Genomic DNA, 93,991 nt, shown 5'->3' with positions numbered 1-93,991 from the left:
GCTCTCTCTTTCGTCCGGGCGCCCCCCCACCCCCCGCGGGGGGGCCTGGCGCCGGGGGGCCTCCACGTGTTGCCGCGGGGGGGGGGGGGGCCCCCCCCGCCCCCCCCCCACGGCAGGTATTCGCACCATCCACACGACTGAGTTAGGTTCCGGGAACATGCTTCTGAGCAAAATATCCACAGTGTCGACGCTGGCCATCGCGGTCGTCGGGATCACGGCGGGAACGGCGAGCGCGGCTCCGCAGACCACCGACAGCGGCGTCATCAATTACACGACCACGGCTTCCGAAGAGAGCGTGGTCATGCAGATCGATGCGGGTTCGATGGCCGTCGAGAACGGAACATTCGAAGTCCGGGCAGCCGACGGAACTGTTCTCGCGGGCACTCCGCTGGTGTTCCGCGTCGACGATTTCGTTTTCCCCATTGCCGCCGTAATCGAGGACCGGACTGCAACGTTCACACCGCAATTCGACATCGAGCATGCGAACTACCAGCCGGTTGCCCTCCCCTTCGAAGACCAGGCACTGTGGCGAACACCGTACGAACGTGAAGTCGCGGCCTTCACTCGGCTGAAGGACACCATTGCGACCGGAGCCGCGATCGGCACCACGGTCGGCGGTGTCGGCGGCGGCATCGTCGGCTGTGTACTCGGTGGCATCGCCGGTGCGACCGTGGCCGCGGCCACCATCATCGGCATGTTCGGGCCGTTCATTCCCGCCGCCGCCGTCGGCTGTATCGGCGGCATCATCGCAGTGGGCGCACTCGGCACCCTCGCCGGTCAACTTCTCGTCACTGCCCCGGTCGCCATCGGTGCCATCGTCCAGTACTTCACCACGGTCAATGCCCCTTTCCGGGCGAATGATCTGACCAGGGAAAACAGGTGATCCAGCGTGTATGACCCGGGATTTCCGGCGTTATGACCTGGGGAATGACGGCCTGGCGCCAGTGCCGAGACCGCGCGGTAATGGTCTCGGCACTGGCAGCGCGTCCTGCTGGGTGAGACTGGCTGTGACACCGCCGCCGCCATCGCGTGAAGCTTGGAGTGGCTGAGTAACTTGCCGACCGTCGGTGAGGTGCTCTCGGATGTAGTGCCGCAGACGTCCCGTCGGTTCTGCTCTGCCCTTTCGGCTGGGCAGTAGACCCGCCCTGCCACGTCACACCAGCGCCACACGGTTCGCGTCCATCGGGTTCGCTGCGCCACCTGCCGACCTGAACTGCTGCTGGTCTCAGACAGTGAGTCGAACAGGTGAGTCGGTGGTCGGCCTGCGTACATCCCATAGCGGCACGGCGTAATGCCTACGTCCCCGTTCGATCACACGGAGAGCACCATGAAGAAGCAAACCGTCGAATGCCGCCTCCGGATCACATCCGGAGCTGTGGCTCTCGCCTTCCGGGCGACCGTGGATCAGGCTCGCAATTTCACTGCCGCACTGGCGGAATGGTCGCCCGCACTGCAGGTGACCATCGATAGCGACATCTCGACCGTGCTACCGAGTCTCCCCTGCTCGCGGCTGTGGGATTGAGTGAGAGCTCCGGCTCAGGGCATCATGGCGCCGAGTCCGGCCGCAATTGAGCGAGTTCTCGCTCGATACACAGCGCTGCTGTGTAGTGGCCGTCGGAACGTAGAGCGGCAATCCTTTGCTGAATGGCCGCGACTCCGCATTCCATGGCGACGTCGACCAGACTGACTTTGCCCTGTGTGTTCAGGCCAGGCCGACTTCTGGTCGCTGCGCTCTTTGCGCCGATGCGATCTACCGCACTGCCACACGGGCGAACGGGCCTTGTTTGCACCGGTTGTTCGGTCATCTGAGGTACTTCCTGAATGATCAATAGTGCGGGTGGATAGTCGCCACGCGGCCTTGTGGGCTGCGTCGGTCGGCGTAATGAGCATTGCCGAGTGGCCGCCGTTGCGCATCGGTAGCTCGCGGTATGTACTCGCTCGGTGCTGCGTAGGTAGTCGAGGGAAAGACCAAGGCGCCGCCGCCTCAGAAGACCCGAATGGATCACCCTGCCCGCCAGATTGCCGAGCCGCAGGTCACAGTACGCAATCACGGTTCTTGTGGCCGACGAGGTCGCGACGGCCGAACGATGGGAGCCCGCCGACGGATCGGTATACGTACGTACCTCGTCCGGGCGGGATGTCGTCATTCTCGCGGCGGGCTGAACGAAAACCCGATCGCCGCACCGCGTGGCGGATCCTTCGAACGGTTGCCACACAATTGTCGTCCATTCTTCAACTTGTTATTCGACCGGCCCCGGAATCGTCAGCGCCGCGGTGGAAACCAGCTCTTCGGTGCGAGAGGTGTCCTTGAGATCCACGCCGGATCTGCCCAGCTTCCGTGCGCCGGAGATCAAGCTGGACACCACCTTTGCCGCCTGGTGGTAGCCGAGGCCTTCGGGCGGATGAATATTGGAAATGCAGTTGCGGTCGGCGTCGGTCCGGCCGGGCTTCGGCAGGTGGGTGAGGTAGATGCCGAGGCTGTCGGCGACCGAGAGACCCGGGCGTTCGCCGATGAGGACGACCAGGGTGCGCACGCCCATCGCGGTGGCGATGTGATCGCCGAGGGCGACGCGGGCTTGGGTGGCGATGACCGGCGGCGCGATCGAATAGGTGCCGGCGAGTTCTTCCGCGAGGGCGGCCAGTAGCGGCGCGCCGTGGTCCATGAGTGCCCGTGGCGACAGTCCGTCGCCGAGGACGAAGCCGAGGTCGGCCCCGGTGTGGGGGACAGTGGTCAGGTCGGCGGGGAGTCGGCCGAGATCGGGGCGGCGCAGGTATTCGGGTCGGGAGGCGGCCCGGCTGCGCACGGTCACGGGGGCGCCGAGACCGACCGCTTCGACCCGAGTTGCCAAGGCGGACACGTCGAGTGGCAGGTGTACCGCGTCGCGGGCCGCGGCGTGGGCCGAGCGGAATTCGAGCACACTGGCGGTCGGCAGCGCGTCGCCGACCCGGCCAAGACCGATCCTGGACTGGGTGCTCGGGCGCAGCGTGTCCCAGAAGTCTTGTGGCGCTCGGTGTCTGCGCTCGACGCTCATAGCGCTCCCGTCAATTCGCGCAGCGGGGAGGAGGCGATTTCCACCGGAAGTATCCGGCCCGCCGCGTCGGCCATGCCGAGCCCTTGCAGCCATGTCTCGAACTCCGGTGCGGCGCGCAGGCCGAGTACCCGCCGCGCGTACAGGGCGTCGTGAAAGCTGAGGCTCTGGTAGCCGAGCATCACGTCGTCCGCGCCGGGCACCGCGATGACGAACGCGGCCCCGGCCGCACCCAGGAGGGTGAGCAGGGTGTCCATGTCGTCCTGGTCGGCTTCGGCGTGGTTGGTGTAGCAGACGTCGACGCCCATGGGCAGGCCGAGCAGTTTGCCGCAGAAGTGGTCTTCGAGACCGGCGCGGATGATCTGTTTGCCGTCATAGAGGTATTCGGGGCCGATGAAGCCGACGACCGTATTCACCAAGAGCGGCTGCAGGTCTCTTGCCACCGCGTACGCGCGGGCCTCCAGGGTCTGCTGGTCGACGGGTTTGCCGCCGGTACCCAGGTGCGCGCCGGCCGACAGCGCCGATCCCTGTCCGGTTTCCAGGTACATCACGTTGTCGCCGACGGTGCCGCGATGCAGTGATCGTCCCGCTTCGTTGCCTTCGCGCAGCAGCGAGATGTTCACCCCGAAGCCGGTATTCGCACCTTCGGTGCCCGCGATGGACTGGAAGACCAGGTCCACCGGAACGCCCCGCTCGATCAGCTCGATCGTGGTGGTCACGTGTGAGAGCACACACGACTGGGTCGGAATGGCGAAGCGCTGCCGGATCTCGTCGAGCAGGTGCAGCAGATCCGCGGTGGCCTGCGGGGAATCGGTCGCCGGATTGATGCCGATCACGGCGTCGCCGCAGCCGAGCAGTAGTCCGTCGAGGGTCGCGGCCGCGATGCCGCGCGGGTCGTCGGTCGGATGGTTGGGCTGCAGGCGGGTGCTCAGTCGTCCGGGCAACCCGATCGTGGTGCGGAAGCCCGCCGTCACCTCGGTGGCGCGGGCGACCGCGATGAGGTCCTGATTGCGCATGATCTTGCTGACCGCGGCCACCATTTCCGGTGTCAGCCCCCGGGCCACCGCATGTAGCCTGGCGGCGGCGTCGTCGCGGGCCGAGGTCTCCATCAGCCAGTCCCGCAGGCCGCCGACGGTCAGATGCGAGATCGCTTGGAAGGCAACGCGATCGTGCGAGTCGATGATCAGCCGGGTGACCTCGTCGTCCTCGTAGGGCACCAAGAGTTCGCGGAGGAACCATTCGACCGGCACCTCGGCCAGCGCCCACTGCGCGGCCGCCCGCTCGGCGTCGGATGCCGCCGCGCAGCCGGCCAATTCGTCGCCGCCACGCCGTGGCGTCGCCTTGGCCATCAATTCGACGAGTCCGTCGAAGGTGTAGTTGGTGCCGCCGATCTGCTGGTGATAGATCGTCATTCGAGCTCCTCCTCCGCCTTGGCCAAGGCGGCGAACTCCTCGTCGGGCGAGTTGGCGACCAGGTGATGGCGACTGTAGAGGCCGAAGTAGGCCATGAACCCGGCGAAGGCGAGCAGGGTCCAGGTCGCGGCCGTGCGGTCGACGAGGAAGGTGGCGATGACGGCGGCGCAGGCGATCACGAGGGCGAAGGCTGTGGTGAGAATGCCGCCCGGGGTGCGGTAGGGCCGCGGCATATTCGGCTCCCGGACACGCAGCACGATGTGGCTGATCATCATGAGCACGTAACTCAGCGCCGCGCCGAAGACGGCCATGTTCAGCAGCATCGCGCCCTCACCGGTCAGCGAGAGTGCGAATCCGATGATGCCGGGCACGATCAGCGCGAGCATCGGCGCTTTACGTGCGTTGGTGACCGACAGGCTCGTCGGCAGGTATCCGGCCCGCGAGAGCGCGAAGGTCTGCCGCGAGTAGGCGTAGACGATCGAGAAGAAGCTGGCGACCAATCCGGCCAAGCCGATGTAGTTGACGAGCTTGGCGGCCGATCCGTCGCCGAGCGCCTCGACCAGCGGGTTGCCGGAGGTCGCAATCGCCTGGGCGCCGAGCGCACCGGTCGCAAGGAACAGCACCGTCGCGCCGGTCACGATCAGCACCAGCATGCTGATGATGATGCCCTTGGGCACGTTCTTCTCCGGCTCCCGCGCTTCTTCGGCGGCCAGCGGCACACCCTCGACGGCCAGGAAGAACCAGATCGCGAACGGCACCGCCGCCCAGATCCCGAAGTAGCCGAACGGCAGGAACGACGAACTGCCCACCGCCGCGGGATCGGCCGGGATGTCGGTCAGCTTCCCCGCGTCGAACAATCCCCACGCCGACACCGCGAACACGGCCAAACCGACCAACGCGATCGCGGTGATGACGAACATTGCCTTGAGCGCCTCACCGGCGCCGGTGAGATGAATGCCGATGAACAACGCGTACACGGCCAGATAGACCCACCAGCCGTCGGTGATGCCGAAGAGATTCAGCGACTCGACATACGCGCCGATGAACGTCGCGATGGCGGCGGGCGCGATGGCGTACTCGATGAGAACGGCTGCGCCGGTGGCGAAGCCGCCCCATGGCCCGAGCGCACGCCGGGCGAAGGTGTAGCCGCCACCCGCCGCGGGCAACGCCGAGGACATCTCGGCCATACCGAGCACCATGGCCAGGTACATGCCCGCGATCACCACGGTGGCGATGAGCAATCCGCCGAAACCGCCCTGCGCCAAGCCGTTGTTCCAGCCGGCGTAGTCGCCGGAGATGACATAGCTGATGCCGAGACCGGCGAGGAGTAACCAGCCCGCGGACCCCGACTTCAGGGTTCGCTTCGCGAGGTAGGCACTGTCCTCGGTGTGGAAGTCCTCGTGGGTGGGCTTATTGGTGGGGATCGCCATCGCGACCTCCTTCTTGCTGGATGAATCACAGGGTGTTCTGGGATGTTCCGCGATCGGGAACAGGGCAGGCATCGGCCGCTTCGGCGACGACCTGCGGTTGAGTTGGTGGTGCTGGACGCTCGCCGCGCTCCCAGCTCGCGCCGGTCACGGTGTCGACCGTGGTCAGCGCAAGGAGTTCGGCTTGCTCGAAAACTCTTCCGCGACTGAGGAATCGGCACCCCTCTGGCGATTCCAAGCTGAAACCGGAACCACGTCCCGGTACGACGTCGAGGACGAGCTGAGTGTGCTGCCAGGCGGCGAACTGCGGGCCCGAGATCCACACCGGCGCGATATCGTCCGGTTCGGGCGGAGTGTCGGGCAGTTCGCCGACCAGCAACCGCAGATCGAGCAGTCCGAGCAGCACATCGCGGTCGCCGACCACGAATTCGCCTGCCGGATAGCACATCGGAGCCGAGCCGTCACAGCAGCCGCCGGACTGGTGCAGCATCAGCGGCCCGTGCAGGCCGCGGAGGCGACGGAGCAGATCCATCGCCGCCGCGGTGGCACGCACCCGCCGGGGGATTGCCGCAGCGGCATCGACCATCAGAAGAAGCCTTGCGCCTTCGACGCGTAGCCGACCAAGAGGTTCTTCGTCTGCTGGTAGTGGTCGAGCATCATGTGATGGTTCTCGCGGCCGATCCCGGACTGCTTGTAGCCGCCGAACGCCGCATGCGCGGGGTACTGGTGGTAGGTGTTGGTCCACACCCGCCCGGCCTGGATGTCGCGGCCTGCCCGGTAGGCCACCGCGCCGTCGCGCGACCACACGCCGGCGCCGAGTCCGTAGAGGGTGTCGTTGGCGATCTTGATGGCGTCGTCGTAGTCGGCGAACGACGTGACCGAGACGACGGGGCCGAAGATCTCTTCCTGGAAGATCCGCATCGCGTTGTGTCCCGCGAAGACCGTCGGCTGCACGTAGTAGCCGCCGGACAGGTCGCCGCCGAGGTCGGCGCGCTCGCCACCGGTGAGCAGCGTGGCGCCCTCACCCTTGCCGATCTCGATGTAGGACAGGATCTTTTCGAGCTGGTCGTTGCTGGCCTGCGCGCCGATCATGGTCTCGGTGTCGAGCGGATCGCCCTGCCGCACAGCCTTGGTGCGCACCACGGCCGAGGCCAGGAATTCGTCGTAGATATCGGCCTGGATGAGCGCGCGCGACGGGCAGGTGCAAACCTCGCCCTGATTGAGCGCGAACATGGTGAAGCCTTCCAGGGCCTTGTCCTGGTAGTCGTCATTCGCGGCGAGCACGTCGGAGAAGAAGATGTTCGGGCTTTTGCCGCCGAGCTCCAGGGTGACCGGAATCAGATTCTGGGAGGCGTACTGCATGATCAGGCGGCCGGTGGTGGTCTCGCCGGTGAACGCGATCTTCTTGATCCGCGGGCTCGATGCCAGTGGTTTGCCGGCTTCGACGCCGAAGCCGTTGACGATATTGACGACGCCGGGCGGCAGCAGATCGCCGATGAGGCTGATCAGAAACAGGATCGAGGCCGGTGTCTGCTCGGCGGGCTTGAGGACGACGGCATTGCCCGCGGCGAGGGCGGGTGCGAGCTTCCAGACGGCCATCAGAATCGGGAAGTTCCACGGAATGATCTGGCCGACCACGCCGAGCGGCTCGTGGAAGTGGTAGGCGACCGTGTCGACATTGATCTCCGACAGCGAGCCCTCCTGGGCGCGGATGGCGCCGGCGAAGTAGCGGAAGTGGTCGATCGCGAGCGGGATGTCGGCGGCCAGGGTTTCGCGGATCGGCTTGCCGTTGTCCCAGGTCTCCGCGAGGGCGATCGCCTCGAGGTGCTGTTCCATCCGGTCGGCGATCTTGTTGAGGATGATGGCGCGCTCGGCGACCGAGGTCTTGCCCCAGGCAGGCGCGGCGGCGTGGGCGGCGTCGAGGGCGAGTTCGATGTCCTCGGCGGTGCCGCGGGCGACCTCGCAGAACGGCTGACCCGTGATCGGGGTCGGATTCTCGAAGTATTGCCCCTTGACGGGCGCTACCCATTCGCCGCCGATCCAGTTGTCGTAGCGGGCCTGGAACGACATGGCGGCGTCGGGCGTTCCTGGGCGGGCGAAGACGGTCATCGAATGCTCCTCGGTCTGGTGACGTTTCCTGCGGCAGGTGTGATCCGGAACACTACGAGCGTCCATGTTGCACGACAGTTGCAAGAAACTGGTCAAATGCCCAATTTGCGGTCGAGCAGCATCAATTGGGACCTGACCTGGGCATACATCGAGGACTGTCGGTCGAGGGAAGCGAGGTAGGCGGTCCACGCCGCAACGTCGTCGCGTCCATCGGCCGAACTTGTCCATCGGCCGAGCAGTCGGCGATCGCCCGCCGTCAAGAGGGCGGCGCGCAGGCGACCGCGCAACTCGGCGCGCAGCTCGGTGATGCCGGGAGCCAGCGAGCGGGGCAGGATCGGGCCCGGATAGGCGCGCAACGCCGCCGCCGTATCGCCGTGCGCGAGTGCGCGTCGGACCTCGTCGACATCGGTGTCGAGCTCCATCAGCAGTCGATACGGTCGCGAGCCGAGACCGTTGGCGCCCAACAGCTTTCGTACTCGGGACAGCTCCGCCCGTACCGTCACCGGATCCAGCTCCGATTCGTCGAGCAGCATCGCGAGGTGGTCGGCGCTCAGGCCTTCCGGGTGGTCGGCCAGCAGCAACAGGATCTCGGCATGCCGCTGCGACAGCCGGATGCGCTCACCGTCGCGGGTCAGCGACGGCCGGTCCGAGCCGAGCACCCGCAGCCGCGGCGTCGTCGCGTCGAGCGGTTTGGGCGAGTCGAGCAGGTGCAGCCGCAGCTCGGATTCCGCGGCCAGCACCGTCGCCCTGATCAGCGACAACACCTCCACCGCGGCGACGCGCGGGCCGCCGGTGATGTCGATGGCTCCGATGACCCGGCCGGTGAGCGGATCGTGCACAGGGGCGGCCGAGCAGCTCCACTCGTGCGCGACGCGGCTGAAGTGTTCGGCCCCGAAGATCTGCACGTGGTGATCGAGGGCGAGTGCGGTACCCGGGGCATTGGTGCCGACCCTGTCCTCACTCCAGTCCGCGCCCTCCACGAAGTTCATCGCAAGGGCCCGGTCCTTGACCTTCGAATCGCCCTCGACCCAGAGCAGCCGGCCCTCGGCGTCGCTGATCGCCACGAGCAGTCCGGCCTCGGCCGCGTCTTCGACCAGCAGTTTTCGCACCACCGGCCGGATGAGCGCCGTCGGATGCGCGGCCCGATACCGCTGCAGTTCCAGACCGTCGAGATCCACCGCATCGCCGAAGCCGTCCGGGTTCACACCGTTGTTTCGGCTGCGCCGCCAGGAGTCGAGAACCACCGGTCGCACCGCGTCGCCGTCGGGGCGCAGCGTCGGCAGACGGTCGACGCCTTCGAGGAAGGAGCGGTGCGCGGAGGACACTCGTTGCGCCAACTGCGTGAGGTCGTCATCCGGTCTGACGGCGACCCAGGGGTTGCCGCGCGCTGCTGTGTTCAATCGGTTTCCTTCGTGTTTGCCCGCGACCACTGTAACGCCGGTCACATATCGTTGATTCGAGGGTGACGGAGTTGGGCCGGACCGACCCACAACGTGTTCGCAAGCCGACTGTGAATCGCGTCGGCGCCGCTGCCGAAGATCGGCGGCGGCTAGGGTCGGAAGGCGTGCTGCAACCGGACTATCCGATAGCGACCGAGCGACTCGTACTTCGCCCGGCAACCGTCGCGGACATCGACGACATGCATGCGTATAAGTCTCGACCCGAAGTCTGTCGGTATTTGCCGTACGAACCGATGTCTCGCGCCGAGGTGGCCGAGCGGATCTCGGGGGTGTGGGCCAGAACTGAGCTCACCGAAGCCGGTCAGGCGCTCAACCTGTGCGTCGAGGAGGTGGCCTCCGGTCGGCTGCTCGGCGATGTCGTCTTGTTCTGGCGTGATGCCGAGAATCGCACCGGTGAGATCGGATTCGTGTTTTCGCCGGATGCGGCAGGACGCGGTTATGCCACCGAGGCGGCGGGCGTGCTCTTGCGATTGGGATTCGAAGAGCTGTCGCTGCACCGTATTACCGCAAGGCTGGATGCGCGCAATCATGCCTCCGCCCGTGTTCTGGAGCGGATCGGAATGCGTCGCGAAGCTTTGCACGTGCAAGACCTGTGGCTCGAGAACGAGTGGGGCGATACCGCGGTCTACGCGATGCTCGACCATGAATGGGAGCGGACGCATCGGCCCCGAGGATCCTGACCGGTCCCATCCTGTCGTCGGCACATGGCTCTGCCCGCCGCGCGCGGTCGGCGGGTGTCTATAGCAGTTCGGCGTACATGGCGCCGTCGAGGACGCCGAACTCGATCTGGCGCGGGAACATCGTTGGATGACGAGTAGCCAAGTGGGCGTGGGTAGTTGCGATGACCGTGATCGCCCAATCGTGCAGTTGTTCGGGCAGCTGTAGCAGGGTGCTGTCGGTGCAGCGAATGTATGGGCGGGCCGGTTCGCCCGTCGCGCCCGCAGGGTTGCCGAGGCCGACGTCGGCGACGTCCACGATCAGTCCGGTGTGGCGCGGGGACGTGACTGTCGGCGGTTGCAGTTGGATCTCGTCCATGGCGCATGAGGATAGCCAGAAGTGAACTCGAGTCAGCTCGAATCGGTGGAGGTTCGTCTATATCGTGATAAATGATGTCGGCAAGTGATGTGCGGCCCAATAGCCACGGCGCCGTCGCGCCGACCAGGGCGGGTCAGGGCACGCAGGTGTCCGCGGGTTGACAGCTGCATTCGCAGTGTGGAGTTCGCAATACTGGATGTCGGTGTGGGAAGGTCGCCAGATTGCTTTTGCAAGTACATCTGTCCTTGCAGGAGTACCGTACGCCACGGAAGGCGGGGTGTTCCACATCAAAAGAACACCGATCCCAATCCAACGGAGGTTCGGGTGGAGGCGTTGATCTATGGGTATTTGCGTGAAGATTTGGCCGATGGTCGCAGTGCGGAGCTAGAGGATGCGATGAGCACCCTCGCCCGCGAGGCTGGCCTCTGCTTCGCCGCAACGTTCCATGAATCGACTTCAGGTGACGGCGCCGCGTTCGCCGAGCTCACGCAGGAGCTCAAGCGGGCCGACGCGCACCATGTGGTGGTGCCGTCGCTCGATCATTTTGCCGGCCAGACGATTCCGCGATGCGTACTGCTCGCGAAGCTCACCAAGGACGCGGCGGCCAAGGTCTGGACCATCGACGGCCGTAACGGTAGTGCGCCTACCGGCCGCGCGGTCGATTCATCCGCCGAACAGCAGATACAACCCGGTGAAGGTGAATCCGACCATGGTCAGCATGAGGGCGAGCTGGCCGGTGGCGCGATGGGCGGGCGGGAGCAGGCGCAGGCAGCGGTCGTGGGCGGCGGTGACGCCGAGTACGTGGCCGGTGAGGACGGCGAGCACCTTGGTGGTGGCCAGCACGGAGGGATGGTTCGACAGCACATAGTGCACGCGGTGGCCCGCGAGCCCGAGAAGGTTCCAGCCGCGCTGCAACGGATCGTCGAAGAGCAACAGCGTGTTCTGGCCTTTCTCCACAAGGAAGGTCAGGTAGTGCGCGATCACGTAGCCCGCGATGATCGGTGTGATGCTGTGGGCGAGCAGGCCGGGCAACCGAGCCCGCTCGACGCGGTCTAGACCGCCGGTCGCGCGGGCCGCGAGGCTGAAAACTGTTCCCACGACCAGGATTACGGTGAGCAGTCCGAGTGTGCGAATCATCGTGGCAACCGCCACTGAATCGACGCTGAGCGAGTCGAGGAGATTCCGCCAGGCGGGCAGCGCCGAGAGGCTGTCGAAGGCGGTGGAGCCCAACAGCGTCGCCGCAAGCGCGACGGACCCTGGCAGCACCGGGGTCCCGGCCAGATTGTTCAGCGGTGCGCGCAGCACCAGCGCACCCGACGGACGGCGGCGTCCCAGCGGGCCGAGGCGGGCCAGCAGACTGCTGTAGACCTCGAAGGGGTCGGCGCGCTCGGCCCACACGGTGCCGAAAAGAACCGTACCCGCGCCCGTGATCAGCACGTACCCGAGTAGCCACCAGCCAACGGCCGCAACCGCCCCGGGATCGGGCGCCGCCAGTTCCAGCCAGACGAAGGCGAACAATCCCAGCACCGCAGGCCGGCATCCCCACGACGACGGGTACCTGAAGAAGCCGTCCTCAGGACTGCGACCCGCTATCAGACAGCCGAACCGGTGCACTGCCCGCACCGGTGAGACCACCTTCCAGACCGGCCCGAGTAGCAGTGACGCCAGCATTATCCCGACCCACAGGTAGATGTACACCACGCCGGGGACCGGATTGCGTTGCGATGAAGGCGAACCCGCAACCACGATCAGTCCGGTCACGCTCGCGGCAACGACGCCCGCCACCCCGATCAGTGCCCGAACCACCCGAGAATCGACCACGGACCCGACGACGGCGGGCAACGGCATGCCGGGTGAGTCCGGGTCGAGCCGGGGTCGCCGAAACACCACCAGCAGCAGCGCGAACGAGAACGTCAGCGTCCACGCCGCGCCGATCAGCGCGTAGGACAACGGAATCGGCAGATCGGCCGCGCCGTCGATACCGTGTGCCAGCGGTGTCACTGGCGAATCAGCAGCGTGGTCACGGTCTTCCCGGCATGGTGCAGTTCCACCTCGACACGACCGGGCACGGTGACCGTGAACCGGAATTCCTGCCCGGCGCGGGGTTCGACAGGAAAGGTGTAGCCCGGATCGGAGTGCACATGCAGTTCCTCGATGGTGTCGCTGTCGACGCGAAGGACGATCGGCTGAAACACTCGCGCCTCGGTGCGCGTGTTCGTGGGAGTGACTGTTCCTCCGGCGATTCGCACGGCGATGCTGACCTCTGGGCCAGGTGACACGGTCGGCGACGCTCGGTCGGCGTCCGAATCGGAAGTCGTCGAACAGGCGGTGACGATCGCCGACCCGGCAATGATCGCGGCAAGCATTCGTCCGGCGTCGCGCATCAGTCCTCCTTCTCCTCCGAGCGAGATTCGATGTCGTCGTCGGCGGCCTCGCGGGTCTCGGCGCGGCGATCACGCACCGCGATCACCACGACGACGCCCACCAGCGCCAGCGCCGGCACGAACGCGGGGATAGCCAGCAGGACAGTATGATCGGCGAGAATCTCCACGCCGTGCTCGTTCCTCACCGCGATGCCGTCGACGAGTCGGTGTGTGCGGCACGGAGGTAGGCGACGTTGATGCGAGCCGCGCCCCATGACAACGCCCAGATGAGGGCGAGCGAGCAGAGCAGCACGACCATCGACGCGGTCGCGAGCAGCCACGCCGGGTGGTCGAAAGATCGTTCTCGTTGCAGCACGGTGACTTCCGCGACGAACGGCCGGGTGAACTGGTCCAGCGCAGGAACCGCGGCCGCGTCGATGCCGCGGTCGTGTGGCATGTAGATCGGCAGTGCGGTCAGTGTGCGGGCGTCGTGCACTCGAAGGATCGTCTTCCAGTCGCCGTAGGCCGGAACCGGTTTCGTGCTGACGTAGTGCCCGGGACCGACCTGCCGCAGCCGATCGACCACCAGTCCGCGACCGGGGCTCGCCGGGCCGACGCCGCCCTGCCAGGCGAGGATCTGCACCCACTCCGGATCCGCACTGACCAGATCGGGAGGGGACAATGTGACATCCGCGGTCACCGTCCTTCCGTCGTCCACCGGTTGGGCATCGCGCAATTGCACTGTCGCGGAGGCATTCTCGGGTACTTCGATGCGCAGACCGTTGGCGGTGGCCAGGGCGGCGATCGCCACGGCGCCGATGACGATGACACGCCGAACCGAAGGCACAGGCAACGGCTCGCCGCGCAAGACGAGGCCGAGCATCGCCCCGAGTGCGCCGCCCGCGATCCCGACCGGCACCGCCATCGCGAGCAGTTCCGGCCACAGGGCGGCGGGCCAAGGATCGACGAACATTCTCCGCACCCACAAGGATTCGAGCCAGAGTCCGGCGGTGGCGGCGGCCAGCCCGGTCAGCGCACCCCACCACACGGGGTTGCGGATCAGCGGCAGCAACCCCATCGACTCCACCACCAGCGCGACGCCGAGGTACAGCGGGAACACATTGTGCGGCGCGCCGAGCACGGGACCCACCAGCACCGCGACGGACCCGCGCACCACGAACGCGAACGCGACGACCACCAGCGCGCTACCGCGCCCGAGGGTGTAGCGCGCCGCGACCAGGGCGATCGTGCTCGCGGCGGTGATCAGCATCGGCTGGAAGGCGAGGCGGAACTGTTCGACACCGAAGTCGAATTCGACCTGATACACCGATAATCCGATCAGCAGTCCGCCGAAGACGAAGGCCCGCACCAGCCACAGCAACGGGCCATCGGTGCGTTCCGGATCGGGCCGGTCGAGGCGGCCTTCGAATTCGAGCAGCAGGACCGCGATCAGCGAGAGTCCCGCCCCGCCGATCAGCATCAGATGCGTCGGCCCCCAGAGGGTGACGTCCTGGCCGAAGAGCCGGTGCCAGATGTCGTCGAGCGGGAAGCCGATCAGGGCGTAGAGCCCCGCGCCCGCCATGAGCACGCCACCAACCGGCGCGTGCCAGTCGCGGGTGATTCGGATGGCGGCCGGACCGGGCTTCTCGTCGAGCGGCAGGACAACGGCCGTCATACCCGCGATGAACAGGAAGAACAACCCGGCCAAGATGAAGTAGTGAGCCGGATTGGCCAGCGGACCTTGATCGCGGCCCTTGCCGATGTGCAGGCTCACATCCCAGATGAAGCCCAACAGCGCCGTGAGGCTGGTGGCGATGAACAGCGCCAGCGGCAATGCCACCCAGCCCGGCCGATTGGCGATCCGCCCCAGCCGATCGGCTGTGGTTGTCAACCAGGTGATCCTGCGGGTGCGGTGGAGGTACGCGACCCAGAACAACGCGACGGCGACCACTGCCGCGGCACCGGTCATCAACGCGACTTGGTCCAGGGCGGCCCCGCCGCCTTCCGAACCACGTCCGAGCACCGCGATCTCTGGCATCGACGCTCTTCTCTGTAACTCCCAGTTCTCCTAACCTGCGAGTGCCCACGAATCCGACAGATATGCGCAAGATCGTGCACGGATTCGCGGTGGCAGACGGCGTCCGTGACCGCCGACGACGTAGGTGCGCCCGGCTACACGCGTAGGCTCATTTGGTGAAGCAACTAACTGTCGGTGTAGTGGCGACCTCCCGCAAGGAGGACGAGCACCGGCTGGCGATCCACCCGGCGCACTTCGACCGGATCGACCCGGGGCTTCGCGACCGCGTTTTCCTCGAGCATGGCTATGGCGAGCGGTTCGGCTATTCCGACGAGCACTTGGCGCCGCTGGTCGCGGGCCATCGCACCCGCGCGGAGCTGTTCGCCGAGTGCGATGTGCTGTTGCTGCCCAAGCCGTTGCCCGAAGACCTCGAGAACCTGCGGCCTGGGCAGGTCGTATGGGGGTGGCCGCACTGCGTGCAGGACGAGCGGATGACGCAGCTGGCCGTGGACCGCGGCCTGACGCTTATCGCGTGGGAGGCGATGAACCACTGGACGAAAGAGGGCAACTTCAGCGTCCACGTGTTCCACAAGAACAATGAGCTGGCCGGCTACTGCTCGGTCATGCACGCACTGCAGCTGCGCGGGTCCAGCGGAGACTACGGGCGGCGGATGCGGGCCGCGGTGATCAGCTTCGGGGCGACCGCCCGTGGCGCCGTGCGCGCGCTCAACGCGCTCGGAATCAGCGACGTCACGGTGCTGACTCAGCGCAGCGTCTCGGCGGTTGCCTCGCCGTTCGCTTCGGTCCGTATGCAGCATTTCGAGCGCGACCCGATGAATCCCAGCCGGACCCTCGCTCTGAAGGCTCCAGAGCCCGGACCGCTGGCGGAGATGCTGGCTCAGTACGACGTGGTAGTCAACTGCATCCTGCAGGACACCGAGGAGCCGCTGATGTTCGTGCTGAACGAGGATCTGGACCTGTTCGCGCGCGGGACGCTGTTCGTCGATGTCTCCTGCGACGAGGGTATGGGCTTCGAGTGGGCGCGGCCGACCTCCTTCGCGGACCCGATGTTCACCGTCGGCGATGACCTGTACTACTACGGTGTCGACCACAGCCCGTCGTTCCTGTGGAACTCCGCCACCTGGGAGAACTCGGAGGCGCTGCTGGAGTACCTGCCCATCGTGCTGGCGGGCCCCGACGGGTGGGACGGCAGCGAGACGGTCCGGCGCGCGATCGAGATCCGCGACGGCCGAGTCCAGAATCTGCGGATCCTCTCCTTCCAGAGTCGTGCCGCGGCCTATCCCTACGCTGTCGTCTGATCCGCCCGCTGCGACTCGAGCGCCGTGACTCGCCTGCGGTCGGTTCACAGGGTCATTTACGATCGTCGCGGATCGGATATCCCGGCGAACGGCTGTGGTCCAGTGCCTTTCGCGACGACTGAAAGAGGTTGCCGTGGTGGATGATCGGGCGACGCGGCGCGGGAAGTCCGGCGGCGGGGCGGGGCGACGGTGGGTGCGAAGGGGCCTCGAGTTCGGCGTTGCGCTGGGGGCGGGGGCGGTGTTGGTCGTGGTCGGGGCGAATGTCCGGCTGTGGATGATGTCGTCCGGGCACAGGTTCGAGCCCGCCGCGGCGCCAACGGTTCCGGTGGTGATCGTGCCGGGGGCGAAAGTGGGGCCCGATGGTGCGCCGATGGCGTATTTGCGTGGGCGGCTCGATGTCGCGATCGAGCTGTTGCGGGCCGGGAAAGCCCGCGAGATCCTGGTGTCCGGCGATGCGGCGGGCACCTCGGGGGACGAGATTGCTTCGATGATGAGGTACCTCGCCGATCATGGTGTCGATCCAGCGCTCGTGCGCTCCGACGGGGCGGGGCTGTCGACGCGGGAGACGTGTGCACGAGCCGAACGGTTGTTCGAAATCGACCGCGCGATCATCGTCACTCAGTATCGACATGTGCCGCGGGCTGTCGCGTTGTGCCGTGCCGAGGGGATCGACGCCGATGGAGTGACCGCGTACTGCGAGTGCAGGCGGATGACGGTGGTGCGCAACAATATCCGCGAGTGGCTCGCCGCTCCCAAAGCGGTGGCGGGTTTGATTCTGCGTTGATCGGGTCGGGTGGGGGGTCCATTCGGCAGGCCGACCGGGTCTCGGTGCTCGGCTGAAATGCCTGGTCGGCGGCTCCCCAGCCTTGGGTATAGCCACTATTGCGACATTCGAGCCTGCGCGTGCGCTTGTGTTCGGCGCGGGCCAGGCAAATTATGCGCAGTGAAATCTGTTGGGTCCCACGCGATTTGCTGTGCGGTGTAAAGCGATCGATCAGTAAATGATCTTGATTGCCGGCGTCGACGCTTTATTGATTCGAAGGTCGAAGATTCGCGGCGTGCTGAGATTTCGGGCGTAGGCTTCGGCCGGAAATCGCAGGTAGGACTGTTTTTGCAGTCGCAACAAGAATGGAGGAAGGCCATGGCTACAGGGACCTTCACCTTCAACAACGACTACGGCTACTCCGAGCAGATCGAAAATCCGGAAGAATATCAGACATATAACATAGTTATTGGCAATGGTTTGGTCGACAACCAGACGAGCGCCACGGTCACGCTCTACTCCGAGCCTGATTGCCGGGGAAACTTCGACTATTTGCACTCGCGCAGCAGCAAGTATCTCAGTGAGGCTTGGCGCAGCTTCAGATTCACCAGCTGACGGGTCGGTCACCTTCGTGTCGGCCCGACGGGATCGCGCTCCCGCTGCCGTAAAAGTCCGGATCCTGCCGGGCGGGAGCCGATGCGCCCCGTGGCTGTGGCCTGCTCGAAGGTGGCAACCCGCCGGAAGATACTTCCCTGTGCTGGGAAAGTCGTCGTGGTCGGTGAGAGGAGACTCGAAGGGGTCGACAGTGCAGTACTGATCAATCGCCTCGGCGGCAGTGCGGTGCGAACAAGCTGTCGTCACATGCGCAGGAAAGTTGATGTCCCATGCTCGACTCACGTATTTTCTTCATACTGGTCGTATTGATGGTTCTGGTGGTGACGGTCGCCGTCAGCGCGATTCATCTACGGACTCTGCATCATCCGCCGGGAGTAGGCGGCGCCGGAATGCGAAGGCGCACTACGGCCGTGCATCGAATACCGGCAAAAAAGGTTGTGCGGCATGATATCTGGCCCGCAGCCTGGACCCACGAGGCTCCATCGCAACCGTTCACGATCGCGGAGGCGCATAACGAAATGCAGCGGCACCGCAATTGTGGCGTCGACATCTGCGATCGTAAGGCTGCCGCCCTCAGGGCATTGGTGGAGGGTGGGAAGGTCAAGCTGGATTCGTCGCGCCACAGGGCGTAGCGCACCACCTCCACGTCATTCGTTGCTCAGCCATACCTCCAACTGCTTCAGTCCGACGCGAATGCGGCTCTTGACGGTCGGTAGCGGGATCCCCAGCAGGTCGGCGACTTCGCGGTAGGTGCGGTCGCCGTAGTAGGCCAGGGCGATCGACTCGCGTTCGCGTGCATTCAGTCTCGCTAGATTGTCTCGGATCGATTGGTGGTCGAAGTGCTCGTCGACCTGTTCGGCGACGACATCGTGACCGCGCCTGGTCTCGGTATTGCCGTAGTTGTTCTCCCGGGCTGCGATCGCATGCTCGGCGCGCACCAGGTCGACGGCGCGCCGATGAGTGAGCATCATCAGCCAGGTCAGCGGGGCGGACCGAGTACGGTCGTAGCGATCGGCGGTGGTCCAGGCTTGTAGATAGACCTCCTGAGTGATGTCCTCCGCGATCGTGCGGCTGCGCACGATGTGTACCGCGAGTCCGAAAACCCGTTGGCTGGTTGCGTGATAAAACTCGGTGAAGGCGGCCCGATCACCTGCGGCGATCTCGGCGAGCAACTCGCCGAGCCGGTGGCGCGAATCGATCGGGAGGCCGCTTTCCGACGGTCGCGGTATCGCGCCTGTCCGAACAGCTGTGCTCGGTGTCATAACGACCATCGCTGCCTCCTCATTCCGGACGGCACGGTTATCGTCCGGTCGTGGCGCGTCGGCATCGGGGTTTGGCGCAGCCTGTGGTAATGCGCGCCGACGCCGGGCATTCGAGGCTGTCTGCAATCCGATCCGAAGTAGGGCGATAAAAGCACACGCCCGAATTCGGCGAATTGCCCGAGCGGTCACACTCTGCGTGTCACTGCTCGAATGGGTTCGTCTAACCGAGTATTCGTACTCTACTGCGTCCGCGCAAACGGTTGCGGGATTTTTGATCCAGACTGGGGGCAAACTGTGAGCATTTCCGACTCCGAGTATGAAACGGTTGCTATTGGCGGCTCTACCTTGCGAAATGCGAATGTAGTGCAGTGCCTGTTTTCTGTGGATATCTTCCTTGTGTAACGAGTGGGTATCGAAACGGTCGAGTATCGGTTGCGATTATCGTCGCGTCAGGTGATGGCGCGGAAACTCCTGTTGTGGAATGGGAGGAAACTCCCGTTCTGGAATGGGAATTCGCAGGAGTCTGCATCACGAAACCGGTTCGATGCGGTGGCCACGAGCTCGGGTCGTGGTCGGCGCAGGGGCGCGTCCACGTCGCTGCCGCGTCCTTCGGCGGCGACCACCACGAGGCGAACGGCCGCGAAGGCGCTGGCAGCACATGATGCCCCGCGGTGTCCGTTGGTGACGTGCACAACTGGTCGCCGCGGAAGCTGTCGGAATGCGGATGGCGTCACAGCTCGCTCGAGCGGTCTACTTGTCACCGGTCCGGTGATCGGATGGCTGGAGCGCGCACATCGAGGTGAGGGCTATATGTTCGGGGTTCCCCGTAGATTCAAGTGGGTCGCGGCGTCGTTGACGGCGCTGTGCCTTTCGGTGTCCACCGGGGTCGCCGCAGGCGATCCCTATCCGGCCTTTCCGCCGGATCAAAACCAATTGCCGCAGTTGCCAGCGGAACCTCCGCTCTACGACCTGCTCCCGATCCCGGTGCCCGACGAGGACCCGTGGTACGCGGATCCGGCGGATTTGGCGGCCTATGAGCCGGGTCAGATCATTCGTACCCGCACCGTGCAGACTCGGATCCTGGGAATCCCGTTCCCCGTCGACACCAAGCAGCTGCTCTATCGCAGCAACGATGTGCACAACAACCCCATCGCGACCGCTACGTCGGTGATCACTCCCGGCATTCCGTGGCTCGGTGGCCCCCGCCCGGTTGTTTCGTTCCAGGAAGCGATCGATTCGACCGACTCGTCGTGCAATCCGTCGTACACGCTGCAAACAGGCACCATGAAAGAAAGCCTGCTTGCGCAATATTGGCTGATGCAGGGCTTCGCACTGAACGTCCCGGATTTCGATGGCAAGTTCAACACCTTCAATACCTTCGACGAAGGCAAGATGGTGCTCGACAGTCTTCGTGCCATGAAAAATGATGCGACGCTGGGGCTTGCCGAATCCGGGATCGCGCTGTACGGCTACTCGGGCGGCGGCTCGGGTTCGATCCGGGCCGCCGAACTACGCAAAATCTACGCTCCCGATGTGCGACTGCTGGGTACCGCTATCGGCGGTACGCCGGGTGATCTGCAATTACAGGCGCGCTACGCGACCATGCAGCAACCTGGACTCACCGGGATCAGCAACTTCACTATGTGGCTCGGTTTCGCGGGCCTGTCGCGTGAATTCCCTGAGGTATTCGACGCGAAGAAGCTGCTCACCGAGGAGGGTCAGCGCATTCTCCAGGATGTGCAGAGCCGCTGTGTCTACACCATTGCGCTGACCGGAATGTACCGGCCGATCAGCGACTACTACCAGCCGGGCAAGACATTGGAATCCATTCCCGAGGTCATGCGGGTGCTGAAGGAGCAGAGTCTCGGTCAGCAGATTCCCGATAGTCCCCTCTTCTGGTGGCACGGGATGTGGGACGAGTTGATCCCGCCGTCGGTGGTGCTGCCGGTGGTCGACGAGTACTGGAATCGTGGCGCCGATCTGCGGTTCTACACGATGCCTTTGCCGGAGCACATCACCAGCGCGGTCGCGGGATGGCCGCCCGCGGTGGCGTGGACCAGCGCGGTCCTGCGTGGTCTGCCGCCGGGTCCGCGGTTCAAGGCGGACTTCCGGATTCCGGGCAGTCCCGGACTCCCTGGCAGCTAGTTCGGGCTCGTCATCCCGTTCTCCAGCAGGGCGAGGCAGTCGTCGAGTAATTGTCGGTGGCGCTGCATGAATCCCTCCGACAGGTCGTCGGCCGCCGCGGTCCACGCTGCGATCGCGACGCCGATGATGGCGCCGGCGAGGGTGGTGGTCGGCAGGTCGGCGGCGGGCCGGCCGAGGCGTTCGGCCAGCCCGCCTGCGAGCAGCGGGATCGCCGCGGCCATCTGTGCGGGGACACGAGCGCGGAGTTCAGGGACGGTGCGCAGGAGGTATTCGCGTTCCGCACTGACGGCCCTGTCGGCGGGTGCCGCCGAGTCGGTCAGTGCGCGCACTGCGTCGCGAAGCGCCCGAACGGGATTGATGCCTTCGAGGTTTTCCGGGAGTGCGTCGAGCACGGCCAGGTCGGCGATGTCGTGCAGCACCACGTCGGCCTTGGTCGGGAAGTATCGGAAGAAGGTCATGCGTGACACGCCCGCGGCGGCGGCGATCTGGTCGATGGTGGTCGCGGCGTAGCCCTGTTCGTGGAACAGTCGTAATGCTTCGCGTTGCAGCGTGGCCTGCGCCAGCGCCTTCTTTCGTTCGCGGTGCGACCCCGTTGCCGAGGTCGAACGATCTGGCGACGTCACGAGGTACCGAACCGGCTGTTCATTGTGCGCAGTTTATCGAGGTCGCCCGCCTCGCCCATTGTCATACCCCAAAGCTGGTGTGCGGCGTGGAACCCCAAGTCTTCGACGAGTGCGCGCTTCCATGGGCGGGTGGCGATCGCGTGCGTCAGCCGGCGCGAGCCGCGCGGTCGCGCCATCATCATTTCGGCGATCTGCCATGCCCTCGGCAGTAATCGATCCCGGGGGAGGATCTCGTTGACCAAGCCCAATTCCATTGCGGTGCGGCCACTTATCGGCTCACCCGTGTACATGTAGTAGGACGCGCGCTTGATGCCGATGGTGCGCTGCAAGGTCAGTGCCATGCCGTCGCCGGGGACGCCACCGGCGAGGAAGTGCGGGTCGAAGAAATCGGCGTCCTCGACACAGAGTGTGATATCGCAGGCTGTCGCGAATTCGCAATGGGTTCCCGGCCCGTTGACCGCGGCGATCGTCGGTATGTCGATGGCGAACAAGAGGTTCTGCAGCAGCAGCACCATATCGTCGTACATCTTCAGCTGACTGTCGATGGTCCAGTCGGGGAAGGGAGTGTGCCACAGCTGCGACGGATCGCCGGTATGCCACCAATCGCCGGTTCCGGTGATGATGACGACCTCGTTCTCCGGGTCGTTGCCGACCTCGGTCCACACCCGATGCCAGGCGTTGTGGCCATGCCAGCTGTGCTGGAACGGTCCGCCGTCGGTGTGCATCCGCAGCTCGATGATGCCGTTGCGGCGGGTCATCACGAAGAACTCGCGGTAACGCTCGGCGTACTCCTCGAAAGGCGTGTACGCCGCGCGGCCGTCGAACGGAGACAGGTTCTCGGTCACGGTGGATCCTCTCGGTGCTCGCGGCTGGGCGTCCTCCACCCGCCTACAAAATGATACTAGTAACAAATGATACGAGTATCATTATCGCATGAACGATCAGCTCCTGGATCTGGCGCGCGATGTAATGGGCTCGCCCTTGGTCTATCTCGTTGTTTTCGCCCTCGCCGCGCTGGACGGAGTCCTCCCGGTATTCCCCAGCGAAGTCGTGCTGCTCGTCTCGGGCGGTTTCGCGGCGACCGGTCGTCCGAACATCGGGTTACTCATCCTCGCCGCGTCGGCGGGCGCGGCGGTCGGCGACCAGGTGAGCTATCGGATCGGCAGGCACGCGGGGCGGCCGATGCTGCGCAAGATTCCCCTGGGAACCAAGCGGCACAGGGCGGTTGGCTGGATCGCGAGCGTGCTGGAACGGCGCGGACCGGTCTTCATCGTGATCGGCCGGTTCCTGCCCGGCATGCGGTCGATCATGACGCTCACCGCGGGCGCGGTCGGCGTCGCGCCACGAGTCTTCACCGCATTCGACATCATCGGAGCTGTGCTCTGGGGTATGTCGGGTGCGCTGCTCGGTTACTTCGGCGGCAACACCTTTCAGGATTCACCGCTCGCCGGTTTCTGCTTTGCGCTGGTCCTCGTGACGACGGTCGTAGCGCTCGGCGAAGCGGGACGCAGACTGCAAGCGTCGGGCGCCCGGACCGCGCACAGCGCGAAAGACACTCAGGGTCAGCGGCGATGACGGAGCCCGTGGGCGAGGCACACGCACCGAAGCCTTCGGGCGGCTACCTGCCGTGGTGGTCGCGCCGGTGGACTTCCTCTTCGTGTTCACTGATCTCGCGCTCGAGTCGTTCATGAAGGACGCCCTCGGCGCGTGATCTGCGCAGCGCCGCGAGGTCGCGCATGAGCTCCAGGTAGTCCTTCTCACTCGTTCGGCGCATCACACACCCGGATGTGGCTCGCGGCGCACGGCAACCGAAAGCGGTGCAGCGTCATGTTCAGACGCTCCTGCCTCGGCCGTGGGGCGGGCCGACTGTTGCGCGGAGACGTCGCGGTATCTGTCCGTGAACGAAGTGCCTCCGGCTTCCTCAACGGTAACACTGCCGCCGCGACCTGCCGATCCGGGGCGAATGGCCGGGCGCGGGGCTGTCGAGGGGCTGCAATCCGCGGCGGCGCGGTGTCCGAAAACTGCGTGATTTCCGGTCGGCGGTGCTCTACGTTCGGGGAATGAAGCAAGGCGTTCGGTCCGACGATCGGAAGGCGGTCGTCGCGGCCGCCGTCACGGTGGTGTTGTGGGCCTCGGCGTTCGTATTCATTCGTGCTGCGGGAGAAGACTTCTCGCCGGGCGCGCTGGCGCTGGGCCGACTGCTGACCGGAGCCATCGCCTTGGTGGCGATCCTGATCGTCACGGGGGAGGGTTTGCCTGTCCGAGCTGCGTGGCGGGGCATTCTGATCTCCGGCGTGCTCTGGTTCGGGGTGTATATGGTCGCCCTGAACTGGGGTGAGCAGTATGTCGATGCGGGCACCGCGGCGATGGTGATCAACATCGGGCCGGTGCTGATTGCGGTGCTGAGCGGCGTGGTGCTCGGCGAGGGGTTCCCCGCGCGGCTGATGGCGGGGATCGCGGTGGCGTTCGCCGGCGCGATCGTGGTCGGGCTGTCGAACTCCGGTGGCGGCCGCAGCGCGGTGCTCGGGGTGATCCTGTGCCTGACGGCGGCGGCGACCTGGGCGATATCGGTGGTCGCGCAGAAACCCGCGCTCGCCCATGCGTCGGCGCTGCAGGTGACCACCGGCGGATGCGTGATCGGCGCGGTCGCCTGTCTACCGTTCACGGGTCAGCTGGTCCGCGAGGCCGCGGATGCTCCGATGTCCTCGACATTGAGCCTGGTGTATCTGGGTGTGTTCCCAACGGCTTTGGCGTTCACCACATGGGCCTACGCCCTCGCCCGCACGACGGCGGGCAAGATGGGCGTGACGACCTACGCGGTCCCGGCGCTGGTTGTACTGATGGCGTGGATCGCGCTCGACGAAGTCCCGGCCCCACTCGCCGTCGTCGGCGGTCTGTTGTGCCTGTCCGGTGTGGCGATCACTCGATCCCGCCCTCGACGCCCGAAGGATGCCGCGCCGGAACAGGTATCGACTCCGGCGTAATCGCGCCGTGGATACCGAGCTCAGCCGCCGGCCGCTGTGCACGGGGTCCATCTAGTCCCAGTAGTTGAAGAGCGCTTCGCCGCGAGTCGCAGGCTTCCAGTACTCGGGTTCGGGAGCGGAACCACTCGTTCGGGCGCGGGCTATTCGCGGACTGCGCCCGGGGTCTCCTGTTACGCTGCGCTCAATAAATGGAACGTGTTCCAGAAAGCGGTGACGGCATGACACAGGTGAAGCTCGTTTTCGCGCTGTGGGGTGCCGGGGACCTGCTGGCTGCCGAACTGGCCGAGCGTCTCGGGGCCGCGGGGGTCGAGGCGGCTCAGGTGAACATTTCCGACGGCGCGGTCGCGCAGGCCATGGTGCGGCTCACGGCGTTCGATGCGCCGGTGCAGGCGGTGGTCAGCGCCTGGATGCGTGAGGAGCAGCGCGTCGAGGCCGTGGCCGAAGTACTCGCATCGGTCGCGGATCGGGTCGTCGGGTGGCTGGTCGAGGCGGTGTCGCCGATCGAGCTGCCTGCCGTTCCGATCGGGGAGCGGGCGGCGGGTCTGTCGAACATCGCTTTCCTGCGGCGGCCGGCCGATCAGCCCTACGACGAGTGGTTGGACTACTGGCGTAACCAGCACACCGAGATCGCGATCGCGACCCAAGCGACATTCGGGTATGTGCAGAACCGGGTGATCGGCGCTGCGACGGACGGAGCACCCGAGGTCGCCGCGGTGATCGAGGAGTTGTTCCCGATCGAGGCCCTCACCGACCCGCACGCGTTCTACGGCAGCGGTGGTGACAACGCGGAGCTGGCCCGCAGATTCGATCGATTGATGACCAGCGTCGCCAAGTTCGGCGCGGACAAGAACATCGATGTAGTGCCGACGAGTCGCTACCGCATTCTCTGAGTCGACGAGCCGCGGGGGCGTTACCGGCGGACACCCAAGGTGTCGAGCCGAGGCCTGGCCGCCTGCGAAACATAGCGGCGCTCGAGGTCGTCGACCTCCGCGCTCATCGGCCGATTATCCCAAGGCATGGCGGCGAAGGGTCGACATCTGTCGATCGGAACCCCTGATTTACCCGAGGTGTGCTCGACGCGGCTCTGCCGATATCGCTGACTTCGCATCGGCGCGCGGAATCGGTGTCTGTCTCCCCACCCAGGGGTGGGTTTGGGCTCACCCCCGGGGTTAGCTGGGCGATACCTGTGGTCTCTATCTCCAGGCGCGTGGAGAGCGGATAGTAATAGTCATCCCCTATGACGACCTCCACTACGAAGGAACTACGGAATGCAGCCAAGTTACGTTCACCACGTCAGGCAGCAAGTTGTGAAATACGGGGAGACCCGGTCGTACACCTATCTTCGTGAGGCCGGACGCGAACTCACCGAGGAGATCGTCACCTATCGCGAACTCGATCGCGACGCCAGGGCTGTGGCCGCCTGGCTGGCCGACCGTCCAGAAGCGGCGGAGCCTGTCGTGCTGCTCTATCTCGACGGAATGGAGTTTCTGCGAGCCTTCCTCGGCTGCCTGTACGCCGGCGTTGTGGCCGTGCCCGCGCCCGTACCGCACGACGAGCGCAGTACCCAACGAGTGGCGGCCGTGATCGCGGATTCCGGTGCGCGCATGGTCATGACGACCACCAACTTCCAGTCGATGGTCGCGGCGGCGACGACCGCGATCGTCGTGGCAACCAACGAACCGCTCGGCGATGCCGACGCATGGCGGATGCCCGATATCGACTCGGGAACCATCGCGTTCCTGCAGTACACATCGGGTTCGACGGGCACCCCGAAGGGCGTCGTCGTCACCCACGGCAACCTCATGCACAACGAGGCCGCGATCACCGCGAACGGGGGGCTCAATGATGCCGCGACCGGCGTCAGCTGGATCCCGCAGTTCCATGACATGGGACTGATCGGCATGCTGCTCGGCACGATGTATGCCGGAGCGAACCTGGTGTTCATGTCGCCGACGACCTTCCTCAAGCGCCCGGCGCGCTGGCTGCGGGCCATCGACAAGTACCGCGCATCCTTTACCGCCGCGCCGAACTTTGCCTACGAACTCATCGCCCGAAGAGTTACCGACGAGCAGTTGGCCGATCTCGATCTGTCCACGCTCGAGGTCGCCCTGTGCGGCGCCGAGCCGGTCCGCGAACGAACCATGGCGGCGGTGCTCGAGCGGTTCGGGCCCGTGGGCTGGCGGCCGACGGCATTCCTGCCTGCCTATGGCCTGGCCGAGGTGACGTTGCTCGCCAGCGCCAGACAGGAGGTCAACGCGGCACCCGTCGTCATGGACCACGGAAATGACGGCAGGCTGGTCGGCTGTGGGAGCGCGGCTCGCGGTCTCGACATCCGCATCGTCGACCCGAATACCCATCAGCAGGTGCCGGACGGCAGCGTCGGCGAGATCTGGATTCGCGGAGACAGCGTCGCCGCCGGTTACTGGAACCGGCCGGAGGAGACCCGCGAGACCTTCGATGCCCACATCGGCAGCGAGGGGCCGTTCCTGCGCACCGGTGATCTCGGTCTACTGCGTGACGCCGAGTTGTTCGTCGCGGGCCGCCTCAAGGATCTGCTGATCGTCAACGGCCGCAACCTGTATCCCCAGGACATCGAGGAACTGGTCAGCCAGCTACACCCGGCCCTCACCGCAGGGGTCGCCGTATCCGTCGATGCGGGCGGGCGGGAACGACTGGTCGTGATGCAGGGCGTCAAGAAGGGACTGCTGGGCGATACCACGCTCGCCGAGCTGACCGCGGCGATCAAAATCGCGGTCGCTCGCGGGTTCGACGTGCCTGCGCCGAATGTCGTTCTCGTAGAAACCCGATCGGTACACCACACCACCAGCGGCAAGGTCCAGCGCAGCTCGATGCGCGCCGCGTTTCTGGAGGACCGCATCGGAGGCGTCCTGCACGAAGATCTCGAACCGGCACTGAGCCGAGCACTGACCGTCTGATCGACCTGCCCCGCCGAGGAGCCGAAATATGTTCAGCACAAACGTCACCCACCCGTCGACGATCCAGGGCTGGCTCGTGGAGCGCATCGCCGACTACACCGAACGCGCACCGCACCAGGTGGATCCGAAGGTTCCGCTCGCTGAGCTCGGGATGGACTCCGTATCGGCCGTGACCCTGTGCGGCGAGATCGAGGACCGGTGGTCATTGGACGTCGACCCGACCCTGGTCTTCGATTACCCCACCATCGCCGAAATCGCCGGGTATATCGCCGCCGAGTTCAGCGTCGCCGCATGAACGATATCGCCGTCGTCGGTCTCGACTGCCGGTTCCCGCAAGCAGCCGATCCAGCGGCATTGTGGCAGTTGCTGATCGAGGGGCGTGAGGTGATTTCGGAGGTTCCGGCAAGTCGCTGGGACGCCGAGGACTTCCACGATCCGGCCGGAGCGCCCGGCACGATCAACACCCGCAGCGGCGGATTCATCGACGACGCGGACGCGTTCGACCACGATTTCTTCGGCATCACACCGCGTGAGGCCGAGGCGATGGATCCGCAGCAGCGATTGTTGCTGCAAGCCACCTGGCGTGCCTTCGAGGATGCCACACTCGATCCGCGCGCCCAGTCCGGTTCGCGGACCGGAGTTTTCGTGGGCGTCATGGCCAATGAATGGGCCAACCTGCAGATGAGCGACTACACCGCGATCACGCCGCAGCACGGGTCGGGCAACGGATACTTCATGACCGCCAACCGGCTGTCCTACCAGTTCGATCTGAAGGGCCCGAGCATCGCGGTCGACACGGCCTGCTCGTCCTCCCTGGTCGCGGTCCATCTCGCCTGTGCCGCTCTGGCTTCCGGCGAATGCGACCAGGCGGTCGCGGGTGGGGTGAATCTCGTGTTGACCCCGGCCGTCGGAGTGTTCTATACCCAAGCCGGTCTCTCCGCTCCGGATGCCCGGTGTAAACCGTTCAGCGGCAATGCCGACGGGATCGTGCGCGGCGAGGGGGTCGCGGTGCTGGTGCTGCGTCGCCTCTCCGACGCGCAGGTCGCGGGCCTGCCGATCTATGCCGTGATCAAAGGCAGCGCGGTCAACTCCGACGGGCGAAGCAACGGCATCACCGCCCCGAACCGGTGGGCGCAGCAGCAGGTGATCGGCGAGGCGTATCAGCGGGCCGGAGTCCGGCCCGAGGACGTGGACTTCCTCGAGGCGCACGGCACCGGAACGGTGCTCGGCGACATGATCGAGGTCAAAGCGCTCGGCAAGCTGCATGCGAACGGCCGCGCGCGGCCCTGCGGAATCGGTTCCATCAAAGGCAATCTCGGCCACACCGAGGGTGCTGCCGGGGTCGCGGGCATCATCAAAGTCGCGCTCAGCCTGCACCATGGTGTCGTTCCGCCGTCGCGGTTCGCCGACCAGGAGAACCCGCGGCTGCGGATGGCGGAGCACGGTCTGCGCCTGCTCGCCGAACCGATGTCGCTGGATGGGTCTGCGCACGGCGGCGTCAGTAGTTTCGGCATCGGCGGCACGAACGCGCACATGGTGCTGGCGAGTGCGCCCACGACCGAGGCGCGGTCAGGGGCCGGCGTGCCCGGCCGGACAGCAGTGGCTTCGGGAAGCGCGGTGCTCACGCTGTCCTCGGACAACGAGGAGGGGCTGCGGCGCAACGCACTTCGGCTGGCCGAAACGTTGGGGTCGGTGCCGGAGGATCGTTTCGCGCAGCTCTGCTGGACGAGCAATCAGGTCAAGTCGTCCGGTCGTAGCCGGCTCGCGATCGTGGCGAACGACCGCGACGAGGCGATCTCGCGCCTGCGGTCAGGTGCGGAATCCGGTGTCGCGCAACCGATCGCGGCTGGATGGATGTTCACCGGTCAAGGATCGCAATTCGCCGGAATGGCGGGGGTGCTGCATGCGGCGAGCCCCTCGTTCCGGCGTGCCCTGGCACTCGTCGATGACGCCATGACCGCTCACCTCGGCCGCTCGGTGCGGGATCTGATGCTCGACGAACGCGCCGACATCGACCGCACCGAACTCGCTCAGCCCGCGATCTTCGCGATGGAATACGCACTGGCCAAGTCGCTCGCCGCTGCGGGCGTCCGCCCCGCGTGGGTGATCGGTCACAGCATCGGCGAATTCGCGGCCGCGGCGGTGGCGGGGGTGTTCGACCTCGAGGACGCGTGCCGTCTTGTCGTCGCGCGTGGCCGACTGATGCAGCAGTTGCCGCCGGGCGGCATGATGCTCGCCGTGCGAACAGCCGCGGCACAGCTTGCGGATGTGCTCGCCGACGAACCGATGGTCGCGCTCGCCGCTGTCAACGGACGAGAGGACGTAGTGATTTCCGGTGCGGCGGAGGCGATCACGCGTATCAGGGCAGCGCTGGACGCGCGTGCGGTGACCACGAAGACGCTCGCGGTGTCCCACGCGTTCCACAGCCCGCTGATGGATCCGATGCTGGCCGAATTCGAAGCCATCGCGCGCGCCTGCATCTTCCGTGCGCCAGCGCTCCCGGTCTACTCGACCGTGCGCGGCCGCCTGCTCGACGCGGACGAAGCGATGGATGCCGCGTACTGGACCGAACACGTCCGTGCCACTGTACTTTTCGGTGCGGCCGTCGAGGCCGCACTGGGCGCCGAGCCAACACATGTCGTCGAAATCGGTCCGCGTCGTGTCCTGGTCCCGCTCGTCGGCCGAATCCGGCCCGACTCGAGCGCGCGCTGCCTGGCGCCGAGTCCGGGTCCCGGCGCGACCGGTAGCGAACTCGCCGAGGTGATCGCCGCGCTGTATCGCGATGGTGCTGACCCCACCTGGGACGAACTCTACGAACCGGCACAGCGCGTCCGCCTCCGCCTGCCGGTGTACGAGTTCTCGACCGAGCATCGGTTCTGGGTCGAGCCGCCCGCCTTCAGCAGGACCACACCGGACCCGACCGGATCATCGCCCGCCCAGCACACTGAACTGCACACTCTCCCTATAGCTTTCGCGCATCGCGAGGACACTACGATGGACCAACTGATCGCACTCTTCCGTGAGCAGAACGCCGTACTGGCCAGCATGGTTGCCGCGCCCACCGCGGCTCGCGTGCCGCGGGCTGTTGCCGAACGGCCCACCGCCGCGCCCACCGCCCTCACCACGGATGCCGTCGCCGGTATCGTGCGCGCAGAACTGGCCAGGGTCAGCGGATTCCCTGCCGACCGGCTCCGGGAAACCCAAACCCTCAGTGACGGACTCGGATTCGACTCGCTCATGCTGGCCGACCTGTTCGCCGGGCTCGTCCGCAAACTTCCTGGACTCACCATCGACCCGACCTGGTTCACGGCGGCGACGACCATGGGTGACGTCATTACCTACGTCACGGGTCAGTTCGCCGGTCGGTCTTCCCCTGATGGCGCAGCGCCTGCCGTCCATGCCGCCGTACCCGCGCCGACTGTCGCCGCCGCGGACGGTCCCGGTGTCGCGCCCGAATCCCGGCCCACCGCCGTTGCGCCGGAGTACCAGATCTCCGAGTTCGCGGAGGTGAAGGCTATCGCCGATCGGCTTTCCGGCGGCGAGGCGCTCGGCCTGTCCAACCCGTACTTCCTGATCAACGATGGGGTCACCAGGGACACCTCCATCATCGGCGGCGCGCAGGTGGTCAACTTCTCCAGCTACAACTATCTGGGCATGTCCGGCCATCCGGCGGTCGTCGAGGCTGTTCAGGACGCCGTCGCCCGCTACGGTAGCTCGGTCTCGGCCAGCCGCGTGCTCTCCGGCGAGAAGCCGGTGCACCTCGAGCTGGAGGCCGAACTCGCCGCGCTGCTCGGCACCGAGGATGCGATCGCACTCGTCGGCGGTCACTCCACGAACGTCACGATCATCGGACATATCGTCGGGCCGGAAGATCTCGTGATCCACGACAGCCTCGCGCACGACAGCATCCTGCAGGGCTGCAGACTCTCGGGCGCGACGCGACGGCCGTTTCCGCACAACGACCACGCCGCACTCGACGCTTTGCTGAACGACATCCGCCACCAGTACCGGCGTGTCCTCATCCTCATCGAGGGCGTCTACAGCCAGGACGGTGACATCCCCGATCTGCCCGCGATTATCGAGATCAAGAAGAAGCACAAGGCACTGTTGATGATCGACGAGGCGCACAGCATCGGCGTGCTCGGCGCGCACGGCGGCGGGATCGGCGAATACTTCGATGTCGATCGGCGCGACGTCGAATTGTGGTCCGGCACCATGTCGAAGGCGCTCGCCGGGTGCGGTGGCTATGTGGCGGGCAGCGCGGAGCTGATCCGCTTCCTGAAGTACACGACGCCCGGATTCGTCTACAGCGTCGGCATGACACCGATGAACGCGGCCGCCTCGCTGGCGGCGATGCGACAACTGCGGGCCGACCGCGAGCCACTCGAACGGCTGCGGCACAACTCGCGGCTTTTCCTGCGCCTGGCCCGCGACGCCGGCATCAACACCGGTGACAGCAACGACACCCCGGTTATTCCGTGCATCGTCGGTGACTCGCTGAAGACGCTGAAACTGTCCAATGCTTTGCTGACCCGGGGCATCAACGTCAACCCGATCATCTATCCCGCCGTGCCGGAAGACCTTGCGCGGCTGAGGTTCTTCGTCACGGCCTGCCATACCGAGGACCAGATTCGCGACACCGTCAAGATCCTCACCGAGGAACTCGGTTTGCTCGCGCAGCAGTGAACGACACTCACTTCCGCGCCCCGCGCACACTTCTCAGCGAAGGTGAGGACCGTGCCGACGGACGTGAAAAGATCTGTGCGAGTAAGCTATCCGCGCAACGGCGCCGGGTGGGAATTGTCGGATCGAGGGAAGCGGGAATCTGTTGTTGGACGGGGGACTCTTCGTAGTCGTTCTCGTTGTGTTGCTGGTCGCTGTGTTGCTGGTCGTGGTGGCCGCGGCGATGAACTGGGATCCGAAAAGTCGCGGGGAACAGGATGATTGGGACGACGAGCCTGATGAACGCCGCCGTCCGCGCGGGCGAGTCGCGCAGCGTCAGGGTGGCCATTGGCCGGAGCGGGACGATCGATACTGACCATATGACGCAGCGGTAACACCGAACCGGTCGGGTAGCCCGGCTCGGTGGCCCCGCGGTTAGTCGACCCGGTCGCAGACCTCCGGGAATCTGGCTCGGAGTTGGTCCAAGCACCGGCGAACCTCGTCCAACTCTCTACCGAACAGCTGCGCTTCGGCGGTCGATCGGAGAACTCCGCGTCGGGTCGTCAACGTTTCGATCGTGCTGGTCAGGGTTGCGGCCTCATAGGTGAGCAGGTCATAGAACACGCGCGCCTGTTCTATGTCGGACTCGTCGAGCATCTGCTACCCGTATCAATTAGCCTGCACCGCAGGCTGTTCGGTAGTTCGACTGCTGTACACCTGATCGTTTCCCATGGTTCATGATTGCCTCGGGCACGGTCGTAGTCAATGGCGTGTCATGCGATGCCGGTGCTCGTCGAAGGGCGGTCGACGCCACTGTCCGAAACCGAGTTCTCGACGCTGGGTAGTAGCCCGCGCCCGTCTACTGTCATCCGATGACCACCAAGACCACGTCCGCGCCGGGGCGATTTCGGCTGTTCGGCAGTGCCATCCGCCTGGTGACCGATCCGCTGCGAGCGCTGGCCGAACTGCCCGCCTACGGCGACATCGTGCCGATCGGGATGGGGCGGTGGCAGGCGTTCGTGGTCTGCGACCCCGAGTTGACCAAGCAGGTCCTCGTCGACGACCGGATCTATGACAAAGGCGGCGTGCTCGCCGAGCGAGCCAGGGAGATCGCGGGCAATGGCCTGGTCACGTGCAGTCATGCCGACCATCGCCGTCAGCGGCGGCTGGTGCAGCCCGCCTTCGGGCGGGACCTGCTGCCCGGCTACGCGGAGGTCATGGCCGAGCAGGTCACGGCAGTGACCGAGACCTGGCAAGACGGCGGGATCGTCGATGCGCTCGCGGCCATGTACGCGATCACCACGCGGATCAGCTGCGCGACGATGTTCGCCACCGAAATACCGGCCGACCGGCTCGCCCAGGTAACCAGCGATCTCGACACCTTCATGTCGGGGGTGTACCGGCGTGTTCTCCTCCCGCCACTGCTGGACCGGATTCCCACGCCGGGCAAACGCCGCTACGACCAGGCCGTGACGCGCCTGCGCGGCCTCGGCGAGGAGATCGTCGCCGAGGATCGGGTCGCCGACCGCGGTGCCATCCTGTCGGTCCTCATGGCAGCGCGCGACGAGCACGGTGGCGGGCTGTCGGAGGCGGAGCTGGCCGACCAGGTGGTGACGTTCTTCGCGGCCTCGGTCGACACCACGGCGGTGGCGTTGGCCTGGGCGTTGCACCTGTTGACGGAGCATCCGGACGTCGCGGATCGCGTGTACCGGGAGGCCGATGCGGCGCTGTCCGGCCGCACCGCCACCCTGGCCGATCTGCCGGCACTCGAGCTCACCGGCCGGGTCGTCATGGAGACTCTGCGGCTTTATCCGCCGCTGTGGTTTCTCACCCGTGTCACCACGGCCGCCACCGAGCTGGGCGGACACCGGATTCCGGCGGGCGCGACGGTCGTCTGCAGCCCCTACCTCATCCATCACCGCGGCGACCTGCATTCCGAGCCGGGGCGTTTCGACCCCGACCGGCACGACGAGCGGCTGGCCCGCGGCGCGCTCGTTCCGTTCGGCGTCGGTGCCCGCAAGTGCATCGGTGAGAGCTTCGCTATGGCCGAAACAACTCTTGCCTTGGCCACTCTCGCCGCGCGCTGGCGCTTCGAAGCGGTCTCCGACACGCGCACCGTGGCCGCACCCAGGTTTGTGCTCGCTCCGCGAACTCTGCGATTGCGCACCGTGGCGCGCTGACCGGGCCGCCTTGCTGATCGGGCGAAGCGGACAAAACCCTCCCCGCAATTGGGAAACCGTCCAGTTTGCATCGTCCATAAACTCCTCCATGGTGCACGGCCTCCACAGATGGACTGGGGCCGGAACCGGACCGCGCCGGAGCTCTGGAGGCGGTCCGGACGATTGGAGGCCAGAGATGACAGCTGTCGACAATGACACGCGGGTGGGCGACTTCGTGCGCGGCGACTCGGAACTGTTGGAAACCGATCTCCGGGTATTTCTCGCCGAACTGACGGTCTCGGCATCGAAGGTGGCAGGCGCTGCCTACGGGCCACGAGAACTGGACACCGCACTGCGGCAGGCATTCCACGACCCGGTCACCGACGCACTGGGATCGAAAGTGGGGCAGGAGGCCCTGCGCCCGGCAGGCGGCCCCGGCTTCCGGCCGTCGATCGTGTACTGGGTCTTCCGCAACTACCGGGGTTTCGCGGGAACCGGGGAGGCGGCCGCCGATCTGGCGGTCATCCGCCGGGTAGCGGTAGCGGTTCGAATTCTCTTGAAGGCCGCGGTCGTGCTCGACGATATCGAGGACGGCAGTGCGGTGCGCTACGGCGAGCCGGCGTTGCATGCCACCCACGGGGTGCCGCTCGCCCTCAACACCGGGGCCTGGATGGTGCTCGCGGCGCTGCGTCACGCGCAAACCCCTGCCGTCGTCGGCTACCTCGTGCAGGCCGTCGAGAACGGCTTCATCGGCCAGTCGATAGACATGTCCACCCGGCTGGCCGAGGTCCGGCGCGAGATCGTCGCGGCACAGGTGAGCGATCGGGTGAAGTTCTGGGAGTCGGTCGCGACGTTGAAGACCTCGACCCTGTTCCGGATGCCGCTCAATGCGGCCGCGACCGCGCTGCGGGTGCCGGAGGAGGAACTGACCGTGCTCGACGACGCCATGCGGCAGTTGGGCACGGCGAGCCAGATCTTCAACGACCTCACCGATTTCGTGCCCGAGTTCGGCGGCGCCAACACACACGAGGACTTCGATGGGCTGACCAACCGGGTGTGCCTCGAACTGCTCGGCGCCGACCCCGCGCTCTCCGAGCTCGGCGCCGACATGGTCGGCGAGCGGTTGAAGACGTTCACCCTCGGCCATCCCGGGCTCGGGCAGACGCTGGTCGAGCTGGCCGCACAGGCGGTCGACCTCAAGGAGCAGGCCAAGAGCCGAATTCATCAACTGTGCCGATCTACTGACAGCGCAACGTATTTCGACATGACGATCGATCGTAAGGGTCACGTGATGGAGCTGTTGCTCGAGGCGGTTCGCGCCCAGTACTCGAACAAGTAGAGCGCGGCGGCAACAATGATCATGCAACGGCTACGCGCCGAAACCCGGGCCTGGCACGACGCACTGGAGGCGACGCCCTTCAACCTCGAACTCCTGAGCAGGACACTGCCGCTGGGCCCCTATGTCGGCCAGCTACGGGCCTACCGAATCATCCTCGGCGCCCTGGAGACCGGGCTGGCCGGCTGCGGCGACCCGGCAGTAACCGCGGTGTGGCGCTCCGATCTCGCCAAGGTGCCGCTGCTGGAACAGGATTTGGAGTTCTTCGATGCCGTGCCCGACGACGTCACCGCCGTCACGGTGGCAGCGCGGTTCGCGGCGCTGATCTCCGACCGGATCACCGCCGCTCCCGCCGCGGCGCTCGGGTTCCTCTACGTGATGGAAGGGTCCACGATGGGCGGATTGGAGCTGACCGCCCATGTCCGGGCGACGTTCGGATTAGCGGACGGTCGCGGCCTCGCCTACTACAACAGCGGCGACCGGCAACGCTGGTCCGCTTTCGCCGCACGGATGAACGACGCCGTCATCGATGAACCCGTGCAGCAGGCGGTGCTGGGTGCGGCGGACCAGGGCTACCGGGCGATAGCTGACACGCTGGCCGCGCTGTCGCGGCCGGATCGCGAAGAATCGACGCCCGGTGAGTAGCGTCGGTCGATATGGGAGCGCCTCGATCCGCTTTATCCACGGTGGGCACACGGAAGCTCGCCGCGGAATGCATCGCCGACATTCCGGTGCTCACCCGTCGCTTGCTGGCGGCGATCTTCACCGACAACCCGGAATGGACCGACTACACCTCGGTGCCGCGCGCGGATCTGCGTGACGGTTGCCGCCGCTACCTGACGCGCATCCTGGAACTGCTCAGCGGGGCCGCGACCGATCCCGAGCGCGACGACGTCGCCGCCTCGATCGGCAGGCATCGCGCCGAACAAGGTGTGCCGCTGGAAGCGATGCTGCGCACCTTCCGGCTCGGCGGACGGATCGTGTGGGAAGCGTTGCTGGACAACGCCGAAAGCGTCGGCTCGCAGCCGCACGAGATCCGCGAAGCAGGCACCGCCATGTGGACGGTGATCGACGGGTTGTCCTCGGCGTTGTCCACGTCGTATCGGAACACCGAGCTCGAGCAGGTGCGCAGGGACGAGCGACGCAGGCATGCGCTGATCGAGGATTTGCTGGCCGGGCGCGCCCAGGACGCCACGTTCGCCGCGCGGGCTGCCCGTGAGCTCGAGCTGCCGGTGCACGGCGCTTACCTGGTGGTGGCAGCGGATGTGCGGGCAGACGGCAGGCCCGCGCTGGCCGGGCCCGAGACCGTCCTGGCGGCACTGGGCATCCGGTCGGTGTGGCATACCCGCGTCGACAGCATGATCGGGCTGGTGTCGCTGGAACAGCGGGACATCGCCGCCGTGCTCGACCTGTTGCGTCCCCTGGTCCGCGGCCGGGCCGCGTCGTCCCCTGCGGTGCCCGGGCTCGCCCAGGTGGACAGCGGCCACACGCTGGCTCGGATCGCCATGGACACGCTGCCCAAGGGCGCGGTCGAGTTGGTGTCACTCGAGGAGCGCTATCCCGAGGCCCTGCTGGTGAACTCCCCGGATCTGACCGGACTGCTGGTCTCCCGCACGCTCGGCCCGGTGCTGGAGTTGGCGCCACGAGAACGCGACGTGCTGCTGCAGACCCTCGCGGCCTGGCTGGCCGAAAACTGTTCGGCGGCCAATGCATCGATCCGCCTGCACTGCCACCGCAACACCGTGCTCAACCGCCTGCAGCGCGTCTCCGGACTGATCGGCCGCCCGGTGGACGGGCAGCGCGCCTATCTCGAGCTTTCGCTCGCACTGTCGGCGCTCGAGCTGACCGGCCGCACCGACTGACTCGGCCTACACGCCGATCCGGGAGCAGGCGGATTGGGCGCAGCGCCCATTTTCGCGGCCCGATTGCTGGGCTTCGAAGGCATTGTATGTGCATTCCGGTCCGGCAAGACTCGATTGAAACGACCTATGCCACAACCTCGGTGTAGTCGAATCGTTCGAGATTGAGGAGCACCACGAGTGCCGGAGTTCGACCTGCTGGTGATCGGAGGCGGGCCTGGCGGCTATGTCGCCGCCATCCGTGCGGCCCAGCGTGGCCTGTCGGTGGGCCTGGTGGAGAAGGAACGACCAGGGGGAGTGTGCCTGAACTGGGGCTGCATTCCGACGAAGGCGATGCTGCGATCGGCCGAGGTGTTCCAAACAGTCAAGGACGCAGCGGATTACGGCGTGTACGCCGACAACGTGCGGTTCGACTTTCCAGCTGTGCGGCAGCGCAAGGACGGCATCGTCAAGGAACTCACCGACGGCGTCGCCGGTCTGCTCGCGGCCAACGGGGTCACCGTCATCGAGGGGCATGCTCGTTTCACCGGACCGACCACCGTCGACGTGCACGAGGTCGGTCCGTCCCCGATCGGTCCCGACGGCCCGCGCTACGCGGCCGCGCCCAGCGCGGCGATCCGACAGCTCACCGCACGCGACATCATCGTCGCGACCGGATCTGTGCCCGCCCGCCTGCCCGTGCCCGGAGCCGACCTGCCCGGGGTGATCACCTCCGATGGCGCGTTCGGACTGACGACCGTTCCGGACCGGCTGGTGATCGTCGGCGGCAGCGCCGTCGGCGCCGAATGGGCAAGCTTGTTCGCCACTTTCGGCAGCGACGTCACCATCGTGGAAATGCAGGACCGCCTGGTTCCCGCCGAAGACAGCGACATCGGCGCTGCCCTCGGCCGGTCCTTCACCAAGCACGGCATCTCGGTGCTGACCGGGACAACGGTCGCCTCGATCGCACAGGGCGAGGCGCTGCGGGTCACGGTGACAGGCAAGCACGCGCGTGAACTCGACGCCGATGTGGTGCTCGTCGGCGTCGGCCGTCGCCCCAACACCGCCGATCTCGGACTCGAACGCGCCGGAATCGAGACCGACGAACGGGGATTCATTCCGGTGGACGATCGGTTGCGCACCGGCGTCGAGCACGTCTACGCGATCGGCGACGTCACCGGCCGGGCGTTGCTCGCGCACGTCGCCTCGCACCAGGGCCTCACCGCGGCCGATGTCATTGCCGGACACGACAGTCACATCGACTACACCGCCATCCCCGCGGCGACGTTCACCCACCCCGAGATCGCCAGTGTCGGCCTGACCGAAGCCGCGGCGCGCGCGGCCGGGCACGAGATCGTCACCGCGCGGTTCCCGTTCGCGGCGCTGGGGCGCGCCAAGACCTTCGGCGACACCGAAGGCTTCGTCAAAATTATTGCCGGGAAGCAGTATCAGGAAGTTCTCGGCGTCCACATCATCGGACCGTCGGCCAGCGACCTGATCACCGAGGGTGCTCTCGCGATCAGTCTCGAGGCGACGCTCGACGAACTCGCCGACACCATCCATGCCCACCCCACCCTCGGCGAGATCGGGATGGAGGCCGCGCTGACCGCGCTCGGCCTGCCCGTGCACATCGCGCCGCGGCAGCGCTGAGGAGGAACACCGTGACCGAAACAATCGACCGCGCTCCCCATGCCTTCGCCGTCGAGGAGCCCGGCACCCTGCGCGGCTACCTGCGCGACATGATGTTCATCCGGCGCTTCGAAGAACGTGCCGCCCAGGGCTACTCCCAGGCCAAGATCGGCGGCTACTGCCATCTCAATCTCGGTGAGGAAGCCACCGTCGTCGGCCTCGGCGCGGCGATGCGGCCCACCGACTACCTGTTCACCAACTATCGCGAACACGGCTACGCCCTCGCGAAAGGCATCGAGCCCGGCCGGGTGATGGCCGAACTGTACGGTCGCACCACCGGCACCTCCAAGGGCTGGGGCGGTTCGATGCACATGTTCGACACCGCTACCCGTCTGCTCGGCGGCTACGGCATCGTCGGTGGTCAGCTTCCGCTCGCCGTCGGCGCCGCGCTCGCCATCGACTACCGCGGTGAGGACGACGTGGTGGTGTGCCAAATGGGTGAGGGTACAACGAATATCGGGGCGTTCCACGAATCCCTCAATATCGCGGCGCTGTGGAATCTTCCGGTCGTGTTCGTGGTGATCAACAACCAGCTGGGGATGGGCACCACGGTCGAGAAATCCTCCGCCGAACCCGACCTGTACAAGCGGGCCGCCGCCTACCGGATGCGTGGCGAACAGGTCGACGGCACCGATGTGCTTGCCGTCCGCGATATCGCGAGAGACCTGCTGGAAACCGCTCGGCGTGAGGGCAAACCGGCGCTGCTGGAGACGGTGAGCTACCGGCTCAAGGGGCACTCGGTGGTCGATCCCGCGAAATACCGCAGCGGCGAGGACACCGCGGCCGCCCGCGAATCCGACCCGGTGGTGCGGTTGCGCAGGGAACTGATCGACGCAGGCGTGCTGGACGAATCCGATGTCGCGGCCATCGAGTCGGCGGTCGAGGCCGAGGTGGACGAGGCGGTGGCCTTCGCCGACGCGAGCCCCCACCCGGACCCGTCGACCCTGTTCGACTACACCTACGCCACTCCGGTGGCGGGAGCGTCGCGCAGGCTGCCCGCCGATCCGCTCTTCTGACCGCACGCTCTTCTGAAACGCAAAGGACAACCGTGCCTGTCATCACCTATCGCGAAGCGCTGCGCGAAACCCTGCGCCAGGAAATGCAACGCGACGAGGACGTCTTCCTGATCGGGGAGGAGATCGGCGTCTTCGAGGGCTCCTACAAGATCACCGCGGGTCTGCTCGCCGAATTCGGCGAGAAGCGGGTGCGCGACACTCCGATCGCCGAGGAGGGTTTCGTCGGCGCCGCCGTCGGCGCCGCGATGCTGGGGCTGCGCCCGGTCGTGGAGATCATGACGATCAACTTCTCGCTGCTGGCGCTGGACCAGATCGTCAATCATGCCGCCAAGATCTACGGCATGTTCGGCGGCCAGACCAGCGTGCCGATGGTCATCCGCACCCCCGGCGGCGGCGGTCAGCAACTGGGCGCGACACATTCGCAGAACATCGAGCTCTACTACGCCTTCGTGCCCGGTCTCAAAGTGGTCGCCCCGAGCACCCCGGCCGATGCCCGCGCACTGCTGCGGGCCGCGATCGAGGACGACGACCCGGTGCTCTTTCTGGAAAACCTCGCGCTCTACAACACTAAAGGTGAAGTGCCCGACGACCTTCCGCCTGCCGAAATCGGCAAGGCCGCGGTCACCCGGGAGGGCGCCGACATCACGCTCATCGGCTACTCGCGGATGGCGACGATCGCCACCCAGGTTGCCGAGCGGCTCGCCGAATCCGGCATTTCCGCCGAGGTCGTCGATCTGCGCAGTCTGCGTCCGCTCGATCGCGAGACCATCGTCGCCTCGGTGCGCAAGACCGGCTGTGCCGTGGTGGCGGAAGACGATTGGCTGACCTATGGGATCGGCGCCGAGGTCGCGGCGACCATCTCCGACGGCGCCTTCGATTATCTCGATGCACCGGTCCGGCGGGTTGCCGCGGCGGAAGTGCCGCTGCCGTACGCCAAATCGCTCGAGCAGGCCGCGTTGCCGTCGGCCGAATCCCTGCACACGGCCGCGTTGGAAACGCTCGCCGCCGTCGGCCGCCGCCGCTAGAACCGAGGACGACAACATGCCAGAAATCACTATGCCGCGGCTCTCCGACACGATGGAGGAGGGCGTCGTCGTCGCCTGGCTCAAACAGGTCGGTGACACGGTCACCCGCGGTGACGTCCTCGCCGAGATCGAGACCGACAAGGCCCTCATGGAGTTGGAGGCCTACGACGACGGTGTGCTCGAACAGATCTTGGCCGAGCCGGGAACCCGAGTGTCCATCGGCAACCCGATCGCGCTGATCGGGGACGGTACCGGGTCGGCCGCGAAATCCAGTCCGCCGGTGTCTGTTCCGCAGGCAGCGACCGCATCGGCGACCGGCGGCGCTGCTGCGGCAGCGACGACAGCCGAAGTTGTTCGTACGGGGGAGAATTCGACGGCAGTCGCGCAGGGTGGCCGCCCGAAGTCCTCGCCCCTCGCTCGTAAGGTCGCACGCGAATTGGGCGTCGACCTGGCCGCCGTGACAGGGACGGGCCCCGCCGGGCGGATCACTCGACAGGATGTGGAATCCGCCGCGCAGCGCGTCGCCGTATCTGCGGGCATCGAAGCGACGGCTGTTGTGGCCGCGGCTGCCATCGCGAGCGAATCGGCTCCTGCACAAGGGATTCCGGCCGGATACGACGATTTCGAGGAAGTGCCGCTCACCACGGTCCAGCAGGTGTCGGCCAAACGCCTCACCGAGAGCATGCAGCAGGCGCCGCACATCTACCTGACGAGCGCCATCGACGTCACCGACCTGCTGGCCTTCCGCGCCGACATCAACGAGACGCTGCGGATCGCCGGCGCTGGGAAGGTCAGCGTCAACGACCTGATCGTCAAGGCAGTGGCCGCGACACTGCGTGCCGACTCGTCGGTGAACGTCTCCTACGCGGGGGATAAGCTGCTGCGGCACAATGGCGTTCATATCGGGGTGGCCGTCGCGATCCCGGCCGGGCTCGTCGTGCCGGTCGTCCGGGATGCCGACCGCAAGAGCCTCTCCGAGATCGCCGCGGAGAGCCGGGACAAGGCCGAACGGGCCCGCGCCCGCAAGCTGCGCGCGGACGAAATGAGCGGCGGCACTTTCACCATCTCCAACCTCGGCATGTTCGGCATCGAACAATTCACCGCCGTGATCAACCCGCCCCAGGCGGCCATTCTCGCCGTCGGCGCCGCCGCGGAGGAGGTGCGACTGATCGACGGTCAGGTCGTCGGTCGCAAGATTCTGCGAGTGACACTGTCGGCCGACCATCGTGCGGTCGACGGCGCCACAGCCGCCACCTTCCTCCAGCAACTGAAAGGTGTACTCGAACATCCACTCCGCATCGTTACCTGACCGGGGAATGATTCCGGGTGCGTACCCGTCAGTAGCTGCCTAGGCTCACTGAGCTTTGTTGTTCAACCGCCTGGAGTTCCTCCGATGACAATGCCCCCATCCTCAACGTCCGGCCTCTCCGGTCGCGCGCAGCTCGGTTCGCCTACCGGTACCGATGGCCCACGGGCGTCGCTGTATTCGCCGGAGTTCGCGGCGGACCCGCATGGCGCTTATCGCGAGATGCGGAAGAGATACGGGTCGTTGGTGCCGGTGGATTTGGCGCCGGGCGTGCCCGCCACCTTGGTGGTCGGGTACTACACGGCGCTTCGGATCTTCAACGACCAGGACCATTTCCCGGCCGACCCGCGCATCTGGCAGCAGGACATTCCCACCGACTGCCCGGTGTTGCCGATGATGCAGTGGCGGCCGAACGCCTTGCGTAATGCCGGTAACGAGCACGTCCGCTATCGGCGGACCAATACCGCGGGTCTGGATAAGGTCGATCCATACTGGCTGCACGACACCGTGGCCCAGATCGCGACGCCGCTGATCAATTCGTTCTGTACGGCGGGGTCCGCGGATCTGGTTCGCGGGTATGCGTTTCCACTCGCCTTCGCGGTCCTCAACGCCATGCTCGGCTGTCCAGCCGAGATCGCGCAGAAAGCCGCGACCGGTATGGCGGCAGTCTTCGAAGGTATCGACGCGGACCGCGGCAACAAGATGCTCGTCGGTGCGCTGCTGGAGCTGACGCAGCTCAAGCGCGCCGAACCCGGCGACGATGTCACCACGCGGATGGTGCAGCACTCTTCCGGTCTGAGTGATACGGAGATGGTGCACCAGTTGGCCACGCTCTACGGCGCGGGCATCGAACCGCAGCAGAATCTGATCGTCAACACCCTGCTGCTGATCCTCACCGACGAGCGGTTCGGCGGCGAGGTGCTCGGCGGTAGCCTCTCGACCAGGGACGCCCTCGATGAAGTGCTGTTCACCGATCCGCCGATGGCGAACTTCTGCATCAGCTTTCCACGACAGCCGATCCTGATCGACGGCATCTGGCTGCCCGCCCATCAACCGGTCGTCATCAGCATGGCCGCCTGCAATAGCGATCCCGAGATCAGCGTCGACCAGCACTCCGGCAACCGGTCTCACCTATCGTGGGGCGCAGGCCCGCACGTGTGTCCCGCCAGCTCGATGGCTTATATGATCGCCCAAGACGCCATCGACCAACTCCTCGACGCGCTACCCGAGATCCGACTAGCCGGATCGCCGTCCGACTTGACCTGGCGTCCCGGCCCGTTCCACCGGGCATTGACCGCGCTGCCGGTCGTCTTCCCGGCGACGCCGCCGTTACCGGAGGGGTAGCCGCGCAACCGTGGCAGGCGATGGCTCGGTCCGCCGAGCTTCGTCGACGATCTCACTTCACCGCTGGTGCCGCGAGCACGAAATACGCACCGAAGGAACGGCTTTCGTTCAGGATGCCGTCCGCGGCCGCCGCCTCGATCCTGCTTCGCCGCTTCGTTGGTCGATCGCACGGAGGAATCAGGGTTCAGCCCCAGGCACGTCGGGTCGCGGGCATCCCAGCCCGTCCCTGCGCATCGGGCACTACTGCGAGCACCTGATGGATGCCGAGGCCGCCGTCCTCGAAGCCGAGGGCCGAGGCCGCCATGTAGAGCCGCCACACCCGTGCGCGGCCCTCGCCGGCCAGTGCAACCGCCTGATCCCAAGCCTCTTCCAGAGTGGCCACCCAGGTGCGCAGGGTCAGCGCATAGTGCTCGCGCAGCGACTCGACGTCGCGCACTTCGAAACCGGCGCGCTCCATGGCCAGCACGACCTCGCCGACGTCCAGGAGCTCGCCGTCCGGGAAGACGTAGCGTCCGATGAAGGAGCGGCTGCGCATGGTGGATCCGCCCGCTACAGAGATCGCGTGGTTGAGCAGACGTCCTTCGGGACGAAGCAAGGTGCGCAGGGTGTCGAAGTACTCCGCGGCGCGCTCGGTCCCGACGTGCTCGAACATACCGATCGAGGAGATGGCGTCGAATGTCTCGCCGCGCAGTTCGCGATAGTCGGCGAGTCTGATCTCGACGCTGGTGGACAGTCCCGCCGCGGCGACCCGCTCGCGCGCGAGATCGGCCTGAGCCTTGCTGATCGTGACACCGACCACCTGCGCGCCATACGTCGACGCCGCGTGCATCGCCATGGAGCCCCAGCCGCAGCCGACGTCGAGCAGCCGCATCTCCCGCTGCTCGGCCAGACCGAGTTTGCGGCAGACCAGGTCGTGTTTGGCGCGCTGGGCGTCTTCGAGCGACAGCACGGCATCCGGGCCGCCACGACCGTCGTCGGCTGCTGCGGCGAACCGTGCGCAGGAGTAGGTCATACTCGGCCCGAGCACCAACCGATAGAAGTCGTTGCCGACGTCGTAGTGATGGCTGATCGCCGCCGCGTCGCGGCGTTTGGTGTGCAGTTTTCCACGGCGCGGCCGCGCCTCCTCGGGAGGCGGTTGCGGCGGTCGGCCGAGCGCGCCGAGTCGCCGCGCGGCGCCGATGGCCTTCCATGCGGCGCCGAGACCGAGGCGGGCGTCACGGGGCGCTGTCGACTGCAACGATCGAAGGATCTGGAAGAGGTCGCCATCGAGGTCGACGGTGCCGGAGACAAAGGCGCGGCCGAGGCCGAGTTCGCCCGGCGCCCACACCAGGTGGCTGAGCGCGTCCTTGGATCGCACGCGCATCGTGCCCGGATACTCGCCCTCGGGATGGATTGCGCTTCCGTCCCAGAACTCGAACCCGATCGCCGGTCGGGGCCCGAGTGCGGCGCGCAGCAAAGGTCGGAACACGTCGGCGACTGTTGCTTGGTGGCCCATATGAACCACTATGGCCCGCGCGGTCCGCTCAGGTGGGCACCGACTCGGCAGGAGCCTGCACGGATATGTCGGTTCATCGACGCGAAGAGCAGCGGCACAGGTGGTGCCGAGCAGCGGCGACCCGCTCAGCGGACGACGATCGGAACGGCACGCAGCAGCGTGGGCGAATCGCTGCTCGTCGCCGAGAACGTATTTCGGGCGCGCGGCGCGGTCCTGATCGGTCCGGGGCCGCCTCGCACGCACACTAGACTTGCCGGGGTGAGCCGATTCGCCTGGGACCACAACGCGTACTACCACCGGGCATTGCTGCGCCACCTCCCGACACCATGTGCGGATGTGCTGGATGTAGGTTGCGGCGCAGGCGCTTTCGCCACGGCGCTCGCCGCCCGGGTGCGCCACGTCGATGCGCTCGACCGCTCGCCGGAGATGATCGCGGCGGCCGAACGCACGGTGCCCGACAATGTCACGTGTGTGCGCGCCGACTTCCTGCGCGATGACATCGTCCCCGAGGGGCGTTACGACGCGGTCTTCTCGGTGAGCGCACTGCACCACATGCCGCTGGCGGAAGCGTTGCCCCGCATGGCGGCAGCGCTGCGCCCCGGCGGGGTGCTCGCCGCGATCGCACTGCCCAGAACCGACCTACCTCGTGAGCTCCGCGTCGAACTTGCCGCATTCGCCGCACAGCGGGTATTCGCCGCGGTATTCGCTACGGCCAGGGCCACGAGCGGAGGCGATTGGTACGCACGAGAACCCACGCATGGCGCTATGCCCGTCGTGCTCGACCCGTCCCTGACGACGCGCGAAGTGCGCGCCGCGGCGGCTGCGGCGCTACCCGGCGCAGACGTCCGCCGCTTGCTCTTCTGGCGCTATCTCTTGCTCTGGCGCAAGCCCCCGGCGGGCTAGCGGCGAACTCTTCCGCGGCGGAAGCCGCCCGGGTGCGCGGCTGCGTCCTGATCCGGATTCGGCTGTCGCGCAGTTCAATCGCGAGCAGGCAGCTCGCATCCATCCGGACCACAGACGTCCGCGCCGCCTGCCATCTGCACGAGGGGTTCACGATCGCCCCATGCCTGATTCAGAGCTTGGGCGAACACCGTGGATGGCTGAGCGCCGGAGACGCCGTACTTCCGGTCGATGACGAAGAAGGGCACGCCGGTGGCGCCGAGCCGCGCTGCCTCCTGTTCGTCGGCGCGCACCGCATCGGCGTAGGCATCGGGGTCGGCGAGGACCGCGCGGACGCCCGATTCGTCGAGTCCGGCGCCGACAGCGATCTCGGCCAACCGCTCGTGGTCGCCGAACAAGGACTGCTGCGCGGCGAAGTTCGCGCGGTAGAGGGCGTCGAGCAGCTCGTCCTGCTTGCCCTGCGCCAGTGCGTGGTGCAGCAGCCGGTGCATGTCGAAAGAGTTGCCGTAGTCACGTCCCTCGGTCAGATACGGCAGACCGAGCTCGGCGGCCTGCGCGCCGATGCCGCGTTCATTGGCCGCCGCTTGTGCCTCGCTGATCCCGTATTTGCGCGCGATCTTCGCGATTACCGGACCGGATTCGCCGACCGGCAGCGTCGGATCCAATTCGAACGAACGATGCACCACCTCGACGTCGTCGCGATGCGCGAACTCCGTCAAGGCCTGCTCGAAGCGTTCTTTCCCCAGGTAGCAGAAGGGACAGTTGATATCGGTCCAGATCTCGACCTGCACGGTCATCCTCTCTCGTTGTCGGCCCCGGCCACCATCTGGCAACATCTCGGCGACCGCATCTGTTCCCGCCATCCACGCAGCGGCCGTGCTCGGTGCGTCCGATGACGACCTCGGTCCGCGGGTGGTCGCCCACGTCGTCGGCGACATCACCGACACCGAGCCGATCGGCCCTCCGTGGAAATCTCCTGGCATTCCACAGACGCCCGCATCGGACGCGTCGTCGGGACATTGCCGCGCCAACGCGATGGGCGAGGCGCGGCGGAAGGTGCCGCCGCCTTGCCCCCGATCAGCGGACCGTGACAGCGACGCGCTGAATCAGATTGTTTCCCATGCCCTGGAGGTTCCACACCGATGTGGCCGGCTGGATGCCGCCGTCCGCGTCGGTGGCGCGGCAGCTCAGCAGGTACTCACCGGGGCGGGCGTCCCACCCGTAGCTCCAGCCGCGCCAGGCGAATTCGGCGAGCGCGGGACCGATTCGAGCGTCCTGCCACACGTCATCGATGCCGACCTCGACGCCTGTCACGGGGGCCGTGCCGCACCACGCACGGCCGCGAATCGTCACCGCGCCTGCCTCGACCGTGCGCCGCCGAGTCTGGAAGTCCGGAATGCCTGGTGGAATCATCAACGCGCGCACTCTGATTCGTGAAACCGGTTGTCCGGGATCGTGATTGTGCTGTTGGTAGCGGTAGGCCGATGTCTGCTGGTACCCGGTGAACGGCCGGTCGACGACCGCGATGTCTCGCAGCCATTTGACGCTCGACATGCCGTACCACCCGGGTACGAGCAGCCGCAGCGGAAAGCCGTGCTGCGGCGGTAGCGGCACGCCGTTCATCTCGTACGCGAGCAGTGTTTCGGGTCGACCGCAGTCGCCGATGCCGAGCGAGCGCTGGTAATTGTGCTCGACGTTGTCCTGGAAACCGCGATCGGCGCCGGTGAAGACCACCTCGACCGCCCCGGCTCGCACGCCACACTCGTCGAGGATGCCGCGCAGCGCGGTGCCCGTCCACGATGCGGTGCCTATCGCCTCCAGTCCCCAGGGCTGGCTGACGTTGCGCGGGTCCATCGCGGTGCGTCCATTGCCCGCGCATTCCAGGGTGACCGGCATCGTCGTCGCGGGCCGGGATCTGATGTCCTTGACAGACAGCTCGAGTTCTCGCTCGACGCTTCCGGTGACGCGCAGCCGCCAGGTCGATGCGTCGGCCTCGGGGATATCGAAATGAATCAGCAGGTAGTGCATGCCGATCGGCGTGATGTCGTAGCGCATGCCTTCCAGCGGCATGCCATGGTTGCGTGTGGCAAGGGCGAGTTCGTCGAACCGCACGCCCGCTGCGCGCGAGACGAGCTCGGTCATGTACTCGGGCTGATGTTCTGATTGAGGTGGAACAGGTTGTCCGGGTCATAGGTTCGTTTGGCCTCGGCAAGCCGTTGGTAATTCCCGCCGTAATTCTCGGGTACGCGGGACCGGTCGTCGTCATCCATGAAATTGATGTAGCCACCGGGCTCGGAGTGCGGTGCGGTCGCGTTGTAGTAATCGCGAACCCATTGAATGCGCTCTGCGTCGTCGGCGGGATTCTGCCAGGAGGCCAGAATCACGGTCGCGAACGTCGCATTGCGATAGGCGAACGCGGTATCCGCTGCCGGGACTCGGTGGCAGGCGCCGTTGATCGGATACATATGCATCGTCGCGCTCACCTCGGGCACTTTCGGGCCGTAGATCAGGTGTTGTTCGATGGCGGCGTCGGTCAATTCGGTGACGAAGCTGCCTTTCCAGTAGCTGCGGATGCCCTTGGGGAAGATCGCGTCGAACGCGGCGTTCAGGGCGGGATAGGGCATCGGCCCGACCATTTCGCCGACTCTGGGCGCCAGGTCCCGGAACGGCTGCATCGCCTCTTCGCCCTTGTCGAGCGGTCCGGCCCACTGCACGATCGCCGCGCAGAGCGTGTCGCCGTGCCGGTCGGCGGGGATGAACTCCAGCGGCGGAGCGATCTGGAATGAGGGAAACGCGCCATAGGCTTCGGACGCGACGGGGATGAAGTCGCGGAAAAAGCGCAGCAGCGCGCCTGCGTGCTCGAGTTCGTAGAAGAACAGGCCGACGTAGACCTCGTCGACCGGGTGCAGCCGGTACTCGAAGGAGGTGACAACGCCGAAGTTGCCACCGCCGCCGCGCAGCGCCCAGAAGAGGTCCTCGTTCTCCGTCGGGCTCGCGGTCAGTGCCTGCCCGTCGGCGGTGACCACATCGGCCGATAGCAAGTTGTCGATCGTCAATCCATATGCGCGGGAAAGATATCCGATACCGCCACCGAGGGTGAGCCCGGCAATGCCGGTGGTCGACACGATCCCGCCGGTCGTCGCGAGCCCATAGGCGTGTGTCGCGTAATTGAAGTCGCCCCAGGTTGCCCCGCCCCCGGCCCGTGCGATGCGAAACCTCGGGTCGACGTGCACCCAGCGCATCAGCGACAAGTCGATGACGACGCCGCCGTCGTTGGTGCCGAATCCGGGCGCGCTGTGCCCGCCGCCCTTGATCGAGAGATCATGTCCCGCCTCGCGCGCGTAATTCACTGCCGCGATGACGTCGGGGACCTGCTCCGCTCGAACGATGACCAGCGGACGGCGATCGAACATTCCATTGTGGACCGTGCGTGCCTCGTGGTAGCCCGGATCGTCCGCGGTAATGACAGGTGCGCGCACCTGTTCACGCAATTCTTGCAATGTCGTGCCCATCGATATTCCTTCTATCGTGCGGCGAATGGCGCGTCAGCGTCGGCACTGCTCGAAAATTCGGCCGAGATCGCTTGTCGCGATTCGGAATTCGGTGAAAGGCCGAAGCGCTCATCTGCGTTCCGGGGTCTCGCCGCTGTTTGCCTTTATCGAATAAGAATCTCGCCGATCTCCCGACCCGCGTTTGCGTCCATCGATAGTGACGGAGGTAGCTAAGTATAGGACTCGAGCGGTGAGAAGAGTTGAAAGCCCGCTTCCTCTTGCGTTCGATGTGCTGACGCGCTGCTGTGGGCAGATCTGCTCACAGCAGCGCGAGCCGCTTTTCGAGCTGTCGGTCCCCACCGGCTGTGGCGACCTTGTCACGCGCCGGACGGTTGGTGGTTTGGGTGGTGGGTGATGTCAGCTGTTGCCCGTTGCCGTCGATCGTGGCTGTCGTGCGCGGTCGAGGAGGATGAGCGGGACAGCGGCTGCGGCGAGAGCGGTTCCGATCAAGTACACCGAGGTGAGAGCGGCACCGTGGGTGAGTGTCGCGGCGGCTAGAACGGGTGTGATGCTGATGCCCAGCTGGAAAGCCGACACGGTTGTGGCGCCCGCGATGGTGGGGGCATCGGCAGCGATGGCGAATACGCGCCCGTAGAGGGCGGGGTTGAGCACGAACGCGGCGATACCTGTCAGGAACACCGCAGGCGCCACTGCCCAGATTTGCTCGATCACGACAACCATGACGACCGACAGAATCACAACGCCGACCGCGCCGGTGATCAGTGCGAAGTGAGGGCGCTGATCGGAGATCCTGCCACCGATGGAAAGTCCGATGAAGGCGCCCACCCCGAAGAGCGCGAGGATCGCCGGTATCCAGACCTCGGGGATACCGGTGATGTCGGCGAGCATGGCCGCGAGATAGTTGAACGAGATCATGTACGCCGCGGTGGTCAGGATGGTGATCCCGTATACGCCCCACAGCGATGGTTTCCGCATCGTGGCGAGTTCCCGCGACAGGCTCGACCCGGTGGCCGGGTCGGCGGCCGATGTGCCGGCGGGGAGTCCGACTACGCAGGCAATGGCTCCGGCGAGCGTCAGGACCACGACGGCCCAGAATCCTCCGCGCCATTCGGTGAAGTGGCTGAGCAGCGTCCCGGCGGGACCACCGGCGACCATGGCTACGCTGAGGCCGCTGACCACGACACCGGACGCGCGAGCGTTTCGGTCCGGGGTTACCAAGCTGATCGCGGTCACCGACGCCACAGCGAAGAAGCCGGCGTAGGCGAGTCCGGAAACGACCCTGGAGAGCAGCATGACTTGGTAGTTGCCCAGCAGGCCGACGATGATGCTGGCAGCAAAGACCACCTGGGTGGCCACCAGGGCGGTGCGACGTGGCCAGCGGAGGCTGAACACGGCGAAAAGCGGCCCGCCGAAGACAACGCCTAACGCGAACGCGGTGATGAGCATTCCGGCTGAGGAGAGCGCGACGTCGAGATCGGTGGCGACCGCGGGCAGGACTCCAGCCATCAGGAATTCAGCACTGCCCATCGCGAACAGGCTGAAACCCAGCAGGTAGACCCCCGTGGGCAGCCGGTCGGAGCGACCGGTCCGGGACGACTCTACGGTGGTGGCCATCAGCGGACACCCCCAACATCGAGCCCGTCTCGAGCGACCGCAGCGGACAGGTCTTGTTCCAGCAGCCAAGCGGTCATGCTGATGGCGGCAGTCGAGCCCGCGCCAGCGGCGGCGATGACCTGCGCTCGGGGGTTGACCACGTTCCCGGCTGCCCAGACCCCGGGGATGTCGGTGGCACCCTGGGCGTCGACGGCAAGAAGTCCACTGACCGGGGCCACACCTAGTGCGGTCAAGATCGCGTCATGCGGTCTTGGGCGAGGAGCGACGAAGATGGCTTCGCACGGGACGATTTCGCCGTTGTCGAGTTCGATCCCGACGAGGCTTCGGGTCGCGGTGCCGGTTCTTGTCACGACCTGGGTTACGCATCCGTCGATCAACCGCACGCCGTATGCCGTGAGGCGTTGCCGCTCCGCGTCGCTGAGTTCGATGCCGTTGAGGCAGAATGTCACCGATGAGCTGTAGCGGCGCAGCAGTGCTGCCCGATGTGTCGATACCGCCGCCATAGTGCTGCCGATCACGACGATCGTCTTGCCCCGCACTTCGTAGCCGTGGCAGTGAGGGCAGTGGTGCACCTCGGATGCCCATCGCTCGGATAGCCCCGGGACGTCAGGGAGACCGTCGGTCATCCCGGTTGCGACCAGCACCGACCGAGCCCGCAATGTGTCCCCGTCGGCCAGCCGCATCTCGAGCGTGCCGTCCGGCTTGCGCTGCGCGTCGACCACTGAAGCCTGCACGAGCGACCCGCCGTACGCCGTGAACTCGGCTTTTCCCGCCGCGATGAACTCGCTCGGCGACATGCCATCGCGTGTCAGGTACCCGTGCATGTGGTCGGCAGACGCGTTCCGGGGCGGACCACCATCGACGACCAAGGTCGCGAATTGCGCTCTCGCGAGTACGACGCCGGCTGATAGCCCAGCAGCCCCACCACCGATAATGATCGTGTCCCAAAACACCTCTGACACTGAGCTGTTCGTTGTATCCGTTGTTGCGTCCATTCGGATCACCTCCGAACAGGAGCATCAGGGATGCCACCCGAAACCAACAAACACTGTTGCTGAATCCGGGACACATTGATTGAAATCCGGGACACATTGATTGACTGGATCTCATGGAAGAGCAACCGAGTGTCGATGCCGTGATCGAAGCAGATTGCTCCCCGGTTGCGGCGCGCCCGCGAGAAGAAGGGCGTCAGCCTGTCCGACCTTGCCCGAGCCACTGGCATCTCGACCAGCACCCTGTCCCGACTGGAATCAGCTCAGCGCAAGCCCAGCCTCGAACTCCTGTTGCCGATCACCGCCGCCCTCGGCATCCCACTCGACGAGATCGCCACAGCACCCAGGATCCTCGACCCTCGCGTGCCGCAGCATCCCACCAGAAAAGATGGCCGAGTGCTGATTCCACTGTCGCGTCAACAGGGAGAACCGCGTGCATACAAGATGACCATTCCCGCACATGACGAGGAACCCCACCTGCGGACCCACGCAGGCTACGAGTGGCTCTACGTGCTCCGCGGACAACTCCGCGTCAAACTCGGCGACCACGACTTCATCATGGGCGCCGGCGAAGCCTCTGAGTTCGAATGCCAGGTTCCACACTGGTTCGGCGCCGCCGGACGCGGCAGCGTCGAAGTCCTCAGCCTCTTCGGAAAGCACGGCGAACGCATCCACGTCCGCACCGGCGCCCAAAAACGCTGAGATGTCATGCCTTCCAGCCGGATGCCATGGTTGCGTCGCGGGGCGAGCTCGTCGTCGCTGCTGTGGGCAGCTCTGCTCACAGCAGCGAGTGCCGCTTTTCGGGCTGTCGGTGCGGCACGGTGGACGCATGGCTCACGACGACAACACTCGGATGTTCAGCTGGCGCGCTCGCGAGCAACTGCTCAGCCGCCGCATACTCGTGCTCGACGGTCCGCTCGACGACGACAACGGGACGTTGCTGATGACACAGCTGCTCACGCTGGCTGCGGAGGACCCGGAGACAGGTATTTCGCTGTGGATTCATTCGCCCGGCGGCTCGGTGCCCGCGATGCTCGCGATCCGTGACGTCATGCGGCTCGTGCCGTGCGAGGTGTCCACGCTCGCGCTCGGATTAGCATGCAGTGCAGGGCAATTCCTGCTGTCATCGGGCAGCAAAGGGCGGCGTTTCGCCTTGCCGCGCGCCAGGGTGCTCATGCATCAGGGCTCGGCCGGCATCGGTGGCAGCGCGGTCGACGTCGAGGTCCAGGCCGAAGACCTGCGGTACACGGTGGACACCGTGCTCGGCATCATCGCCGAGGACACCGGGCAGCCGTTCGATCGGATCTACGAGGATTCGCTGCACGACCGCTGGTTCACCGCGACACAGGCCAAGGAGTACGGCTTCATCGATCACATTGTCGACTCGTTCGGGCAGATCGTGCCCCAACGTCAGCGGATCGGAATTTCGGCATGACCAGTTACACGATTCCCAATGTCATCGCGCAGCATCCGCGCGGCGGTGAGCGGATCACCGACATCTACTCGCACCTGCTCGCCGAGCGGATCGTCTACCTCGGCACGCCGATCGACTCGGGTGTGGCGAATGCGCTGATCGCACAGCTGCTGCACCTGGATTCGGAAGCCCCTGAACAAGACATCAACCTGTACATCAACTGCGAGGGCGGCGACCTGTCCGCGATGCTCGCCGTGTACGACACCATGCAGCACATCAGTGCACCGGTGCAGACCACCTGCGTCGGTCAGGCCATCGCCGTCGGTGCGGTGCTGCTGGCGGGCGGGGCGCCCGGCCGGCGCGCCATTCTGCCGCATGCCCGAGTGGTGTTGCACCAGCCCGCCTCGCGCGGACAGGGCGCGATTCCCGACCTGATCCTGCAAGCCGACGAGCTCGTGCGGATGCGCGCGGAGATCGAGTCCATCCTGTCCAAGCACACCGGACAGCCGCCGGAACGGCTGCGGCACGACACCGACCGCGATCGAGTCTTCACCGCGCAGGCCGCCGTCGACTACGGTCTCGTCGACCGCCTGCTGGTCGCGCGCTCCTGACCGGGCGGCGCTGAATTGCCCTGCGACATCTGATTATCAGGAGCGGCTAGGCCGCGAGCGCCAGCATTGTCGGCGCGGTGCCCGACTGTGGCGCGGACCGGGGGAGAAGGGTGAGCCGGCGATGAGCGCGCAGTTCGTCGGCCACCTGCTCGGTCAGTCCCCCGAGAGTGGTGCCGAGAGCCCCGGCCAGCGCCGCGATCATCTCGCTGGAGGGTTCCTTGCGACCACGCTCCACCTCGGACAGGTATTGCGGTGAGACCCCGGCACGTCCTGCCGTTTCGGCGATGGTGTCGCGCTGATCCAGTCGAAGCGTGCGTAACTGTTGTCCGAGCACTTCACGCCACAACGGCTCCCGTTCGGACTGCTGCTCCGGTTGTCGACGCCGCTCGTCGCGTCCACCGGGGATCGAGTGCAGTCTCGGATGCTCGGTCATTGTCAGAGCGTAAGGCCATCTCGGTCCGGTGTGCCTAGTCATTACGCTCTGGGCGTACGAACTCTGTCGACGGATCTACCTCGGCCACCACCGAAAGGCGCCCACACGACCACGACCGTCACCGCCCCCGCACCGCAGCAACGGTGGCCGTTCCCGGTCGCCGGTTCCGGCGGCCGGGAATCGAGCAGGCTCGCGCCGGGCGATGACATCAGTCGGCTACGTATCAGCCCGGGCCGTCGGCATATTCGGCGATCTGCTCCATCACTTCTTGGAATTCCGCCGAGACGTGCAGCTCGAGCTCGTTGCCGGACTCGCGGACCTCGGCAGCTAGGTCGATGATGCCGTCGTGCCACCAGTAGACCGACGGGCTCACGGGGGAAGGCCGTTCGGCGTGAGTCACCATCGCCATTTTCGCCAGCGTGCCCACAGTGATGTAGGCGTCCGTGCCATGGAGCGGGTGAATAAAGACCGTGCCCTCGCACGGGACCACGAATGCCGCACCCCAACGTCCGACCACGGGATACTCGCCGAGCCAGCGCACATGAGCGCTGGCATAGTCGGCCGAGCCATAGAGGCCGAGGATCCGCTCGCCGTCTTCGTCTTCGAGATCTTCGACCGTGAGAAGTCCGTCGTCGTGGGTATTGTCCTCCGCGAGTTCGAACAGGTCCTGTTCCTGAATCCGCCAGTGGGACAGGCGGTCATAGGTGACGGCGATCATTGTATTGACCTGGTCGATCACCACCCGCTGCGCGAGTCCGGGAGCAAGGGTTCGTGCCACGACCGGGATGTCGACGTCCGCCATATCCTCCGGGTACATCCGTGCCCGCAGTAGTGGCCGTATCCGTTCGAAGTCGTCCATGTCGAGCGGGTCCGTCGCCGCGACGTCCAGCTCAGCGAACATCGTGCTCAGATGATCCGCCACCAAGGCGGGCCACTGCTCCGGTGGCTGCGCGGCAACCTTGCGGCGCAGATTGTCCAGGGGCAGCACCCAGTCGGATGCCCCGTTTCCGGACAACAGCACTTCGTCGGATTCGATTGTGCAGGAATAGCCGCGGTTCTGCACGACCGTCTCGACCAACGTGAGCAGCAGATCCGCGGAGTCGGCGCCCTCTCCGGCCTCTATGCGCGACCACAGCTGGGTGAACTGGCGGCCATCGCGAACGCGGACGGCCTCGGTGACGTACCTCAGGGGGGCCAGCTGCGCCGACTGCCCTTCGAGAGCGACGCACGGCGTGCCCGCGTGTTCGCCCTGCCCCCAGAGCCACTCGCCGCCGCCCGCTCGCAACAGGGTCTCGCCGAGATACCCGACGGTGGCCTTGACGACCGGTAAAACGGAGGGTTCCTTCATCACTGCCGGATCCGGCAGTGCCGCAAGGACGAACTGTTCCAAGTCGTCCAACGACTCCGGCGAGTAGTCGGCGAAGAACCCAGCCGAATAGGCCGCGAACACCTCCGCCACCAACGGCTCCAGTTGCCGCCGCCAGGCTCGCGCTCGCTCTTCATCGGTTTCGGCAAGTACGTCGATCCAGAAGCTCACATCACCACTCCGCTAGGCATGGCAACGCGAGATCCCGCGCGCCGCACCGTTTTGTACAGCCTCGGTGCGAGGTGAGCAACTGTCGGGCTTGCCACGGCTGGGATCTGCCGCGGCCGGTTGGTGGACACGAGGCGGGCGCCGACGATTTCGGCTGATGTCTTGCGCCGCAGCATGACCGGCGTGGGTGACTACCGCGCGCCGGTCATGCTGTCGATATCGGTCGTGATGTCAGTCGGCCGAGACTTCGCTGCGGTCACCGCTCCAGAGGGTGTGGAACTTGCCTTCGGCGTCGATGCGCTCGTAGGTGTGTGCACCGAAGAAGTCGCGCTGCCCCTGGGTGAGTGCGGCCGGGAGGCGCTCGGCCCGCAGGGCGTCGTAGTACGACAGCGACGAGGCGAATGCGGGCACCGGAATGCCGAGCAGGGTTGCGGTGGAGACCACGCGCCGCCAGCTATCGATGGCCGTTTCGATCGCTTCGCGGAAGTACGGAGCGAGGATCAGGCTCGGCAGGGCGGGGTTCTCGTCGTAGGCCTCCTTGATCCGGTTCAGGAAGCGGGCCCGGATGATGCATCCGCCGCGCCAGATCGTGGCCAGGTCGCCGGGGTGCAGGTCCCAGTTGTATTCCACACTGCCTGCCGCGATCTGGTCGAAGCCCTGCGCGTAGGCGACGACCTTCGACGCGTAGAGCGCCTGCCGGATGTCTTCGGTGAATTGCGCTACGTCGGTCGGCTTATCGGCCAGCTTGCCCGAGGCGAGGCCGACCGCGGCTTTGCGCTGGGCCCTTGACCCGGACAGCGCCCGCGCGAACACCGCTTCGGCGATACCGGTCACCGGAATGCCGAGATCGAGCGCGGCCTTCACCGTCCAGCGGCCGGTGCCCTTCTGCTCGGCGGCGTCGACGATGACATCGACCAGCGGCTTGCCCGTCTTCGCGTCGACCTGTTCGAGTACCTCGGCGGTGATCTCGACGAGGTAGCTTTCCAGTTCGCCGGAGTTCCACTGGGTGAACACCTCGGCGATCTGCTTGGCGCCGAAGCCGAGCGCGTCGCGGAAGAGGTGGTAGGCCTCGCCGATCAGCTGCATATCGGCGTACTCGATGCCGTTGTGGACCATCTTGACGAAGTGCCCCGAGCCGTCGGGCCCGATGTGGGTGCAGCAGGGTGTGCCGTCGACCTGCGCCGCAATCGATTCCAGCAGCGGGCCGAGCGAGTCGTAGGACTCCTTCGGCCCGCCGGGCATGATCGAGGGACCGTTGAGCGCGCCCTCTTCGCCGCCGGAGATGCCCGCGCCGACGAAGTTCAGTCCACGTTCCTTCATGGCCGCTTCACGGCGAATGGTATCGGTGTAGAGCGCGTTGCCGCCGTCGATGATGATGTCGCCCGGCTCCATGGCCGCCGCGAGTTCCTCGATGACGGCGTCCGTCGGATCGCCCGCCTTGACCATGATCAGCACCCGGCGCGGCTTCTCGAGCGCCGCGACGAATTCCTCGATGGTCTCGGTGCGCACGAAGTCGCCGTCGTCGCCGTGCGCCTCGAGCAGGGCGTCGGTCTTGGCCACGCTGCGGTTGTGCAGCGCCACTGTATAGCCGTGCTTGGCGAAGTTTCGGGCGATGTTGCTGCCCATGACTGCCAGGCCGGTAACCCCGATCTGTGCGCGCGCTGTAGAGGTCGCCATGAATCCGCTCTCTTCGTTCGACAGGTGCAATGTGCGTGACCGCGCGAAGCTGTTCGGCCTCGACCTTTCTACCCCTTCGGCCGCCACGATGACGAACACACTCGCCGAGTCGATGGGTCGGGCTTACTCGAGATGGTCGAGCGGGAGCTGAATCTCCCAATAAATAGCTACATGTTGGCTATGTCTAACTATCTGGATGGGAAAGTGGAGCCATGGGCATACGGCTAACTTGTGGCACGCCCAATTGATGCAATGTACCAGCAGGGTCACTGCCCGCTCATATCGATGAAACGGCAGATTGCCGAACTGTTACTGGTTTTCGGTTTCATAATCAGTAACCTGGTACTAACGTCGCAGCGGATAGTTTGCTGACCCAAGTGGTGTCCATCGTTGCGGCCGTCGAATCGAGGAACGTCATGCATGAGCGTCTGGATCTGAAGGTGGTGATCGTCGGCGGCGGGTTCGGCGGAATCGGGATGGGGGTCGCGCTGAAGAAGGCGGGAATCGACAGCTTCGCGATAGTGGAGAAGGGCGGAGATGTCGGCGGGGTGTGGCGGGAGAACACCTACCCCGGCTGCTCGTGCGACGTTCCGTCGCACCTGTATTCGTTCTCGTTCGCGCCGTATCGCAGCGCAACGACGCGGTACCCGGGCCAGGAACAGATCCTGGCCTATCTGCGCGGGGTAGCCGACGACTACGACCTGCGGCCGCACCTGCGCCTGCACACCAGCGTCACCGAAGCGTCCTATCGCGAGGACATCGCTCGGTGGGAATTGACCACCGGTACCGGCCAGCACATTGTGGCCGACCTCCTCGTCTTCGCCGTAGGCCAGTTGCATCGCCGCTATATCCCCGACATCCCGGGACGCGAGGACTTCACCGGCGCGGCCTTCCACTCGGCGCACTGGGATCATCGGCAGGAGCTGCACGGCCGGGATGTGGCGGTGGTCGGCACCGGATCCAGCGCCGGGCAACTGCTGTCGAAGATCGCCGCAGATGCCCGTACGGTGACCGTGTATCAGCGCACTCCGCACTGGGTGTTGCCGAAACCGTCGGTCGAGTTCGGCGCGATCAGCCGCTGGGTGTTGCGGACGCCGGGCGCTCACCGGCTCTACCGGCAGGCGCTGTACTACGGCGCCGACATCGCGTTGGCCCCGATCATGCACCGCGGCTGGTCCGCTCGGCCCGCCCAATGGGCGGCACGCACCCATCTGCGCCGACGCGTCAGTGATCCGGCGCTACGCGCGGCGCTCACTCCCGACTACCCGATCGGCAGCAAGCGGATCATTTTCGACAGCCGGTTCTACTCCACCCTGGGCAGGGAGAACGTCGAGCTGGTCACCGATCCCATCGCGCGCGTCACCCGGAACGGGATCGAAACCGGCGACGGCACGCATCGTCGCGCGGATGTCATCGTGTGGGCCACCGGGTTTCGGGCGCCGGAGTTCCTGACGCCGATGACGGTCCGTGGACGGGGCGGCCGACTCCTGCATGAGCAATGGTCGGACGGGGCGGAGGCGTTTCTGGGATTGGCCGTGCCCGGATACCCCAGCGCATTCCTCATCGCCGGACCGAACTCGTTCAATCCGGCGGGCAGCAACCCCGGCATGAAGGAACGCCAGATCGCCTACATCATGGCGTGTCTGCGGTGGCGCGACACGATCGGCGCCCCGGCGATCGAGGTGAGCGGCGATGCGATGCGGCAGTACCGGCGATGGCTGGAACAGGCCATCGCCACCACCGTGTGGCCCGGGGCCGGTGCGAGTTGGTACAAGCACGAGAGTGGGCGCGTCACCAACCCGTGGCCCGCCTCGGCGCGAACCTTCGCACGCATGCTGCACCGCCATCCCGCGGAGGCATTCGTCGCTGTCGCAACGGACGCCGCTGCGCCGGTGACGCCGCTACCGATGCGGGACCGCTCTCCGACCCAGGACGAGGCCAGACCGACGGCGTCGTGACCATGCCGGTCGGTGGCTATCGACCATCGGTCGCGACGTCATGGCACAGCTCGTCGATCACCTGCTTGCGCACATGGGACACGGTGACAATGCGAGCCCGGTCTCCGACGGTGGCCAGATGGTATTTCCGGCAGATCCATTCGGCGGGCCGGTCGAAAGTGACCATGATCGACAGGGGATTGCGGGCCGGGCGCAGCCCGGCGTCGGCGAGTTTCTCGACGGCCCGCTCGGCCATCTCGAGGGAGGTCTGCGCCGTCAGCTCCAGCCCCGACATCCCCTGTGCGGCCAATGACTGCCAGATCAGTGCGACGGCCAGCCCGCTGCGACAGCCAGCGAGGGTGGCATCGGTCGCGCCGATGTACTCGCCTGCCACTTCGGAGCTGACCAGTTCGGACCGGCACAGCGCGAGTGCGCTCGGCATCGGCATGCCGAGCGCCTTGTGCATGCACACCGTGACGCTGCCGACTTCCTCGCGCACAAAACCCCACGACGACCGCTGCGGCGTGAACGGCAGGATGAGTCCGCTCAGTGCCGCATCCAGGTGCACATACACCCGGCCCGCCGCCGATGCGGCCGTGATGATCGCGTCCACGTCGTCGATCGCGCCCGTCATGGTGGTGCCGATATTCGCGACGACGACGGTACCGCGGCCTGCGTCGGCGGCGCACGCGCGGGCCAGCGCGTCGATGTCGATCCGGCCCTGCTCGTCACAGTCGACGACGACCAATTCCTTGCGCATCAACGCGGCGCTCTTGCGGACCGAATAGTGGGTTGCTCGACTGCAATAGATTCTGGCTTCCGGTAGCAGATCGCACCCGCGGTCGAGGCCGAATTGATTGGCCTCGGAGCCGCCGCCGGTGACGTATCCGTAAGTCCGGCTCGGATCGCCATTGGCGAGCCGGGCGACGAAGTCGACCACGGCCAGCTCCATGTCCTTGACGCCGACGCGCGCCTTGTCCTCGCTGTCCGGGTCGCCGACATTGGTGGCGAAGATATCGAGCAGTCCGGCGAACCTGCTGAAGCCGAAGTCGAGATTAGCGGGGAACCCCACGATGTAGGGCGCTTCGGCCCGCATGTCGGAGATGAAGGTGTCCAGCGGCGCGCACGATTCCTGCGCCGGGCGAGGGGAGTGGCCGATCCGATACCGGTCGGAGTTCGAGAGATTCATGCGTACCGCCTGGTGGGGGAGTTATGCGAGCTCGATCGGCAAGGTGGCGTACCCGTGCAGAAAGTTCGAATACAGCGGTCGTGGTCTGCCGGTGGGGACGATGGTTCGGGCGGTGCGTCGCATCTCGTCGAGCACGATCGCAATCTCCAAGCGAGCCAGATGCGCGCCGACACAGAAGTGCGGACCGTACCCGAATGCCAGATGGGGATTGGGCTTTCGATCGAACTGCACCGCATCGGGGTCGGAGAATCGGGTCTCGTCCCGGTTCGCCGAGACATTCCACATCGTGACGATTTCTCCCGCCGTGATGTGCGTGCCGTGTATCTCCACGTCGGTGTTCGCGACCCGTCCGAAATGCATTGTGGGAGCGAAGCATCGGATGATCTCCTCGACCGCGGTGCCGAGATCGCCCGATGCCTCGAAGCGGTTCCACAGGCGCGGATCACCAGCGAACGCGTTGACCGCGTTGATCATGGTCAACCGGCTCGTCTCGTCGCCGCCCAGAATGATGCTGTAGCAATTGGTGACGATCTGGTCGTCCGACAGTGGCGTGTCCTCGAATTCCTCGCCGATCAGAGCGGTGATCAGGCCGTCGGCCGGGTGCCGGCGCTGGTCCTCCACATGGTCGAGCAGGCACAGCAGTATCTCCTGGCGCGCGGCCACCGCCGAGACATCCGACTGCGCGGCGTCTTCGGAGCTCAGGGCCTGCTTGGTCAACGACACCAGCAGGTCGTGGTCACTGTCCGGAATGCCGAGTAGATCGCAGATGGTCCAGATCGGGATCCGGGAGGCGATCTCCTCCGCGAAATCGAACGTGCCCGCACCCGACCACTGGGCCACCAATCGCCTGGTGCGTTCCTGAATGCGGGGTGCCAACGCGCGTACCGCATCGCGTGTCAGTGCCGCTGTCATCAGCCGACGCAGGCGGGTGTGCCGGGGTGGGTCGGTCACTGCCAGCATGGCGCCCGCCGCGTTGTCCCGGCCTGCCAGCAGGGTGAGCAGGACGTTGCCTCGTTGCGAGGTGAATCGCTTGCTGTCGCGGTATATGGTCACCGCCGGGTCGTAGCCGCAGACCACCCAGAATCCGGGGTGGTCGGATGCGCCCTCATGCCAGAAGATCGGTTGCCGACGGCGTCGGTCGCGCCAGAATTCCGACATGTCGGCGCGCAAGTGCGTCGTCGGTTCGGTGAGATCCCGGACCTGTGTGTCATCCGGGGTCGTCGACCGGACTGCCCCGGTCATCTCCCGATCACCAACTCGGGTTCCGAAATCGACAGCAGCGGAGCCAGTTGCGCGGGCGACGGGGCATCGAGCAGCATGCGCATCGTCATGTGCACGCCGAGGACCGTCCGGATCCGGCGGGTGAGTTTGGCGGCTTCCATGGATTCGCCGCCGAGATCGAAGAAGCTGTCCGCGGGATGGAACTCGGGCAGGCTCAACGTTTCCGCGAACAGTTCGCACAGCATCCGCTCTGCCGGTGTCATCGTCTCCGGCGCGCTGCGCGCGGAGCCGGTCTGCCGGGCCGATTCCGTCACAGCGGCGTAGTCGGTCTTTCCGTGTGGTGTGCGTGGCATTTCGGTGCGGATCTCGACCCGATCGGGCAGCAGATAGCCGGGGAGGTTTTCGGCGAGGAAACCCTTGACCTCGGTCGCACCGATCGCATCGTCGACCACGACGCAGCAGACCAGCTGAGTGTCGGTCGACACCACGGCCGCCTGGCGAACACCGGGGCACCGCAGTGCGATGGTCTCGATTTCACCTGGCTCGATGCGACGACCGCGCAACTTGATGCGCCGATCCATGCGCCCGAGGAATTCGAGCTGGCCATCGGGGAGCTGCCGGACGAGATCGCCCGATCGATAGAACCTTCGGCCGGTCACCAGGTCGTCGATGAACGCCGCCGCGGTCTCCTGCGGCAATCCCAGATATCCGTGCGCGACTCCGAGTCCGCCGATCCAGAGCTCGCCCGCGGCGCCCGGCTCCGCGTCCGTGCCGTCGTCGCCGACGATCCGCAAGGTGGTGCCCTCGATGGCGCGGCCGATCGGGATGGGTAGTGCCGCACCGACCAGCGGATCGCTGATGGTGGCGCACACGGTGGTTTCGGTGGGGCCGTAGGAATTGATGAGATGGTGTCGGACGGTCCACTCCTCGACCACGGCCGAGTTCGCCGCCTCGCCCGCGATGATGAGTCGCAAGCCGGGCGGCATCTTGTGCTCCGGTATCGCCGCGAGCACGGAAGGCACCATGATCGCGTGGCTGATGCGTTGCGCGACAATGACTTCGGCGATGCCGACACCGTCGGTCAACGCATCATGCGCGGCGAACACCGCCGTCGCTCCCGCGCCGAGCGTCGAGGTGATTTCGGCGATCGAGGCATCGAAAGAAGCCGGGGCGAATTGCAGCATGCGTGCGCCTGGCCGGAGTTCGAGTGCCGCCGCGGTGGCGTCCGCCATGGCCGCGATGCCTCGATGCGGCACTGCTACGCCCTTCGGCGTGCCCGAGGAGCCGGAGGTGAAGATGACGTAGGCGAGGTCGTCCGGGTCGATGGCCGGGTAGGCCGGTGGATCCTGCCCGGCGGCATCCTCGGTGTCGGGCGACGGGATCGTCACTGTGACAATCTCTTCGGGCAGCGTCGGCGGCGGATTTCCCGGTTCGAGTAGGGCGACCCGAATCCCGCACACCGCGAGGATGGATCGCGTTCGTTCCTGGGGGTGATCCGCGGCGAGTGGCACATACACCGCGCCGAGACGCCAGATCGCCAACATCGCCGCGGTCGTGTAGGGATTGCGTCGCTGTGGCACCACCACGGCGACCGAATCCGACTCGGCAACACCGGCTTCGGTCAATTCCCGGCAGATTCGACCGACCCAGTGATCCAGGTCTCGGTATGTCAGCGTTAACTGGCTACCTATCAGCGCAACCTCGTGCGCCACACCGAAAGTTTGTTCGTCTAACCGTTGCAACCAGGACCGATTCGGTGGTTGGAGCGGCACCTCATCAGGTGTTTGCACGATCGTGACTGTAAGCGACCGACCGGTCCGACGCGTTACGGCATCACCAACAATGGGAATAGCCTTGAGTTTACAAACACTCAGTGATCTCGGTTACCCCGGCCGGACAGGAAATCGATCACGACGCGATTGACTTCCTCGGGCCGCTCGAGATATCCGAGATGGCCGCACCGATCGATTTCGACATAGCGTGCGCCGGGTATCGCGGCGGCAACTTCCCGGCAGTACATCGGCGGCGCGAGCTGATCGTCGGTGAAGCCGATGACCAGGCTGGGCGTGGTGATTCGGGTGTAGTCGTGGAGTCGATTGCGCGAGTAGTCGATGTCGAGTTGCGCGCGCACCCCGGGCGCTGCCGTCGCCGAGGCCGAGAATTCGAACATGTCGAGCCAGTGCTCGGCGGCCGCGGGGTCTTCGAGCGTACGAGGGGACAGATTGAGCGTCGCCTTGATCGCCGCAGCGTACTGGGGTGGCAATCGAACGCCCTGATCGTGGAGCGCCGCCTCGCCGGCATTGAGTGCGAGCAGCATCGGATGCGGGCGACCCGCGGTGGCCATCATGACCGCGTGATCTATCAGTTCGGGGTGTTCGAGGGCCAGGTCCTGCGCTACGAGTGCGCCGAGTGAGGTGCCCACGACATGCGCAGGCGCACCCAAGTACTCGATCAACGCGGCCGAATCGGCCACCAGATCGTCGAGGGTGATGCCGTCCGCACCCTCCTCGGAGGGAGCGATCCCTCGATTGTCCACCGTCGCCACCCGGAATCCGGCCTCTACCAGGGCAGGCACCTGGTAGGTCCGCCACACTCGGCCAGGACTGCCGCTTCCCATGATCAGCAGGACCAATGGCCCCTCGCCGACCACGTGGTGGCTCAACCGGATTCCATTGACGATCGCTATCGACATGAGCTTGTGAATACCACCTGGTCTGCGGGCTCGGCGAGCCGCGCCGAGCTCGACTTCCGCGCCGAAACTAGCAAGCGAGGCTGCGCTCCTGCGGCCGCGTCTTCCCAATGATGGGTGGCGGCGAGGTTGGCGTTGGTGACTCGAGGGCTCCGTCTGGCCCCGCACTGGTCGATCACGGACTGGACGGTGCTGTTCGCAGACCCATCCGACATCGCCGACGCGCCGAAGCCCTTATATGCAGGCAGCGACGCAGCATGACGGGTGCCGTATCCGCAATGGACCGAACCGACGCCAGACTTGTCTGAGCGGAAGTGAGCTCCGATGACCGTACCCGGGCAGCCTGTCGAAGACCTGCTCGATCTTGCCTATCCCTATGCGCTGGATGCGGTCGACGAGACCGGGCGACGGCATATCGAAGAACGTGTCGCGAACGCCGACGCGGCGACGGCAGCGGCGTTCGCGACCTCGGTACGCGCTATCCACGAGACGCTCGCCGTCATCACAATTCTGGACGAATCGACACCGCCGCCCGAACTGGCGGTGCGCATACTGCGCGCGGTCGCGAAACAGACCGCGGAGATCGCGAGGCGCCGGGCCGAATTGTTCGGCAGACGGCGGTCGCGGCGACTGCTGCGGTCGGCGGCGGTCGGCGGCTTGATCGTCGGCGTCGGTGTCGCGGTGATCATCGGCCGGAGCGGGCGGTGCTGGTCGCGCACAGCGTAGCGGGAGCCCGTCGCACTGACAGCGTCAGTCGTGTGCGTGTAGCCGGGCCTGTACTTCTGGGCGTCGCAATGGCGGCAGGGTCTTGGGCGGAACCTTGCGGTCCGGTAATTGAGCGAGCAGTCGGGTGGTGGCCGCCGCTATCTCGGCGACGGCGGCATCGACCGCGGGGCGGGTCGATGCGGAGATGCTGGACAAGCCGCCGACCTTGCGGACGTACTGCAGGGCGGCCGCATGTATTTCCTCGGGTGTCGCCGCGGGCTCCAGCCCGCGAAGACCGGTGATGTTTCGGCACATGCTTCGAGGCTAGCCGTCAGTTTCCAAGGTTTCCCGTCGGCGGAAGCGGCAGTGCGCGGGCAAGCGGTCCAATCAGTGGTCGATGTCGCCGCGGACCTGTGGGCGCGCATGCCGGCCCCGCCCGTGCCCGCCTGCCATGATCGGATCGGCGCGACCATCTCGTCGGAACAAGGATGGGACCACTCGAAGGTGCTGATGATCGTTGTGGACCCGCATTCCGGACGGTCGGATCAGCCGATCCTGGTCGGGAAACCGCAGCAAACGTCGAGTTCGCTGCTATCCGACGGCCGGTCGGCTCACGCAATTGCGGTGGCGGGAATATCCTCGGAGTAAGTAACCGACAGTTTGTCTCGAGGTCGTCGTGGCGCATAACGATCCGCTTTCCACGCAACGCGGCCTGAGCTCAGGGTTCGCGGCGGAGCTCGATGCTGCCGGATTCACCGATGCTGTCGAGATCGGTCGCGGCGGGTTCGGCGTGGTGTATCGCTGCTTTCAGGCTGAGCTGGATCGGGAGGTAGCGATCAAGGTGCTCACCGCCGATCTGGAATCAGAGAACCTCGAACGGTTTGTCCGTGAACAGCTGGCCATGGGCAAGCTTTCGGGCCATCCGAACATTGTGAGCGTGTTCGAGGTGGGGTCGACGGCGGCCGGGCGGCCCTACATCGTGATGCCGTATCACTCGCACGGCTCGTTGGATGCCCGAATCCAGGACCATGGGCCGCTCAGCTGGCAGGACGTGCTGCATGTCGGGGTGAAGATCGCGGGTGCGCTGGAGACCGCGCACCGGCGCGGAATGCTGCATCGCGATGTCAAACCCGGGAACATCCTGCTCAATGAGTACGGCGAGCCGCAGCTCGCCGATTTCGGAATCGCGCGGTTGGTCGGCGGTTTCGAGACGACCGCGGGGACGGTCACCGGTTCGCCCGCCTTCACCGCACCGGAGGTGCTGCAGGGTCGCACCCCGGATGTGACGGCCGATATCTACAGCCTCGCCTCGACGCTGTTCTGTGCCGGCACCGGTCACGCCGTGTTCGAGCGGCGCAGCGGCGAACAGCTGGTCGCCCAGTTCCTCCGCATCACCAAGCAGCCGATACCGGACCTGAGCGATGCCGCTCTGCCCGCCGAGGTGACGGGCGCGATCGAACGCGCGATGTCCCGTGACATCGACGAACGGCCTCCCACCGCAGCGGAATTCGGTGAGACGCTACGCGAGATCCAAGCCAGGTACGGGCTTGCGCCGGACGAGATGCCGATTCCATTGGCCGCCGCGGAACCGGTCGGACATCGCCAGACGGCGACGCCGACCGGAACGGGTAGGCGTCGCACTTCGGGGATATCTTCGGCGCGGACGACCCCGCCGGTGGCCGCGACGCGATTGCGGCCGCCGGTGCCGACGCGCCCGCTCGTCGAGCGGGCGCGTCTGATCGGGCTGCTGCGGGCGGGGCGTGGCCGTCGGCTGGCGGTTATCCACGGCCCCACCGGTTTCGGCAAGACCACACTCGCGGCGCAATGGTGCGAGGACCTGACCGCCGACGGGGTCGCGGTGGCGTGGCTGACCGTCGATGACGACGACAACAACGTCGTCTGGTTCCTGTCGCACCTCATCGAGGCCATTCGCGCCGTGCGTCCCGCACTCGCACAGGAGCTCGGCGAACTGCTGGAGGAGCACGGCGATGAGGCCGAGCGTTTCGTGCTGACCTCGCTGATCAACGATATCGACCGGCGCGGTGAGCAGTTGATCGTCGTGATCGACGACTGGCATCGGGTGCACGATCCGGCCACCGCGGGCGCGCTGCGCTTTCTGATCGAAAGCTGCAGTCCGGCCCTGCGTACCGTGGTGACCAGCCGCAATCAGACCCGGCTGCCCATGAGTTCGATGCGAGCGCGTGACGAGGTGGTCGAGATAGGCACCGCGGCACTGCGTTTCGATGTCGAGGAGGCCTATGCCTTCCTGGTCGACCTCGGTGGGCTCGAGCTGGACCGCGGCGATGTCGAGGACCTCACCGAATCGACCGAAGGCTGGGTCGCGGCGCTGCAGCTCGCCGCGCTGTCGTTGCGCGGCAGCGATGATCCCAGCGCACTGATCGGTCACCTGACCGGACGACACCATGCCATCAGCGAATTCCTTGCCGAGAACGTCCTGGACACCCTCGAAGCGGGGACGCTCGATTTCATGGTGGCGACCTCGATCACCGAACGCATCTGTGGCGAGCTGGCCGGCGCGCTCACCGGCGTCGCCGACGGACAGGCGTTGCTGGAGCAGATCGAGCTTCAGGACATGTTCCTGCGCAGACTCGACGACGGGCATTGGTTCCGATACCACCACCTGTTCCAGGAATTTCTGCGGCAGCGGCTGGAACGCGATCTGCCGGAACGGATCACACAGCTGCACCGCGCGGCGTCGCGATGGTTCGCCGAGCACCGGCATGTGAGCGAAGCGGTCGATCACGCGCTGCTGGCCGGTGATGAGCTGCGCGCGGTCGAGATCGTCGAAACGGACGGGATGTCGCTGCTCGAGTACGGGCAGTTCGCCAGCCTCATCGGGTTGGTCGGCAAACTGCCCGCGACGACCATCGAGACTCATCCTCGACTGCAGCTGGATCTGGCGTGGGCGAACATCCTGTTGCACCGCGCCGCACCCGCGGAACGGGCACTGCGGCTTGCGGAGTCGAGGTTGGACAGCGCGGGCCTCGACGAGACCGTGACCGCGAATCTGCGCGCCGAGGCGGGTGTTGTGCGCGCGGTAGTGACGGTGCGCGCGGATGTGCTGGCCGGTGTCGATGACATGCTGCGACCGTGTCTGGACCGTGCGGACGAAATGTCACCGTATGTGGTGGCCATAGGCGCGAATGTCGCGTCCTTCGCGGCAGGCTATCGCTACGACTTCGACGAGGCGGTGCGCATCCAGGAGTGGTCCGCGCCGTACGTGCGGCAGAACAAGGGCTACTACAACACGGTGAACGGGTTGTGTTTTCTCGGACTCGCCGCCAGCCTGCGGCTCGACATCGCCCGTGCGGAACAGTATTTCCGGCGGGCGATGAAGGTGGCCAAACAGTCCGGCGGCAGCCACTCCTACGGCGCGCGACTGGCCGGATCGCTGCTGGGGGAGCTGCTCTACGAGCGCGGCGAGATCGTGGAGGCGGAACGGCTGCTCGACGAAGGCTACAAGTTGGGGCCGGAGGCGGGCGTCGTCGATTTCAAGCTGGCCCGCTACGTGGTCGGCGCCCGCATCAAGGCGCTGCTCGGCGACCGGGCCGCCGCGATCCGCAGGTTGAACGAGGGCGCCCGTGTCGCACGCTCGATGTCGTTGCCGCGGTTGCGCGCCGAGGTCGAGAACGAGCGGTTGCGGCTCGGGTTGCCGCCGAACCCCGAAACCGGTCCGCTGCCGGTGGTCGACTACGCCTACCGCCGTACCCCCGCCGACCCGATCGACGAATTCACCGTGCTCTATGAGGAATTCACCGCGATCCGGTTGCTGCTGGCCGAAGATTCGCCGGAGCGGACCGAGCTCGCCCGCACGTGGGCGCAGGAATGGGTGGACCGGCTCGAAGCGGTCGACCGTCCCCGAGAACTGTTGAAGGCGCGCCGATTACTTGTCGCCTGCCTGGCCGCCGCAGGCCGGACCGATGCGGCCAAGGCGTTGCTGGCGACCGTCACCGCCCAATGCGCCGAACTCGGCTCGGTCCGCTATCTGCTCGACGGCGGACCCTACGTGCTGTCGACGCTCGCGGCGCTGCGCGAGGACCAGGCAACGGGCCGCTGGCAGCCCGGCTGGCCGGACGTGCCCGAGCCGTTCTTGCTCAGATTGGTCAATGCCGATGCGGCACAAACGATCTGATGCCACTGCTCCTGGAACTATTGCGGGCCGGTCGCGCGGTGTGCTGTGCCGTCAGGCCTTTCTCGCGATGCAATAGGGAACGCCTCTGCGCGCGCGGCGAATTCCGGATCCGCATCTGGTGCGGATCAGTGCAGTTCCCAACTGTCGGTAGGACCGCGTCGCCGCCCCATCTGACGCCGTCTGAAGAACACCTCTTCCACCGATACCGAGGGGATCTGGTTCGTCATCGCGGCCAGTCGGGTGTCGAGGTGTAGTTCGTGGATACGCAATTCCAAGCCTGCGCGACGTTCCGGTGGCAGCGTCGCCCAGATCGCGCCGATCTTGGCGTGCACCTCGGCATCGGCGGCCGCGAGTACCGGCAGCAGCAGCGGCCACAGATGGGCTTCGGTGGCGATGGAGGGCAACGCTGCCACAGCCTGGTCGGACATGTCCGCGAGCATTCGGGCGGTCCGGCGCTGGGCGTCGGCGTCGACGCGCGCGGCCAGTTGGAACAGCCCACCCCAGACGGCGGGTTCGCTGCGTCCGTCGAGGACTTTGATAATCGCGGCGAGCGCCGCCTCATTGCCGACGACCGGATTCGCGGCCATCCGGTCCAGCGCTGTCGGGCTCAAGTGACTGGTGAACGTGAGCAGCTCTGGTATCGCACCGACATGAATAGCGGTGACAATGAGGTTGCTGATCGATTCGATGGATCCGATGGTGAACATGATGTCGCCGATCGCGGTGATCACGTCGTCGTCGCAGCGCGCGAATGCCGAAAGCGCCGCCAGTTGGAGATTCGACGACCCGACCAGCACGGTATGGACGATCCGTGGAATCCGTTGCCACTGCCCGGACAGCAGCTGTCGCAGGATGGCGCTGATGCTCGTCGCCGAGAACGCGTACGCGGCGGCGAAGATCAGGCCCTCGTCGTCGTGTACGCCCTGCTCGACGGCATCGATCAAGGCTAGTGTGGCGTACCCGAGAAACGGTCCGGCCGTGACGTAGTCTTGGCGCCGCAGTACCTCGTTGAGGACGTTCACGATCGGTTCGGGCGGCGCCACATCCGCGATCTGGCCGACAGTGCGCGGATCCATATATGGTGCGCAGTCCGCTGCGTACGAGGTGCCGAGCAGGGAGACCGTCTCGGCGGCTTTCTTCGGATACACGACGCCGATGGCGCCTGCGGCCCGGCCCGTCATCATCGGCGGCACTATCCGCTGGACCAGCGGCATCGAGATGCCGAGCGGAATGATCGGTACCAGCTTGCTGATTCGGTGGAACGTTTCGGCGTGCTGGTCGAAGATGATGCCCGCCATGCGTTCCTGCAATTCGTGCAGGTGCGCCGCGCCGAGTCGTTCCAAGTGCGCCAGGCGCTCCGCTGGGACGTGCAGCGTGCGCGCCAGCAGCATGATCTGGGCGCGAATTACCAGGTCGCTCATCAGTGGCGGCGGTCCCCGAACATGATCCGGCGCGCCGGTCCGCGCAGTGGCCGGGGCAGCGAGCCCACCACCTTGTCGATGGACTCCGACAGTGCGTCTGCCTCGTGTTGCCTGGCCGCGCGGAACAACATGAGCAGGTCGGCGGCCTCCTGATCGGAGAGTAGGTCGAGCGTCGCCAACGGCCCGCGTAGTTCGTGTTCGAGGTCGGTTCTGACGTTCATGCTGCTCCTCGTTGTGCATAGCCTCCGGCAGCCCGGATTACCCGCGGAGACCGTCGTTGAATCATAGGCGTCGCCGTGGAGTCCATCGCGAGGTTTTCACATCGAGGCACCGGAATGGTGTCCGCGGGAAGGGCTCTCGATCGTTGCCTGTCCTTCAGGGTAGCGAACCGACCGATCTCCTTGGCGCTTGCGCATACGAAAGTAAGTGTGGCGGAACATCATTGGGCGAACGATTTGTGTGCGCGACCAAGCCGCTGTCAAACAGCGACGATGAAATCATCACCACCCCAATTGGTTTGGCGAATGCTCTCTATTTCCCAGTTGATATCTTGGAGTCCGGTAATGCCCAGAACAGTTCTTGTACCAGGTCAGAACGCTAATTTCGGAGCGGGCGTGCTCGCAGGGAGCTTAGTGGTCACCACACCGACAGCGGGAACCTTTGCCGTCACGCTGGGGGGGCGGAGCTCCGGTCGCGCACGCGCTCGGCGTCGCAGGCGGCCTGACGATCGCCGTCAACGGCGCGGCTGTCACCGTGGCCAACACCACGCCTGGTGTGGGCTCGCCTGCCGGGGACATCGTCCTGAACTACTGATCGGCCTGCTCGCTACCGACCAGGTGGTGCGACTCCGGCGCGAGCCGCACGGTGGGGCGCGGGTGACCGGTCTGCGAGCAGATCGGTCACCTCGTCGACAGGCATGGGCCGATGGAACAGCCAGCCCTGGGCGGTGTCGCACCCCAGGTCGTGCAATCGGCTGGCACGCCGCACATGAACTACAGCAGGCTGAGCACTACTGGGATACTATGGCGGCGCCTCCGCGGTTCTGGGTGCGGGAGCGGCCGAAATATGCGCGGCACGAAAGGATTTCATAATCCATGACCAGACCGAGTTGGGCTCCCGATGGCATTGATCTGGACCGCCCCAGCGCGTCGCGGGTGTACGACTATTTCGTCGGCGGCATGCACAACTTCGAGATCGACCGGCAGCTCGCTCAGCAGATCGAGGCGTTCACACCCAACGTGGCCGAGACCATGCGCGCGAACCGAGACCTGTTGCGCCGCTGCGTGCGCTTCCTCGTCGATGCCGGGATCAGCCAGTTCCTCGACATCGGATCCGGAATTCCCACAGTCGGCAACGTGCACGAAGTCGCCCAGGGGCGCGACCCGTCGGCCCGCGTGGTCTACGTCGACATCGATCCGGTCGCGGTCGCGCACAGCAGGGCGATCCTCGGCGCCGACCCGGACACCGCGGTCATCCAGGCCGACATCAGCGACCCCAAAGCCATCCTCGCCGACCCCGAGGTAGCAAAGCTGATCGACTTCGACCAGCCGGTGGCGGTACTACTGCTCGGTGTACTGCATTTCGTCTCCGCCGAGGCCGACCCGCTCGGCTGCGTGGCGGGCCTGCGCGACGCGGTCGCCCCCGGCAGCTTCCTCGCCATCACCCACGCCACCTCCGACGGCCAACCCGCCGAGGTCCTCGAGGCGCAGAAACTCTCCGGCCGCACCTCGACCGAAATCGTGTTGCGCTCCAAGGCCGAGATCACCGAATACTTCGACGGTTGGTCGCTGGTCGAACCCGGACTCGTCCACCTGCCGCTGTGGCGGCCCGACAACCCCGACGACATCGGCGCGCATCCCGAACAGTCCGGTGCCTATGGGGGCGTGGCGCGTAAGCACTGAACTCCAGCCTTGGCTTCGGCACCTGTTTCGAATGCGATGATCCGTTCGGGCAAGGCGCTACCCGTCGGCATTCGTGCTGGAACCGCCGCACAAGGCCAGCGCCGAATCCGAGCTGCACATCTGGACCGACCTCGTCATCAGCGTCGGCAACACCAGCGGCGCAATGGTTCCCAGGCGATCGTTCGGCTGGTGCGCCGTCAGAACGTGATGCCTACCGCCGCCGCTGCGTCGACGATCTGCACCGCGAATCCGGACAAGAATCCCGGGGCCCCGGGGTTGGGCAGGCCGCGTTGGGTGAGCAGTCCGACCACCTGGTTCTGCTCGTTGATGACGAGAGAACCCGAATCGCCGCGATCGCAGAACGAGGGCGGATCGGTCGGGCGTCGCCGAATCTCGTATCCGATAGCACGCGTGCCCCTTCCGAGAATTTGCAGGCCCGTGCTCGTCACTCGTCCGACGGTGAGTTCGGTCGTTCTGCCGCGTTTGCGGACGATATCGTCGCCGTTGGCCCTCGCCATACCGGAATAGGTGCCAATGTCGACGATGTTCGCCAGTGCGGGTTGGTCGACGGTGAATACGGCGATGTCTTCGGGTTCGGAGAACCGGAACAGCTGGCCGATCCGGCGAGAGCCGGGCAGTGGCGCTTCCGGCTGACGGATGGGGTCACCCTGGTGGACCTCCACGTCGCTGCTGGCGATGACGTGTGCGCACGTCACCCCTACCCGGGGGCCCGGGAACAGTGTGTCCGTGGCCAGGCCGCCGAAGGTACCGGCCCCGGCCTGGATCTCGGCCGCTCCGTGGGCCGCCGCGATCGAGATGCCGCCGATGAGCGGATTCCGCGCGGCGGTATCGATGAGAGGGTCGAGGTCACGCTCGACGAGTGTCACTGCAGCCTCCACCGGCGATAACAGCCCGGGTAACGCGGCAGGCACATCGTTCAGGTCGCGCACGAGCACCCGGATGACGACGTCGTCGGTCAGCTCGAGGCCCTCCTCTCGGTAACCGATGTCGACCCCGACGACGCCTGGAAGGAAGGGCAGCGCACCCTCGAGCACCGCCGCCAGGGCTTCCTTTGCGGCCAGCATTTCGGGGGAGATATCCATGGCGGCCTCCGTTCTGGTTGGTTCGGCCTGTGCTCAGGCATCGAGGAAGTGCCGCACGGTGCGCTCGACGAGGAACGACATCGCGGGCACGTCGGCTTCGAATGCGTTCTGCCAGACCACGATGAACTGCTTCGCCGAGTCGTTCGACTCGATCACGCTGCCTTCGGAGAAGACGTCCTTCCCGGTCTTCAAGGGGCCGATCGCCGGGACAGCGTCGGCAGCCTCAGGATCGATCGTGGCGCGAGCCGCCGCGTAGGTTGACGCGGCGTTGGTCGCTCCCGTGGCGTTGCCGGCGTCCTCGACCGCAGTGCGAAGCTGATAGGCGCAGTACGGAATCGCCACCTTGAGCAGGCTCGCCGAGTAGAACATCCGGCCGAAATCAACCCCGGCGTGGCGGAAATCGTCCGGCCCCTCGACGGAGGCAATCGACAATGCAACGTGCGGAATGTCGCCGAACAGCGGGAACGAGGCTCTGGTGTCCAGCAGCGCTTGTTCGAGAGCCTGTTCCATCGTGAAATCGGCGGCGAGCAGGGTGGAATACGGAGTCGGAAAAGACATCGCCTGCTCCTTCGGTGAAAGGTCGCACTCAATATTGGTCACCGGCCGGGCGCTGTCGCGAGTAACACCTACCTGTATTGGCTGCCCCGGCTACTCGGATGTGGCGATGCTGCCGCGCTCACCGTCGACAGTGACGCCGACGGGTCAACGGAACGGACTGCTGTCGTCAGCGGCCGGAAGATCCCGCTCAACTACGTGCACCCATTCCGCACGGCCAGCGGTATCTCACTACCTAACGAGATGCGGGGCTTTCCGCTGCTCGGGGTCGCGGCTGGGACGCCAAGGGCCGAGGTCAGGCTACTCGAACCTGACTTCCCAGCGTTTGATCCCATTGAGCCAGCCCGAGCGCAGGAGCTCGGGTTCGGAGACCTGGGTGATGTCGGGCATGGTGTCGGCGATGGCGTTGAACATCAGGTCGATCTCGAGGCGGGCCAGGTTCGCGCCGAGGCAGTAGTGCGTTCCCGCGCCGCCGAAACCGACGTGTGGGTTGGGGTCGCGCAGGATGTCGAAGGTGAAGGGGTCGTCGAAGACTGTTTCGTCGAAATTGGCTGAGCTGTAGAACATTCCGACTCGCTGGCCCCTTTTGATCGCCTGGCCGCCGAGCTCGACGTCGCGGGTCGCGGTGCGCTGGAAGGCGGCGACGGGGGTCGCCCAGCGCACGATCTCGTCGGGTGCGGTGCGCGGGCGGCGTTCGCGGTAGAGCTGCCATTGGTCGGGGTGGTCGACGAATGCTTTCATGCCGTGGGTGATGGAATTGCGGGTGGTTTCGTTGCCTGCCACCGAGAGCAGGATGACGAAGAAGGCGAATTCTGCCGAGTTGAGATGCTCGCCCTCGATGTCGGCGTTGACCAGTGTGGTGACGATGTCGTCGGCCGGGCATTTGCGCCGCTCCTCGGCCAGATTCCAGGCGTAGCCGGTCAGTTCGAGCTGCGCGGTGGCCGCGTCGCCCGCGAATTCCGGATCATCGGCTCCGATCATCTGATTCGACCAGTGGAACAATTTCTTGCGGTCCTGCTGGGGGACTCCGAGTAGTTCGGCGATGGCCTGTAGTGGCAGCTCGGAGGCGACCAGTTCGACGAAATCTCCGCTGCCGATGCGTTTGGCGTCGGTGACGATGGCGGCCGCCCGCTCGGTGAGTGCGCGCCGCAGGCTCTCCACCGCACGCGGCGTGAATCCTTTCGAGACGATGCGGCGGCTCTTGGTGTGCGCGGGCGGGTCCATATTGAGCAGGATCACCCGCTGCATGTCGATCTGTTCGCGGGTGATCCGCGGCTGATATCGGATGATCGCGGTGTTCTCGGTGGAGGAGAAGATTTCCGGGTGCCGTGAAATCTCTTTGATGTCTTCGAGCTTGGTGACCACCCAATAGCCGCCGTCATCGAACCCGCTCACGCCTTTGGGCTGCGCGTTCCACCAGACGGGCGCGGTGCGCCGCAGTTCCGCGAACTCCGCGACCGGTCGGCCCCTTGCCCACAGATCGGGGTCGGTGAAGTCGAACCCGGCGGGTATCGACGGTGTGGCCATGGCCACCTCCCACACTGGAACACGTTCTAGACGTCAATTCAAGCACGGGAGGGTGGCTCGGCGGGGCCGTTCGGGATGGCTCGATGGCGACTGCTCGACGCGGCATCCGAACTGGACTTCGGTTGCCACCCGCCCTACCGCCCGATCACCACCCCACTGGCCACCACCCCGGGCTGGGACCGGACACCGCAGGAATGCCACGGGGTGTTGGGACGACCCAGTCGGTCAGCGCACCACTTTGCTGGTGCGCAGCAACCACCAGGCCAGGCCGACCAGCAGCGCGGCGGCGAGCATGAGCAGCACCGTGGCGTCGGAGACGGCCTCGCCGAACTGCTGCACCTTCTGCTCGAGGGCGAATTCGGTGTCGGCGCTCAGTACTCCGGGCAGCGCCGAGGCTCCGTCGAACAGCAGGAAGAGTGCGCCCAGCAGGATGAACAACAGCCCGGAGACGGTGGAGGTGGTGTGCAGGTGCAGCGGCCCGACGGTAAATGCGCGACCACGCAGCCAGCGTCTGCCGCCGAGGCGGAACCGGTCCCACAGCAGGGCAAGCACGAACAGCGGGACCGACATCCCCAGCGCGTACACGGCGAGCAACAGCCCACCGTTGATCGGCGAACCGCCGACCGCCGCCACCGTGAGAATCGACCCGAGGATGGGTCCCGCGCAGAATCCGGCCAGGCCATAGACCATGCCGAGCAGGTAGACCGCCCCCGCCTGCTCCGGGTGTCCGTGGCGGGCGGCGGCGCGCTGTGCGAAACCCATCGCGAACCCGCGGCCGACGATTTGCAGCACGCCCATCGCGATGATCGTCCAACCCCCGATGGCGATCAGCAGGTCACGGTGGCCGATGAACAGCCGACCTGCGAACGACCCCGCAGCGCCCAGCGGAACGAGGGTGGTCGCGAGGCCGAGGTAGAACAACCCGGTGCGGGCGAACAGCTTTCCCGGCGTGCCGAAGGAGTAGGCGAAGAAGCTCGGCAGCAGCAGTGCGCTGCACGGGCTGAGCAGGGCGAGCAGGCCGCCGAGGAACGCCGCGAAATAGCCGATGCCGCCGGTCATTTCCCGAGGCCCTCGCCGCCGCTGTGCCGGGCGGCCTCGATGATGGCGATGAACTGTTCGACCTGCTGAGCGCCGAGAACCGGCCTGCCGTTGATCAGGAACGCGGGCGTGGAGGTGATGCCGAGGTCGAAACCTTCGGTGGCGTCGATGCGCAGCGCCGCTCGCGCGGACTCCGAGACCTGGTCGGCGCGGAACCTTGCGAGGTCGGGCACACCGGCCAGCTCGGCGAATTCGGCCAGCCTTTCGGGGGTCAGCGCCCCGCTGTTCTTCTTCGGCGCGCTGTCGTAGACGGCCTTGCGGAACTCCCAGAACTTGCCCTGCTGTCCGGCCGCCCATGCCGCACGCGCGGCATCGTCGGACTCGGTGCCGAAGATCGGGAAATTGCGCCATTCGATGCGCAGTGTGCCGGTGCCGACATACTTCTCGATCAGCGCCGGTTCGGTGTTCTGGGTGAACAGGCGGCAGAACGAGCACTGGAAGTCGGAGTATTCGATCATCACCACGGGCGCGTTCGCCGATCCCAGCGCCATCGGGTCCTGCTGATCGCGGCGGGCCAGTTTCGCCAATGCACGCTGCGCGTTGCCCTCGGCGGCCACCGGCGTGGTGTCGCCGCCGCGACCGGCATCGGAGTTCTTGCCGCCGGTCAGCACAACGGCGGCGATCACCAGCCCGCCCGCCGCCACGAGTGCGAGTGCGGCGCCGATTGTGCGAGTGCGTGACCGGGTTTCCCGGACAGGCGGCTCGGCTGGAGATCTACGCGGACGTGCGGAATTGTTTCGACGCGACATTTTTCGGGTGCTCCTGACGACCCACTCCGAGTGCGGAGCAGGCATGGACTGCGGATGAAGGCATGAGGGGGGCAGGCCGAGGGGGTCCGGAGCGAGTCCGGGAAGGGCCGGCGCGTTGCCGTCTAAATCCGCAGCACCGTCGTCAGGTGTGGCGCAGGAAGCGGCCGGTCGGCAGCCCCTTGCCGCTCCTCGGCCGAGGGATACCAGCACACGGGGCCCACGGTGAGGCGCGCGGTGCGCAGCGCGAGGGGCAGCTGACCGCCATCGCGGTGCGGCACGATGACCGGCACTGCCGCGGCGGCCCCGATGTGTCCGTTTCCGCCGCAGCTCGGCGGCCCGTGGATCGAATCGAACCGCACGGACTCGGTGGGGCCCGGCGACGGGGAAGCCTCGGACGCGTTCGAAAGCTGCGTCGCCTCCGCCGTCGACACGCCTTGCGTCAGCGTGCTTCCGGTGATGAGATCGACGACGAGACCGAGCGCCACGAGCACACCGACGAGCAGCGCACCGCAGCGCTGCTGGCGGTGCCGCCGGTGCGGCGCGTCGGGGAGGGCGGTCACGGGCCGCACCATACCGGATCGGGGTCTATCACGGTAACGACCGCGTTGCCCAGCGGGCGTCCCGCGATTCGTGTCCACCAGGCGGACCAACCCGTCGTTCAGCGTCGGATTGTCGACGATCCCGACGACAGGGGAGTCGAACGCGACTCCCGTCCCGGAGTCGCCGGGGTGCTCCGGTCACTGAATCCCCGCGGTGTCAAGGGTGCTGTCCGGTACTCCAATGAAGTCGTGTCTGCGCAGGTGAGGACGAGTAGGGCACTACCCGTGTTATTGCGGGTGCGCGGTCCTACCGTCGGTGGGGTAGCGGGTGACATCCCGGCGGCGGTGCGCGATGGGCAGCGCGATCGCCGCAGGGACGCACACTCGTTCCATTGCACGAGAAGGCGATCAAGGACTTGATCGCCTGATCCACCCATACGTCCACGCTGTAGCCGGCGCGCGCTGAGATAAGGAGACGCGCATGGCACTCACTCCGATCCCCGACCTCGGAGACCTGCTTCTCGTTGCGCTGCAGGATGTGCAACAGGCAACCCCGGAACACGCGATCGACCTCATCGAGGCGATGCCCGAGTTCCATCCCAGTGCCGAAGACCGGCAACCGGACCCGGCGCGGGCGAATCTCCTGCGATGGCAGTCGCGCGTCTACTCCGCCCGGCGGTATCTCGGTGACGAGGGCTTCGTGCTGTCGAACCGCCATCAATGGCGTATCACCGAATCCGGGAAATACGCCGCCCAAGAGGCGCGACGGCGCTTGACGGACCCCGATCTGCCTTCCGTGACGCAGAGCCCGGACCAGCGCAACCCCATCCAGCCCAGCGTGATCACCAAGCCACTGCTCGATCCGGATGTGCGAGCGCGCGTACTCGATCAGCCGAGCGACGACAGCGAACCGCTGTCGGTCGTCATCGAATTGAATGTCGGCTACCTGGGTGGTCTGAAGGCGGCGACCACCGCGCTGACGCAGCTGCTCGACCAGCTCAACCACGGGGAACGCAGGCCCGTGGCGGTCGAGCTGTTCGACGAGTATGTGCGTGCCAAGATGACGATGGAGCAGGTCAAGCGGCTGGTCGAGATCGACCACGAGCAGGGGCAGAATGACCACGGGCAGAACGTGATTCATCGCATCTGGCCCAATTTCCCGGTCAAACCGCTGATCGATGTGTCGGGACGCACGGTCAAGGCCGACGCGGCGCGGCGCGCGTTCGACGCATGCGGGCGCGGAATTCGCTGGGCGGTGGTGGATTCCGGGATCGATCGGATGCATCCGCATTTCGATGCCGGGAAAACCGTGCTCGCCGACGACGTCTTCCCGTTGCATCGCGACTTCACCCAGTCGATCAATCCGGGCCCGGAGACCGCCGATGCGGCATTGCAGGACGGGTTGGGCCACGGTACCCACGTCGCAGGCATAATCGCTGGCTACCTCCCGAATACCTTCCCCGGCGAGAACCTGCGGGTGGTCACCGAGCAGTACACCGAACTCGACGCACGGCCGCTGCGCGGTGTACGGCAGGTCGAACCCGCAGCGGTTTCCGGTATGGCTCCGCAGGCGCACCTGGTGAGCTTGAAGGTGCTGCGCTCGGAGGGCACCTCCGACATGATCTCGGTGATGGCCGCGCTGCGGTACGTCCGGGAAATCAACGGCGACAACGACAGGTTGACGAAGATCCACGGCGTCAACATCAGTTTGGGCTACGAGTTCGATGCCGAATGGTTCGCCTGCGGGCAGAGCCCGCTGTGCAAAGAGGTGGACCGTCTGGTGCGGTCGGGGGTGGTCGTCGTGGTCGCGGCAGGCAACACCGGATACGGCCGGTTCAGCGCTAAGGAGCGGCAGACCAACGTCGGTCTCACCATGACCATCAACGATCCCGGCAATGCCAAGCGTGCCATCACCGTCGGGTCGACGCACCGCGAATCGCCACACACCTATGGTGTTTCGTACTTCTCGTCCAAGGGCCCGACCGGCGACGGCAGGCTCAAACCCGACCTGGTCGCTCCCGGCGAGCGGATCACCTCGTGCGCGACGGGGAAAGCGGCGGCCAGATGGGGCATCACCGACGTCCCTCCCGGCGTCGCCTGCTACGGCGCCGACACCGGCACCAGCTTCGCCGCGCCGCATGTCTCCGGAGCGATCGCCGCATTCCTCTCGGTGCGACCGGAGTTCATCACCCAGGCGGAGGAGATCAAAGAGATCTTCGTGAAATCGGCTGTCCCGCTCGGCCGGGAGCGTTATTTCGAGGGCGCCGGTCTCGTCGACCTGATGCGCGCACTGCAAAACGTCTAGAACATCGGAGAAGGCAATGACCAAGGACATCGGTGGGCTGCCGCTGCTGGAGCTCAGGATCGACGAGAACGGTGATGTAGACCCCGACGGCGAGCGCGTGCTCGCCGCTGAACTCGACGCGATCGAACCAACGGATCTGCTTGTCTTCAGCCACGGCTGGAACAACACGCCGAGCGTGGCGAGCCGCCTGTACGAAGCCTTCTACGCACAGCTGCCGCCCCTGTTGGCCGCACACGGGTTACCGGACCGGAAGATCATGCTGCTCGGTGTTTTCTGGCCGTCCAGCCGCTGGTCCGACGAACCGATTCCCGACTTCGAACCGGCCGCGGCCGTCGATCTCGGTGGCGGCGGGGGAGCCGCTGGCCTCGGCGACGCACCCGAATTCCCGCCGCCCGCACCACCGAACGCGGACATGCAGACAATGATCCGTGCGGCGTTTCCCGATCAGCAGCGTGCCGCCGTCGACGAACTGCTCGACCTGCTCGTCAAGCGTCCCGACGACGATGCGGCGCTACAGCGCGCGCGCGACCTCATCCAGACGATCGCCACCGCGACCACTGGCGACGGCGACGGTGAACAGGCCGACGAACTGCCCTTCATCGCGCAGCCCGATCCGGGCGCAGAGCTGTTCTCTCGCTTCGCGACCCAACTCGAAGAGCTCGGCATCGTCACCGGTGACGCCGGTGGGGCCGCGGGATTCGGTGACGCGTTCGGCCGACTCTGGCACGGTGCGCAGGAGGCCGCCCGCCAACTCACCTACTTCCAGATGAAGCATCGAGCGGGCACCGTCGGTGAACGCGGTCTCGGACCGCTGCTCGGACGGCTGCTCGCGCGACGGCCCGCGCTGCGTATCGATCTGATCGGCCACAGCTTCGGCGCCCGCGTCGTGTCCTATGCGCTCGCCGGGCTGCCCGCGAACAGCACCGTCCGCTCGGTCACGCTGCTGCAAGGGGCGTTCTCCCACTTCGCCTTTGCCGCGTCGTTGCCGTTCGACGCGCGGCGCGGCGGGGCGTTGAACGGGAAGGACGCGCGAGTCGACGGCCCGGTCACCGCGTGCTATTCCGAGCACGACTCCGCCGTCGGCACGCTGTATCCGCTGGCTTCGCTGCTCGGCCGCGAGGACGCCGCGGGCCTCGACGATGCGACCTACCGTTGGGGCGGTATCGGTCACGACGGACACCAGCCCGACGTCGCGGTCACCGCGTTGCTCGACGTGGGAACCCGATACGACTTCGACGGCGCCAAGCTGGTGAATATCGATGCGGCCCGCGTCGTGAAGAAGGGCTCGCCGCCGTCGGGAGCCCATTCCGACATCGTCCATCCCGAGCTCGCCTGGGTTGTAGCGTCCGCAGGGGGTCTCGTCGGCTGAAGCGGCCGACGACCGGTCACTCGGAGCCGAAGCCCGCGAACATCTTTCGCTTGAGCGGTGGCACGGCCTCCGCCACCCGGAACACCGTCCTGCCGATGGCACGCCCGACGGAGTTGTCGGACACTGTCTGCTCGGCGGCGGTCAGCGAGTCGCGCACGGCGGCGAAACCGTACTCGATCATCTGCGCCTCGTAGTCGTGGATGGCGGCGCGCAGCGGTTGCTCGCCGCCGGCCGCGGCGACCAACTTGGCGCACAGCAGTTGGGCGTCGCGCAGCGCGACGTTGGCGCCGATGCCGCGGAACGGTGTCATGCTGTGGATCGCGTCGCCGAGCAGGGTGACATTCGTCGTCTCCCACGGCGGCACCGGGACCGAGGTGCGGATCGGGATGAGAGTGACCGTGCCCGTATCGGATCCACCGATGAGTTCGCGCAATTCGGGCGCCCACCGGGCGGTGAGCCGGTTGACCATGTCGTGCAGTTGCGTGGGGTCCAGCGATTCCAGCTCGACGTCGCCGGGATAGTCGCCGCGTTTGGCGGCATAGGCCCAGAAGACATACGGCTGGGTGTTGTCGAAGAGCGCGCCGGGGACGAGCGCGGCAGCGCCGTCGTTGCCGCCGATACCGGAGTGCTGCGGATCCGGCCGATCGAACTCGTGCGGCGCGATGAACATCCCACATCCCTTGGGCGGCATGACCGCGAGGGGGGAGGCCAGGAACTTCGGTGTGAGCCGTCGCCTGCTGTCGTCGGTGAGGGTGAATTTGCCTGCGACCGTGACGATGCCGGTCTCCACCCGCTGCGCCTGCGGAAGGCGTTGCGCGCGAATGCGCGACGTCCCGCCGTCCGCGCCGACCAGGACATCGCCGACGGTCGAACCGCCGTCGGCGAAGCGGGCCTCGATCCGGCCGTCGGGCAGTTCGGTGTAGCCGGTGACGGCCTTGTCGTAGTGCACCACCGCGCCGAGATCGGCAAGCAGGATCTGACGCAGGGTGATCCGGCTGATGCCGTAGTTGCGATCGACCTCGTCGCGCTCGCCTCCGCTCGCCTCGGAATCGAGATTCAGCAGGTCCTTCATCTGCTCGGTGACGAAGCCGAAGCGAGTGGCCCCCTTGCCCGAGCTGGCGATGAACGCCCGATAGCCGGTCTCGGGCAGCAGTTCGCGCAGCGCCCGGCTGCCGCTCGGGTTGATGTGGATGCGGAACCCTTGCACACGGTCGGTGCGGTGGCGGTCGCGTTCGTACACCGCGACGTCGACTCCCGCCTTGCGCAGGCCATTGGCCAGCGCGAGACCGCCGATGCCGCCACCGGCGACGATGACCCGCAGGGACTTGTTGGCAGACATGATTCTTCCTTCCGATCTGTGCACATGCGCGAACACTGTCATTCCTGGCTCCAGCCGAAGGCCCTGGTGCGCCGACCGGCGCGTTGCTGCTGCTGCGCGCCGTGCGCCGCCCAGGACTCGATCAACCGGTCGAGTAATGCGGTCAGGGCAACGACATCGGCGGCCGGCCAGTCGGCGACAACCGCGCCGAAGACCTGCGTGCCGACGTCGAGAAACTGCCGCAGCTCCGCGCGGCCCGCGTCGGTCGCCTCCAGCAGCACCGCGCGCCGGTCCTCCGCGTCCACGCGCGTCTGTACCAGCCCCGCGTCGGTCAACGCCTTGACGTGTCTGGTGATGGACGAGGGCAGGGCACTGAGCCGTTCGGCCACCTCGCCCGCCCGCAGCGGACCGTGCTCGACGGCCAGCTGCAGCACGCCGACTCGAACCGGATCGAATGCCTTGGCCAAGCCGGTGCGCATCGCGTCGGAGAAGCGCGCGGTCGTCCTGGCCAGTTCGGCGATCTGGTCTTTATTTGCTTGCATGAAACAATAGTAGATTGCTTGATTGCGTGAAGCAACTATTGTTAGCTACCGGAATAACCAGAATGTGCTGGTTCTTCCGGCGGAGAGATGACAGGCTTAACCGGTGAACCAACCTCCGGATACTCAGGCGGGGTCGGACCCGTCGAACGACAAGCTGGACGCTGCGGTGTTCAAGGTGGCAGGCGTGGTCGTGCTCGGCGCGATTATGTCGATCCTCGACATCACCGTCGTGACCGTCGCGATCCCCACCTTCCAGCTCGAGTTCGAGACGAGCTACGCGATCGCGGCGTGGACGATGACGGGCTACACCCTCGCGTTGGCGACCGTCATTCCGCTCACCGGGTGGGCGGCGGACCGGTTCGGCACCAAACGTCTGTACATGATGGCGCTGACGTTCTTCGTGCTCGGGTCGGTGCTGTGCAGCTTCGCCTGGAACATCGAGTCGCTCATCGCCTTCCGCGTGATCCAGGGCATCGGCGGCGGCATGCTGATGCCGCTGGGCATGACGATCATGACCCATGCCGCGGGCCCGCAGCGGGTCGGCCGTGTGATGGCCGTGCTCGGGGTGCCGATGCTGCTCGGTCCGATCGGCGGCCCGATTCTCGGCGGCTGGCTGATCGACGCGTTCAGCTGGCACTGGATCTTCTTGATCAACCTGCCGATCGGCGTCATCGCGCTCGCCCTCGCATTCATCGTGTTCCCCTCGGACAAGCCGGAACCTTCGGAGTCGTTCGACTTCCTCGGCATGCTGCTGGCCTCGCCTGGTCTTGCGCTGTTCCTGTTCGGTGTGTCATCGATTCCGGAGCAGGGCACGATCGCCTCCGTGCGGGTGCTCGCGCCCGCGGCCATCGGTCTGGTCCTCATGGTCGCGTTCGTCTTCCACGCCCTGCGCACCGAGCACCCGTTGATCGATCTGCATCTATTCCGCAACCGGTCGCTGACCTTCGCGGTCCTCACGATGGTGCTGTTCGCGATCGCCTTCTTCGGTGCCGGACTGCTGCTGCCGAGTTATCTGCAGCAGGTCCGCGGTGAATCCGCGCTGGCCGCCGGATTGCTGATTGCGCCACAGGGTCTCGGCGCCATGCTGACGATGCCGATCGCGGGCCGCTTCGTCGACAAGATCGGCCCGGGCAAGATCGTGCTCGTCGGTATCACGCTGATCACGATCGGCACCTCGTTCTTCACCCAACTGGAGGCGGACACCTCCTACATCGCGATGTGCGGCGCGCTGTTCGTGATGGGCCTCGGCATGGGCTGCACGATGATGCCGATCATGACCGCGGCGATCCAGACGCTGACCCACCAGCAGGTCGCCCGCGGCTCGACCCTGATGAACATCATCAACCAGACCGCGGGCTCGATCGGCACCGCGACCATGTCGGTGGTGCTGACGAACCTGTTGAAGGACCAGCAGTTCGCCGGGCCCGCGATCGCCTCCAACTCCAATCCCGCTATCGCGGGTCAGCTTCCGCCAGGCGCCATCGAAACGGGGCTGCAGCAGGCTGCCGCGGCGTTCAGTCACACCTACATCGTTGCGCTGGTCCTCATCGTGCTGACCCTGGTCCCGGCATTCTTCCTGCCGCGCACGAAGCCGAAGAATCCGGAGGTCGCCGACGCGCCGGCGGCCCTGGTGCACTGACAACGCGCCACCCGAGTGCGCTGCGGCCGGGCATTGGTGGTTCCCACACCGGTGCCCGGCCGTTCGACTGTTCGGGCAGTCGCCTACGCGTACAGCGCGACGAAGCGCTCGAGCGAGCGCTCGATGTCGCCCTTGAGCGCGCGGGCGACCCCGGAGCCGATGGGGCCGAACAGGGGCGGCCCGCCGAGATCGATGGAGACGGTGACCGCGGAACCCGCGCCCTTTGCGGCCACGAGCATTTCGAGGCCGAACTTGGTGCCGCCCTTGCCTGCTCCGGTCAGCGCCAGCCGACGCGGCGGCTCGGCGGCCTGGACCGTCCAGGTCACCCGGTTGCGCAACCCTTTCGCCGAGGCGACACCGACGAGCGTCGTGCCCACCGTGAGTTCGCTGGGAACCTCGCTGCGCCACGCCTCGTGCATGGTGAGCCACTTGTCCAGCTCGGTGAGGTTGGAGGTGTGCGACCACGCCTGTTCCGGGGAAATCGGCACGTCGACGGAGACCTTCAGCTTTGCCATTCGGGCATGGTATCCGGTACCCGCGGTTCTGTAGCAACCTGCTCGATCGGGGTTGCGGGCGGCGTGCCGCGACCGCGTGGCGGAGGGAGAAAGGGCCTGGCGACAGCTCGATCCGACACTGCATCGTGTGAGATGCACTCCGCTGCACCGGAGCTCGTTCCCAGGCATGAACTCGTATCCGGAGAGACTTCCTGGCAATGCTGCTAATGTGACCGAGTCGTCGGGGTAAATGCTTGTGCGCCTCCGCTTGCCGTTCCACGCGCTAGCCTCCGACGCGGACCTGATCCGACCAGGGTTGCTCATGGTCGGCGTCGCGAGGAAGGCGAGACGAAGCGCTGTGGCAGAAGCCTGTGGCACCCAATGGAACCGCACAGAAGTCTCGACACAGACCGTGACGTGGCCCGGCTTGTCCGGTGAGCCTCGAGCCCGAAAACGACGAGAGAACTGATGAATCAAGATATCGCCGTGGTGCTTTCATGGATCCTCGCCCCCGCGCTGGTGCTTGCCGTGGCGGCGGCGTTGTATTTGGCGCAATCCGCCAGGCAGCAGCGGACCCGTGCGTCCGCGCTAGCCAGGGAACATGAGGCACTGACACAGCAGAATCGAGTGCTCGAAGAAACAGTCGAGCACCTTGCCGTCACCACACTGCCCTCGGTGTCCGACGCGGTCCGCCGCGGTGAGGTCGCCACGCCCTCGATCGAAGTGCCTGCGGGCATGGAGAATTCGCGGTTCGCGCAGCTGCTGCGGTGGATTGCCGAGCGCTACGCCGACGAGCTGAGACTCCTGCAGATCGAGACAAGGGAGTCCGTCAACCGCGAGGCCGAGGAGCAGGCGAAGACGGCGGTCAAGACCGCGCAGGAGTCGGCGCGGGCCGAGGTCGAGTCGTCCTCGCGGGCGGCGACCAGCGCCGCGGTGCGGTCCTTCGGTACCTCGGTGGTCAGCCTCGGCGCGGACGTCAGCCAGGTGGTCAGCGCCGCGCTGCGCGAACACCGTGACGACGAGATCTACGCGACTCTCACCCGCATCGACCACACCGTTCAGCAGATGCTGCGCCAGGCGCAGTCGTATGTGATCGTGTGCGGTGGCCTGCCGGGCCGCCGCTGGCCGGCGCAGTCGCTCACCGACGTTGTCGGCGGCGCGACCGGTCGTGTGCGCGACTACCTGCGCGTGCGACCAAGCCAGCTCGATCGTGTCGTCATCAGCCGAGCGGTGGAACCGCTCGTGCACACGCTCGCGACGCTGCTGGACAACGCGCTGCGTTATTCGCCGCCGACGTCGTATGTCGACGTCACCTTCCAGGAGGGTCATCACGGCGTCACCGTCATCGTCGACGACGCGGGCGTGCGGATGAACCCCGAGCAAATGGAAGAAGCGCGTCAGGTGCTCGCCCACGAGCGCCCGGTCGACATCCACCAGCTCGGCCCGTCGCCGAAGGTCGGTTTCCCTGGCGTCGCGGCGTTGGCGCGCCGCTACGGATTCACTGTCTACATCGATGGCCCCAACGTGTACGGCGGCATGCGGGCGATGGTGTACATCCCCGAAGCCCTGCTGGTCGCACCACAACCGGGCAATGGCGGTGTCGCCGCCGTCGCTCCTGCTGCTGCCCCAGCGGAGCCATTACCGGTACCGGTTGCGGTCGGCGCGCGCGAACAGTCGGACGAGGAGCAGGCGTTTTCTGTGCATGACATCACCAGCGGCGGCCTACCCAAGCGGCGTCGCCGGACCACGGCACCAGCTGCGGCTCCCGTCGGCGGGGCGCGCTCGGACACCGAACCCGGACTTGCTCGGCCCGATGTCGCGGCAGCATGGCAAAGCGGTTCCAAGACTGGCCGCGCTGCCGCAACCGACAGCCTGCCGATCGCCAACAACACCCCATCCGACCACACCGAAGGGATGACATCCTGATGGGCACACCCATTACAGCGGGGGCTGACAGTGCCAACAAACTGGGCTGGCTACTCGAGGATCTGAATGCCCCGGGTGTCCGGTTCGCCGTGCTGCTGTCCGACGATGGCCTACGAATCGCGCACTCCGGTGGCGTATCCAAGGACGACGCGGAACGGTTCGCGGCCGCGGCGTCGGGTCTGAGATCACTCGGTAAGGCGCTCGGCGAGTTCTGTGGCGGCGTCGAGAACGGCGTGCGGCAGAACATGACCGAGTACGACCAGGGGATGATCCTCATCACCGCGGCCGGTGAGGGCGCGCTACTCGGTGTCGCCACCAACACCGACGCTGATGTCGGCTTGGTCGTGCACCGCATGAACGAGCTTGCCGGGCGGGTCGGGCGGGAGCTCGGCAGCCAGCCACGTGGGAGGGCTGATAGCGGCGGCTTGCCGTGAGCGCCACGCAGTCCAGCGCTGATAAGGCGCAATCATGAGTGGGTCGCGGCGGGATCCCGATCTGGTCCGTGCGTATGTGCGGACCGGGGGACGAACGCGGCCGAGTCGTGAACTGGACCTGGTGACTTTGGTGTTGGTCGCCAAGGACCCGACGCCGGGCGTCAGTCCTGACGCCCGGCAGGTACTGAACCTGTGTAGCCGTCGCAGTGCGCTTTCGGTGGCCGAGATCGCGGCCTATCTCGATCTGCCGCCGTCCGTAGTGAAGATCGTCGTGGCCGATCTGCTCGACAGCGAATACCTCGTCATGCCCCGCCCGGCCGCTGTCGTGCCGGAAATCTCTTTGCTCGAGGAGGTACTCAATGGACTCCGTGCTCTCCCGGCCTGAGGGCGCTGTCGACTATGTTCCCGACACCGTAACAAGGTCGGTAAAGCTACTGGTCGCAGGGAATTTCGGTGTCGGCAAAACCACCTTCGTGAACAGCCTCTCCGAGATCAAGCCGCTGCGCACCGAAGAGACGATCACCGAGGCGAGTGTCGGCGTCGACGATATGGCGGGGCTGCCGGGAAAAACGCAGACCACCGTCGCCATGGACTTCGGCCGCATCACGCTGAACCCCGAACTCGCGCTGTACCTTTTCGGGACACCGGGCCAGAAGCGCTTCGTCCCATTGTGGGAAGAGCTGGCGCGCGGTGCGCTCGGTGCGCTGGTGCTCGTCGACACCCGGCGTATCGAGAAGGCCGACGAGGTCCTTTCGGTGCTCGAGGAGCGCGGTGTGCCGTATTCGGTAGCGGTCAACCAGTTCGAGGGCGCCAAACGCTATCCGCTCGAGGAGATCCGGGACGCACTCGATCTCGCGACGGGCACCCCCCTGACCTCACTCGACGCGCGCAACCGGAGCACGTGTCTGCGGTCCATGATCACGCTCGTCGAATTCCTGTTCCACCGTCAGGAGTCGCGCAGGTAACCTCGTCCGTGTTCGGATCCTGCCCGGTACCGCACGGCTCGCCAGAGTTCGCGCACGCCTGAATTGCGGCCCCTCTGACTTTCTTGGTCAGAGGGGCTTCGTCATGTGACAAGGTCTTCGGGGACCGAACTGTTTGACGCGTCTGCACACAGAGGAGACGAATGGAACTCGGACTGCACTACTGGAACTATTCGCATCCGGCGGAGCCGAGGCTGATCGCCAACACACTCGCCGAGACCGCTCGGATTGCCGAGCAGGGCGGCTTCTCGCAATTCACGGTCATGGACCACTACCTTCAGATGGAGCACCAGGCGACCGCGGACGAGCCGATGCTCGAGGGCTACACGGCCCTGGGATATGTCGCAGCGGTCACCACGCGCATGCGTTTGGGGCTCTTGGTGACCGGCGTGATGTATCGCTACCCCGGATTGCTGGCAAAGATCGTGACCACGCTGGACGTATTGTCGGGTGGTCGCGCTCAGCTGGGAATAGGTGCGTCCTGGTACGAGCGCGAACAGCTCGCGCTCGGGGTGCCGGTGGTCCCGATGGCGGAGCGGTTCGAACGACTCGAGGAGACGCTGCAGATCTGTCTGCAGATGTGGAGCGACAACAATGGGCCGTTCGACGGCGAGCACTATCAACTCGCCGAAACCCTCTGTGTCCCTGCGCCGTTGAGCAGCCCCAGGCCGCCGATCCTCATCGGTGGCGGCGGCGAGCGGAAGACTCTCCTGCTGGTGGCGCGCTACGCGGATGCTTGCAACCTTTTCGCGTCCGACCTCGAGGAGGTAGCACGCAAGCTCGATATTCTGCGGGCGCATTGCCAGGCGGAAGGTCGCGACTACGAGAGTATTCGCAAGACCGCGGTGTACATCGAGCCGGTTCTCGACAGCCCCGACGCCTTTCTGGAAGCGGCCGAGCAGCTCGCGGCGTTGGGCATCGAGCAACTCGACGTCATGCCCGATCGGAACCCGATCGAATTCACCGAGCAGGTTGCCGGACTGGTGCCACGGATCGCTTCGATCTGATCGGCGGGTAGTCCTCCCGTGGCACGAAGCTCCTGTTCGACTGACCGGCGACCGGCGTCACGGCACAATCGGTTCGACGTCCGGTCGTCGGTCGGCCCATGGGCGGGCTTGTTCGAGTTGGGTGGCCACGCGCAGGATGCCGAGTTCGTCGTACGGGCGAGCGATGAGTTGGGCGCTGAGCGGTAGCCCCGAGGTCGTCCACCCTGCCGGGATGGAGGCGGCCGGGTTGCCGCAGACGTTCCAGATGGCGGTATAGCTGGTCATCGGGATGCTGCGTTGCAGCGCGCGCAGGAATCCGGCGCCGTCGAGCCTGCCGATGGGCGCGGGGAGGTGCGGCATGGTCGGGGTCAGCAGCAGGTCGTAGGTGTCGAAGATCTGATTGATGGTCGCGGCGACCTGTTCGCCGCGGTGTTCGGCCCAGCGCAGGACGGGTTGCGGTGCGAGGACGCGGGCGATGGCCGAGACTGTGCGGGTGCGTCGTTCGAGCAGGTCCTGGCGATCGACCCGGATGGCCTCCTCACGGACCCCACCGAGAAACTGGGGGAAGAACGCCGATGCCACATCGGGGTAGTACGGGTCGAAGTCCTCGACGTGATGGCCGAGCTCGGCTAGCGCGTCCGCGGTCGAGCGAACTGCCGCAACGCATTCCGGGTCAGGCCGGATACCCCTCGCGGCGGAGCGCAGTGACACCGCGATCCGCAGCGGGGTCGCCGGCTCGATCGCGGCGGAGCTCAGGTCGGGAGCCTGCCAGCGGTCGGACGCGCCGCTGCCGCTGATGATGTCGTAGAGCAGTGCACTGTCGGCGACCGTTCTGGTGAGCACCCCCAGCGTGCCCAGCGCCCGCCACAGGTCGCGGTGCGGCGCCGTACTGACGCGACCCCGTTGCGGTTTCAGCCCGAACAGGCCGCAATACGCCGCAGGTATCCGGATAGAGCCGCCGCCGTCACCGCCGGTGGCGGCCGCGACGATGCCCGCGGCGACGGCGGCCGCGGAGCCACCGCTGGACCCGCCGGTTGTGCGCGTGGTATCCCACGGGTTACGGGTGTAGCCATGCGCAGCCGACTCGGTGAACGGCCAGGTGCCGAACTCCGGCAACGCGGTCTTGCCGACGATGATCGCGCCGGCGGCCCGCAGCCTGCGCACGATCTCGGAGTCGGCCGCGGCGGGTGTCGTCATGGCTGCGCCGCCGAAAGTCGTCAGGACGCCTGCGACATCGACTTCGTCTTTGATCGCCATCGGCACGCCGTGCAGCGGCCCGAGCTGGTCACCGCGCGCCTGCTGTGCGTCGAGGGCTTCGGCCTGTGCCAGCGACTGATCGCCGAGAACCGTGATGAACGCATTGAGCCGCGGTTCGAGGCGCTCGATCCTGGCGAGGGTCTGTCGAGTCAGCTCGACCGCCGACACCCGACCCGAGCGGATCGCCTCGGCCTGCTCGGCCACCCCGGTGAAGGCGAGTCCCTCGGTGCGGGCGCTCGTATCCTCGCTCATCACGTTCCTCTCGGTCCGGGTCACCGAGCGCGACGGAGGTCGCGCCGGCGCGACTGGCTGGACGAATGTTCAGGTGCCTGAGTACACGCCGACTCGCCGAAGGTGTCAACCGGGGCGACTGTACGGCGGCAGCGCGTCCCGAGTCCGGCTGCCGAGCAGCTCAATCCTCGCTGCTGTGGCGATCGCCGATGAAACGGAGCACGGCCGCGTCGGCGGAGGTGAAGCGATCGACCTCCGTGCCGCCGGTGCATTCGTAGAGACCGACCGTCACCCCGCCGGATCGTCGGCCGATCACCCGCCACACCGCGCCGGACCCCTGCCAGCGGCGCAGGATCGCCACCACATCCAGCGGCGTGCTGTCACCTGTTCGGTCGGGCATAGCGCTCTTCCCTCGGAGAGTTCGTCTCGACATCAGGCTACGGCGCACTGTGCCGGCCGGTAGGGCTCAGACAGCCGACGGTGTGGTCCGTGGTTGCCCTGACGAGGAATCGTGCGATGGCTCGAATCCCTTGACGATCAGATACCCGGCGAGTCCGACCTCCCATGCGAACACCGGGAGCGCCGCGGCCGTGCCCAAGGCGGAGATCTGCTCGTAGCGGCCGAACATGACGGCTGTCGCCGATGCGCAGATGAGCGCGCCTCCAGCGAGACCGAGTGCGGCGAGCAAACGCGGCACGAGCCGCGATCGGTACATGAGAGTGGCGAGCAGCAGGCTGTTGACGCCCAGGATGACGTTGGGGCCGAGTAGGAACGTCCAATCATGGATGGCGACAAGTGTTTCGCCGGCGGTCACCAGTGCCGTATCGCCAGGGCGGGGGGTGCCGGCGAGGTCTTGTCGCAAGGTGACCACAGACAGCACGCTGATGATGCCGACGGTGATGACAGCGGCTTCCAACAGGCGGCCGCACACGTAGCCGAGGGCCACGCTGTGGCTGTGCCGCGCGAGGACGGGATACAGCGTGACCGCGGTGCCGATGACGGCGACGACGAGCATGAGTTCCGCGAGCCCGCCCATCAGCACGCGACTGTCGGCGCCCGCGCCCACGATGTAGTTCGTGTCGTGCAGGACTGGTTGGTACAGGGCAAGTCCTGCCATGGCGGTGACCTCTGTGATCAGGAACAACACGCCTGCGGCCATTGCCGCCGTCCTCGTCGAGCTCATCTGCACTCCTCCATCGAGACCGAGGTGTACGACGTACACCCGGATGTTCGGGAATGCTAGGTGTACGATGTACACCTCGTCAAGAGGAGGATCGGTTGGCCGACAAGACGCAAGCGCGCCGCACCCCATTGAGCAGAGAGCGGGTGCTGCACGCCGCAGTCGCGCTCGCCGACGGCATCGGCATCGAATCCCTCAGCATGCGCACGCTCGCGCAAGAACTCGGCGTGGTGCCGATGGCGCTGTACAAGCACGTCAGCAACAAAGAGGAACTGCTCGGTGGCATGGTCGACGTCATCGTCGGGGAGATCGGTTCGCCGGAACCGGGCGTCGATTGGAAGTCCGCGGTCCGGCAGCGAATTCTCGCGGCACGGCGAGCGCTCCTGCGGCACTCGTGGGCGGGGGGGGGGGGGGGGTGTTTTTGAAAGGTTGGGTTTGTTGGAGGGTGTGGTATCGGCGCTTGGGCGGCTGCGGAGGTTCGACT

The 93,991-nt window shown here is 66.2% G+C and carries 85 protein-coding genes; 41 read left to right on the top strand and 44 right to left on the bottom strand.

Annotation, left to right across the window (positions count from 1 at the left end; translation table 11 throughout):
• Positions 1-157: 157 nt before the first annotated feature.
• Both ACFU4Z_RS08400 and ACFU4Z_RS08395 read left to right on the top strand, forming a co-directional pair.
• The gene (locus ACFU4Z_RS08400; RefSeq protein WP_379060745.1) at positions 158-883 is read left to right on the top strand and encodes a hypothetical protein; all 726 of its coding nucleotides are present in this window, start codon (positions 158-160) and stop codon (positions 881-883) included.
• Between the two features lie 444 nt (positions 884-1,327).
• A complete protein-coding gene (locus ACFU4Z_RS08395; protein WP_379060744.1) occupies positions 1,328-1,522 on the top strand; it encodes a hypothetical protein in 195 nt (64 codons plus the stop codon).
• A 718-nt stretch (positions 1,523-2,240) separates the two neighbouring features.
• Here the strand turns inward: ACFU4Z_RS08395 and eutC are convergent.
• The 6 genes from eutC to ACFU4Z_RS08365 form a co-directional block, all read right to left on the bottom strand.
• Positions 2,241-3,032 (bottom strand): ethanolamine ammonia-lyase subunit EutC, encoded by a 792-nt coding sequence (eutC, locus tag ACFU4Z_RS08390; protein ID WP_379060743.1) that lies wholly within the window; start codon positions 3,030-3,032, stop codon positions 2,241-2,243.
• Positions 3,029-4,441 (bottom strand): ethanolamine ammonia-lyase subunit EutB, encoded by a 1,413-nt coding sequence (locus tag ACFU4Z_RS08385; RefSeq protein WP_379060742.1) that lies wholly within the window; start codon positions 4,439-4,441, stop codon positions 3,029-3,031. Before ACFU4Z_RS08385 ends, eutC begins: the two co-directional genes overlap by 4 nt.
• A complete protein-coding gene (eat, locus tag ACFU4Z_RS08380) occupies positions 4,438-5,871 on the bottom strand; it encodes an ethanolamine permease (protein ID WP_379060741.1) in 1,434 nt (477 codons plus the stop codon). The genes ACFU4Z_RS08385 and eat overlap by 4 nt, the downstream gene beginning before the upstream one ends.
• A gap of 25 nt (positions 5,872-5,896) precedes the next feature.
• The gene (locus tag ACFU4Z_RS08375) at positions 5,897-6,454 is read right to left on the bottom strand and encodes a DUF779 domain-containing protein (protein ID WP_379060740.1); all 558 of its coding nucleotides are present in this window, start codon (positions 6,452-6,454) and stop codon (positions 5,897-5,899) included.
• Positions 6,454-7,977 carry an aldehyde dehydrogenase gene (gene adh / locus ACFU4Z_RS08370; protein ID WP_379060739.1) on the bottom strand — a complete coding sequence of 508 codons (1,524 nt, stop codon included), beginning with the start codon at positions 7,975-7,977 and terminating at the stop codon, positions 6,454-6,456. Before adh ends, ACFU4Z_RS08375 begins: the two co-directional genes overlap by 1 nt.
• Before the next feature lie 92 nt (positions 7,978-8,069).
• The gene (locus tag ACFU4Z_RS08365; protein WP_379060738.1) at positions 8,070-9,377 is read right to left on the bottom strand and encodes a transcriptional regulator; all 1,308 of its coding nucleotides are present in this window, start codon (positions 9,375-9,377) and stop codon (positions 8,070-8,072) included.
• 62 nt (positions 9,378-9,439) lie between these two features.
• On the opposite strand from ACFU4Z_RS08365, the gene ACFU4Z_RS08360 reads away from it, so the two are divergent.
• On the top strand, positions 9,440-10,117 hold the full coding sequence (locus ACFU4Z_RS08360; RefSeq protein WP_379060737.1) for a GNAT family N-acetyltransferase: 678 nt from the start codon (positions 9,440-9,442) through the stop codon (positions 10,115-10,117).
• Between the two features lie 58 nt (positions 10,118-10,175).
• Here the strand turns inward: ACFU4Z_RS08360 and ACFU4Z_RS08355 are convergent, their stop codons facing one another.
• The 5 genes from ACFU4Z_RS08355 to ACFU4Z_RS08335 all read right to left on the bottom strand — a co-directional run bounded on the left by ACFU4Z_RS08355 (position 10,176) and on the right by ACFU4Z_RS08335 (position 14,873).
• On the bottom strand, positions 10,176-10,472 hold the full coding sequence (locus ACFU4Z_RS08355) for a hypothetical protein (protein ID WP_379060736.1): 297 nt from the start codon (positions 10,470-10,472) through the stop codon (positions 10,176-10,178).
• A gap of 663 nt (positions 10,473-11,135) precedes the next feature.
• Positions 11,136-12,473 carry a hypothetical protein gene (locus ACFU4Z_RS08350; RefSeq protein WP_379060735.1) on the bottom strand — a complete coding sequence of 446 codons (1,338 nt, stop codon included), beginning with the start codon at positions 12,471-12,473 and terminating at the stop codon, positions 11,136-11,138.
• Positions 12,470-12,856: a hypothetical protein gene (locus ACFU4Z_RS08345; RefSeq protein ID WP_379060734.1), complete on the bottom strand. Its 387-nt coding sequence runs from the start codon at positions 12,854-12,856 to the stop codon at positions 12,470-12,472. The genes ACFU4Z_RS08350 and ACFU4Z_RS08345 overlap by 4 nt, the downstream gene beginning before the upstream one ends.
• A complete protein-coding gene (locus ACFU4Z_RS08340; RefSeq protein WP_379060733.1) occupies positions 12,856-13,023 on the bottom strand; it encodes a hypothetical protein in 168 nt (55 codons plus the stop codon). The genes ACFU4Z_RS08345 and ACFU4Z_RS08340 overlap by 1 nt, the downstream gene beginning before the upstream one ends.
• A 14-nt stretch (positions 13,024-13,037) precedes the next feature.
• Positions 13,038-14,873 carry a hypothetical protein gene (locus ACFU4Z_RS08335; protein WP_379060732.1) on the bottom strand — a complete coding sequence of 612 codons (1,836 nt, stop codon included), beginning with the start codon at positions 14,871-14,873 and terminating at the stop codon, positions 13,038-13,040.
• Between the two features lie 155 nt (positions 14,874-15,028).
• Between ACFU4Z_RS08335 and ACFU4Z_RS08330 the strand changes: the two genes are divergently transcribed.
• From ACFU4Z_RS08330 to ACFU4Z_RS08315, 4 genes are all read left to right on the top strand, one after another.
• Positions 15,029-16,171: a N(5)-(carboxyethyl)ornithine synthase gene (locus ACFU4Z_RS08330; RefSeq protein WP_379060731.1), complete on the top strand. Its 1,143-nt coding sequence runs from the start codon at positions 15,029-15,031 to the stop codon at positions 16,169-16,171.
• 133 nt (positions 16,172-16,304) lie between these two features.
• Complete coding sequence (locus ACFU4Z_RS08325; protein ID WP_379060730.1) at positions 16,305-16,955, top strand: vancomycin high temperature exclusion protein; 651 nt, start codon at positions 16,305-16,307, stop codon at positions 16,953-16,955.
• 357 nt (positions 16,956-17,312) lie between these two features.
• Positions 17,313-17,549 carry a hypothetical protein gene (locus tag ACFU4Z_RS08320; protein WP_379060729.1) on the top strand — a complete coding sequence of 79 codons (237 nt, stop codon included), beginning with the start codon at positions 17,313-17,315 and terminating at the stop codon, positions 17,547-17,549.
• A gap of 269 nt (positions 17,550-17,818) precedes the next feature.
• Positions 17,819-18,181 carry a hypothetical protein gene (locus tag ACFU4Z_RS08315; protein ID WP_379060728.1) on the top strand — a complete coding sequence of 121 codons (363 nt, stop codon included), beginning with the start codon at positions 17,819-17,821 and terminating at the stop codon, positions 18,179-18,181.
• A 15-nt stretch (positions 18,182-18,196) separates the two neighbouring features.
• Here ACFU4Z_RS08315 and ACFU4Z_RS08310 read toward each other — a convergent pair whose 3' ends face one another.
• A complete protein-coding gene (locus ACFU4Z_RS08310; protein WP_379060727.1) occupies positions 18,197-18,820 on the bottom strand; it encodes a sigma-70 family RNA polymerase sigma factor in 624 nt (207 codons plus the stop codon).
• An 801-nt stretch (positions 18,821-19,621) separates the two neighbouring features.
• Between ACFU4Z_RS08310 and ACFU4Z_RS08305 the strand changes: the two genes are divergently transcribed.
• Positions 19,622-20,956, top strand: a complete 1,335-nt coding sequence (locus tag ACFU4Z_RS08305) for a lipase family protein (protein ID WP_379060726.1) — start codon at positions 19,622-19,624, stop codon at positions 20,954-20,956.
• On the opposite strand, the gene ACFU4Z_RS08300 is transcribed toward ACFU4Z_RS08305, so the two are convergent.
• Positions 20,953-21,579 (bottom strand): TetR family transcriptional regulator, encoded by a 627-nt coding sequence (locus ACFU4Z_RS08300; RefSeq protein WP_379060725.1) that lies wholly within the window; start codon positions 21,577-21,579, stop codon positions 20,953-20,955. The genes ACFU4Z_RS08305 and ACFU4Z_RS08300 overlap by 4 nt on opposite strands.
• Positions 21,576-22,424, bottom strand: coding sequence for an enoyl-CoA hydratase/isomerase family protein (locus ACFU4Z_RS08295; RefSeq protein WP_379060724.1), 849 nt, complete (start codon positions 22,422-22,424; stop codon positions 21,576-21,578). The genes ACFU4Z_RS08300 and ACFU4Z_RS08295 overlap by 4 nt, the downstream gene beginning before the upstream one ends.
• An 88-nt stretch (positions 22,425-22,512) precedes the next feature.
• Here ACFU4Z_RS08295 and ACFU4Z_RS08290 point away from each other — a divergent pair, with 88 nt between their 5' ends.
• Positions 22,513-23,154 carry a DedA family protein gene (locus ACFU4Z_RS08290; RefSeq protein ID WP_379060723.1) on the top strand — a complete coding sequence of 214 codons (642 nt, stop codon included), beginning with the start codon at positions 22,513-22,515 and terminating at the stop codon, positions 23,152-23,154.
• Between the two features lie 43 nt (positions 23,155-23,197).
• On the opposite strand, the gene ACFU4Z_RS08285 is transcribed toward ACFU4Z_RS08290, so the two are convergent.
• Positions 23,198-23,353 carry a hypothetical protein gene (locus ACFU4Z_RS08285; RefSeq protein ID WP_379060722.1) on the bottom strand — a complete coding sequence of 52 codons (156 nt, stop codon included), beginning with the start codon at positions 23,351-23,353 and terminating at the stop codon, positions 23,198-23,200.
• 286 nt (positions 23,354-23,639) lie between these two features.
• Here ACFU4Z_RS08285 and ACFU4Z_RS08280 point away from each other — a divergent pair, with 286 nt between their 5' ends.
• The 5 genes from ACFU4Z_RS08280 (at position 23,640) to ACFU4Z_RS08260 (ending at position 32,185) form a co-directional block, all read left to right on the top strand.
• Positions 23,640-24,563: a DMT family transporter gene (locus ACFU4Z_RS08280; RefSeq protein ID WP_379060721.1), complete on the top strand. Its 924-nt coding sequence runs from the start codon at positions 23,640-23,642 to the stop codon at positions 24,561-24,563.
• A gap of 218 nt (positions 24,564-24,781) precedes the next feature.
• On the top strand, positions 24,782-25,453 hold the full coding sequence (locus tag ACFU4Z_RS08275; protein WP_379060720.1) for a hypothetical protein: 672 nt from the start codon (positions 24,782-24,784) through the stop codon (positions 25,451-25,453).
• Positions 25,454-25,831: 378 nt separating this feature from the next.
• On the top strand, positions 25,832-27,499 hold the full coding sequence (locus ACFU4Z_RS08270) for a fatty acyl-AMP ligase (protein WP_379060719.1): 1,668 nt from the start codon (positions 25,832-25,834) through the stop codon (positions 27,497-27,499).
• Positions 27,500-27,527: 28 nt separating this feature from the next.
• Positions 27,528-27,794, top strand: a complete 267-nt coding sequence (locus ACFU4Z_RS08265) for an acyl carrier protein (RefSeq protein ID WP_379060718.1) — start codon at positions 27,528-27,530, stop codon at positions 27,792-27,794.
• Complete coding sequence (locus ACFU4Z_RS08260; protein ID WP_379060717.1) at positions 27,791-32,185, top strand: type I polyketide synthase; 4,395 nt, start codon at positions 27,791-27,793, stop codon at positions 32,183-32,185. The genes ACFU4Z_RS08265 and ACFU4Z_RS08260 overlap by 4 nt, the downstream gene beginning before the upstream one ends.
• A 411-nt stretch (positions 32,186-32,596) precedes the next feature.
• Here ACFU4Z_RS08260 and ACFU4Z_RS08255 read toward each other — a convergent pair whose 3' ends face one another.
• Positions 32,597-32,818, bottom strand: a complete 222-nt coding sequence (locus ACFU4Z_RS08255) for a hypothetical protein (RefSeq protein ID WP_379060716.1) — start codon at positions 32,816-32,818, stop codon at positions 32,597-32,599.
• A gap of 215 nt (positions 32,819-33,033) precedes the next feature.
• On the opposite strand from ACFU4Z_RS08255, the gene ACFU4Z_RS08250 reads away from it, so the two are divergent.
• The 9 genes from ACFU4Z_RS08250 (at position 33,034) to ACFU4Z_RS08210 (ending at position 43,874) form a co-directional block, all read left to right on the top strand.
• Positions 33,034-34,341, top strand: coding sequence for a cytochrome P450 (locus ACFU4Z_RS08250; protein ID WP_379060715.1), 1,308 nt, complete (start codon positions 33,034-33,036; stop codon positions 34,339-34,341).
• Positions 34,342-34,516: 175 nt separating this feature from the next.
• Positions 34,517-35,659 carry a polyprenyl synthetase family protein gene (locus ACFU4Z_RS08245; RefSeq protein WP_379060714.1) on the top strand — a complete coding sequence of 381 codons (1,143 nt, stop codon included), beginning with the start codon at positions 34,517-34,519 and terminating at the stop codon, positions 35,657-35,659.
• Between the two features lie 15 nt (positions 35,660-35,674).
• Positions 35,675-36,301 carry a biliverdin-producing heme oxygenase gene (locus ACFU4Z_RS08240; protein ID WP_379060713.1) on the top strand — a complete coding sequence of 209 codons (627 nt, stop codon included), beginning with the start codon at positions 35,675-35,677 and terminating at the stop codon, positions 36,299-36,301.
• Positions 36,302-36,342: 41 nt separating this feature from the next.
• On the top strand, positions 36,343-37,518 hold the full coding sequence (locus ACFU4Z_RS08235; protein WP_379060712.1) for a PucR family transcriptional regulator: 1,176 nt from the start codon (positions 36,343-36,345) through the stop codon (positions 37,516-37,518).
• Positions 37,519-37,695: 177 nt separating this feature from the next.
• On the top strand, positions 37,696-39,144 hold the full coding sequence (gene lpdA, locus ACFU4Z_RS08230) for a dihydrolipoyl dehydrogenase (protein WP_379060711.1): 1,449 nt from the start codon (positions 37,696-37,698) through the stop codon (positions 39,142-39,144).
• An 11-nt stretch (positions 39,145-39,155) separates the two neighbouring features.
• Positions 39,156-40,199 carry a pyruvate dehydrogenase (acetyl-transferring) E1 component subunit alpha gene (pdhA, locus tag ACFU4Z_RS08225; protein WP_379060710.1) on the top strand — a complete coding sequence of 348 codons (1,044 nt, stop codon included), beginning with the start codon at positions 39,156-39,158 and terminating at the stop codon, positions 40,197-40,199.
• Between the two features lie 41 nt (positions 40,200-40,240).
• Positions 40,241-41,224, top strand: coding sequence for an alpha-ketoacid dehydrogenase subunit beta (locus ACFU4Z_RS08220; protein ID WP_328412947.1), 984 nt, complete (start codon positions 40,241-40,243; stop codon positions 41,222-41,224).
• Between the two features lie 16 nt (positions 41,225-41,240).
• Positions 41,241-42,533 (top strand): dihydrolipoamide acetyltransferase family protein, encoded by a 1,293-nt coding sequence (locus tag ACFU4Z_RS08215; protein WP_379060709.1) that lies wholly within the window; start codon positions 41,241-41,243, stop codon positions 42,531-42,533.
• 84 nt (positions 42,534-42,617) lie between these two features.
• On the top strand, positions 42,618-43,874 hold the full coding sequence (locus tag ACFU4Z_RS08210) for a cytochrome P450 (RefSeq protein WP_379060708.1): 1,257 nt from the start codon (positions 42,618-42,620) through the stop codon (positions 43,872-43,874).
• 184 nt (positions 43,875-44,058) lie between these two features.
• Here ACFU4Z_RS08210 and ACFU4Z_RS08205 read toward each other — a convergent pair whose 3' ends face one another.
• Complete coding sequence (locus tag ACFU4Z_RS08205; protein ID WP_379060707.1) at positions 44,059-45,369, bottom strand: class I SAM-dependent methyltransferase; 1,311 nt, start codon at positions 45,367-45,369, stop codon at positions 44,059-44,061.
• Between the two features lie 258 nt (positions 45,370-45,627).
• Here ACFU4Z_RS08205 and ACFU4Z_RS08200 point away from each other — a divergent pair, with 258 nt between their 5' ends.
• The gene (locus ACFU4Z_RS08200) at positions 45,628-46,272 is read left to right on the top strand and encodes a class I SAM-dependent methyltransferase (RefSeq protein WP_379060706.1); all 645 of its coding nucleotides are present in this window, start codon (positions 45,628-45,630) and stop codon (positions 46,270-46,272) included.
• A 74-nt stretch (positions 46,273-46,346) separates the two neighbouring features.
• Here the strand turns inward: ACFU4Z_RS08200 and ACFU4Z_RS08195 are convergent, their stop codons facing one another.
• From ACFU4Z_RS08195 to ACFU4Z_RS08175, 5 genes are all read right to left on the bottom strand, one after another.
• Positions 46,347-47,066, bottom strand: a complete 720-nt coding sequence (locus ACFU4Z_RS08195) for a DsbA family oxidoreductase (RefSeq protein WP_379060705.1) — start codon at positions 47,064-47,066, stop codon at positions 46,347-46,349.
• Between the two features lie 280 nt (positions 47,067-47,346).
• A complete protein-coding gene (locus ACFU4Z_RS08190) occupies positions 47,347-48,411 on the bottom strand; it encodes a sulfite oxidase (protein WP_379060704.1) in 1,065 nt (354 codons plus the stop codon).
• Positions 48,408-49,781, bottom strand: coding sequence for an FAD-binding oxidoreductase (locus tag ACFU4Z_RS08185; RefSeq protein ID WP_379060703.1), 1,374 nt, complete (start codon positions 49,779-49,781; stop codon positions 48,408-48,410). The genes ACFU4Z_RS08190 and ACFU4Z_RS08185 overlap by 4 nt, the downstream gene beginning before the upstream one ends.
• Before the next feature lie 396 nt (positions 49,782-50,177).
• Positions 50,178-51,395: an MFS transporter gene (locus ACFU4Z_RS08180; protein WP_379060702.1), complete on the bottom strand. Its 1,218-nt coding sequence runs from the start codon at positions 51,393-51,395 to the stop codon at positions 50,178-50,180.
• A complete protein-coding gene (locus ACFU4Z_RS08175; protein ID WP_379060701.1) occupies positions 51,395-52,390 on the bottom strand; it encodes an NAD(P)/FAD-dependent oxidoreductase in 996 nt (331 codons plus the stop codon). Before ACFU4Z_RS08175 ends, ACFU4Z_RS08180 begins: the two co-directional genes overlap by 1 nt.
• Positions 52,391-52,555: 165 nt before the next feature.
• Here ACFU4Z_RS08175 and ACFU4Z_RS08170 point away from each other — a divergent pair, with 165 nt between their 5' ends.
• The 3 genes from ACFU4Z_RS08170 to ACFU4Z_RS08160 all read left to right on the top strand — a co-directional run bounded on the left by ACFU4Z_RS08170 (position 52,556) and on the right by ACFU4Z_RS08160 (position 54,412).
• A complete protein-coding gene (locus tag ACFU4Z_RS08170; protein WP_379060700.1) occupies positions 52,556-53,089 on the top strand; it encodes a helix-turn-helix domain-containing protein in 534 nt (177 codons plus the stop codon).
• 127 nt (positions 53,090-53,216) lie between these two features.
• Entirely contained in the window at positions 53,217-53,822 is a 606-nt protein-coding gene (locus ACFU4Z_RS08165; RefSeq protein WP_379060699.1) for a ClpP family protease, read from the top strand.
• Entirely contained in the window at positions 53,819-54,412 is a 594-nt protein-coding gene (locus ACFU4Z_RS08160; RefSeq protein ID WP_379060698.1) for a ClpP family protease, read from the top strand. The genes ACFU4Z_RS08165 and ACFU4Z_RS08160 overlap by 4 nt, the downstream gene beginning before the upstream one ends.
• Positions 54,413-54,458: 46 nt before the next feature.
• On the opposite strand, the gene ACFU4Z_RS08155 is transcribed toward ACFU4Z_RS08160, so the two are convergent.
• From ACFU4Z_RS08155 to gndA, 3 genes are all read right to left on the bottom strand, one after another.
• Positions 54,459-54,845 carry a helix-turn-helix domain-containing protein gene (locus ACFU4Z_RS08155; RefSeq protein ID WP_379060697.1) on the bottom strand — a complete coding sequence of 129 codons (387 nt, stop codon included), beginning with the start codon at positions 54,843-54,845 and terminating at the stop codon, positions 54,459-54,461.
• Between the two features lie 223 nt (positions 54,846-55,068).
• Complete coding sequence (locus ACFU4Z_RS08150; protein ID WP_379060696.1) at positions 55,069-56,382, bottom strand: hypothetical protein; 1,314 nt, start codon at positions 56,380-56,382, stop codon at positions 55,069-55,071.
• A gap of 228 nt (positions 56,383-56,610) precedes the next feature.
• Positions 56,611-58,056, bottom strand: a complete 1,446-nt coding sequence (gene gndA, locus ACFU4Z_RS08145) for an NADP-dependent phosphogluconate dehydrogenase (protein ID WP_379060695.1) — start codon at positions 58,054-58,056, stop codon at positions 56,611-56,613.
• Between the two features lie 416 nt (positions 58,057-58,472).
• On the opposite strand from gndA, the gene ACFU4Z_RS08140 reads away from it, so the two are divergent.
• Entirely contained in the window at positions 58,473-60,014 is a 1,542-nt protein-coding gene (locus ACFU4Z_RS08140; RefSeq protein WP_379060694.1) for a flavin-containing monooxygenase, read from the top strand.
• Positions 60,015-60,030: 16 nt separating this feature from the next.
• Here the strand turns inward: ACFU4Z_RS08140 and ACFU4Z_RS08135 are convergent, their stop codons facing one another.
• The 4 genes from ACFU4Z_RS08135 to ACFU4Z_RS08120 form a co-directional block, all read right to left on the bottom strand.
• Positions 60,031-61,182, bottom strand: a complete 1,152-nt coding sequence (locus tag ACFU4Z_RS08135) for an aminotransferase class I/II-fold pyridoxal phosphate-dependent enzyme (protein WP_379060692.1) — start codon at positions 61,180-61,182, stop codon at positions 60,031-60,033.
• A 21-nt stretch (positions 61,183-61,203) separates the two neighbouring features.
• Positions 61,204-62,424, bottom strand: coding sequence for a cytochrome P450 (locus ACFU4Z_RS08130; protein WP_379060690.1), 1,221 nt, complete (start codon positions 62,422-62,424; stop codon positions 61,204-61,206).
• Positions 62,421-64,115, bottom strand: coding sequence for a non-ribosomal peptide synthetase (locus ACFU4Z_RS08125; RefSeq protein ID WP_379060688.1), 1,695 nt, complete (start codon positions 64,113-64,115; stop codon positions 62,421-62,423). The genes ACFU4Z_RS08130 and ACFU4Z_RS08125 overlap by 4 nt, the downstream gene beginning before the upstream one ends.
• A gap of 158 nt (positions 64,116-64,273) precedes the next feature.
• Positions 64,274-65,095: an alpha/beta fold hydrolase gene (locus tag ACFU4Z_RS08120; RefSeq protein WP_379060686.1), complete on the bottom strand. Its 822-nt coding sequence runs from the start codon at positions 65,093-65,095 to the stop codon at positions 64,274-64,276.
• Positions 65,096-65,416: 321 nt separating this feature from the next.
• Here ACFU4Z_RS08120 and ACFU4Z_RS08115 point away from each other — a divergent pair, with 321 nt between their 5' ends.
• Positions 65,417-65,818, top strand: a complete 402-nt coding sequence (locus ACFU4Z_RS08115; RefSeq protein ID WP_379060684.1) for a hypothetical protein — start codon at positions 65,417-65,419, stop codon at positions 65,816-65,818.
• Between the two features lie 24 nt (positions 65,819-65,842).
• On the opposite strand, the gene ACFU4Z_RS08110 is transcribed toward ACFU4Z_RS08115, so the two are convergent.
• Positions 65,843-66,112, bottom strand: a complete 270-nt coding sequence (locus tag ACFU4Z_RS08110) for a DUF2277 domain-containing protein (protein WP_379060683.1) — start codon at positions 66,110-66,112, stop codon at positions 65,843-65,845.
• Positions 66,113-66,473: 361 nt separating this feature from the next.
• Here ACFU4Z_RS08110 and ACFU4Z_RS08105 point away from each other — a divergent pair, with 361 nt between their 5' ends.
• Positions 66,474-69,950, top strand: coding sequence for a protein kinase (locus ACFU4Z_RS08105; RefSeq protein WP_379060682.1), 3,477 nt, complete (start codon positions 66,474-66,476; stop codon positions 69,948-69,950).
• 125 nt (positions 69,951-70,075) lie between these two features.
• On the opposite strand, the gene ACFU4Z_RS08100 is transcribed toward ACFU4Z_RS08105, so the two are convergent.
• Both ACFU4Z_RS08100 and ACFU4Z_RS08095 read right to left on the bottom strand, forming a co-directional pair.
• Positions 70,076-71,371: a hypothetical protein gene (locus ACFU4Z_RS08100; protein WP_379060681.1), complete on the bottom strand. Its 1,296-nt coding sequence runs from the start codon at positions 71,369-71,371 to the stop codon at positions 70,076-70,078.
• On the bottom strand, positions 71,371-71,592 hold the full coding sequence (locus ACFU4Z_RS08095) for a hypothetical protein (RefSeq protein WP_379060680.1): 222 nt from the start codon (positions 71,590-71,592) through the stop codon (positions 71,371-71,373). Before ACFU4Z_RS08095 ends, ACFU4Z_RS08100 begins: the two co-directional genes overlap by 1 nt.
• 439 nt (positions 71,593-72,031) lie before the next feature.
• Between ACFU4Z_RS08095 and ACFU4Z_RS08090 the strand changes: the two genes are divergently transcribed.
• On the top strand, positions 72,032-72,184 hold the full coding sequence (locus ACFU4Z_RS08090) for a hypothetical protein (protein WP_379060679.1): 153 nt from the start codon (positions 72,032-72,034) through the stop codon (positions 72,182-72,184).
• Between the two features lie 281 nt (positions 72,185-72,465).
• Complete coding sequence (locus ACFU4Z_RS08085; RefSeq protein ID WP_379060678.1) at positions 72,466-73,272, top strand: SAM-dependent methyltransferase; 807 nt, start codon at positions 72,466-72,468, stop codon at positions 73,270-73,272.
• Between the two features lie 197 nt (positions 73,273-73,469).
• On the opposite strand, the gene ACFU4Z_RS08080 is transcribed toward ACFU4Z_RS08085, so the two are convergent.
• The 6 genes from ACFU4Z_RS08080 to ACFU4Z_RS08055 form a co-directional block, all read right to left on the bottom strand.
• Positions 73,470-74,375, bottom strand: coding sequence for a trypsin-like peptidase domain-containing protein (locus ACFU4Z_RS08080; protein ID WP_379060677.1), 906 nt, complete (start codon positions 74,373-74,375; stop codon positions 73,470-73,472).
• 33 nt (positions 74,376-74,408) lie between these two features.
• Positions 74,409-74,933: a hypothetical protein gene (locus tag ACFU4Z_RS08075; protein WP_379060676.1), complete on the bottom strand. Its 525-nt coding sequence runs from the start codon at positions 74,931-74,933 to the stop codon at positions 74,409-74,411.
• A 297-nt stretch (positions 74,934-75,230) separates the two neighbouring features.
• Entirely contained in the window at positions 75,231-76,457 is a 1,227-nt protein-coding gene (locus ACFU4Z_RS08070) for a cytochrome P450 (RefSeq protein ID WP_379060675.1), read from the bottom strand.
• A gap of 225 nt (positions 76,458-76,682) precedes the next feature.
• Positions 76,683-77,516 (bottom strand): cytochrome c biogenesis CcdA family protein, encoded by an 834-nt coding sequence (locus ACFU4Z_RS08065; protein WP_379060674.1) that lies wholly within the window; start codon positions 77,514-77,516, stop codon positions 76,683-76,685.
• Positions 77,513-78,199: a DsbA family protein gene (locus tag ACFU4Z_RS08060; RefSeq protein ID WP_379060673.1), complete on the bottom strand. Its 687-nt coding sequence runs from the start codon at positions 78,197-78,199 to the stop codon at positions 77,513-77,515. Before ACFU4Z_RS08060 ends, ACFU4Z_RS08065 begins: the two co-directional genes overlap by 4 nt.
• A 227-nt stretch (positions 78,200-78,426) precedes the next feature.
• Positions 78,427-78,864 (bottom strand): hypothetical protein, encoded by a 438-nt coding sequence (locus tag ACFU4Z_RS08055; RefSeq protein WP_379060672.1) that lies wholly within the window; start codon positions 78,862-78,864, stop codon positions 78,427-78,429.
• A 460-nt stretch (positions 78,865-79,324) separates the two neighbouring features.
• On the opposite strand from ACFU4Z_RS08055, the gene ACFU4Z_RS08050 reads away from it, so the two are divergent.
• Both ACFU4Z_RS08050 and ACFU4Z_RS08045 read left to right on the top strand, forming a co-directional pair.
• Positions 79,325-81,148 carry a S8 family serine peptidase gene (locus ACFU4Z_RS08050; protein WP_379060671.1) on the top strand — a complete coding sequence of 608 codons (1,824 nt, stop codon included), beginning with the start codon at positions 79,325-79,327 and terminating at the stop codon, positions 81,146-81,148.
• Positions 81,149-81,164: 16 nt separating this feature from the next.
• Positions 81,165-82,517 (top strand): alpha/beta fold hydrolase, encoded by a 1,353-nt coding sequence (locus ACFU4Z_RS08045; protein ID WP_379060670.1) that lies wholly within the window; start codon positions 81,165-81,167, stop codon positions 82,515-82,517.
• Between the two features lie 16 nt (positions 82,518-82,533).
• On the opposite strand, the gene ACFU4Z_RS08040 is transcribed toward ACFU4Z_RS08045, so the two are convergent.
• Entirely contained in the window at positions 82,534-83,856 is a 1,323-nt protein-coding gene (locus ACFU4Z_RS08040) for an FAD-dependent oxidoreductase (RefSeq protein WP_379060668.1), read from the bottom strand.
• A gap of 38 nt (positions 83,857-83,894) precedes the next feature.
• Positions 83,895-84,377, bottom strand: coding sequence for a MarR family winged helix-turn-helix transcriptional regulator (locus tag ACFU4Z_RS08035; protein ID WP_379060667.1), 483 nt, complete (start codon positions 84,375-84,377; stop codon positions 83,895-83,897).
• 103 nt (positions 84,378-84,480) lie between these two features.
• On the opposite strand from ACFU4Z_RS08035, the gene ACFU4Z_RS08030 reads away from it, so the two are divergent.
• Positions 84,481-86,016 (top strand): DHA2 family efflux MFS transporter permease subunit, encoded by a 1,536-nt coding sequence (locus ACFU4Z_RS08030; RefSeq protein WP_379060666.1) that lies wholly within the window; start codon positions 84,481-84,483, stop codon positions 86,014-86,016.
• A gap of 83 nt (positions 86,017-86,099) precedes the next feature.
• Here the strand turns inward: ACFU4Z_RS08030 and ACFU4Z_RS08025 are convergent, their stop codons facing one another.
• The gene (locus ACFU4Z_RS08025) at positions 86,100-86,531 is read right to left on the bottom strand and encodes an SRPBCC family protein (RefSeq protein WP_379060665.1); all 432 of its coding nucleotides are present in this window, start codon (positions 86,529-86,531) and stop codon (positions 86,100-86,102) included.
• A gap of 447 nt (positions 86,532-86,978) precedes the next feature.
• On the opposite strand from ACFU4Z_RS08025, the gene ACFU4Z_RS08020 reads away from it, so the two are divergent.
• From ACFU4Z_RS08020 to ACFU4Z_RS08000, 5 genes are all read left to right on the top strand, one after another.
• Positions 86,979-88,436, top strand: coding sequence for an ATP-binding protein (locus tag ACFU4Z_RS08020; RefSeq protein ID WP_379060663.1), 1,458 nt, complete (start codon positions 86,979-86,981; stop codon positions 88,434-88,436).
• The gene (locus ACFU4Z_RS08015; protein ID WP_379060661.1) at positions 88,436-88,870 is read left to right on the top strand and encodes a roadblock/LC7 domain-containing protein; all 435 of its coding nucleotides are present in this window, start codon (positions 88,436-88,438) and stop codon (positions 88,868-88,870) included. Before ACFU4Z_RS08020 ends, ACFU4Z_RS08015 begins: the two co-directional genes overlap by 1 nt.
• Before the next feature lie 34 nt (positions 88,871-88,904).
• Positions 88,905-89,255 (top strand): DUF742 domain-containing protein, encoded by a 351-nt coding sequence (locus tag ACFU4Z_RS08010; RefSeq protein WP_328399557.1) that lies wholly within the window; start codon positions 88,905-88,907, stop codon positions 89,253-89,255.
• Complete coding sequence (locus ACFU4Z_RS08005) at positions 89,230-89,835, top strand: ATP/GTP-binding protein (protein WP_379060659.1); 606 nt, start codon at positions 89,230-89,232, stop codon at positions 89,833-89,835. The genes ACFU4Z_RS08010 and ACFU4Z_RS08005 overlap by 26 nt, the downstream gene beginning before the upstream one ends.
• A 161-nt stretch (positions 89,836-89,996) precedes the next feature.
• Positions 89,997-90,860, top strand: coding sequence for an LLM class F420-dependent oxidoreductase (locus ACFU4Z_RS08000; protein WP_379060657.1), 864 nt, complete (start codon positions 89,997-89,999; stop codon positions 90,858-90,860).
• 57 nt (positions 90,861-90,917) lie between these two features.
• On the opposite strand, the gene ACFU4Z_RS07995 is transcribed toward ACFU4Z_RS08000, so the two are convergent.
• The 3 genes from ACFU4Z_RS07995 to ACFU4Z_RS07985 form a co-directional block, all read right to left on the bottom strand.
• A complete protein-coding gene (locus ACFU4Z_RS07995) occupies positions 90,918-92,348 on the bottom strand; it encodes an amidase (RefSeq protein ID WP_379060655.1) in 1,431 nt (476 codons plus the stop codon).
• A 160-nt stretch (positions 92,349-92,508) separates the two neighbouring features.
• Positions 92,509-92,727 carry a hypothetical protein gene (locus ACFU4Z_RS07990; protein WP_379060653.1) on the bottom strand — a complete coding sequence of 73 codons (219 nt, stop codon included), beginning with the start codon at positions 92,725-92,727 and terminating at the stop codon, positions 92,509-92,511.
• 66 nt (positions 92,728-92,793) lie between these two features.
• A complete protein-coding gene (locus tag ACFU4Z_RS07985; RefSeq protein WP_379060651.1) occupies positions 92,794-93,510 on the bottom strand; it encodes a DUF4386 domain-containing protein in 717 nt (238 codons plus the stop codon).
• 95 nt (positions 93,511-93,605) lie between these two features.
• Here ACFU4Z_RS07985 and ACFU4Z_RS07980 point away from each other — a divergent pair, with 95 nt between their 5' ends.
• Positions 93,606-93,932 carry a TetR family transcriptional regulator gene (locus tag ACFU4Z_RS07980; protein WP_379060649.1) on the top strand — a complete coding sequence of 109 codons (327 nt, stop codon included), beginning with the start codon at positions 93,606-93,608 and terminating at the stop codon, positions 93,930-93,932.
• The last annotated feature ends 59 nt before the right edge of the window (positions 93,933-93,991 follow it).

It is taken from the genome of Nocardia sp. NPDC057440 (assembly GCF_042802915.1).
GTDB lineage: Bacteria > Actinomycetota > Actinomycetes > Mycobacteriales > Mycobacteriaceae > Nocardia.
Note: the sequence above shows the minus strand (reverse complement) of the source record. Positions and strands in the feature narration are given on the sequence as shown.

Coding starts and splice junctions, on each gene's coding strand:
- ACFU4Z_RS08320 (WP_379060729.1), top strand. CDS start 17,313: ATGGCTACAGGGACCTTCACCTTCAACAACGACTACGGCTACTCCGAG.
- ACFU4Z_RS08375 (WP_379060740.1), bottom strand. CDS start 6,454: ATGGTCGATGCCGCTGCGGCAATCCCCCGGCGGGTGCGTGCCACCGCG.
- ACFU4Z_RS08065 (WP_379060674.1), bottom strand. CDS start 77,516: ATGACCGGCGGCATCGGCTATTTCGCGGCGTTCCTCGGCGGCCTGCTC.
- ACFU4Z_RS08195 (WP_379060705.1), bottom strand. CDS start 47,066: ATGACCGTGCAGGTCGAGATCTGGACCGATATCAACTGTCCCTTCTGC.
- ACFU4Z_RS08085 (WP_379060678.1), top strand. CDS start 72,466: ATGACCAGACCGAGTTGGGCTCCCGATGGCATTGATCTGGACCGCCCC.
- ACFU4Z_RS08240 (WP_379060713.1), top strand. CDS start 35,675: ATGATCATGCAACGGCTACGCGCCGAAACCCGGGCCTGGCACGACGCA.
- ACFU4Z_RS08260 (WP_379060717.1), top strand. CDS start 27,791: ATGAACGATATCGCCGTCGTCGGTCTCGACTGCCGGTTCCCGCAAGCA.
- ACFU4Z_RS08000 (WP_379060657.1), top strand. CDS start 89,997: ATGGAACTCGGACTGCACTACTGGAACTATTCGCATCCGGCGGAGCCG.
- ACFU4Z_RS08100 (WP_379060681.1), bottom strand. CDS start 71,371: ATGAGCGACCTGGTAATTCGCGCCCAGATCATGCTGCTGGCGCGCACG.
- ACFU4Z_RS08010 (WP_328399557.1), top strand. CDS start 88,905: ATGAGTGGGTCGCGGCGGGATCCCGATCTGGTCCGTGCGTATGTGCGG.
- ACFU4Z_RS08265 (WP_379060718.1), top strand. CDS start 27,528: ATGTTCAGCACAAACGTCACCCACCCGTCGACGATCCAGGGCTGGCTC.
- ACFU4Z_RS08310 (WP_379060727.1), bottom strand. CDS start 18,820: ATGGTCGTTATGACACCGAGCACAGCTGTTCGGACAGGCGCGATACCG.
- ACFU4Z_RS08315 (WP_379060728.1), top strand. CDS start 17,819: ATGCTCGACTCACGTATTTTCTTCATACTGGTCGTATTGATGGTTCTG.
- ACFU4Z_RS08290 (WP_379060723.1), top strand. CDS start 22,513: ATGAACGATCAGCTCCTGGATCTGGCGCGCGATGTAATGGGCTCGCCC.
- ACFU4Z_RS08020 (WP_379060663.1), top strand. CDS start 86,979: ATGAATCAAGATATCGCCGTGGTGCTTTCATGGATCCTCGCCCCCGCG.
- adh (WP_379060739.1), bottom strand. CDS start 7,977: ATGACCGTCTTCGCCCGCCCAGGAACGCCCGACGCCGCCATGTCGTTC.
- ACFU4Z_RS08345 (WP_379060734.1), bottom strand. CDS start 12,856: ATGCGCGACGCCGGACGAATGCTTGCCGCGATCATTGCCGGGTCGGCG.
- eutC (WP_379060743.1), bottom strand. CDS start 3,032: ATGAGCGTCGAGCGCAGACACCGAGCGCCACAAGACTTCTGGGACACG.
- ACFU4Z_RS07990 (WP_379060653.1), bottom strand. CDS start 92,727: ATGCCCGACCGAACAGGTGACAGCACGCCGCTGGATGTGGTGGCGATC.
- ACFU4Z_RS08205 (WP_379060707.1), bottom strand. CDS start 45,369: ATGGGCCACCAAGCAACAGTCGCCGACGTGTTCCGACCTTTGCTGCGC.
- ACFU4Z_RS08385 (WP_379060742.1), bottom strand. CDS start 4,441: ATGACGATCTATCACCAGCAGATCGGCGGCACCAACTACACCTTCGAC.
- ACFU4Z_RS08210 (WP_379060708.1), top strand. CDS start 42,618: ATGACAATGCCCCCATCCTCAACGTCCGGCCTCTCCGGTCGCGCGCAG.
- ACFU4Z_RS07995 (WP_379060655.1), bottom strand. CDS start 92,348: ATGAGCGAGGATACGAGCGCCCGCACCGAGGGACTCGCCTTCACCGGG.
- ACFU4Z_RS08355 (WP_379060736.1), bottom strand. CDS start 10,472: ATGGACGAGATCCAACTGCAACCGCCGACAGTCACGTCCCCGCGCCAC.
- ACFU4Z_RS08275 (WP_379060720.1), top strand. CDS start 24,782: ATGACACAGGTGAAGCTCGTTTTCGCGCTGTGGGGTGCCGGGGACCTG.
- ACFU4Z_RS08110 (WP_379060683.1), bottom strand. CDS start 66,112: ATGTGCCGAAACATCACCGGTCTTCGCGGGCTGGAGCCCGCGGCGACA.
- eat (WP_379060741.1), bottom strand. CDS start 5,871: ATGGCGATCCCCACCAATAAGCCCACCCACGAGGACTTCCACACCGAG.
- ACFU4Z_RS08115 (WP_379060684.1), top strand. CDS start 65,417: ATGACCGTACCCGGGCAGCCTGTCGAAGACCTGCTCGATCTTGCCTAT.
- ACFU4Z_RS08215 (WP_379060709.1), top strand. CDS start 41,241: ATGCCAGAAATCACTATGCCGCGGCTCTCCGACACGATGGAGGAGGGC.
- ACFU4Z_RS08040 (WP_379060668.1), bottom strand. CDS start 83,856: ATGTCTGCCAACAAGTCCCTGCGGGTCATCGTCGCCGGTGGCGGCATC.
- ACFU4Z_RS08005 (WP_379060659.1), top strand. CDS start 89,230: ATGGACTCCGTGCTCTCCCGGCCTGAGGGCGCTGTCGACTATGTTCCC.
- ACFU4Z_RS08335 (WP_379060732.1), bottom strand. CDS start 14,873: ATGCCAGAGATCGCGGTGCTCGGACGTGGTTCGGAAGGCGGCGGGGCC.
- ACFU4Z_RS08155 (WP_379060697.1), bottom strand. CDS start 54,845: ATGACCGAGCATCCGAGACTGCACTCGATCCCCGGTGGACGCGACGAG.
- ACFU4Z_RS08250 (WP_379060715.1), top strand. CDS start 33,034: ATGACCACCAAGACCACGTCCGCGCCGGGGCGATTTCGGCTGTTCGGC.
- ACFU4Z_RS08135 (WP_379060692.1), bottom strand. CDS start 61,182: ATGAATCTCTCGAACTCCGACCGGTATCGGATCGGCCACTCCCCTCGC.
- ACFU4Z_RS08050 (WP_379060671.1), top strand. CDS start 79,325: ATGGCACTCACTCCGATCCCCGACCTCGGAGACCTGCTTCTCGTTGCG.
- gndA (WP_379060695.1), bottom strand. CDS start 58,056: ATGGCGACCTCTACAGCGCGCGCACAGATCGGGGTTACCGGCCTGGCA.
- ACFU4Z_RS08245 (WP_379060714.1), top strand. CDS start 34,517: ATGACAGCTGTCGACAATGACACGCGGGTGGGCGACTTCGTGCGCGGC.
- ACFU4Z_RS08175 (WP_379060701.1), bottom strand. CDS start 52,390: ATGGACGCAACAACGGATACAACGAACAGCTCAGTGTCAGAGGTGTTT.
- ACFU4Z_RS08035 (WP_379060667.1), bottom strand. CDS start 84,377: ATGCAAGCAAATAAAGACCAGATCGCCGAACTGGCCAGGACGACCGCG.
- ACFU4Z_RS08190 (WP_379060704.1), bottom strand. CDS start 48,411: ATGACCGAGCTCGTCTCGCGCGCAGCGGGCGTGCGGTTCGACGAACTC.
- ACFU4Z_RS08180 (WP_379060702.1), bottom strand. CDS start 51,395: ATGGCCACCACCGTAGAGTCGTCCCGGACCGGTCGCTCCGACCGGCTG.
- ACFU4Z_RS08140 (WP_379060694.1), top strand. CDS start 58,473: ATGCATGAGCGTCTGGATCTGAAGGTGGTGATCGTCGGCGGCGGGTTC.
- ACFU4Z_RS08255 (WP_379060716.1), bottom strand. CDS start 32,818: ATGCTCGACGAGTCCGACATAGAACAGGCGCGCGTGTTCTATGACCTG.
- ACFU4Z_RS08075 (WP_379060676.1), bottom strand. CDS start 74,933: ATGTCTTTTCCGACTCCGTATTCCACCCTGCTCGCCGCCGATTTCACG.
- ACFU4Z_RS08045 (WP_379060670.1), top strand. CDS start 81,165: ATGACCAAGGACATCGGTGGGCTGCCGCTGCTGGAGCTCAGGATCGAC.
- ACFU4Z_RS08080 (WP_379060677.1), bottom strand. CDS start 74,375: ATGGATATCTCCCCCGAAATGCTGGCCGCAAAGGAAGCCCTGGCGGCG.
- ACFU4Z_RS08015 (WP_379060661.1), top strand. CDS start 88,436: ATGGGCACACCCATTACAGCGGGGGCTGACAGTGCCAACAAACTGGGC.
- ACFU4Z_RS08305 (WP_379060726.1), top strand. CDS start 19,622: ATGTTCGGGGTTCCCCGTAGATTCAAGTGGGTCGCGGCGTCGTTGACG.
- ACFU4Z_RS08400 (WP_379060745.1), top strand. CDS start 158: ATGCTTCTGAGCAAAATATCCACAGTGTCGACGCTGGCCATCGCGGTC.
- ACFU4Z_RS08185 (WP_379060703.1), bottom strand. CDS start 49,781: ATGGGCACGACATTGCAAGAATTGCGTGAACAGGTGCGCGCACCTGTC.
- ACFU4Z_RS08285 (WP_379060722.1), bottom strand. CDS start 23,353: ATGCGCCGAACGAGTGAGAAGGACTACCTGGAGCTCATGCGCGACCTC.
- ACFU4Z_RS08130 (WP_379060690.1), bottom strand. CDS start 62,424: ATGACCGGGGCAGTCCGGTCGACGACCCCGGATGACACACAGGTCCGG.
- ACFU4Z_RS08160 (WP_379060698.1), top strand. CDS start 53,819: ATGACCAGTTACACGATTCCCAATGTCATCGCGCAGCATCCGCGCGGC.
- ACFU4Z_RS08165 (WP_379060699.1), top strand. CDS start 53,217: ATGGCTCACGACGACAACACTCGGATGTTCAGCTGGCGCGCTCGCGAG.
- ACFU4Z_RS08270 (WP_379060719.1), top strand. CDS start 25,832: ATGCAGCCAAGTTACGTTCACCACGTCAGGCAGCAAGTTGTGAAATAC.
- ACFU4Z_RS07985 (WP_379060651.1), bottom strand. CDS start 93,510: ATGAGCTCGACGAGGACGGCGGCAATGGCCGCAGGCGTGTTGTTCCTG.
- ACFU4Z_RS08070 (WP_379060675.1), bottom strand. CDS start 76,457: ATGGCCACACCGTCGATACCCGCCGGGTTCGACTTCACCGACCCCGAT.
- ACFU4Z_RS08120 (WP_379060686.1), bottom strand. CDS start 65,095: ATGTCGATAGCGATCGTCAATGGAATCCGGTTGAGCCACCACGTGGTC.
- ACFU4Z_RS08395 (WP_379060744.1), top strand. CDS start 1,328: ATGAAGAAGCAAACCGTCGAATGCCGCCTCCGGATCACATCCGGAGCT.
- ACFU4Z_RS08280 (WP_379060721.1), top strand. CDS start 23,640: ATGAAGCAAGGCGTTCGGTCCGACGATCGGAAGGCGGTCGTCGCGGCC.
- ACFU4Z_RS08095 (WP_379060680.1), bottom strand. CDS start 71,592: ATGAACGTCAGAACCGACCTCGAACACGAACTACGCGGGCCGTTGGCG.
- ACFU4Z_RS08025 (WP_379060665.1), bottom strand. CDS start 86,531: ATGGCAAAGCTGAAGGTCTCCGTCGACGTGCCGATTTCCCCGGAACAG.